This is a genomic window from bacterium (assembly GCA_026129405.1).
In the GTDB taxonomy this organism is placed as follows: domain Bacteria; phylum Desulfobacterota; class Binatia; order DP-6; family DP-6; genus JAHCID01.
In genome coordinates, this window is record JAHCID010000004.1 from 286,181 (window position 1) to 394,760 (window position 108,580).

The following is a 108,580-nucleotide window of genomic DNA, read 5'->3' on the forward strand; positions in this document are numbered from 1 at the left end:
CGAAGTCGTCCATCTCGTTGTTGAGGACGATGCCGGTGCCGGGCACGGCGATGCCCGCGCCGAACGAGGTGTTGATCGTGGTCGTGAGCGCGACCGCGACGCCGTCGCCGGTGACGACCGAGACGTTGGCGGTGCCCGCGTCGCGCGGCGGGTCGACCTGCGGCGTGACCCGTGTCGGCGAGGCGAGCGCGCGGCGGATGTCGGCGAGCCGGGCAGGCGCGAGCAGGTGCGCCACCGGGACGTCGGTGAAGCCCGGGTCGCCGTACCAGCGGGCGCGGTCGGTGAAACCCTGGGCGAGCGCGCCCGCCAGGAGGTGGAGCCACGGTGCCGTCAGCGCGTCGGCGCGGGTGGGCTGGTCGGCGCCGAGGATGCCGAGGACCTCGAGCACGATGCCGCCGGAGCCGGGGGGGGGGAACGTCCACACGTCGTGGCCCCGGTACGTGTCGCGCAGGGCGGTGCGCCACTGCGGGCGGTAGGCGGCGAGGTCGTCGGTCGTCAGCACGCCGCCGCGGGCGGCGACGGCGGCGGCGATCCTCGCGGCGACGTCGCCCGCATAGAACGCCGCGCGGCCGTGCGCGACCACGGCTTCGAGCGTGCGCGCGAGGTCGGCCTGCACGATGCGCGCGTCGGGCGCGGGCAGGGCGCCGCCCGGGCCGAGGAAGATCGCGCGCAGGTCCGGGTCGGCGCGCAACAGCTCGGCCGTGCGCTCGATCGCGCTGCGCAGCGTCGGCGCGTCGGCGAGCGGGACGCCGTCGCGGGCGAGGCGGATCGCGGGAGCCAGGACCGCCGCGAGCGGCGCCTGGCCGTGGCGCGCGTGCAGCGTCACCCAGCCGGCGACCTCGCCTGGCACCGCGACCGCGAGCCCGCCGCGGCGCAGCCGCTCGGGCGCCGGCGTGCCGTCCTCGAAGAAGCGCTCGGGCGTGGCAGCGGCAGGCGCGGTCTCGCGGAAATCGAGCGCGTCGACACGGCCGTCGGCGCGCCGGACGAGGGCGAAGCCGCCGCCGCCGATGCCGCACGACTGGGCGTGGACGACGCAGATCGCGGCGGCGGCGGCGATCGCGGCGTCGACGGCGTTGCCGCCGCCGCGCAGCAGCTCGGCTCCTGCGTCGGCCGCCAGCTGGTGCTCCGTCGCCACGGCGCCCGGTGTCGCCCATGCGGGCACGCTGCCGAGCAGGAGCAGCAGCCAGGCGAGCGCGGGCGTGGGCGTGGTGCGCCGGAGCGCGGCGCGGAGACGGGGACGGCGTTCCGGGGCGTGCGGCACGCGTCCGAGTAGCCGGGCGGCCGAGTCCGGGCAAACGGTTGCCGGTCGGTCCGGCTGTGCTATCAGGGCGCGCACGATGGCCAAGGCCTCGCGGGCGAAGCGGCGCGTGGAGCCATTCGGCGAGCGGGAGTTCTATCTCGAGGAGTTCCGCGGTCGCGCCGTGCTCATCGCCATCGCGCCGTCGGTGGTGGTCGCGCACGCGCCGCTGCGCTCGCTCACCGCCGCCGTATCGACGCTGGTGCAGAACGACACGCGCGTCGTCGTGTGGTGGCCGGCCGTGGTGCCGGCGGCCGAGCGCCGTCTCCTCGCCGCGCTCGGCCGGGCGCCCGCGAAGGTGCGGCGCTGGAAGGCGCGAAAGAAGAAGGTGCGGCGGCGCCCGTCGAGCGTGCTGCGGCTGCGCGTCGCCGACCTCGCCTCGCCGGGCGGCGAGCAGGACCTGCGTAGCGCGCTCTGGACGCGGCTGCGCGCGTCGCGGCTGTGCGTGCTCGCCGTCGGCGGACCGGCGGCGTTTCCGCGCCAGCCGCTCGAGCTCGCGGCCGCGCTGCGGCTGTCGAAGGTCGTGCTCACCGATCCCGGCGGCGGACTGCTCGCGGGGAGCAGCCGCCTGTCGTTCGTCGACGAGAACCAGCTCGAGACGCTGGTGCGGCAGGGCGAGGCCGAGGCCGAGTGGACGGGCCTCGGTGATCGGCGCGCGCTCCTCGTCTCGGTGCGCGAGGCGCTCGATCGCGGCATCGAGCAGGTGAACCTGTGCTCGCCGGACGGCATCAGCGAGGAGCTGTTCACGTACGCGGGTTCGGGGACGCTGTTCACCGAGGGCGACTACACGCGCGTCGGCCCGCTCGGTCTCGACGACTTCGCCCAGGCCGAGCGCCTGCTCGAGCGCGGGCAGCTCGCCGGCGTGCTGAAGGCGCGCACGCCGGCGGAGATCGGGCAGCTCCTGGCGTGCGGCTACGGCGTCACCGTCTGCGGGCGTCACCTCGCCGGCGTCGCAGGGCTCCTCACCGCGCCGTACCAGGACGAGCGCATGGGCGAGATCGCCGGCCTCTACACGATCACGCGCTTCAAGGGGGAGGGGCTCGGCGATCGCCTGGTCGCGCGCATGCTCCAGGACGCCGAGGCACAGGGGCTCGGGGCCGTCTTCGCGGTCACCGTCGACGCGCGGGCGCGCGAGTTCTTCGAACGGATGGGCTTCGCTGCGGTCTCCCCCGACGACGTCCCCGCGGCGAAGTGGCGTGGCTACGACCCGAAGCGCCGCCAGCACGTGGCGGTGCTCCGACGGCGGCTGCCGGGCGTTGCCGAAGCCGCGGAGCGACGCGCATGAGCGGGGCGCTGCGGCTTCTCGGCGTCCTGGTGCTGGTGGCCGGCGTGGCCGGCGGCGGCGTCGCGGGCGCGCTCTTCCTCGGCGACGCCCACTATGCGGAGGTCGCGGCCGCGTACGAGCGCCACCCGACGCACGCTCTCTTCCAGGCCGAGTACTGGGCGGCGTCGGCGCGCCACTGGGCGCTGCTCGCGGCCGCCGTCGGCGGGGCGCTGATCGGTCTCGTCTGGGGCGGCCTGCTGCTCGGGATGGCGACGCTGCTCACGCGCACGCGCCGCTGACGCCGCACCCCGAAAACGGAAGAGCCGGGCGACCCGTGAGGGCGGCCCGGCTCGTCACTTCAGGAACCTCGGACGCCGTTCAGGCGGGGCGCTTGAACAGGGTCTGCATCTTCATTGCGAGACCCATGTCGCCCGAGATCTTGAGCTTGCCGCTCATGAACGCCATCTGGCCGTTCAGCTTGCCCGTCGTCATGTCGACGTAGTCCTGGGCGGCCATCGACATCGTCATGTTCGCGGAGGGCGCAGTGCCCTTCTGCACCTCGGCGGCGCCGTCCTTGATGGTGACGTACCACTGGCCACCATTGTCACCGCTCAGGTTGAACTGGATGGTCGCGTTCACGCCCTTCGCCGCATTGGCGTCGAGCTGGCCGGGCATCGCGTCGAAAATGTCCTGCGGGGTCATGGATGAAACTCCTCCTCTCAAGGGTGGTGGGGGCTGACCGGCTTAGGTAGGCTGGGCCTGCGCAGCTTGTCAAGCAATGCGGACCCTCGATGACGCGCTCCTCGCGCGGCTCGCGTCGCACGGGTTGAATCTCGTCGGCGCGACGTCCGTCGCCGCCTACGATGCACGCGCCGGCGCGCGCACCGCGCTCGCGCCGCGCCTGCCCGACGCGCGCACCGCGGTCGTCGTCGGCAACGGCGGTGGGGCGTTCTGGACCGCGTTCGCGCGCTCGCGGCCGCGCGACGACGTTCCCGTGGCACATCCGCTCGACGCGTTCACGCGCCGCCTCGTCGAGACCATCGCCGCCGACGTCGCCGGTCTCGTCGGCATCGTCTATCCCTTCGATCCGGTGCCTACCGACTTCCGCACGCTGGCGGCGTGCGCAGGCCTCGGCAGCCCGAGTCTCCTCGGGCTGCTCGTGCATCCCGTCTACGGGCCCTGGATGGCGCTGCGCGCGGCGTTGCTCGTGCGCGACGAGGTCGCGCTGCCGCGGCCGGCCGACGGCTTCGATCCGTGTCCGTCGTGCACCAGCCGCGCCTGCATCGCCGCCTGCCCGGGCGGCGCCGTCCGCGACGCCGGGTGGGACGTGCCCGCGTGCGTCTCCTACCGCGCCGCGGCCCCGGGACGCTGCGACGCGGGATGTCACGCCCGCCTCGCGTGCGTGCTCGGCCCCGAGCACCGCTATCCCGACGCCGCGCTCGCCTTCCACCAGGGGGCCGCGCGCACGATGCTCGCGCGCACCCGGACCTGACCCGCGTCAGCCGAGCGTCGCGAGGAAGGCGTTCGCCAGCTCCGGGGCGCGTCCCGCCTCGTCGTGCTTCAGGAAGACGTAGACGCGCTTCCAACGCGGCACGGCGCGCAGGCGCTCGGCCCAGGCGGCGAGGGCGGCGTCGGTGTAGTCGTCGCGTCGCAGGCGCACGTAGCCGAACGCGGCGGTGGAGACGATCGGGGTCGTCGACTCGTCCGTGTCGGCGATGCAGAGCGCGACCCGATGGCGCGCCAGCAGCGCGTAGATCTCCTCGTCGAACCAGGACGCGTGCCGGAACTCCATCGCGACCTCGCAGCCGGACGGCAAGGCGGCGAGGAAGCTCGCGAGCCGTTCCGGGTCCGCGCGCAGGTGCGGCGGCAGCTGGAAGAGGAGCGGACCCAGCTTGTCGCCGAGCGTGCCCACGCGACGGACGAACTCGCGCGTGGCGTCGCCGGCGTCCTTGAGACGCAGGTGGTGCGTGATCCGCTGCGGGGCCTTCAGGGCGAAGCGGAACCGCGCCGGCGTCTGCTGCGTCCACTTCTCGAGCATGGCCGGCGCGGGCATGCGGTAGAAGCTGTGGTTAATCTCCACCGCACGGAACACCGTCGCGTAGTGCGCCAGCATCGCGTCCGCGGGCAGGTCGGCGGGGTAGAAGCTCCCGCGCCAGGGTGCGTAGCTGAAGCCCGACGTTCCGACGAGGAGACGCGGAGCGACCGCGCGCGCCACGTCAGCCGCGCTCGTCGCGGGTGAGCCGCCGGTAGATCGCCAGGTGTCGGATGGCGTCCTGGTGGCGGTCCCCACGCTCGTAGAGGAGGCTGAGGTTCCAGTGGGCGTCGGCGAGCTCGGGGTCTGCGGCGACGGCCTCTTCGTAGCAGCCGCGCGCTTCGTCGGGCCGGTGCGCGTCCTCGAGCACGACGCCGAGGTTGTACCAGCCGAGCGCGCAGGTCGGATCGTGGCGGACGGCGTCGCGGAAGTGGGCCTCGGCGCCGACGAGGTTCGCGTCGGCGTGCAGCAGGCGCCCGAGATTGATGCGCGCGACCACGTTCGCGGGATCGAGATCGAGCGCGTGGTGGTAGGCGGCGCGAGCTTCGAGCGGCGAGCCCTCCTCGATCTCCATCGCGAGGTCGCACCACTGCTCGGACGTGAGCTGCGGCAGCTTGGCGTTGCGCCCGCCGCGCAGCCGCACGACCGCGTCGCCGCGCTTGCGGGGCTCGCGCGACGGCGTGAAGTCGAGCAGCAGCTGGCCCGACTCGGGACGCCAACGCGTCGCACCGTCGAACGCCACCACGCCGCCCCCGTCGGTCTGGACGCTGAGCCGCGTGAGCGGCCGGTCGCCGAGCTGGCGGCGCAGCGAGCGCAGGACCCGGCCGATGGTTCGCATCGGGACGCGCTGCTCGAGGAGGACGCGCGTCGTGCGCAGGAGGAGCAGATCGAGGAAATCGAAGCGCAGGCGCCCGCGGGGGTCGCGCTCGGGGGCGAGCAGCCCGGCACGAACGCAGCGGCGGAGGCGTCCCGGCGGCAGCCCGACGATCCGCGCGGCCTGCGCCGTGTCGAAGTGGGCCGGCGCGGCGCCGTTCCGCCGTTGGGCCGCCACCTACTGCTTCTTGTCGTTGGCCGCGCGGCGCGGCTTTTGGGAGGCGGCGCGGTGCTTCGCGGCCACGCGGGCCGGCGAGCGCACCGGCGCGCTCTCGCGCGCCAGACTCTGCTTCAGCGCCTCCATGAGGTCGATCACCTGGCCGCGCTCCGCCGGCTCCTCGGGAACCGTGATCTCCTGGCCCTCGACCTTCTGGCGCGTGATCTCCTCGAGCCGGTCGCGCCAGTGATCGCGGTACTGCTCGGGCGCGAAGTGCTCGGCGGCCAGCTGCTCGACCAGCTGGCGGGCGAGCGACACCTCGGCCGGCTTCACCGCCGCGGGCGCGCCCTTGTCGACGTCGGTGAACGGGCGGACCTCGTCGGCGTAGTAGAGGGTGTGCAGCGCCAGGCCGTCGCCCAGCGGGCGAATGAGCACGAGGTGCTCCTTGCCGCGCGTGACGTGCTGTGCGAGCGCCACCATGCCGGTCTCGCGCATCGCCTGGGCGAGGAGCTGGTATGCCTTCTCGCCGCCCTTGTCCGGGCCGAGGTAGTTGGTGTTCTCGAAGTAGACCGGGTCGACCTCGGCGAGCGGCACGAACTCCTGGATGTCGAGCGCCTGGCTGGCGGCGGCTTCGAGCCGCTTCAGCTCCTCGTCGGTGAAGAGGACGTACTGGTCCTTCTGGACCTCCCGTCCCTTCACCAGCTCGCGGCGCTCGACGACGCGCTCACAGCGCGGGCACCAGATCTGCTGCTTGATGCGCGACCGGCACTCGCCGTGGATCAGATTGAACGACGGCGTTTCCGAGTGCGTCGCGACATAGAGACGGACGGGTATCGACACCAGACCGAAGCTGACGGTCGCGGAGCCGATCGCGCGGGCCGGCATGGACTTCGACAAAAGCCCATGACCCCGGGACATGTCAAACCTCCGCGAGGAGACCTCCGCGATCAGACCTCGATGACGACCCGGAAGCCGCCCCCGTCGCGGACGACGCCGATCACGTGGTGCCCGTGCGCCTCGGCCGCCCGCGGCAGGTCGTGCGCGCTCTTCGCGTCGCCGAGCAGGATCACGACCTCCTCGCCGCGCCGCCGGGTCTCGAGCCACACGCGCGCCTTCGCCCACGAGAGCGGGCAGCGCCAGGTGCGGAGATCGAGGCACGCGTCGTCCACGTCGTCCTGTGTAGCCGACGCGGCGGCGTCACTCGACGCCCCGGGACGATCCCGGTAGAACCGTTCGTCCGCCTCGAGTCCGTCCATGGAGACCTACACCCTCCGCGCGCGACCGGATGCGCGCCCCGCGCCGCGCTTCCGCATCGACTACGCCGGCGAGCTCAACGCGGCGCAGCTCGACGCGGCGACGTCGCTCGAGGGCCCCATCCTCGTCATCGCCGGCGCGGGCAGCGGCAAGACGCGTACGCTGACCTATCGGGTGGCGCGGCTCGTCGAGTCGGGGGTGCCGCCGGCGCAGATCCTGCTGCTGACGTTCACGCGCAAGGCGGCGGAGGAGATGCTGACGCGCGCCGCGACGCTCGTGGGCGGCAGCTGTGATCGCGTCGCCGGCGGGACGTTCCACTCCTTCGCGAACACGATCCTGCGCCGCCACGGCCGTGGCGTCGGCCTCGATCCGGGCTTCACGATCCTCGACCGCGCCGACGCCGAGGACGTCGTCAACCTGCTGCGCAGCCGCGCCGGCCTCGACCGGAAAGACCGCCGCTTCCCGCGCAAGAACGCCATCCTCGAAGTCTTCAGCATGGCGGTGAACCGCAGCGTCACCGTCGAGCAGCTGCTCGAGGACGACTACGGCCATCTCGCCGATCACCAGGAGGAGCTGATCCGCCTGGGCCACCAGTACCGCACGTACAAGCGCGAGCGCAGCCTGGTCGACTACGACGACCTGCTGGTCCTCCTGCGCGACCTCGTGCGCGACGTGCCCGAGGCGGCCGAGCAGCTCTCGCGCACGTTCCGCTACGTCATGGTCGACGAGTACCAGGACACGAACCGCCTCCAGGCCGAGATCGTGCGCGGGCTCGCCGTCACCCACGACAACGTCATGGCCGTCGGCGACGACAGCCAGAGCATCTACTCGTTCCGCGGCGCCGATTTCCGCAACATCATGGACTTCCGCGAGCTCTTCACGGGCGCGCGGCTCATCACGCTCGAGGAGAACTACCGCTCGACGGCGCCGATTCTCGGGCTCGCCAACGCGGTGATCGACCGCGCCGCCGAGAAGCACACGAAGGTGCTGCGTGCCCGCCGCGGCGGCGGGCAGAAGCCGCTCCTCGTCCGTTGCTCCGACGACCGGGCGCAGTCGCGCTTCGTCGCCCAGCGCGTCCTCGAGCTGCGCGAGGAGGGCGTCTCACTCGACGAGATGGCGGTGCTGTTCCGCTCGAGCTACCACTCGTTCGACCTGGAGCTCGAGCTCCAGCGCTGCGACATCCCGTTCGTGAAGCGCGGCGGCTTCAAGTTCATCGAGACGGCGCACGTGAAGGACGTGCTCGCGCATCTCCGCGTCGTCGCCAACCCGCGCGACGCGGTGTCGTGGCACCGCATCCTGCTCCTGCTCGACGGGCTCGGCCCGAAGACGGCCGACGACGTGTTCCGCCACGTCCAGGGCGCGCCCGACGTCCTCGCCGCGGCGCAGCTGCTGCGCGAGTACCCGCGTCGCGCGGCCTTCACGAAGGAGCTGCTGCGCCTCGCCGACCTCCTCACCGAGATCGGCGCGCCCGAGCTGACGCCGGACGACCAGGTCGGCCGCGTGGTCGGCTTCTACACGCCGATGCTGCGCCACCTGCACCCCGACGACTACCCGAAGCGCGAGAAGGACCTCGAGCACTTCTGCACCATCGCGGCACGCTACCGCGCGCTCGGCGGCCTGCTGACGGACATGGCGCTCGACCCGCCCACCGACAGCGTCGGCGACACGCTCGCGGTCGCGGTCGAAGAGGGCCACCTGACGCTCTCCACGATCCACTCGGCCAAGGGCCTCGAGTGGCGGGTGGTGTTCGTGATCGGCCTCGTCGACGGCCGCTTCCCCTCGTTCCACAACCTGCGCGACCCGTCCGAGGTCGAGGAGGAGCGGCGTCTCCTCTACGTGTCGGTGACGCGGGCGAAGGAGTGGCTGTATCTCAGCTACCCGATCGACGTGTACGACCGCGCGACCGGGATGGTGCTGGGGAAGCCGTCGCGCTTCGTCGAGGGCCTGCCGTCGGCCGTGCTGTCCGGCATGCAGGTCGTCGAGGAAGACATCGACTACGAGTTCGACTGAGCGCCGACCTCCGCGTCGCTCGCGGGTGCGACGTGCAGGAGGCCGCCCAGCCGCTCGGCGTAGACACGATGGTCGGCTGGCCCGGGATGGACGCGACCACTCGCCGCCGCGCGACGGCGAGGCCAGCCGCGAGGCGCCGGCCTGAGCGGCGCGCCGCGGGCGGCCCGGTGGCGCGAAGGGCGTCGTCTCAGACGAGTCGGTCGACCGTGCCCGTCTCGAGCCGGTAGAACGCCTGCACCACGACGAGCTTCCCGGTCGCGACGGCGTCGCCGACGAGCCGGCTGTAGGTCACGAGGTCGCGTGCGCTCTGGCGTACGTTGGCGACGATCGCGGGCCTCGCGTCGCCGCTGCCGTCGGCGGCGCTGCGCACTCCCTCGAGGGCCGGCGCGATGCGCCGCATGATCGCCTCGAGGGCCGGGGATGCGGTCAGCTCGCCGGTCATCGCGGCCTCCACCGCGCCGCAGCGGTCGTGCCCCAGCACGACGAGGAGCCGCGCGCCCAGGCGCCGCACCGCATACTCGATGCTGCCGAGGCCGACCGGGTCGACGACGTTGCCCGCCGTACGGACGACGAACAGCTCGCCGAGCCCGGTATCGAACACGGTCTCCGGCGCGATCCGGTCGTCGGAGCAGCCGAGCACGACGATCGGTGCCGCCGGCGTGCCGAGCAGCTCCCGACGAGCGCGCACCAGGTCGTGCTCGGCCGGCGTGCCGGCGACGAAGCGCCGGTTGCCCTCCGTGAGCCGGCGCCAGAGGCTGGCGGCTTCCACACCCTTGTTGCGGCAGATCTCGTCGGCGCGCGCGCTGCGGCCGGTGACGAACCCCGGAGCGCTCAGCGCGGCGAGGCCCAGGAGATGGACGAGCTGGCGGCGGGTGCACGGCATGGCGCTGTCTCGGAGAGCGTCGGCACGCTTGCCGGGCGACTTGAGCCGTGCCCCGCCGCGCCTCGTCACCCGGCGGCGTCGATCTCGCGCGCGCCGGCCAGCATCAGCGCCTGGATGGCTACGAACGCCTCCGTCCATGCCGCCTGCATCGCCGGCGTCCAGTCGGTCCCGGCGATCTCGGCCAGGGTGGCGACGAGGGCGTCGCCGACCCACGGGTACATGTCGTTCGTGACACCATACTCGACGTGCTTGCGGCCCATGGCCCCGAGCGTCGACGTGAGCCACGCGGCGTCCTCGACGTGGTCGATGACGGCGACGATGGCGTCCTGCAGCATCTGCGCCTGTGCGTCGGCGCTGTTGCGCCCGAAGAGGGCGCGCGCCTCGGGATGGCGCGTGAAGAGGATCTCGTAGAAGCGCGGCGTAATCTCGGGTCGGCGCGACACGACCAGCTCGAGGCTCGACTGCAGCAGCGCGGCGTTCAGGGCCATGGGGTCTCCTTGATACAGGTATTTGTTGTGCCTGTTTTGTCGTCGTGCGCCGCCGAGTGCAAGCCGCGCGATGTTGTCGGCGGTCACCCGGGTGCCTACGATGCCGGCGTGCAGCTGACGAGCTACACGGACTACGCCCTGCGCACGCTGATGTACCTGGGCCTGCATCCGGGGCGTGCGGTCTCCGTGCCGGAGATCGCCTCCGCCTACGGCGTGTCGGCACACCATGTGGCCAAGGTAGGGAAGGCGCTGGTGCGTGGCGGCTTCGTGCGTGCCCACCGCGGACGCACCGGGGGGCTCGAGCTCGCAGGCCCGCCGTCGGTCACGACCGTCGGTGCGGTGGTGCGCTTCACCGAGAACACGTTCGACCTGCTCGAGTGCTTCGACCGGGCCACCAGCACCTGTCCCCTGACCGGCGCCTGTCGCCTCGAGCGCACGCTGCAGCAGGCACAGGCGGCGTTCCTCGACGTTCTCGACCGCGTGACGCTCGCGGATCTCCTCGGCGGCGCGTCGACGCTGGCCGCTCGCCTCCGCGTGCGCCCCGCCGGGCGGCCGAAGGCGGGCCGGCGGCCGCGTGGCAAGCCGGCGCGCGCCGGCGCGGACCCGCGGCGCCGCGCGTCTGACGCCGCTCAGGGGTTGCGCGCGACGAGCTGGACGACGTCGAGCGCGCCCTCGGCAATGGCGGCCGCGAGCGTCGCGCGCTCGGCGACCACGGCTGCACCGGCGGGCGTGGCGCCGAGCCGTGCATGGAGCTGCGCCCGCGCGGCGGTCACCTGCGCCGGCGTCTCGAGCGCCGCCGCGCCGCGGTGGTGCACGTCGACGTCGACGAAGCCCGCACGCCGCAGGGCCGCGAGCCGCGCGGCGACGTCGGCGAAGTGCCACCCCGGCAGCGCCGGCGCCGGGCTGCCGGCGACGCGCACCAGATCCTGCACGCCGAGATGGCCGCCGGGACGCAGCGCGCGACGCGCTTCGGCGAGCACCGCGTCGGCGTCGGCGACGCACGGCAGGCGCTCGACGATCCACACGTGCGTCACCGCAGCGGTCGCGATCGGCAGGCGGTCCGCCGCGGCGACGACGTGCTGCACGGGACGCCGCAGGCCTGCCCGTCGCGTGACGACGGCGCCGCCCGCGGCCAGCATCGGGTCGTCCGTCACCACGATCGCGGTGCAGCGCAGACGCAGCGCGAGCCAGCGGCCGACGCCGCCGAGCTCGTCGGCCAGGGTCAGCACGCGCTCGTACTTGCGGAAGATGCCGTGCCCGCTCAGCCGGTCGAGCAGCGTCGCGGGCGTCCCACTCGGGCTCTCGAGGCCGAAGCCGGGCAGACCCGCCGGCATCGGTCCGCGTGACGCGAGCGCGCGCGCGAGCTCGGCGACCCGGGTCGCGAGCGTCGCCGCCGCCTCGGCCTCCATGGGGCCGCTCTAGCACGGCGCGCACCGCGCGTCCGAGGTTGGCGGCGTGCGACGCCTCGGCTACGATGCGCGCCGCTCGATGCCTGCCGCCTCCGCGCCGCTCCGCTCGCGCCCGGCCTGGTACCGACGTCTGCCGCCGGCGCTCCAGCGTGTGGCCGCGGCGAGCGACCGGGTGCCGACGCTGCCGCTGCGGCCCGGCCCGGCGCTGCGCGGCGCGGTCGATCGGCTGCCTGCGGCGCTCGCGGGCGGACACCAGGTCGACGTGCAGGCGGTGTCGCAGCGGATCGCCGACGGCATCTGCGTCGCGCTCGGCGTGCCGACGCTGCGCGTGCGCGTCGAGGCGCGGCGGCCGCACGACCGCCGCGGCGAGCTGCACGGGCTCTACGTGCCGGGCACCCGCGTCGATACCATCACGGTCTGGATGTACACCGCGAAGCGCGGGCAGGTCGTGGCCTACCGGACCTTCCTGCGCACGCTGCTCCACGAGGTCTGCCACCACCTCGACTACACCTATCTGCGCCTGCGGGACTCCCTGCACACGCAAGGATTCTACCAACGGGAATCCAGCCTCTTCGCGGTGTTGCATCTCACCGAGCCGCCGCCGCGGACGCCGGGGCCGAGCTGAGCCGCGGAGATGCACGCCCCGGCCGAACGCGATAGAAGCGACCCGGCCGCGATGTCCGGTACCGCCACTGCCCGCTCGAACGTGAACGTCGCCCTGGTGAAGTACTGGGGCAAGCGCGACGCCACGCTGAACCTGCCCGCCACGGGCAGCATCTCCGTCACGCTCGACGGCCTGTCGATCGACGCCCGGGTCGCGTTCGCCGCCGACGCCGACCGCTTCGTCATCGACGGCGAGCCGGCCGCCGGCGAGGAGGCGGCGCGGCTCGCGCGCTTCCTCGACCTCGTACGCGGTCTCGGCGGCCGCACCGAGCCCGCGACGCTCGAGACGTGGAGCCGCGTGCCGCGCGGCGCCGGGCTGGCGTCGTCGGCGGCGGCGTTCGCGGCGCTCGCCCTCGCGGCCACGCGCGCGGCGGGGCTCGAGCTCGACGCGGCGGCGCTCTCGGCGCTGGCCCGGCGCGGCTCCGGCTCGGCGGCGCGCTCCATCCACGGCGGCTTCGTCGAGTGGCATCGCGGCACGCGCGACGACGGCCGCGACTCCGTCGCCGCGCCGTTGCTCGCGGCCGGCGCGTGGGACGTCCGCGTGGTCGTTGCGATCACGTCGACCGCGCCGAAGGCCGTGTCGTCGCGCGACGGCATGGCGCGCGCGCAGGCGTCGCCGCTCTATCCCGCCTGGGTGACGGGCGCCGAGGCCGACCTCGCCGAGGCGCGCGCCGCCATCCGCGCGCGCGATCTCGAGGCGCTCGGCGCGCTCGCCGAGCACAGCGCGCTCAAGATGCACGCGATCGGCCTCGCCGCGCGCCCGCCGCTCCTCTACTGGCGCGGCGCCACCGTCGAGTGCGTGCACCGCGTGTGGCAGCTGCGCGCGGACGGCGTGCGCGGCTGGGTCACGATCGACGCCGGGCCGCAGGTGAAGGTCCTCTGCGCCGCGGCCGATGCGGCCGCGATCGAAGCGGCGCTCGCCGCGGTGCCCGGCGTGGTGCGGACGCTCGCGTGTGCGCCCGGCGCCGGCGCGACGGTGCTCGCGTGAGCGTGACGGCGACCGCGCCCGGCAAGCTCTTCCTCACGGGCGAGTGGGCGGTGCTGCGCGGCGCGCCGGCGCTCGTCGCCGCGGTCGACCGCGAGGCCAGGGTCACGATCGCGCCGGCCGACGCCGGGATCACGGTCGTCTCGTGCGCCGAGGCGCGCACCGATCGCCTCGACGGGGCCGATCCCGACGCCCGCCCGAGCGGCGACGCGGCGGCGGTGCGCGCGGTGCTGCAGACGGTCGGCCGCGCCGGCCCGCTGCACGTCGCCGTCGACTCCGAGGCCTTTCTCGTCGGCACGCGCAAGCTCGGCCTCGGGCGCAGCGCGGCGACGCTCGTCGCCACCGTCGCCGCGCTCGGCCCCGACGCCGATCGCGACGCCTGGCTCGCCACGGCCCTGCGCGCGAACGCGCGGCTCCAGGGCGGGCACGGCAGCGGCGGCGACGTCGCGGCGGCGGTCCACGGCGGTCTCATCGAGGTTCGCCGCGAGGGCGAGGGCCTCCGCGTCCACGCCCGCCGCCTGCCCGCGGGCCTGCACCTCGTCGCCGGCTGGACGGGGACGTCGGCGCACACACCGCCGCTGCTCGCACGCTTCTCGGCCGCCGAGCCGCCGGCGGCGCTGGCCGAGCTCGCGAAGGTCGCCGTCCGCGCTGCCGAGGCCGCCGAGCGCGGCGATCGCGACACGCTGCTCGACACGGTCGACCGCTCGGCGGCGCTGTTGACCCAGCTCGGCGCGTCCCTCGATCTACCCATCGTGACGCCGGCGCTCGCCACCCTGGTGCGCACCGCCAACCGGGCCGGCGCCGCGGCCAAGCCGTCCGGCGCCGGCGGCGGCGACTGCGGCATCGCCTTCGCCACCTCCGAACGGCAGGCGGCGGCCGTGCGTGCGGCCTGGGAAGACGCCGGCATCCTGCCGCTCGACGTCGCCATTGCGCCCGCGGGGGCGGCCGTTGGCTGAGCCGATCAGCGAGCGCAAGCGCTCGCACCTCGACCTCTGCGCCGACGGCCCCGTCGAGCACGTGGGCAAGACGACGCTCTTCGAGGAGGTCGAGCTCGTCCACGACGCCCTCCCGGAGCTGGCCGTCGACGCGCTCGACGTGGCGACCACGCTCGTCGGCCGGCCGCTGCGCGCGCCGCTCCTCATCACCGGCATGACCGGCGGTACGGCCGAGGCGGCCGTCGTGAACCGCGACCTCGCGCAGGTGGCCGAGGAGCACGGCATCGGCTTCGGCGTCGGCTCGCAGCGGGCGATGCACGTGCAGCCCGACCTCGCCGACACCTTCCGCGTGCGCGACCACGCGCCGACTGCGCTCGTCTTCGCGAACCTCGGCTCGGTGCAGGCGGCGTCGATGGCCACCGCCGAGATCGAAGGCCTCGTGCGCGCCGTCGACGCCGACGCGCTCTGCATCCATCTGAACCCGGCGCAGGAGATGATCCAGCCCGGCGGCGACCGCGACTTCCGCGGCGGCCTCGACACCATCCGCCGCGTCGTCCGCGAGCTGCCGCTGCCGGTGGTCGTGAAGGAGACCGGCTGCGGCATCGCGCCGCGGGTGGCGGCGCGGCTCGCGGAGGCCGGCGTGCGCACCATCGACGTCTCGGGCGCGGGCGGCACCTCGTGGGTGAAGGTCGAGGCCCTGCGCGCCGACCCCGCGGGGGCGGCCCTCGGTCAGGAGTTCGCCGACTGGGGCATCCCGACCGCCGCGGCGCTCGCCGGCGTGCGCGGCCGCGGGCTCGAGGTGATCGCCAGCGGCGGCATCCGCAGCGGGCTCGACGTCGCCAAGGCGATCGCGCTCGGCGCCCGCGTCGCCGGCGTGGCGCTGCCCGTGTTCCGGGCCTACCGCGCGGGCGGCCTCGACGGCGCCCGCCACTACATCGATCGACTCGTCACCGGGCTTCGCACCGCGATGGTGCTGACCGGCTCGCCGGATCTCGACGCGCTCGGCCGTGCGCCCCTTGTGCTCGGCAGCCGGCTGCGCGATTGGGTCCCATCCGGAGGAGGGGCATGACCAGCTCTCGTATCCCAGCGTTCTACCGCATGAGCGTTCCCGAGCGGCAGCGACGGCTCGCCGAGGCTCTCGGGCTCGACGAGGTCGAGGTCGCCACGCTCACGGCCGCCGACGCGCTGCCGCTCGACGTCGCCGACATCATGGTGGAGAACGCCGTCGGGACCTTCGCCCTTCCGTTCGGCGTCGGGCTCAACTTCCAGGTGAACGGCCGCGACCACCTGATCCCGATGGTGGTCGAGGAGCCGTCGGTCATCGCCGCGGCGTCCAACGCCGCGCTCGTCGCTCGCGCCGGCGGCGGCTTCACCGCCGAGGCGGACCCGGGCGCAATGATCGGCCAGATCCAGCTGGTCCAGGTCCCCGATCCCGCCGACGCCGTCGAGCGCATCGCCGAGGCCAAGCGCGAGCTGCTGGCCCGCGCCGAGGAGCTGACGCCCGGCCTGTGCCGGCGCGGCGCCGGCCCGCGCGACATCGAGACCCATCTCGTCGAGACGCCGCGCGGCGAGACCATGCTCATCGTCCACGTGATCGTCGATACCGGCGACGCGATGGGCGCCAACGCCGTCAACTCGCTCGTCGAGGGCATCGCCCCGATGGTCGAGGACATCACCGGCGGCGCCGCCTGCCTCAAGATCCTCTCGAACCTGGCCGACCGCCGCCGTGCCCGCGCGCGCGTGCGCATCCCGGTCGCGGCGCTCGGCCGCGACGGCATGCCCGGCGAGGAGGTCGCCGAGCGGATGCTCTACGCGTACGAGTTCGCCTGGGCCGACCCGTACCGCGCCGCCACCCACAACAAGGGCATCATGAACGGCGTCGACGCGGTCGCCGTCGCCACCGGCAACGACTGGCGCGGCATCGAGGCCGGCGCGCACGCCTACGCCTCGCGCGACGGCCGCTACCGCTCGCTCTCCACCTGGCGCATCGCCGAGGCCCACCTCGAAGGTGCGATCGAGCTGCCGATGGCGGTGTCGATCGTCGGCCCCGCGGTCGAGTCGCACCCGCGCGTGCGGCTCGCGCTGCGCGTGCTCGGCGTCACCTCGGCGCGCGAGCTGGCGGGCGTCATGGCCGCGGTCGGGCTGGCGTCGAACATGGCCGCCATGCGTGCGCTCGCCACCGAGGGCATCCAGAAGGGTCACATGGCGCTGCACGCGCGGGCGGTGTCGCACGCCGCCGGCGCGCGCGGCGAAGAGGCCGAGCTGCTGCGCCAGCGCCTCATCGCCGCCGGCGAGGTGAAGATCGACCGCGCCCGCGCGCTCCTGCGAAGCCTGCAGGGCACCTGATGCGGACGCCGGCTCGCGGCCGCGCCGGCGGGAAGGTCATCCTCCTCGGAGAGCACGTCGTCGTGTACGGCCGCCCGGCCATCGCGACCGGCCTCCCCCTCGGGCTCGAGGCGGAGGTCTCGGCGGGCGACGGGCCGGCGCTCGCGAGCGAGCACGACGGCGATCCGCGCGGCGCCGACCTCGTGCGCGCCGCCTGTGCGGCGACGGGGCTCGATCCGGCGCGCGTCGTCGTCCGCGTGCGTTCGGAGCTGCCGCCGGGGCGCGGGCTCGGCAGCTCGGCCGCGCTCGCCGTCGCGACGCTGCGCGCCTGTGCGGCCGCGGCGGGACGCACGCTCTCGACCGACGAGGAGCTGGCGCTCGGCCGGCGGCTCGAGGGCGTCTTCCACGGCACGCCGTCGGGCATCGATCCCGCCGCCGCGGCGCTCGGGCGCTGCTTCGGCTTCGTGCGCGGCGAGCCGCCCGTCGTGACGCCGCTCGCGCCGCCCGCGCCATTGCCGCTCGTCGTCGCCTTCGGCGCCTGCCCGCGCGACACCGGTGCCGCGGTCGGCGGGCTGCGCGCGCGCTGGGACGCCGAGCCCGCGACCTACGAGGCGCTCTTCGACGCCGTCGCGGCCGTGGTCGCGCGCGGCGCCGAGGCGTTGCTGCGCGGCGACCTCACGGGCCTCGGCGCCGCCTTCGACGAGAACCAGACGCTGCTCGAGCGGCTCGGCGTCTCGAGCGACGAGATCGGCACGCTGGTCGCGACGGCGCGCCGCCTCGGCGCGCTCGGCGCCAAGCTGACCGGCGGCGGCGCGGGCGGCGCGATCATCGCGCTGGCGACCGATCCCGAGACGCTCGCCGCGCGGCTCGCCGACGCCACCGGCGTGCAGGCGCTCGCGCTCCGCGTCGGCAGGGCACAGGAGGTGGCGGCATGACGGTCCACGAGGCACAGCACGACGCCGGGCTGCGCTCCCGTGTCGAGGTCGCGATCGCGCGCGCGAAGGAGCGGCTGCTCGCGCTCCAGCAGTCGCGCGGGCACTGGCAGGGCGCCGTCGAAGCCGCGCCGAACCTCGAGGCCGAGTACGTCTTCGTGAACCGCCTCCTCGGCCGCGACCGTGCCGACGCCGACCGGTGCATGGCCGAGCGCCTGCTCGCGCTCCAGGGCGACGACGGCGGCTGGACGCTGGCGCCCGGCCTGCCGGGCCACCTCTCGACCTCGGTCGAGGCGTATCTCGCGCTGAAGCTCGCCGGCACGCCGGCCGACGCCGCGGCGCTCGGTCGCGCGCGCGAGTTCATCCGCGCGCAGGGCGGGCTCGCGCGCACCGGCGTACACACCCGCTTCTGGCTCGCGAGCTTCGGGCAGTGTCCGTGGTGGGCGGTGCCGGCGCTGCCGGTCGAGATGATCCTCCTGCCGCCGTGGGCGCCGCTGTCGATCTACGCGTTCTCGGCGTGGTCGCGCGCGATGCTGGTGCCGTTCTCGCTGCTCGTGCTCCAGCGGCCCGAGGTACGCCTCAATCCCGACGAGCGTGTCGACGAGCTGTGGCTGCGGCCGCCGACGCCCGGCGATCTGCGCATGCCGCGTTCGCCGTCGCTCCTCAGCAAGCGCAACTTCTTCCTCGCGCTCGACCGCTCGCTCGAGGCGCTCGGGCGCGTGCGCTGGAAGCCCCTGCGGCGGCGCGCGGTCGCGCGCGCGATCGAGTGGATTCTGCGCCATCAGGACTCGACCGGGCAGTGGGGGGGCATCCAGCCGGCGATGGTGCACGCGGTGCTGGCGCTGCATGCCGTCGGCTTCGCCAAGGACCACCCGGTCATGGTGCGCGGCATGCAGGGCATCGACGATCTCCTCGTCCAGCGCGGCGATCGGCTCGTCTGCCAGCCGTGTCTGGCGCCGACGTGGGACACCGCGCTCGCGCTGCGCGCGTTGCTCGACGCCGGTACGCCGCCGGAGCATCCGGCGCTCGCCCGCGCCGGCGAGTGGCTCTGCGCCGCGCAGATCTTCCGCCCCGGCGACTGGGCGGTGCGCCGGCCCGACCTCGATCCGGGCGGCTGGCCCTTCGAGCTCGCGAACGACCACTACCCGAACGTCGACGTCTCCGCGGTCGCCGCGCTCGGGCTCGTCGATCTGCCGCTGGCGACGGCGCCCGCCGGCCGCCGTGCGCTCGCCCGCGGCGTGCACTGGGTGAGCGGCCTGCAGAGCCGCTCGGGCGGCTGGGCGGCGTTCGACACCGTCGCCGAGGCGCCCGTGCTCGACGCCGTGCCCTTCCCCGACATGGAGGGCGTGGTCGACGCCGCCAGCGCCGACTCGACCGGTCACGTGCTCGAGCTGCTCGGCCGCATCGGCTTCGGCGCCGACTTCGGCCGCGTGCGGCGCGCGCTCGAGTTCCTGCGCACGACGCAGCAGCCGGACGGCAGCTGGAACGGCCGCTGGGGCGTCAACGCCGTGTGCGGCACGGCGCGGGCGCTGGTCGGGCTCGCCGCCGTCGGCGAGGAGCCGCAGGCCCCGTACGTGCGGCGCGCGGCCGCGTGGCTCGAAGCGCACCAGAACGCGGACGGCAGCTGGGGCGAGTCGGTCGCGTCGTACGACGATCCTTCGCGGTGCGGCATCGGCGAGGGGACGCCGACGCAGACCGCCTGGGCGCTGCAGGGTCTCCTCGCCGTCGAGTCGCCGCGGCATCCTGCGATCCAGCGCGGTGTCGCGTGGCTCGTCGCCGCGCAGGGCGACGACGGCGGCTTCACCGAGACGCCGTACACCGGCACCGGCGTGCCGCGGCGGAGCTATCTGCGCTTCGAGCTGAATCCGCTCTCCTACGCCCTGCGTGCGCTCGGGCGCTTCCGGGCGGCGACGGAGACGGCGTGAGCGCCGGCATCGCGCGCCTGGCGGTCTACGTGCCCGGCCACGCGCTCGACGTCGCGACGCTGGCGACGGCGCGCGGCGTGCCGGCGGCGGCGTGGACCGCGGCCCTCGGGCTCGAGACCGTCGCGGTGCCGGCGCCGTGCGAGGACGTGGTCACGCTCGCGGCGACCGCGCTGCTGCGCCTCGGCCAGGTCGAGCGGCTCGACGCGCCCGACGTCGGCCTCGTCGTCGCCGTGACCGGCGCGTCCGTCGCCGTGCCGGTCGCGGCGTCGCTAGCGATCGCCGGGCTCGACGCGCGCGCGCGCGGGCTGGTCGACGTGCGGGGGGCGCGGGCGGGCGGTGCTCGCGGCGCTCCTTCGCGGCCAGTGGGTGCGGGCGGCGCGTGCGTTCCGGCGGCGCGCGCTCGTCGTCGCCGCGGACGTGGTGCCGCCGCAGCCGGCGCCGACGAGCCGCTCCGGGGCGCGGCCGGCGTCGCGGCGCTGATCGGGCCGGACCCGCTCGCGCTCCAGCTCGGCGAGAGCCGGCACCTGCACGGCCGGCGCGGCCGACGACGCCCTCGCCGGCGCGCTGCGTGCCTACCGGCCCGCCGAGCGGCCCGAGCCGGCGGGCGACGAGGTCGTCACCGATCGGCTCGCGCAGGTCTGCTGGGACCTGCCGACGCCGGCGGCGGTGCGCCGCGCGCACGCGCACCTCGTGGCGACCGACTGGCAGGACAACGCGCGGCGCTGGGCCGACGTCGGTCCGCGTTGCGACGCGGCCGCCGCGAGCGCGGTCGCCGAGCAGGTCGAGCCGACGCTGGCGACGGCGGCGCGCGTCGGGAACGCCGGCGCGGCGCAGCTGCTCCTCGCGGTGGCCGGGCTCCTCGAGCAGCAGGGGCGCCGGCTGGGGGGCCGTCGCATCGGGCTCGCCGCGGTCGACGGGGGCACGGCCGAGCTGGCGACCGGGCTCGTGCCGGCGCGCGTCGGCGACGTCTCGGCGCTCGGCCTCGACGCCGCGCTGCGCGCGCGGGTGCTGCTCGACGTCGCCGGCTACGAGGCGTTCGTCCGCGACGCCGGCCGGGGCGGCGCGGTGCCGCCCGGCTTCACGGGAGCCGTGACGCTCACCGTCGCCGACGGCCGCCGCCGCTATCATCGCGTGCCATGAGCGTCGCGCCGGAGGTCGACGCGGCCTACGCCGCGTGCGCCCGGCTGGCCCGCGCGCACTACGAGAACTTCCCCGTCGGCTCGCTGCTGCTGCCGCGCCGGCTGCGCCGTGACCTCGCCGCGGTCTACGCCTTCGCGCGCATGGGCGACGACGTGGCCGACGAGGAGCCGCAGCGGCCCGTCGCGGACCGGCTGGCGGAGCTGGACGGGCTCGAGGAGCGGCTGCTCGCGTGCGCCGCCGACCCCGATGCCGTACGCGAGGCCGTCTTCCTGGCGCTCGGTCACACCATCGCCGCGCACCAGCTGCCGGTGCAGCCGTTCCGCGACCTCCTCACCGCCTTCCGGCGTGACGCCGCCGGCGAGACGCGCACGCTGGCGACGTTCGCCGACGTCCTCGAGTACGCGCGCTGCTCGGCGAACCCGGTGGGGCGCATCGTCCTCGGCCTCTTCGGCCACCGTGACGCCGAGCGCCAGGCGCGGTCCGACGACGTCTGCACGGCGCTCCAGCTCACCAACTTCTGGCAGGACGTCGCCGGCGATCTCGACCGCGATCGCATCTATCTGCCGCAGGAGGACCTCGACCGCTTCCCGGGCAGCCGCGAGGCGCTGGCCGCGCGCGCCGCGACGCCGCCGTTCCGCGCCCTGCTCGGGTTCGAGATCGCACGCACCCGGGACCTGTTCGCGCGCGGCCTCGCGCTGGCGCGCATGGTCGACGGCCGTCTCCGCCGCGAGGTGCGCCTGTTCGCGCACGGCGGCCTGGCGATCCTCGATCGCATCGCGGCGGTCGACTACGACGTCTTCGCACGCCGGCCGACGCTGCGCCGCCGCGACTTCGCCCGGCTCCTGCTGCGGCAGCTGTGGCCGGGGGCGTGAGGCTCAGCGCGGGACGCGTGCCCGCGCCACGTGGCCGATGCGTCCCGGCGTGAGCCCGTCACTGCGCCCGGCGCACCACCGCGCCGCCAGCTCGCGGGGGCCGAGGTCCTCGACCAAGAAGAGGCCCACCGCCGCCAGCTCGCGCGCGAGCGTCGTCGGGTCGAAGCCGGAGACCCAGGGCTCGCCCGCCGCCGCCAGGCGCGCGCGCTGCGCCTCGAGCGCCGGCGGCCGGGCGTCGAGCACGCGCTGGTCGGTGTAGGTGAAGACGAGCTCGCTGCCGCCCGCCGCCGCGGTCGCGACGCCGCGGAGCGTGGCGAGGTTGGCGTCGCGCGGGAGGTAGATCGTGACGCCGAGCCAGGAGAAGAACGCCGGCACCGTCGCCGAGAAGCCGCAGCGGCCGAGCACGGCGGCGAGCGGCTCGCGGGCGAGGTCGGCGGCGACGAAGCGCACGTTCGCCGGCACGTCGGCGTCGCAGGCGGCGAGACGCTCGCGTTTCGCCGCCTGGGTCGCGGGATGATCGATCTCGAAGATGGCCAGCCCGCGCGCGAACCCGGGCTGGCGCACGCAGAAGCTGTCGAAGCCGGCGCCGACGAGGACGTACTGTCCGGCGCCGCGAGCGACGGCGTCGGCGAGCGCGTCCTCGGCGACGCGCGAGCGCAGGACGACGCCGCCGTAGGTCGGGTGGCGCGGCAGGGTGGCGTCGAGGATCGCGTCGACGTCGTCGAGGGCCGCGAGCCGGGCGTGGACGTCCGGGGTGGCGGCGTCGAGGATGCGGCGCGCGAGCTCGGCCTGCTCCTCGGCCGACACGAGCCGTGCGGCCCAGGGGTCGTCGACGAGCGGCGGCCGTGCCGTGCGCCGGTGCACGGCGCGCATGAGCGCGGCCACCAGCGCGGTGCGGCTCGCGCCGTCGCCGGTCATGTCGCCGTGCCCCGGGGGCCCATGGCGAAGGGGCTACACAGTTACTGGACGTCTGACAAATAAGTCCGGCGGCGCTCAGGCCTGGCCCGGGCCTGCTCCGGTCGCCTGAGCCAGGGCCAGCATGGCGGCGCGCAGGGGCGCGGGGACGTCGGCGTCGGGGTGCCGGAACCAGAGCGCGTCGGCGGTCCGTACGGCGCGCGACAGCTCGCCGGCGTGGACGAGCGCCTCGATGCACGCGACGTGGTCCACCGGCGCGCCGCCGTTGTGCGCCGCCCACTCGAGCCGCTCGACCGCGCGCACGATCTCGCCGCGCGCGAGCGCGACCGCGCCGAGGATGCCGCTGCGGTCCGGCTCGCGCACGTACGCCGTCTGCGCGAGGCGCTCGGCCTCGGCGAGATACGCGCGCTCGAGGACGCGGAGGGCGGGAACGGTCTCGGCTCCGGGACGCACGCTCTCGGCGAGCTGGCACCAGGCGCGGGCGAGCGTGGTGTGGCGATCGCCCCGAGGGGCGGCGGCGGACGCGCCGTCGAGCACCGTGGCGGCGCGGTGTCGCGCGCAATGCGCAGCCAGGACCGCGGCGCGGCCGGCGTCGGCCAGGCGGAGGCGCCGGCGATCGTCGGCGAGGAGCCCGCGGATCGCGGCGACCGCACTCGCGACGCCGCCCGGCGGATAGGTGAGGCAGTGGGTGCCGTCGGTGAACAGGTCGCCGAGCCCGTTGGCTGCCCGCTCGGTGACGAGGGCCGCGCCGCACGCCATCGCCTCGAAGACGCGGAAGTTAAGCGCCTGGCTCTCGGTATGGTTCAGCACGGTGCGGCTGGCGGCGTAGCCCGCGAGGCGCTCGCCGCCGCCGACGACGAGCGGCACCCGTTCGGCGACCGCGGCGAGGAACGGCGCCCGGGTCGGGTGGGTCGCGGCGTCGAGCGTGCCGACGAAGGTGGCGTCGAGCGCGCGCACCAGCGTCGGCGCCGGCAGCGTGTCGGGCGCCCAGCAGGGGAGCCAGGTTGCGTGTCCGGCACCGGCGTCCGCGAAGGTGGCGAGGCTGTCCTGCTGCGCGACGAACACCGCCTCGCAGGCCGCGCCGAGCGGCGCCTGCCAGTGCTCGTGCTGGTGCGTCGCGACCGCGACGAGGGCGACGGGGCAGGGCGCCTCCTCGAGCCCCAGGACGGTGAGCGGCTGGCCGTCGTCGGCGACGACCAGCAGGTCGGGCGTCCAGGGCAGGTCGGCGAGCAGGTCGCCGAGCCGGATCGGCGCCAGCGGCAGCGGCCGGTCGCAGTCGGCGTGCGGGCCGCACGCGACGACGTCGTGCTCGCGTCGCCAATGGGCGCGGAAGAGCGGGGCATGGAGGAGGACGATGCGCATCGTGGCAGCCCACAGCAGAAGGCGTGCCGCTCGCGCGCTCCCGCGGCGCCGCGATCGAGGCCCGGCGGTTCTTGCCGATCGGCAACCGGGCGGGTCAGGCACGCAGCCGCGCGGGCGCCGGGGAGAGCGCGTGCCGGATCGCGGTGCGCCGGAAGTGCACGGACGCGAGCACGCGCCGCGGGGCCCTTCGGGGTCTTTCCCCGCCGCCCCGGATGGCGTAGCGAAGCCGCCCGAAAGGAGACCGCCATGCTCGCCGTCCTGCTAGCGATCCTGCTCCTCCTGCCCGCAGTCGCCCATGCCGACGAGATCACCGTGAAGGGCGATACGCTGAAGGGAACGGTGAAGTCCCTCACCGGCGAAGACGTCGAGTTCGAGACGGTCTACGGGAAGGGGACGCTCAGCATTCCGTACGCGGACGTCGAGCGGCTCGACACGGAGGGGGCGTACCGGGTCTTCCACGGCGGCGGCGAGACGAGGGGACGCCTCACCGGCGTCGAGGACGGGGCCGTCGTGCTGACGACCGCGGACGGCACGACCGAGCGCATCGCGACCGCCAGCATCGACGAGGTCTACAGCGAACAGGACATCGCCGACTCGTTCGCGACCCGATTGCACGCCGACCTCCCGTACTGGAGCGCCGAGGCGAGCACGGGCCTCAGCCTGACGCGCGCCCGCGTCGACACGACGGCGTACGCGGCGGGCTTCCGCGCCGAGCGCAAGCGCGCGCCCACGCGCTTCCTCGTCGTCGGCGACTACACCTACAGCACGCAGAAGGAGGAGGGGCAGGACAGCACGAAGCTCACCGACGACGCCGCGGGCCAGGTGCGCTTCGAGTACGACTTCGCCCAGGACTGGTTCGCCTACGGCAACGGCACGGCCGAGTACGACGCCATCCAGCGCCTCTCCATCCGCGGCGTGCCCGAGGCCGGTCTCGGCTATCGGCTCTACGAGACGAAGGACTCGTTCTGGTCCGTCTACGGCGGCGGCGCCTGGGTCTACGAGCGCTACTTCGACGGCACGCACAACGACTATGCGTCGGTCGTGTTCGGCACCGAGACCGAGCTCGCGCTGCCCTACGACGCGACCTTCCGCGCCGGCGCCACCTATCTCCCGGCGCTCGACGACTGGCAGAACGACTACCTGATCCGCTCGTACGCCTCGCTCTCGGTGCCGGTGTGGAAGATGATCGCGATGAAGGCGTCGCTGGTCGACGACTACGACAGCACGCCGGCGCCCGACACGCCGCCGAACTCGCTGTCGCTGCTGCTGGGGCTGGCGCTGACGTTCTGATTGACTCCGTGCGACGACGGCGCTGTAACCGGCGCGGATGGGCTCGCCCCAGCGCTACAGCGTCGTCGTCGCCAAGGACTATCTCAAGTTCGCCGCGGCGCACTTCATCTGCCAGCCCGGATTCCGCGAGCCGCTGCACGGTCACAACTATCAGGTCTCGGTGCGGGTCGAGGCGGATCTCGGCGCCGACGGCTACGTGCTCGACTTCGGCGTCGTGAAGCGCGTCGCGAAGGCGCTCTGCGAGGAACTGGACGAGCGCATGCTGGTGCCGCTCGAGAGCGACGCGCTCAGCGTCGAGGTGGGCGAGACGCACGTCGCGCTCACCACGCACGACGGCCACCGCTTCGAGTTCCCCCGCATCGACTGTGCGCTGCTGCCCATCGTGCACAGCTCGGCGGAGGAGCTGGCGGCGTATCTCCTCGGGCGGCTGCGGGGCGCGCTCGCCGAGGCCGCCGGCGGGCGCGGCATCGTCGCGCTGGAGGTCGGCGTCGCCGAGGCGCCGGGCCAGGTGGCGTACTGCCGGGAGGCGTTCTGAGGCGCATCGTCGGCGCGCTGGCGCTGGCCGGCGTGCTCGCTGGGTGTGGCGGCGGCGGGTCGAGCATCCCCGACGCGACCTCGCCCGGCGCCCAGGTGCTGCTCACCCGCTGCGGGCAGTGTCACGGCATCCACAGCCCCGGCAGCATGACGATCGGCATGTGGGACTATCAGCTCGAGCGCATGCGTGGCATCTTCGCGCAGCGCGGGATGCCGTGGCTGTCGGCCGAGGACGAGCAGGCGCTGCGCGCGTATCTCACCGCGCACGCCGGGACCCGGTGAACGAAGGGAGGCCCGTGATGTCCGAGCCCGATGCGCTGACGATGCCGCTGGTGGACGCGATGACGACCCAGCGCGCCATCCGGCGTCTCAAGCCCGATCCGGTGGACGACGCGCTGATCCTGCGGCTCGTCGAGCTGGCGCTGAAGGCGCCCTCGGGCTCGAACGCGCAGAACTGGGAATTCGTCGTCGTGAAGGACCCTGCCGTGAAGGCGCGGCTCGCGAAGTACAACCGCGGCGCCTGGGCCATCTACGGCGGCCTCGGCAAGCGGCTCTACGCCGCCGACGAGAAGATGCAGGGCATCCTGCGTGCCGTGCAGTGGCAGGCCGATCACTTCGAGGAGGTGCCGGTGGTCGTGGTCGCGTGCCTGAAGGCCGTGATCCCGTGGTTCCCGCGCATCGCCGTCTCGAGCCTCTACGGCTCGATCTTCCCGTCGGTGCAGAATCTCCTGCTCGCCGCGCGCGCGGCGAATCTCGGCGCGGCGCTCATCACGCTGCCGCTGTGGAGCACCTTCCTCGCGCGGCGCGCGCTCGGCCTGCCGTGGAACGTGACGCCCGTCGCCGTCGTGCCGCTCGGCTGGCCGCGCGGCCGCTACGGTCCGACGACGCGCCGTCCGGTCGGCGAGGTCGTGCATCTAGACCGCTGGGGAAACCGACCGTTCATGCGCTCGTGACCGAGGTCGCATCGCACGCGGCGCGCGAAGCTGCTAGGACCATCGCCGCATGCCGCCCCGCCCGGCACGCGGAACTCGCCTGCAAGCCGAAGCGCCGGCCAAGACGACGCTGCGTGCGCTCCTCGCGCACAACGCCCCTCGGCTCGGCCTGACCCCGCCCGCGATCGAAGAGGTCGTCCGCCAGTCGCAGATCACGTACTGGCGCGCCGGGCAGCAGCTCTTCGCTCAGGGCGACGCCCACGACCTCGCCAGCTTTCTCGTCGCCGGCGCCGTCCGCGTCATGTGCCAGGGCCACGGCGACCTCCCCGTCGCCGTCCAGCTCGTCCGCCCCGGCCACTTCTTCGGCCTCGCCTCGCTCTTCGACCCGCCGGGCCCGCGCCTGTTCGGCGCCATCGCCCACGTCGACGCCGTGGTCGCGGTCCTGAGCCAGGACACGCTCCTCAAGATCCTGAGCACGCTCCCGCCCGGCCGTGCCCTCCAGCTCATGGCCTACAGCTGGCGCGTCCTCTCCCGCCTCCTCTACGAGAAGTGCCTCCAGCTCACGATGCCCCTCCAGGAGCGCGTCCTGCACGAGCTCGCCGCTCTGGCCCACGACTTCGGCAGACCACACCCCGACGGCGTCCTCATCGACCTGCCGCTGTCGCAGGCCGACCTGGCGGAGATGGTGGTGGGGTCGCGGGCGAAGGTGAACCGCTGCCTGTCCGCGCTGCGCGCGGCGGGCCAGGTGACGATGGCGGGGCGACGCATCGTCTGCACGCGGCGCTTCCCGGTGCGCCTGGACGGGCGCGTCGTGGTGGGGCGCCGGCGCGGGGCGGAGGGGTGACGGTGCGGTGACTCGAGAGGGCGGCGATGTCCCGGCGGCGAGTGCCGTGCGGGCCTGCGCGGCTCTCGTGTCGCCATGGGCGCCGGGTGCTCCTCACCCTCCCGCCATCGCCCCCACCACCAGATACGGCTCCCTGCCCTCCGCCACCGCCGCCGGCAGCGGCTGGTCGATCCCCGTGTGCGACAGGTCCTCCTCGCACGCGAAGAAGCGCACGAACGGGCGGCGGCGCAGCGTCGCCCGGTCGCGGATGGTTCCCCGCAGCATCGGGTAGGCCGCTTCCAGCGCGTCCAGCAGCGTGCGCTGGGTGACGGGGCCGGTCACCGCGACCGTCACGTCGCCGTCGACGCGCGCCAGCGTGCGCAGGTGGGCGGGGAGGACGACGCGGATCACGGCAGCGTCTGCGCCTCCACCGACAGCACCGCCGGCAGGTCGCGGACGACGGCCTCCCAGGCGTCGCCGCCGTCGGGCGAAGCGTAGACCTGGCCGCCCGTGGTGCCGAAGTAGATGCCGCAGGGGGGCGAGGCGGTCGACCGACATCGCGTCGCGCAGGACGCTCACGAAGCAGCTCTGCTGCGGGAGGCCGTTCGTGAGCGGCTCCCACGCGTCGCCGCCGGAGCGGCTGCGATAGACGCGCAGCCTGCCCTCGGGCGGGTCGTGCTCCGAGTCGCTCGTGATCGGGACGACGTAGATCGTCTCCGGCTCGTGGGCGTGGACGTCGATGGGGAAGCCGAAGTCGCTGGGGAGGCTGCCGCTGACCTCGCGCCAGGTCGCGCCGGCGTCGTCGCTGCGCGTGACGTCCCAGTGCTTCTGCATGAAGAGCACGCCGGGGCGCGACGCGTGGAAGGCGAGACGGTGGACGCAGTGGCCGACCTCGGCGTCCGGGTCGGGGATGCCTTCGGAGCGGAGGCCGCGGTTGATCGGGCGCCACGTGGTGCCGCCGTCGTCGCTGCGGAACACGCCGGCCGAGGAGATGGCGACGTAGAGGCGCGCCGGGTCGCGCGGGTCGAGCAGGATCGTGTGCAGGCAGAGGCCGCCGGCGTCGGGCTGCCAGCTCGTCGAACGGGCCGGGGGGAAATCGACAGGGTCAGGCGAAGGCCGACGCGATCCGATAGGTGACGAAGCTCGCCGTCCAGGCGAGCGCCAGCATGTAGGAGAAGGCCAGCGCGGGCCAGCGCCAGCTGCCGGTCTCGCGAGCCATGACCACCACCGTCGACGTGCATTGCAGGGCGAAGACGAAGAAGACGAGCAGGGCGTACGCCGTCGGCGCGCCGAACGCCCCCGGCGCGCCGCGTGCGCGCTCTGCCTGCAGCGCCTGGCGAAGGCCGTCGTAATCCTCGTTGCCGCCGGCGTAGATCTGCGCCAGCGTCGAGACCATCACCTCGCGCGCGGCCAGGCTCGCGACGAGGCCGATGCCGATGCGCCAATCGAAGCCGAGCGGCGCGATGGCGGGCTCGATCGCGCGGCCGACGTGGGCGGCGGCGCTGGCCTCGATGTCGGCGTGCGCCTGCGCCGCCGGCGTGCGCGTCGGGTCGGGCGGCGCCTTCGGGTAGTTGATGAGCACCCACAGCACGACGGACGCGGCGAAGATGATGGTCCCGGCCCGCCGGATGAACGCCCACAGACTCTGCCAGACCTGATGGCCGAGCAGCCGCGCCGTCGGCATGCGGTACGGCGGCAGCTCCATGTAGAACGTCGCCGGCCGCCCGCGCAGGAGCGTCGATTTGAGCAGCGCCGCCGACACCAGCGCCGTGGTCGCGCCGAGGAGATAGAGCCCGAGCATCACGAGCCCCTGGAGCCCGATCGGGCCCCACACCGTCGTCGCCGGGACGAACGCCGCGATCAGCAGCGTGTAGACGGGGAGGCGCGCCGAGCAGGTCATGAACGGCGCGACCAGGATCGTCGCGATGCGGTCGCGCGGCTCGGCGATCGTGCGCGTCGCCATGATGCCGGGCACCGCGCAGGCGAAGCAGGAGAGGAGCGGCACGAAGCTGCGGCCCTGGAGGCCGACCCAGCCCATCAAGCGGTCGACGACGAAGGCCGCGCGCGCCATGTAGCCCACGTCCTGGAGCAGGTGGATCAGCACGAACAGGATGAGCAGCTGCGGCAGGAAGACGAGCACCGAGCCGACGCCGGCCAGCACGCCCTCGGCGACGAGATCCGCGATCCAGCTCGCCGGCAGGGCGTCGCGCACGGCGTGTCCCAGGCCCGTGAACGTCGCGTCGATCGCGTCCATCGCCGGCACCGCCCACGTGAAGACGCTCTGGAAGAGCAGGATCATGACGACGGCGAAGACGAGGAGGCCGCCGACGGGGTGGAGCAGTACGTCGTCGATGCGCTGGGTGCGCGTATCGGGGACGAGGTCGCTGACGCCGAGCTCGGCGCACACGGCGTCGATCCACGCGAAGCGCTCGGGGACCGTGGCGACGGCCGGCGGCCGCGTGCTGCGCGTCCACTGCTCGGGATGCTGGAGCATGCGCCGTACGGTGGGAATGCCCACGCCGCGATGCCCGACGACGCCGACGACCGGGATGCCGAGCCGCGCGGCGAGCCGCTCGGGCTCGAGATGCCCGCCGCGGGCACGCTCCTCGTCGATCATCGTGAGGACGAGCATCGCCGGGATCGGGCGCGCGAGCACCTCGAGCACGACGGAGAGGCCGCGGCGCAGCGTGGTCGCGTCGGCGACGACGAGGACGGCGTCGGGGCGGGCTTCGCCCGGATAGGTGCCGGCGAGGACGTCGCCGACGATGCGCTCGTCGGGCGTCTCGCCGCGCAGCGCGTACGTGCCGGGCAGGTCGAGCAGCGCGACGTCGCGCGCGGCGTCGCGCAGCCGCGCCTCGCGGCGCTCGACGGTGACGCCGGCATAGTTGCCGACGCGGGCGCGGGAGCCGGTGAGGGCGTTGAACAGCGTCGTCTTGCCGGCGTTCGGCGAGCCGACGAGCGCGATGCGCAGGGGACGCAGCGGCTCCGGGGCGATGACGGGCGCGCTGCTCATGACGGGGCGTCCTCGGTCGCCGCGCGGAGCGTGGCGGCGTCGGCGCGACGGATGCAGACGCGGTAGCCGCGCAGATCGACCTCGATGGGATCCCCGAGCGGCGCCCGGCGCACGACCTCGACCACGGTCCCCGGCACGAAGCCCAGCTCCTCCAGACGCGGCGGTACGCGCTCGTGGCCGTGCGCGCAGACGCGTGCCCGGCGGCCCGCAGGGAGCCGGTCGAGAGGCACGCAGCGCCGGGGATCGTCGGTCATCGTCGAGCCGGCCCATCCGGGATCGGCGGGCCGTTCAGAATCCATAGCCGCGGGGCATGCGGGGCGCGAATGCCGGGCTCGATCCGCATGGACCGCCCGGAGGCCGTCGTATAGCGTCGCCGCCCATGGCCGACGCGGACGCGCTCCTCGCCGAGCTGAACGCGCCGGTGCGGCGCTCGTTCTGCGTCCTGCCCTGGATCCATCGCTTCACGAACCTGGGCGGCGAGGTGCAGCTGTGCTGCACCGCCGAGGACCAGCCCGGCAGCCACCTCGTGACCGACGACGGCACGCCGATCCGCGTCGGCGACGCCCTCGGCGAGGACGCGATCGCCAACTGCGCCTCGCTGCGGCGGGTGCGCCGCGCGATGCTCGCCGGCGAGTGGCCCGACGCCTGCGCGCGCTGCCTCGCGGCCGAGCGCGCCGGCAGCCCGAGCCGCCGCACGCACGAGAACGCGCTCCATGCCGCCGACATCCCGCGCCTCCTCGCCGAGACCACGGCCGACGGCGTTGCCCCGGTGCGCGTCACGTCGCGCGACTACCGCTTCGGCAACCTCTGCAACCTGCGTTGCCGGATGTGCCACCCGCGCGCGAGCCTCCCGCTCCTGCCCGAGTTCGTCGCCGCCCGGCCGGGCGAGTTCAGCGACGCCGAGCTGGAGGCGACCCGCCACTACGCGTGGTTTCGTACGCCGGGGTTCTGGGACGACTTCCGCCGCCATTGCCGCACGCTGGGCCACCTGCACTTCGCCGGGGGCGAGCCGCTCGTCATCCCCGAGGTGGCGCGCGCGCTCGACGTCTGCATCGAGGAGGGGTGCGCGTCGCGCATCGTGCTCACGTTCAACACCAACGCGACGAAGCTGCCGCGCGCCATGCTCGAGCGCTGGCCGCACTTCCGCGGCGTGGTACTGGCGCTCAGCCTCGACGGCGTGGGCGCCGTGAACGACTACATCCGGCATCCGGCTCGTTGGGCGACGATCGAGCGCAACCTGCGCGTGATCGACGACGAGCATGCGCGTCTCAACGTCACCGCTGCCTGGGTGAATACCACGGTGCAGGTGTACAACCTGCTGGGGCTCCCCGACCTGGTGAAATATCTCCATGCCGGGTTCCGCTTCATCCATCCGATTCCGTCGTTGGCGCCGCTCACGTCGCCCGAGTACTTCGACGTGCGCATCCTCCCACGCGCCCTGAAGCGCGAGGCCACGCGCCGCCTGACGGCGCTGCGCGCCGAGCTGGCCGGGCGCGGTACGGAGGCTCCCGAGCAGATCGACGGCATCCTCGCCCACCTCCACGGCCGCCGGGCGTCGCCGCTGCGCTGTGCCGACTTCCGCCGCGTCACCGCCGCCTTCGATCGGCTCCGCGGCCAGACCCTGTCCGACGTGGCGCCGGAGCTGACGCCGCTGATGGCGCCCGACGGACTCTCCGCGACCGCAGCCCGTTTCGTCGAGCAGGGGCGCAACCGCCTCGGCCGCAGCGCGGCGGTGCGGCACGTGCGCGCGCTCGTCGCGCGGTCCGGGCTCCCGCTCCGCTCGTGACGCGCGGCGCGTCCCGCGCTCGGCTGCCCCCGGGGGATCGCCTGCCGCCCGCCGAGCCGATCCGACGCACTGTGCCCGTGGGCACAGCGGGTCCGCCGCGCGCTGCGCCGGCGGTCACGCGACCCCGTTCCGGGGGGGCGGTCGCGTCGGTAGACCCGTCGCATGGACGACGTCACCGGGCGGCTGCGGGCCCTCATCGCAGCGAAGCTGGAAGCGGATCCGGCCGGCATCCGCGAGGACACCGACCTCGTGACCGAGCTCGGCGCGGACTCGCTCGCCATCGTCGAGCTGATGATGGCGGTGGAGGAGGAGATGGGCATCCGCGTCGACGAGGAGGCGGCGGACCGCGTGCGCACCTTCGGCGACGCGGTGGCGCTCGTGCGCAGCAGCGCGGCGGCCTGACGGCATGCCGGCGGCGGCCGTCCTCGGCACCGGTGCGGCGTTGCCCGAGCGCGTCGTGTCCAACCGCGAGCTGCTCGCGCGGCTGGGCACCACCGACGAGTGGATCGTCGCGCGCACCGGCATCCGCACGCGGCGCCGGGCGGCGGCCGGCGAGGCGACGTCGGACCTCGCGCGCGCGGCGGCCGCGGCGGCGCTGTACGACGCGGGCGTCGCGGCGTCGAGCGTCGATCTGATCGTGGTCGCGACGGCGACGGGCGATCACCCGATGCCGTCGACGGCCTGCCTGCTGCAGGCGGCGCTCGGCGCCGAGCGCGCGGCGGCCTTCGATCTGAACGCCGCGTGCTCGGGCTTCGTCTACGGGTTGGCGCTTGCCGACCAGGCGATCGCGGCCGGCACGGCGCGCCGCGTGCTGCTGGTCGGCGCCGACACGCTCGCGCACCTCGTCGATCCCGACGACCGCGACACCGCGGTCCTCTTCGGAGACGGCGCCGGCGCCGTGGTGCTCGGGCGCGGCGGCGGCGTGCGCGCGGTGCATCTCGGCGCCGACGGCCGCGGCGCCATGGACCTCGTCGTGCCGGCGGGCGGCAGCCGCCGCCCGGTCGACGCGGCGGCGCTGCTGGAGCGCGCGCACACGATGCGCATGCACGGGCGCGACGTCTTCCGCGGTGCCGTGCGTGCGATGAGCGACGGGCTCGCCGTCGCGCTGCACCAGGCCGGCTGTCGCCCGCGCGACCTGCGGCTCGTGATCGCCCACCAGGCGAACGTGCGCATCCTGCGCGCGGTCGCGGAGCGGCTCGACCTGCCGCTCGAGGCGTTCTGGAACGACCTCGCCGAGCTCGGCAACACGGGCGCGGCGTCGATCCCGATCGCGCTGGCGCGGGCCGCCGCGGCCGGCGCGCTGCGCGACGGCGATCTCGTCGGCCTCACGGCCGCCGGGGCGGGGCTCACGTGGGGCGCAGCCGTGCTGCGCTGGGGAGTGGACGGATGAGCCGCACGGTGGTGGTGACCGGGCTCGGGCTGGTGACGCCGCTCGGCGTCGGGGTGGAGGCCACGTGGGCCGCGCTGCTCGCGGGCGTGTCGGGTATCGGGCCGGTGACGCGTTTCGACGCGTCCGAGCTGCCGTGCCGCGTCGCCGGCGAGGTGCGCGACTTCGATCCCGGCCAATGGATCACGGGCCGCGAGCAGCGGCGCATGGACCGCTTCATCACGCTCGCCGTCGCGGCGGCGATGGAGGCGGCGCTGCACGCGCGCCTCGTGGTCCGCGACGCGATCGCGCCGCGCGTCGGCGTCGCCATCGGCGTCGGGCTGGGCGGGCTTCCCGTCATCGAGGCGTCGCATCGTGCGCTGCTCGCCGGCGGGCCGCGGCGGGTGTCGCCGTACTTCATCCCCGCCGTCATCGGGAACCTCGCGCCGGGGCAGGTGGCGATGCGGCTCGGCGCGCGCGGGCCGAACCTCACGACCACGACCGCGTGCGCCTCCGGCGCGCACGCGATCGGCGAAGCGTTCGAGATGATCGCCGCCGACCGCGCCGACGTCATGCTCGCGGGCGGCGCCGAGGCGGCGATCACGCCGCTCGCGATGGCGGGCTTCGCGACCATGCAGGCGCTGTCACGCTGGGACGGGCCGGCGGCCGAGGCGTCGCGGCCGTTCGAGAAGCGGCGCTCGGGCTTCGTCATGGGCGAGGGCGCGGGCGTCCTCGTGCTCGAGGACGAGGAGCACGCGCGCCGCCGCGGGGCGAAGATCCTGGCACGGCTCCGCGGCTACGGCGCCAGCGCCGACGCGTTCCACCTGACCCAGCCGCCCGACGACGGCGCCGGCGCGCAGCAGGCGATCCGCCAGGCGCTCGCCCGCGCCCGGCTCGCGCCGGAGGCGGTGCAGCACGTCAACGCCCACGGCACCGGCACGCCGCAGGGCGACGTCGCCGAGACGCGCGCCCTGCGGGCCGTCTTCGGCCGCCACGCCGACGCGCTCCTCGTGAGCGCGACCAAGGGCTCTACCGGCCACCTGCTCGGCGCGGCGGGCGCGGTCGAGGCGGCGTTCACGGTGCTCGCGTTGCGCGACCAGACGGCGCCGCCGACGGCGCACCTCGACGAGCCCGACCCGGCCTGCGACCTCGACTACGTGCCGCATCGCGCGCGGCGGGCGCCGATCGAGGTCGCGCTGTCCACCTCGTTCGGCTTCGGCGGCACCAATGCGGCCCTGCTCCTGGAGCGCCCGGCGGGGAGCGCATGATGCGCACGTGCGTGCATTGCGTGATCGCGCGCGTCGTGCGGCTCGAAGCCGTCGCCGGCGGCTCCGATATCCGCGTCGGGCACGGGCCGCCGGTGACGCTGCCGCACGCCGGTGGGGCGATCTTCCGCGCCCTGCGGGCGCTCGTGCGCGAGGCACGCGCCGCGGGCGACGGGCCGATCAAGCTGCGCATCCTCGACATGCCGGGCTGGAGCCGCGTCGAGATCACGGCGACGGTGCGCGTCGGGCGCGGGGCGCGCGTGCTCGGACGGGCCTTCGACCGCCACGTCGCCGGCACGCTCGAGGGCGGCTTCCTGGAAGGGCTCGCATGAGCGGGCTCCTCGCCGGGCGTTGCGGGCTCGTCGTCGGCGTCGCCACCGAGCGCTCCTACGCCTGGCACATCGCGCGCGCGCTCCAGGCGCAGGGGGCGCAGCTGGGCTTCGCGGTGCTGCCGGGCGAGCGCGCGGTGGCGCGTGCGACGGCTGCGGTCGCCGCGCTCGGCGCGCCGGCGGCGCTGATCCAGCCGTGCGACGTCCGCAGCGACGCCGACCTCGACGTGCTCTTCGCCGCCTGGGACGCCGCGTTCCCGCGCCTCGACTTCGTCGTGCACTCGATCGCCTTCGCCGACCGCGAGTGGCTCGCGGCCGGGCGCTTCACGGCGACGCCGCGCGCCGCCTTCCACGACGCGCTCGACGTCTCGAGCTACAGCCTCGTCGCACTCGCCCAGCGCGCGCGCCCGCGCCTCGCGGTGCAGGGCGGGGCGATCGTCGCGATGAGCTATCTCGGCGGCGAGCGCGTGCTGCCGGGCTACAACGTGATGGGCGTCGCGAAGGCGGCGCTCGAGTGTGCCATGCGCTACCTCGCCGCCGAGCTGGGCGCCGACCGCATCCGCGTCTCGTGCGTCTCGGGCGGGGCCTTCCGTACGACGGCGGCGATGGGCATCGGCGGGTTCCGCACGCTGTTCGACCACGGCGTCGCGGTCGCGCCGCTGCGCCGCGGCGTGACCGGCGACGACGTCGGCGGCACGGTGGCGTTCCTGGTGTCCGATCTGGGCGCGGGAATCACCGGCGAGGTGGTGCACGTCGACTGCGGCCTGCACGCGCTCGGCCCGGTGCCCGCCGACCCCCAAACGCGCGTTTGACCCCCGAAGGCCGGGCGGTCTATCCGTCCCGCCCATGCACCTCGACCTCACCCCGGAGCAGCGGAAGCTCCGCGACGAGATCCGCGAGTATTTCCGCGGCTTCGTCACCCCCGAGTACGAAGCGGAGATCGCCGCGACCGAGGGCGGCGGGCCGCTCTACACGAAGGCGCTCCAGAAGATGGGGGCCGACGGCTGGCTCGGCGTCGGCTGGCCGAAGGAGTACGGCGGGCAGGGGCGCACGCCGATCGAGCAGTTCCTGTTCTTCGACGAGGCGTGGCGCGCCAACGTGCTGCTGCCGACGCTGACGATCATGTCCGTCAGCCCGATGATCATGCAGCACGGCTCGGAGGAGCAGAAGAAGTTCTTCCTCCCGAAGGCGCTCGCCGGCGAGATCCACTTCTGCATCGGCTACACCGAGCCGGGCGCGGGCACGGACCTCGCCTCGCTGCGCACCAAAGCCGTGCGCGACGGCGACGAGTGGGTGATCAACGGCTCGAAGCTGTTCACGAGCCAGGCGCAGTACGCCGACTACGTCTGGCTCGCGGCGCGCACGGATCCCAACGCCAAGAAGCACGATGGCATCTCGATGTTCCTCGTCCCGACCAGCAGCCCGGGCTTCAAGCGCACGCCGTTGCCGACGATGGGCGACGTCACGACCAACGCCACCTTCTACGAGGACGTGCGCGTGCCGGCGAACGCGCTCGTCGGCCCCGAGAACGGCGGCTGGTGGCTCATCGTCGGCCAGCTGAACCACGAGCGCGTGTCGCTGATCCCGGTCGGTCCGACGGATCGCCTGCTCGAGGACGTCACCGCGTGGGCGCGCCGGACCGAGCTGCCCGGCGGAACCCGCGTCATCGACCTGCCCTTCGTGCAGCACAATCTGGCGCGCGTGCGCGCGGGCGTCGAGGTGCTGCGGCTCCTCAACTGGCGGCAGGCGTGGAACCTGACGCGCGGCGAGATGAACTACGCCGAGGCGTCGACGGTGAAGGTCTTCGGCAGCGAGATGTACGTCCAGGCCTACCGCCTCCTCATGGAGGTGCTGGGGCAGGCGGGGGCGATCAAGGCCGGCTCGCCCGAGTCCGTGATCCAGGGGCGGCTCGAGCGCATGTATCGCGCCATCCTCATCATGACCTTCGGCGCCGGCACCAACGAGGTGCAGCGCGAGATCATCGCGATGGGCGGCCTCGGCCTGCCGCGCGCACGCTGAACGGAGACGCGACCATGGATTTCGGATTCTCGGAAGAGCAGACCGCGCTGCGCGACCTCGCCAAGCAGATCCTCGACGACCACTGCAGCCACGAGAAGCTGAAGGTGATCGAGCGCGACCCCGACTGGTTCGCGCACGACGCCTGGAGCGCGCTCGGGCAGGCGAGCCTGCTCGGCGTCGCGATCCCCGAGTCGTGCGGCGGCAGCGGGCTCGGCTTCACCGAGCTGGCGCTGCTGCTCGAGCAGGTGGGCGCGTCGGTGGCGCCGGTGCCGGCGTGGGGCACGCTCGTCCTCGGCGCGCTGCCGATCGCCGCCTTCGGTACGCCGGCGCAGCAGGAGCGCCTGCTGGCGCCGCTCGCCAAGGGCACCGGCTTCGTCACGACCGCGCTCACCGAGCTGCCGGCGGAGGACCCGCTGCACCCCGGAACGACCGCGACGCGCGACGGCGGCGGCTGGCGCCTCGAGGGCGTGAAGGACTGCGTGCCCGCCGTGAACCTCGGCGCGACCATGCTGATCCCCGCCCGCACGGGCGAGGAGACCGTCGGCCTCTTCCTCGTCCGCCCCGACGCCAACGGCGTGAAGACGACGGCGCAGATCGCGACCAACAAGGAGGTGCTCGCCGAGGTGCGTCTCGCCGACGTCCGCGTCGGCGCCGACGACGTGCTCGGCGATCCCACCCGCGGCCGCGACATCCTCGCCTGGCTGCTGCCGCGCGCGGTGGCGGGGCTGTGCGCGATCACGCTCGGCGTCGTCGAGCGGGCGCTGCGGATCACGGCACGGTACACCACCGAGCGCAAGCAGTTCGACCGCCCCATCGGCAGCTTCCAGGCCGTACACCAGCGCGTCGGCGACGCCTGGATCGACGTCGAGTCGATCCGCCTGACGGCGTGGCAGGCGGTGTGGCGGCTCGAGCAGGGTCTGCCGGCCGACGACGAGGTGACGATCGCCAAGTACCTCGCCGGCGAGGCGGGGCACCGCGTGGTGTACGCGGCCCAGCATCTGCACGGCGGCATCGGAACCGATGTGGACTATCCGATCCACCGCTACTATCTGTGGCAACGTGCGCTGGAGCTCACGCTCGGGAGCGGCTCGCGTCACCTGGCCCGTCTCGGCTCGGCGCTCGCGGCGGCCTGACCCGAGGGGGCCGTCCGGGCGTTCCGGGAGGTCCCCATGATCAAGCTGGTGTTCTGCCTGCGCCGCCTGCCGCACCTCTCGCGCGCGGAGTTCCAGCGCTACTGGCTGCACCAGCACGGGCCGCTCGTGCGTGCCCACGCGACGGCGCTGCGCGTTCGCCGCTACGTCCAGCTCCACACCGCCGACACGCCGCTCAACGCGGCGATCGCCGCCAGCCGCGGCGCGCCGGCGGAGTACGACGGCGTCGCCGAGCTGTGGTGGGAGAGCGCCGACGACCTCGCCGCCGCGCTGGCCTCGCCCGAGGGCCGTGCGGGCAGCCTCGCGCTGCTCGAGGACGAGCGCCGCTTCATCGACCTCGCCCGCTCGCCGCTGTGGCTCGCCGAGGAGCACGCGGTGGTGCCGTCGTGAGCGTGCCCGTGCGGCTGGTCGTCTGGTCCGACTTCCTCTGCCCGTGGTGCTGGGTGGCGGCGACGCGGCTGTGGCGCGTGGTCGACGCGCAGGAGGGGCGCATCGAGCTGGTGTGGAAGAGCTTCCTCTTGCGCCCGCAGCCCGATCCGAGCCGCACGTTGGAGAAGTTCCGCGCCTACACGCAGACGTGGGCACGGCCGGCCGCCGAGCCCGACGCGCCGCCGTTCCGCGTCTGGGAGGGCGACGCCGGTCCACCGTCGCACAGCGTGCCGCCGCATCTGGTCGCCAAGGCGGCGGCGCTGCTCGGCCCCGCGGTCGAGCGGGCCGTGCGCGCGCGGCTCTTCGAGGCCTACTTCGCGCAGAACCACGACGTGACGCACGCCGAGACGCTGGTCGGCATCTGGGACGGGCTCGACCTGCCGCGCGCGGCGTTCGCACGCGCGGGCGACGAGGCGATCCTCGAGGCCGTCGTCGCGGAGCACAACGAGGCCGTGGCGCTGGGGCTCTCGGGCGTGCCGGCGGTGATGCTCGAGGGCGGCGACACGGCGGTGCCCGGCGCGCTGCCGTACGAGACCTACGCCGCCTGGGTCCGACGCCTGCTCGCGGCGTGAGCGCCGGTTGCACCGGCGACGGCCGGATGGGAAGTCGAGGCGCATGAGCCTCGCGGGCGGATGCTTCTGCGGCGCCGTGCGCTATCTCGCCGGCGGCACGCCGTTCGACGTCACGCACTGCCACTGCCGCGACTGCCGGCGCGTCGCGGGCGCGCCGTTCGTCACCTGGTTCAGCGTGCGTGCGGGCGAGCTGCGCGTCGACGGCACGCCCGTGCGGCTCGCCTCGTCGGCCGACGTCGAGCGCACGTTCTGCGGCCGCTGCGGCACCCCGCTCACCTGGCGGCGCCGCGGCCACGACGCGATCGACGTCACCGCCGCGAGCCTCGACGACCCCGCCGCCGTGACGCCCGCGGACCACACCTGGACGGGTCAGCAGCTGCCCTGGATCTGCCTCGGCGACGGCCTCCCGCGCCACGAGCGCACGCGCCCGGCGGTGGTGGCGTGAGCGGCTACTGCGCCGTGGCCCCGGGCCATCCGTTCCACGGCCCGTACCACGACCGCGAGTACGGCTTCCCGGTGCGCGACGAGACCGCGCTCTTCGAGCGTCTGGTGCTCGAGATCAACCAGGCGGGCCTCTCGTGGCTGACGGTCCTGCAGAAGCGCGAGGCGTTCCGGAAGGCGTACGACGGCTTCGACGTCGACAAGGTGGCGCGCTACGGCACGCACCAGAAGGCGCGCCTGCTGCGCGACGCAGGCATCGTGCGCAACAAGCTGAAGGTCGACGCCGCGGTGGAGAACGCCCGCCGCATCCGTGCGCTGCGCGCCTCGCACGGCTCGTTCGCCGACTGGCTCGACGCGCATCACCCGCGCGACCGGGGCGATTGGGTGGCGCTGTTCAAGAAGACGTTCCAGTTCACCGGCGGCGAGATCACCGGCGAGTTCCTGCTCAGCACCGGCTACCTGCGGGGCGCGCACGCCGAGAGCTGCCCCGTCCACGCGAAGATCCTGCGCGCGAAGCCGCCGTGGATGCGCCGCTGAGGCTCCCGCGCCAGGTCGAGAGCGACGCGCGCGCCGACGTGGTGCGCGCCGCGCTGGGCGCCGGCACGACGCGCCTGTGGGCGGGCGGTCGGGAGCGCGCCGCGCTGCGCGCTCGCGCCCGGGCTGGAATGCGGCGCTGCGCGCGGCCGCGCGCGCCGGCCAGCTGCGCTGCGGGCTGGAAGGCGCCGAGACGCGGCTCGCCGCCGAGCGTGCCGGCCTCGGCCCCGATCCCGCGCCGCGCGTCTCGCGGCTGCTCGTCTGCTCGAACGACGGCGCGGAGCGCTTCTACCGCACCGTCGAGCGCCTCGTGCGCACGCATGCGCCGCGTGTGCTGGCCCTCGTGGTCGACGCCGACGCCGCAGCGCTCGGCAGCGCGTGCTTCGGCCGCGAGGCGACGGCGCGGGCGGTGCTCGTCGAGCACCGCGACGCGGTCGCGGCGGCGCTGTTCGCGCTTGCCACGCCCGCGCCGCCTGCGTAAGCCGCGGACATGGTCGCGCCCACGCCGGTCGAGTTCTGGTTCGAGTTCGCCAGCACGTACTCCTATCCCGCGGCCATGCGCATCGAGGCGGCGGCCGCTTCGGCGGGCGTGCCGCTGCGCTGGCGGCCGTTCCTGCTCGGCCCGATCTTCAAGGCGCAGGGTTGGAGCGACTCGCCGTTCAACATCTACGAGGCGAAGGGGCGCTACATGTGGCGCGACCTCGCCCGCATCTGCGCGCGCCAGGGGCTCTGCCTGACGGCGCCGTCGCGCTTCCCGCGCAACGGGCTGCTCGCGGCGCGCGTCGCCGCCTTCGGCGAGGACGCGCCCTGGCTGCCGGCGTTCGTGCGCGGCGTCTATACGGCGAACTTCGCCGACGACCGCGAGATATCCGAGCCCGCTGTGCTGGCCGAGCTCCTGCGCGCGGTCGGCCTCGACCCGGCCTCGACGCTCGCCGCCGCCCAGGAGGCGCCGGTGAAGGACCACCTGCGCGCGCGTACCGACGAGGCCATCGCCCGGGGCGTGTTCGGTGCACCGGCGCTCCTCGTGGGCGACGAGCTCTTCTGGGGCAACGACCGCATCGAGGACGCGCTCGCGTGGGCGACCCGGCACGAATTGCCGTCGGTGCGATGATCCCTGCCGGGCGGTGCCGCGCGCGGCGCCCGGATTCCCGGGCCCGGCCGCTGGCATCGTGCGTGCAGCGGTCTCGGGCATGGTGTGGTGGAAGCGGAGCCCGTACGGGCCGATGGCGGCCGGGGCCGCGGGGCTCGTCGGGGTGGGGGTGGTCGCCGGGGCGACCGGATTTCTCGAGCCGGCGTCGTTCCTGATCACGGTGATCGGCCCGCTGGGCGTCCTGCTGGCGACCTATGGCCGCGAGCGGATCGGCACGGCGTGGCAGGACCTGCGCGACGCGCTCGCGCCGGCCGCCGACGTCGACGTGCTCGTCCAGCGGCTGAAGGCGCTCGGGCGCCTGCATCGCGTCGAGGGCACGCCGGCGCTCGAGCAGGCGGTGGGCCGCGTCGACGACGCCGTCGTGCGCCACGCCTTCACGACCGCGCTCGAGCTCGAGAGCGAGCCGGTGCAGCGCGCGGCGCTGCGCGCCGCCATGCGCCGCGACCTCGCCGAGATCGAGCACGCGCGCCAGGTGCTGGCGACGCTCGGAAAGCTCTTCCCCGCCTTCGGCCTGATCGGCACCCTCATCGGTCTCGCGCTCCTGCTGCGCAACCTCGGCGGCACCAACGTCGCCGCCATCGGCCCCGGCCTCGCGATCGCGGTGATGACGACGCTCTACGGCGCCGTGCTCGCGAACGTCGTCGTGCTGCCGCTCGCCACCAAGCTCGGCACGCACGTCGCGCGCGAGGCGCTGCGCCGCGAGCTGATCGTCGAGGGCGTGCTGCTCGTCATGGCCGGCGAGTACCCGAGCCAGATCGAGCGCGTGCTGCGCGCCCACGCGAAGCTGCCGCCCGCGCCGCGTCCCGTGCCGCAGGAGGTCCGGACGAGCCGTGCGGCCTGACCTCGCGGAGCCGCTGATCGCGCCGCCGGCCGTCGAGGCCGACGACACCGCGTGGCTGATCACGTTCAGCGACCTCGTGCTCCAGCTCTTCGGCTTCGTGCTCCTGTGGGCGGTGCTGAGCGTGGGGGCGAAGGCGAGCGCGCCGGCGCCGCCGGCGGTCGTCGCCGCGGCGTCGGCGCCGCGTCCCGCGCCGCTGCCGGAGGCGCGGCGCACGTGGGTAGCCGGCGCGGCGCCGTACGCACCGGCCGAGGCCCGGAGGCGCCGCCGCCGGTGAACGCGGGCGAGGCGCCGCCGCCGGCAGGCGCGGCGGCGGCCTCGTCGCGACGGAGCCGCAGGGTCGCCGTCGCCGTGCCGGCGGCGGCCGCGCCGGCGGCGGACGCACCGGCGCCGGATGTGACGATCGCCGCGGCGGCCGATGCGCTCACTGCGCTCGCGGGCGGCTCCGAGGCGATGGCCGTCACGCGCGGCGATGCCGACGTCGTCCTCACGCTCGGCGAGGCCGTGAGCTTCGCGCCCGGCGGCACCGACCTGGCGCCCGGAGCCGAGCCGATCCTGGCCGGCCTGCGGCGGATCGCGGAGGCGATGGGCGACCTCCGCATCGAGGTCGTCGGCCACACCGACGACCGTCCCATCCGCTCGCCACGCTATCCGTCGAACCTCGAGCTGTCGCTCGCGCGCGCCGCGCGCGTGGCGCACGAGCTGGCGGCCGGCGACGCCGCGCTCGGCGCGCGCATCGTCGCGAGCGGGCGGGGACCGTACTGGCCCGTCGCCTCGAACGACGACGCGAGCGGACGGGCCCGCAACCGCCGCGTCGAGATCCGCCTGCGCCCGGCGTCCTGAGCCGCGGAGCCGTTCGCGACCGCGGCCGTCGTGCTCGCCGCCGGCAACGCGGCGACGGGCAGCGACCCGAACGTGTCGGGCAGCCGCGGGCGACGGCCGCGGGTGCCGGCGGATTCGCCGTCCGGCGGCGGCTTGAACGGCCCGCCCAAACCGTATTCTCTCGCGCCGATGAACGCCCTCGAAGAAGGCACCACGCTGAGGCTCGACTGGGAGAAGCTCCGCAAGATCGCCGACCGCGACCTCCACGTGGTGCCCGTCGTCCTGCAGGACGCCGATCGGGGCGATGTCCTCTTCATCGGCTACGCCAACGAGCTGGCGCTGCGCGAGACGTTCGAGACCAGGCGCGCCGTCCTGTGGTCCACCTCGCGCAACGAGCTCTGGCGCAAGGGCGAGACCTCGGGCGACGTGCTCGAGCTGGTCGAGGTGCGGGTGAACTGCGAGCAGAACTCGCTACTCTATCGCGTGCGCCCGGTGCGGGGCGGCGTCTGCCACACCAACGATCCCGAGACCGGCGCGGCGCGCGGCGGATGCTACTACCGTCGCGTGCTGTCCGACGCCGATCTGGAATTCGTCTGAGTCGCGTCGCGCCGGGCGCCGCCCGCGACGCCCGGCGTCGACGTTCGGATCGCAGCAGGCGCCAAGGCGAAATCGAATGATTCGCCTCGGCGCTACGCGTGCGCCGCTCCATCTGCCGTCTCGGCACCCGTATCGTGCGCTGTGAGCACCCGAGCGGTTGACGGCTGCGGGCGATGTCCATAACCCAATCATCGCACCGCTTCGCTTCGGGTCCTTCTCCGCCGGCACCCCACGCAGACGTGCGGCGATGCGGATGCTCGCGACGATCGAGGGTACCGACGAGATGCGGCGGCGAAGCGACCATGCGGAACCGGGCGAGAGCCTTCCGCGTCCGACGCGGCCGTACGCTGCCCGCTGCAAGCCCGTACCGCTCTCCCCGACGCTCCTCCTCCTGCTCCAGAAGGTCTCCCGGACGCGGGAGCAGCAGGTACGCAAGATCGTCGCGCGTTGTCGCCGTCTCTACCCGCACTACCGGGCGCTCTCGGGCGCCGCGCTCGAGGGCCTGCGGGAGAACGTTCGCTACGCCGTCGCCGGCTTCTACGGCCGCGTGTTCGTCGACGGCCGGCCCGCGACGGCGGCGGAGCTGGAGCCGACGCTCCGCATGGCGCGGCTGCGGGTGGCGCAGGGCGTCCCGCTCGACGCCATGATCGGATGCTACCAGGTAGGCTTGACCGCGCTCTGGGACGACCTCATCGAAAGCGCCCGGTCGGAGCCGACCGTGTGGCTCGATCTCCTGCGGCGGGTCTCGATCAGCCTCGCGAGCCAGACGCGTCTCATCACGGCGGTGACGGAGGCGTACGTCGCCGAGCGCGAGCGCCTGCTGCACTCGCGCGGGCAGGCGCTCGACGAGTTCATGCGGCTCCTCCCGGCGGAGGACGCGCCGCTGGGGGTGGTAGAGGCACGGGCACGTCTCCTCGAGCTGCGGCTCGAGTCGCCCCGGGTGGCGGCGTTCTTTGCGCCCGCCCGATCGGCCGCGGTCGACGGAGTCGGCATCACGACCGAGACGCTGCGGAGCCTGCTCGCCCGCGATCGGTCGGCCGACGATCTCGTCGTGGGACGGATCCAGGAGGGCATCCTGGCGCTCCTCCCGCTGCGAGCGGACCATACGCCGCCGCTCGACGACGTCGCCGGATTCCTGCGCAAGCACGGATGGCGCGCGGGGATCGGCGGCCCGGCGACCGGCGCCGAAGGTCTGCGCCGATCGGCGCGCGAGGCGCAGCGCGCGCTCGAGCTGGGCTCCCTCCTGGGAACGGAGAACCCGGTCTGCCGCTACGCCGACCTCCTGCTCCTCGACCTCGTCGACATCGGCTCCCCGCGTGCGACGGCGTTCATGCAGCGCGTGCTCGGCCGGCTCGCCACCGCGGAAGCGGGCGACACGCATCGCACGACGCTGCGCGCCGTATGCCGGCACGGCTTCCACTTGAAGCTGGCGGCGGCCGCGCTGGGGATCCATCCCAACACCATGTCGTATCGCCTGGGGCAGATACGCCAGCGCTTCGGGCTCGATCTCGAAGACCCGGAGACGCGCGTGCGGCTCCACGTGGCCCTGCAGATCCTCGAGGCCACGCCTGCGCACGACGACGCGCGCGCCCGCACGCGCCGGCGGCGGATACGTCCACGGAGCGTTGTGAGCCGCCCACAGATCCGGCGCCGCGCTTTGCCCAGAGAATCGCATTGAGCGGCGTCGGAGGGCGTCAGTAGAGTCCCCGCGCACCTCGACACACAGCGGAAGGGGGACCCTACGATGAAGAGCGTCACGAAACCCAGAACGCCCGCGCTCGTGCTGGCCACGGCGCTGCTCGCCGCCGCCGGCACGACGGCGTGGGCGAGCGAGCCACGCCTGCCGATCGTATTCGTGCACGGTGCGGCGGGCTCGGCGGCCCAGTATCAGACCCAGGCGAAGCGCTTCGCCAGCAACGGCTATCCCAACCTCGTCACGGGCATCGACCGAACCTCGTCGGTGTCGGCGACCCTGAACCCCATGCTCGACGCCTTCTTCGACGGCGTCATGGCCGAGACCGGCGACACGCAGATCTACGTGGTCGCGCACTCGCTCGGCACGAGCCTGATGAACAACTATCTGAACAGCGCTCCCGCACGTGCGGCGCGGGTCGCGAAGTACGTCGCGATCGACGGTTCGGCGCCCAACTGCGGCGCGATCGCCACCACGTGCATCAACATCACGGCCGCGTCGATGAACCAGGGACACACCGAGTCGGTGACGTCGCCGGAGTCGTTCGCGACGCAGTACGCGTTCTTCACCGGCGAGGCCCCCGCGACCGCCGAGATCCTACCCGAGCCCGATCCGCGCATCTCCGGCCGGCTGATTCTCTTCCCGGACAACGTCGGCGTGAACGGCGCCACCGTCGACCTGTGGGAGATCAGCGGAACCACCGGACATCGGATCGGCGCGACGCCGGCGGCCACCTTCTCGCTCGGCGCCGATGGCGCGTTCGGCCCCGTCGCCGTCGACGGCCGCAAGCACTACGAGTTCTCGGCCACCAGCCCCGCGTCGGCGCTGAACTCGCACTACTACCTGCAGCCGTTCATTCGCAGCGATCACCTGATCCGCTTGCTCTCGTCACCGCCCGGCTCGACCATCCTCACGAACACGGCCGTCGGGCCGGACCATGCCGCGGCGGTGCTGCTCCGCTATCGCGAGTGGTGGGCCAACCAGGGCGCGAGCAACGACACGATGTACGTCACGACCACGAGCCCGACCTGGGACGACGATCCGGTGACGCCGACGCCGCCGTCACTGAACGTCCTGCAAGATCCGGCGAGCGCCCCGCGGACGAGCAACAAGATCGGCGCCCACATCCACGACGCGGGCTCGGACAAGGTGTCGACCCTTGCACCCATCCCGTTCTTCGTGGCGCAGGTCTTCCAGACCGGCGTGGACATCTGGATGCCCGCCACCGAGCCGCCGGACGGGACCATCTCGTTCCACGGTCAGCCGCGCGGCGACACCACCCGCCCGCAGGTGATCAACGTGCCCAACTGGGCCTCCGACGTGCACCGCATCGTCGTCCAGTTCAACGATCACACGCAGGACACGCCGCCTGCGGCGACGGCGACGCCCGACACCAAGGACCAGCTCAAGTGCCAGACCGAGGCCTCGAAGAACCTCGGCAAGTTCGTGACGGCGAAGACCAAGTGCGTGACGAAGTGTCTCGTCGCGGCGCGCAAGTCGGGCGGCTCGTTCGCCGACTGCCTCCCGCCGTACGGCGGGGCTACGGCGGCGTGCATCCTGGATCCGGCGAAGGGCGCCGAGGCCAAGGCGCGCGGCAAGATCGCCAAGGCGTGCGCGAAGGACTGCCCCGGCTGCTACGCGGCCGACGGGAACTGCCCCGACGGCGCGAGCCTCCTGGCCGACGCCGCCGCCGAGATCGACACCGTCGGTCCCCTCGTCTTCTGTGTCGAGGCTGGCGGCGGCCGGCCGTCCAAGCAGGAGGCCAAGTGCGAGGACGGCGTGTCGAAGCAGCTCGTCAAGTTCGTCGGGGCGAAGAACAAGTGCTTCGCGAAGTGCGTCACGAACGCCTTCCAGGGGAAGATCGACGTGGCGGGCTGCGAGCAGGGGAACGTGACCGACTCGGCCACCAGGGCCTGCATCGCGAAGGTGGAGAGCAAGGCGACGGCGGCGATCGACAAGAGCTGCGCCGCCCCCAAGGGCGCAGTGCCCGCCTGCCACGTCTTCGCCAGCGGTGCGCGGTGGGTCGCGGCGGCGGAGTCGGGTGTCGACCGGCAGACCCCGGACCTCTTCTGCGGCGGCGCGGCGACGACGAGCTCGACGACCACCACCACGACCACGTCGACCACCACGACGTCGTCCTCGACCACCAGCACCACGCAAACGACGACGACGACGAGCACCACGACGACGACCGAGCCCGGCTCGCCGAGCGGCGCCTTCCTCGCGCCGTCCGATCCGCTCGGCTGAGCACGAGCGCCGCGCTGCGCGCGGCCGGCGCCCCGGGGGACGGGTTCCCCCGGGGCGCATACGCATGAATGCGTATGTGGGGCGCGGCGCCGCCTCCCGTAGGTTGGACCGGCATGCGTCCTGCCATTCGTCTCGTCCTGCTCCTGCTCCTCGTCGCCGCCGGCACCGCGCGCGCGGTCACCATCGAGGAGACCGTCGACATCAGGCGCCGCTTCGGCGAGCAGACGTGCCCCACCTGCATCGGCCAGACCTGGACGTACGTCTTCCCGGGCGAACGCTTCATGTACAACGTCCAGTCCAAGTACGAATGCTTCTCGTGCGACGGCTACGCGACCACCCTCGAGGTGGAGTTCCCCGACTCGGTGGTGCCGCGCCTCGAGGTGTATCCGGCCGAGATCGTGACCGTGGCCGGCAACCTGATCTCGATCCACCTCACGCGCAAGGCGGGGTTCGGCTTGAACCTGCCGTTCGACGTGAAGGCGGAGGGCGACCTCGCTCCGGACGCCACGTCCATCCGCCTCGACACGACGATCACGGTCGTGCCGCCGTCGGGGCTGCCGCTGGTGAACCACGTGCAGGACTCGCTCCCGCTGCGCCGCCGGGCCGCCTTCACCGCGACGGCAGCGGCGGCGCCCTCGGAGGTCCGCGTCTCCGACCCGAACGCGGTGATCACGGTCACCGCGACGTTCCAGAACGTCGGCGAGAACGGTCTCATGCACGTCGCGCCGAGCGGCGATCCGACGCCGTCGGCCGCGGGCGTCGTCGAGAAGATCGCCGGGCCGACGCCGGCGTCGGTGGACCTCGCGCCGGGCGCCACCGGCAGCGTCGCCTACACGTACCGCCCGAAGAAGGCGGGCAAGGTGACGTTCGGGTTCGAGGGCTTCCTCGCCCAGGGGGTGAGCGGCGTCGTCGGCGCGCCGGCGGCGACGACCGGCGAGGTCACGGTCAAGGAAGACGTGGAGGTCGACGTCACCGCGTCCCCGTCGTCCCTGACCACCGACAGCAGCCCGACCTCGACGGGCACGGTCACCGTCAAAGTCACGGACAAGAACGGCGAGCCCGTGTCCGGCCAGAGCGTCGCGCTGGGCTTCCCGCAGTACTTCGGCATCGTCGACCTGAACCCACGTCTCCTCGTCTGCGACGCGGAGGGCGCGCTCGTCTTCCCGCCGGGCGCCGACCCGACGCTCAACGACGCGGCCTACGCCACCACGTCGGACAGCGGCGAGGCGTCGTTCCGGCTGGTCCTGGGCACGCAGCGGCGGACCGCGCAGCTGTTCGTGTTGGGCGCCGCGCTCGACGCGGAGAAGCTGAAGCTCGGCGACGACGGCCTGCTGGTCGACCTCGCGCCGAACGGCACGACGGCCAATCCGGTGTTGCACGTCGATCTGGACCAGCTCCAACGGGCCGATCTGCCCGCCGCCGAGCGGGCGGCGAACGACGCGAGCATCGTGCCGCGCGGCGCGCCCCGCGAGGTGCTGGGCGCGCTCGTGCGCTGGCTCGAGACCAAGCGTGAGGCCGGGGGCACCATGGTGAGCAGGTTCGACTGGGTCCCGATCGCCTCGGGTGACGACCGGCACGTCGGCGTGCTGCTCTACCCGCAGGCCGATCTCGCCGCCGTCCTCGCGCATTTCGACGGCGGCCCGGTCGTGCCGAGCGCGTACGTCCTCCAGATCGAGCAGGCAGGCCTGGGTTTCTTCGGCCACGAGGTGAAGTGGGAGCGCCCGTGGATGTCGCTCGACACGTGGGAGAACGTGCCCCTCGACTCGAACGGCCTCGTGATCCCCGGCAGCACCGACATTCCGCGCCTGCGCGCGAAGCCGGCCGGCGACCTCGTGACGACGAGCCCGTACGCCTTCCTCGGCTACCCGTATCCCGCCGCCGGCAGCGCGGCCGACGGCGGCTACGGCGACGCCGCCTGCGTGCCGAAGCTCGACGGCGTGAGCGTCAGCGTCCACTCGCCGGTGACGCTCCTCGTGAAGGACGTGCAGGGTCGCGCGGTCGGCCTCGGCGGCGACGGCGCATGGACGAACGCCCTGCCCGGCGCCGTCTACACGGGCGGCGAGCCGACCCGCATCCTGCTGCCGCCGGGCAGCTACACCGCCGACATCGTCGGCACCGGCAAGGGCCCGGCGACGATCGTGCTTGCGGCGCCCGGCGTCACGCCGAGGTCGATGACGTTCCAGGCGAAGCCGGGGAAGACCGGCACGCTGGCGTTCGACGCCGCGCTCGGGAGCGCGGCAGGCAGGTTCGGCAAGAAGAAGCTCCGGGTCACCGACGGCATCCCGATCACCGTCACGGGCGTGAAGAAGCGGCTCGCGGTGCGCGCCGGCGATCCGCTCACGCTGACGGTGACGAACCTCTTCGGTCGCGCCGTCGCCGGCGCGCGCGTCCACGCCGCCGGCAAGGAGTTCGCCGCCGAGGCGCGCACCGGCGCCGACGGCACGGCGACGATCGTGCTCGCCGTCACCAAGAAGACGAAGAAGCTCGTCCTCACCATCGACGGCGCGGACGTCGAGGCGACGACGCTGAAGGTGCGGGTGAAGCTCCGCAAGCGCTGACCCCGCGGTCGCCGGGGAGGGCAAGGCCCCGCAACGGGGTGGCTTGTAGTGGCTTTCGTGCAGGTGATAGGGCTGCCAGGTCGTCTTGTGTGTGCGCAAATCGACTTGCAAGCAGCTTCTGCGTAATCGGTCTCCGCTCAGACACTGTATCGACAATCGATTGGCCCCAGAGGGCCCGGAGGCAGAGACGTGGGTAAGAAGCTGTTCGTAGGCAATTTGTCGTTCAACACCAGCAACGAGGATCTGGAGAGCCTGTTCTCGCAGGCGGGAACGTGCGAGTCGGTCGCCGTCATCACGGACCGCGAGACCGGCCAGTCGCGCGGCTTCGCGTTCGTCGAGATGGGCAACGCCACCGAGGCGAGCAAGGCGATTGCGCAGTTCAACGGCGCCGAGCTCCAGGGGCGGGCGCTGAACGTCAGCGAAGCGCGCGAGCGCTCGGCGGGCGGCGGCGGCGGCTTTGGCGGTCGCGGCGGTGGTGGCGGCGGCGGTCGCGGCCGCCGGTACTGATCTCCGATCACATCGCGGTGCCCCGGGATGCGTGTGCGTCCCGGAGGCGCCGGCGAGCCGACCGTACGCGCTGCGTGCGAAGCCCATGCGGCACGCCGGCTGGTCCATCGCGGTCGTGCCCGCCGCCGCAGCGCGATGCGCCCCACCACGTGCATCGATCGAGTGCCGACCACGGCACGACCGTGCCGTTGGCGCGATCCTGCGCATGCGTGATGCCGGCGTCGGCGCCCAGGGCCGAGAGGTTCACGAGCTGGCTCGCGCGTCCGGCGCAGAGGCGCAGGAACGTCTGGAACGCCGTCAGATCGCCGACGTCGAGGATCGTCCGGACGTCGCGCTCGACGTACGTCGGACTCGGGACACTAGCTCGGGTACCCGTCGCCGGGCTCGAGCTCACGGTCGTAGACGGCGGGCGCAGATCCGCGACAGAGGATGTCCAGCAGGTCCGTCGGCGGCGCGGGAAAATGCCGCACCTCTGGCCCGGCCCCGGGGCCGGAGCCGCGCCGCCGCTCAGTCCCCCGGGAACCGGTAGCCCGCGAGCTGCTCCCGCAGCTGCTTCTTCGCGAACTTCCCGACGCTGGTCTTCGGGATCGCCTCGAGGAAGAGCACGTCCTCGGGCAGCCACCACTTCGCGACCCGCGAGTCGAGGAAGTCGAGCACGTCGCGGCGCGCCAGCGTCTTCCCGGGCTTCGGGACGACGCACGCGAGCGGACGCTCCTGCCAGCGGGCGTGCGGCATCCCGACGACGGCCGCTTCGAGCACGTCGGGGTGGGCCATGATCGCGTTCTCGAGCTCGACGCTCGAGATCCATTCGCCGCCGCTCTTGATGACGTCCTTGGCGCGGTCGGTGATCGTGACGTAGCCGTCGGCGTCGATGTGCGAGACGTCACCGGTGCGGAACCAGCCGTCGTCGAAGGCGGCGTCGTTGCGGTCGTCGGCGTGGTAGCCCGACGTGATCCATGGGCCGCGCACCTGCAGCTCACCGACGCTGCGGCCGTCCCAGGGCAGCACCGCGCCGTCCTCGCCGACGACGCGGAGGTCGACGCCCGGCACGGGCATGCCCTGCTTCGCCCGCACGGCGCGGCGCTGCGCGGGCGTGTACGCGTCCATCGTGCTGCGCGGCCGGCAGATGGTCGCGAGCGGCGACGTCTCGGTCATGCCCCAGGCCTGGATCACCTCGATGCCGATGGCGTCGAAGCGCGCGAGCAGGCTCTCGGGCACCGCCGAGCCGCCGCATGGCACCGCGCGCAGGGAGGAGAGGTCGAACGGCTCCTGCTCGAGCACCTGGAGCATGCCGAGCAGCACCGTCGGCACGCCCGCGGTGACGGTCACGCGCAGCTCCTGCACGAGCCGGCAGATGTCGCGCGGCGTCGGCTGCGGGCCGGGGTAGATCTGGTCGGCGCCGACCATGGTGCCGGTGTACGGCAGGCCCCACGCATTGGCGTGGAACATCGGCACCACCGACAGGATGCGGTCGCGCTCGCAGATGGCGAAGGCGTCGACCATCGCCTGCGCGTACGACTGGAGCACCATCGAGCGGTGCGAGTAGACGACGCCCTTCGGGTGCCCGGTGGTGCCGGACGTGTAGCACATGCCCGCCGCCGTGCGCTCGTCGAACGACGGCCACTGGAAGTCGTCGGGTGCCGACGCGAGCAGGTCCTCGTAGCGGTGGACGTTGGGGAAGAGCCCTGCCGGCAGCTCGCCGTCGCCCATGACGACCAGGTGCTCGACCGTCGTCAGCTCCTTCGCGTGGGGCGCGAGGAGCGGCAGCAGGACGTCGTCGACGCACAGCACGCGGTCCTCCGCGTGGTTCACGATGTAGACGATCTGCTCGGGGAAGAGCCGGATGTTGACGGTGTGCAGCACCGCGCCGCTCGACGGCACGCCGAGGTAGAGCTCGAGGTGGCGCCACGAGTTCCACGCGAACGTGCCGACGCGGTCGCCGCCGCGCACGCCGAGGGCGCCGAGCGCCCGCGCCAGCCGGCGCGTACGGCGGTCGACGTCGGCGTAGGTGATCCGGTGCAGGCCGGACGGCGTGCGCGTGATCACCTCCTTGCGCGGGAAGAGCAGGGCGGCCCGCTCGAGGAAGCTCGAGAGGAGCAGCGGGCGGTCCATCATCAGCCCACGCATGGGTACCTCCGGTTCAGGCATCGTGCTCGTCGAGGAAGGCGATCAGGGTGTCGGCCAGCGCGTCGGGCTGCTCGAGATGCGGGTGGTGGCCGGAGTCGGCGATGACGGCGCGCGTGGCACGCAACGCGACGAGCCGCGCCTCGAGGTCGTCGGCGTCGAGGCGTACGGGGCTCTCGCTGCCCTCGACGAAGAGGACGGGCGCCGTCACGCGGGCCGCGAAGGCCAGGCCCGCCGCGCGCGAGTAGCCGACCGGCGAGCGCGTCTGGTGCATCGGGTCGAACTTCCAGGTGCGCTGCCCGCTGCGGGCGCGCGTGCCGTGCTCGGCCATGAGCCGCGTGACGTTGGGGGAGAAGCGCGGGAAGCGCTCGCGCAGCCGCGACTTCGCCTCGTCGAGCGTCATCGTGCGCGGGTCGCGCTCGGTGGCGCGCTCGAGGTCGGCGATCCAGGCGGCCCAGCGCGACGGCTGGGCGTCGGGGTCGGCGAGGTCGGGCGGGCCGACGCCGTCGATCAGCGCGAGCGCCGTCACGCGCTCGGGCTCCGTCCCGGCGTACAGCATGGCCGCCGTGGCGCCCATCGAGTGCGCGACGACCGCGGCGCGGCCGCCGAGCTGGCGGATCAGGAAGCCGAGGTCGGCCGCATAGTCGGCGAAGTGGTAGTAGCCGCCGGCGCCGATCCATTCCGAGTCGCCGTGGCCGCGCCAGTCGAGCGCGAAGGCGCGGTAGCCGGCCTGCACGAGGCGCGGCGCGACGAGGTCCCACGTATGCGCATGCTCGAGATAGCCGTGCAGGAGGAGCACCACGCGCTGTCCCTCGCCCCACTCGAGCAGATGCTGGCGGAGACGGTTGGCGGTGATGAAGCGCGACTTCGCGGTCACCGGGACGACGACACCAGGCGGGCGCCCGCGGGCGCGTCGAGGTCGACCCCGGTGCTCTCGAGCAGGCGCGCGATCATCATGTAGTAGCCGATCGTCAGCAGCAGCTCGACGACCTCGCGGTCCGAGAAGTGGGCGCGCACCGCGGCCAGCGTCGCGTCCGACGCGCGCACGTCGCGCACGACCTCGGTGGTGAACGCGAGCACGGCACGCTCGACGGCGTCGAACGCGGGATCGGCGAGGTCGTCGCGCTCCAGCGCGGCGACCTGTGCGTCGTTCGCGCCCACGGCCTTCGCGATCGGCACGTGCTGGGTCCACTCGTACTCGGCGCCGGAGAGCCGGCCGACGCGCAGGATCACCAGCTCGCGCAGGATGGGCGACAGCTGCTGCTTGCCGAGGATGCTCGTGCCGAGCTGGAGCATCGGCCGGAAGCTGGTTTCGGCGTGGGCCATCATGCGGAAGACGTTCAGGTGGATCGGCAGCCGATCGAACACCTCGCGCACCGCAGGCGGCGCCGTCTCGGGATCGACATAGGGGAGGCGGGCCATGCGCGCAGCTATCGCACGGCCCGCCGGAGGGGCAAGCCCCTGCACGAAGGGTCTGGCGGTGGCCGCGCGACGGCGTAGAGTACGAGCCCGCCCGACACGGAGATCGACCCGATGCGCGACTTCGCCTGTCCCAACTGCGGCCAGCGCCTGGCCTTCGAGAACTCGGTGTGCCTCGGCTGCGAGAGCCCGATCGGCTTCGACCCCGCCACCCGCGGGTTCGTCGTCGTCGACGCGGCCGGCGCCACGCGGGACGACCCGCCGCGACGGATGTGCGCCAACCTCGGCGTCGCCGGCTGCAACTGGATCGCGCCCGCCGAGGCCGCCGGCGGCCTGTGCCGCTCGTGCTCGCTGACGCGCACGCGGCCCGCCGCCGGCGACGCCGCCATGCCGGCCTTCGCCGAGGCCGAGACCGCCAAGCGCCGCCTGGTCGTCGAGCTCGTCGATCTGGGCCTGCCGATCGACGATCGCACGGTCGATCCCGAGCGCGGCCTCGCGTTCGATCTCCTCTCGAGCACGGAGGGCACGGTGACGACGGGCCACGCGGACGGCGTCATCACGCTCGACCTCGCCGAGGGCGACGACGTCCACCGCGAGCGGCTGCGCGTCGCGATGGCCGAGCCGTACCGCACGCTGCTCGGCCACTTCCGCCACGAGATCGGGCACTACTACTGGTTCGTGCTCGTCGACCGGGGCGGCGCGCGGGCCGACTTCGAGGCCCTCTTCGGGGATGCCGACGCCGACTACCAGGCGGCGCTCGACCGTCACTACGCGGAGGGCGCGCCGGCAGGCTGGGAGGAGCGCTTCGTGTCGGCCTACGCCACCATGCATCCGGCCGAGGACTGGGCCGAGACCTTCGCGCACTATCTCCACATCCGCGACACGCTCGACACCGCCGCCGCCTTCGGCTTCGCGCCGGCGGGCGCGACCGCGACCCAGCCGCTCGCGGGCGATCCCGGCTTCGACCGCATGATCGCCCTGTGGCTGCCGCTGGCGTGGGCGCTCAACATGCTGAACCGCTCCATGGGGCACGCGGACCTCTACCCCTTCGTCCTGCCGCCCGCCGTGCTTGACAAGATGCGGCTCGTCCACCGCCTGGTCGCGACCCGCGAGGCGCCGGCGGCGGCGAACGCGAGCCCGCCCGCGGCCTGACGTCGCCTTGCGCCGCGGCGCGCCGGCCCGCTACTGCGGGCGCGTGCCGCCGTCGTCGCCCGCCGTGCTCGTCACCGGCGCCTCCTCTGGGATCGGCGCCGCCACGGCGGCGCTGCTCGCGGCCCGCGGCTTCCGCGTCTGGGGCACGAGCCGGCGGCCGCCCGCCGACGCGGGGCCGATCCGCTGGGTGGCGATGGACGTGTGCGACGAGGCCGCGGCCCGGGCCGGCGTCGCGCGCGTCGCCGACGAGGCGGGCGGCACGCTCGACGGGCTCGTCTGCAACGCGGGGATGGGCATCTTCGGCAGCGTCGAGGAGGTCTCGCTCGTGCGGGCCCACGCGCAGTTCGAGACCAACGTCTTCGGCACGCTCGCGCCGCTGCGCGCCGCCCTGCCGGGCATGCGGCGCCGTGGGGCCGGGCGGATCGTCGTCGTGGGCTCGCTCGCGGGCCGCGCGCCGATCCCGTTCCAGGCCCACTACTCGGCGACCAAGGCGGCGCTCGACGCATTCGTCCTGGCGCTGCGGGTCGAGCTGGCGCCGACCGGTGTCTCGGTGTCGCTCGTCGAGCCGGGCGACATCCGCACGGCGTTCAACGACGCGACCGACTGGGGCGAGCCGTCCGTCGCCTACGCCGAGCGGCAGCGGGCCTGCGAGGCGGTGATCCGGGCGTCGCTCGAGGCCGCGCCGGGTCCCGAGGTCGTGGCGGCGGCCGTGCTGCGCGCGCTCACCGCACGCCGGCCGCGCGTGCGCTATCCGGTCGGGCCGGCGTCGCGTCTCGTGCCGCTCGTGCGCCGGCTGCTGCCCGACGCGCTCGCGCTACGCATCCTGCGGGCGCACTTCCGGGTCTGAGCGGACCGTGCTACGGGGCCGGAACGCGCTGGCGCTCGCCGGCATGAGCGGTGCGAGGAGGAGACGATGGAGCGAAGCCTGAACCGACGCGAGGTGCTGGCCGGGGCGGGAGCCCTGATGGTCGCGGGAGCCCCGGAGATCGTGCTGGCCAAGGACGAGGCGCCGGCGACGCCGCCCGCGAAGGCCAACGCCGCGCTGATCGCGGCCTCGCTCGCCTGCGTCGAGGCCGGCGACGCCTGCGTCGCCCACTGCCTCATGGAGTTCAAGCGGGGCGACACCATGCTCGCCGACTGCGCCGCCAGCGTCGAGCGCATGCTCGCCGTCTGCAACGCGACGGCGCGCCTCGCCGCCCTGGGCTCGACGCATCTCGCGGCCTTCGTCGCGGTGTGCGCCGACGTCTGCCGCGATTGCGAGGCCGAGTGCCGCAAGCACGCCTCGCATCACGCCGTGTGCAAGACGTGCGCGGACGCCTGCGCCGGCTTCATCGCCGCCGCCAAGCCGACGCCGGCCTGAAGGCACGCCGGCGGCTCAGGCGCCGGGACGTTGCGGCGCCCGCGCGCGCTGCCGTACCACCCGGTCGACGCGCTCGTCGAGCATCCCGAAGACGCCGACGAGCGTCCGCACGACGAGCCGTCGCAGCAGCCCGCTCGGCGGCAACGGCACCTTGCGGTGCGCCCACAGCGCCGCACCCGGTCCCGGGCGCCCGGCCATGAGGTCCGCGAGCATCGTGCCCGCGTAGCTCGCGAGCGCGATGCCGTGGCCGGCGTAGGCCGCCGAGTACCACAGGTTGCCGGCGCGGCCCGTGCGCCCGATCGCCGGCAGGAAGTCGAGCGCGAAGCCGAGCGGCCCGCCCCAGCGCGCGACGACGGGCACCTCGGAGAGCGTCGGGAAGCGCTCGCGGAAGGCGCGCTCGATCTCGGCGTCGATGGCCGCAGCGTCGGCGGGGTCGTGGCCGGCGGCGGCCGCACGCACGGTCTTCGAGCCGCCGACGATGGCGCCGTCGGCGGTGAGCCGATAGCTCTCCAGCATCTCGTGCGCCGTGTAGATGCCCTCGCGGCCCGACCAGCCGATGCTCGCCCGCTGCGCCGGCCCGAGCGGCGCGGTGCGGAAGAGACGCACGTGGATCGGCATCACGAGGTGATGCAGGCGGCCGAGCGTCGGCGTCCAGGCGTTCGTCGCCAGTACGACGTCGCGCGCGCGCAGGCGGCCGCCGGGCGTCGTCACCACCGCCGGACGGTCGTCGCCGATGGCGGTGACGGGTGAGCCCTCGTGCAGGACGACGCCGGCGTCGAGCGCCGCCTGCCGCAGCCCGAGCACGTAGCGGCCCGGGTCGAGGATGCCGCCGCGCTTCCAGAGCAGGCCGCGCGTGAAGGCGGGGGGCAGGTCGCGTGCCCGCATCGCCGCTAGCTCGAGCAGCTCGGCGTCGAGCCCGAGGGTGGCAGCGGCGCGTGCGGCCTTGTCGAGGACGCCGTGCTGGGCCGGGTCGACGGCGGCCATGACGTTGCCGACGGGCTCGTAGTCGCAGGCGATGGCGTGGGTCGCGATGAGCCCCTCGACGTGGGCGATGGCCGTCTCGACGAGGCCGACCAGCGCTCGGCCGCGGGTGCGGCCGAACAGCGTGGCGAGCGTCGGCAGGTCCTTGCCGATGACCGGCGTCAGGTGGCCGGCGTTGCGACCGCTGGCGCCGAAGCCCGCGTGCGTCGACTCGAGCACCGTCACGCCGCGGCCCGCGGCGCGCAGCGCGAGGGCGGTGGAGAGGCCCGTGAAGCCGGCGCCGACGACGACCACGTCGGCGTCGCCGTCGCCGACGAGCGGCGGCGCCGGCGGCGGGAGCGTCTGCAGCCAGGGGCTCGCGGGCACGGGTTTTCATCGCGCGCGAGAGCAATGCTGGCAAGCCGCGCGTGCCTTGCTGCGGCCGCGCGCGGTACGGTACGTCTGCCGGCCGGATGTTCGAGCTCGAGTTCACGCCGGCCGAAGAGGCGTTTCGCCGCGAGCTGCGCGACTTCCTCGCGCAGCACCTGCCGGCGGAGCGGCCGCCCGAGGACGAGGAGGCCCGGCGCGAGTACCAGCGACGCTGGCAGCAGACGCTCGCCGGCGGCGGCTGGGTCGGCATCCAATGGCCGCGCGAGCACGGCGGCCGCGCCGCGTCGCTGAACGAGCAGATCATCTTCACCGAGGAGATGGCGCGGGTCCGCGCGCCGGAGATCCTCGACGCCGTCGCCGTGAACATCGTCGGGTCCGTGCTGCTGCACGCCGGGACCGATGCGCAGAAGCGCCGCTTCCTGCCGCGCATCCTGCCGGCCGACGAGGTGTGGTGTCTCGGCTTCTCGGAGCCCAACGCCGGCAGCGATCTCGCCTCGCTGCGCTGCCGCGCCGTGCGCGACGGCGACGAGTGGGTCGTCAGCGGCCAGAAGGTGTGGTCGAGCAAGGCGCACTTCGCCGACTGGCTGCTGCTGCTCGTGCGCACCGATCCCGACGTGCCGCGGCACAAGGGCATCACCTGTCTCGTCGTCGACATGCACGCGCCCGGCGTCACCTGGCGGCCGCTGGTGCAGATCAGCGGCCGGCGCGAGTTCAACGAGGTGTTCCTGGAAGAGGTGCGGGTCCCGGTCGCCGACACCGTCGGCGCGGTGAACGCGGGCTGGCCGCTGATCCGCGCGGCGCTGGCGCACGAGCGCGGCACGCTGTGGGCGTTCGATTTCAAGATCCGCCTGCAGAACGGCGCGCGTGCGCTCTGCGACCTCTATCGCCGCGCCGCCGCCGGCGACGGCGGCCGCACCGACCTCGCGGCGCTGCGCGGGCAGGTGGCGCAGGCGTGGATCGAGTCGCAGGTGTTCGCGGCGCACACGCTGCGCCTCCTGCCGAAGCTGCACGCCGGCGACGCCGGGGCCGACGCCGCACTGCAGAAGCTCTTCGGCAGCGAGGTGCAGCAGCGTGCCTGCGAGCTGGCGATGCAGCTCGAAGGCCCGTGGGCGCAGCTCGGCGTCGGCGAGGCGCAGGCCCTCGACGCCGGCGAGCCCCAGGAGCGCTACCTCTACTCGCGCTCGGTGACGATCTCGTCGGGCACCTCCGAGGTGCTGCGCGGCCTCATCGCGCAGCAGGCGCTCGGGCTGCCGCGCGGCTGAGCCGCGCTCAGCGCGGCGTGGCGGCGCGCGCGGCGGCCGTGAGGTCGACCGTCGGCGTCGTGCAGGGCTGGCCGGGGCGGTGCCAGTAGCGCAGCACGTCGCGCTCGCGCCCGAGCGCCAGCACCGTCGACGAGACGGTGCCGTAGGCACGGCCGTGGTGGCAGAGCCCGTTCGTCCCGCCCGCGGTGCCGTGGTCGCACAAGAGCGGGAAGTCGGCCGGGGCGTCGTCGTCGAGCAGCAGGCGCACGCGGGCGCCGCGCGGCGTCGCCTCGTGGCCGAACGGCTCGTTGACGATCGCGTGCGCGCCCGGGCCGAGCAGCACGGGGCCGAGCACGCGGCCGCCGCCGAGGTGGGTGACGACGCGGGCGCCGTCTTCGTCGACGATCAGCAGGTTGAAGGCGTTCCACGCGTCGAGTCGATCGGGCAGCCGGCCGGCGAGCGCGAGCAGCGGCAGCTCGCCGCGGCTCCGTGCGCCCGCGTCGCGCGGCGCCTCGGCGACGTTGGTCAGCGCAGCGAGCCGCCCGTTCCCGACCGCGAGCCAGGTGCCGCCCGCGCGCCGGTCGCGACCGGCGAAGATGCCCGGGGCGACGGGCATGGGATCGTCGGCGGCGCGGTCGCGGAACTCGTCGCGGTTGGCGGCGAGGCGCACGGGCTCGGCGGCCTCGGGATCGAGCCGCAGGACGATCGTACACATGCGGCTCAGGCGGCGCGGACGGCGCCGTGCACGCGCGGCAGCACCTCGGCGATGAGCCGCTCGGTCTGATCGAGGACGTCGGCCTCGCCGAGCGCGATCGGACGCAGCACGAATTTCGAGACCCCGACCCGCACGAACTCGTCGATGCGCGCGAGGATCTCGGCCGCACCGCCGACCGCGACGTGGCGCGACGCATCGCTCGTCTGCGCCAGCGCGGCGAGCACCTGGCCGGTGCGCTGCACGAGCGGCTCGTCGGTCGCGCCGAAGCGGAAGCCGAACGCGGCCCCGTAGTGGTCGTCGTCGATGGGCCGTCCCGCGGCGGCCGACGCCTCGCGGATGGCGGCCACGACCGGGCCGGCCTGCTCGGGCGACTCGACGCCGCCGAGCCAGCCGGTGCCGAGGCGCGCGGTGCGCCGGATGGCGTTCCGGCTGCGGCCGCCGATCCACAGCGGCAGCGGCTGCTGGATCGGCAGCGGGGCGATGCGCACGTCGGTGTAGCGGTAGTGTGCGCCATGGGCGGTGACGCGCTCGCCGGCCCAGAGATGCGCCATGATGCCGAGCGCCTCGTCGACCATCGCGCCGCTGCCCTTGGGATCGCGCCCCGTCGCCGCCCACTCGGGCGCGATCGCGGGACCGACGCCGAAGGCGGGCAGCAGCCGCCCGCGCGAGAGCCAGTCGATGGTCGCGCACTCCTTCGCCAGCACCAGCGGATCGCGGAAGGTGACGACCACGACGTTCATGCCGAACTTGAGGCGGTCGGTGCCGCCGGCGAGCGCGGCCATGACGCTCATCGGCTCGAGCTGGGGCTGCGACGACACCAGCCGGTCGGTCTGCCAGAGCGAGTCGATGCCGCCCGCCTCGCAGCGCTCCACGAAGCGCCAGAAGCCGCGCGCGTCCTCGAAGGGCGTCTGCGCGACGCCGAGCCCGATGCGGACCTTCATGCGCTCCGGCTTAGCCCCGCCGCTCGCGCCGAGTCCACCGCGGCGTCAGCGCGGCACGGGAAGGGCGCAGGCGACGCACGTACGGGCGGCGTCGAGGGCCGCGCCGATGGCGGCGAGACACGACCCGCTGAGGATGCGCGTCACCTGCGCGTCGGCGCGCAGCAGGAGGCGATCCGCACGCCGGGTGAGGCGTGCCTGGCGTCGCGGCCGTGCGGCCGTCGTGGCCCGCTCGAGCAGGATACGGGCGCGCGTGAGCTTGCGTTGCACGCGACGCGGCAGCGGCTCGCAGAGCGCGAGCAGCTCCGCAGCGGTGGGGATGCAGCGCCGGGGATCGCAGGTGTCGCTGTCACCGCAGGCGCCCGGGGCGCCGGCGGCCGAGTCGTAGAGCGGCCCGCCGTCGCCGCAGGTGCCGCCCGGCCGCCGGTCGTGTCGCACGCAGACGCTGACCGCGCCGGTGCAGGCTGCGCCGAGCGGGTCCGTGGCGACGAACGCGACGTGGTAGACGCGGCCGTCGCCGGAGCCCTGGCGTTCGGCGCGCAGCCGTACGACGTCGCCGCCGAGCCCGATCGCGTCCGGGCAGGTGGCCCCGTCCCCGGTGTCGTCGACCGGCTCGTCCTGCGCCACGGCGGTGATCGCCAGCAGGAGGGGATCGCCGTCGGGGTCGGTCACGCCGGCGATCGACACCGGCACCAGGCGGTGATTCGGCGGCCAGAGGTCCTGGACGTCGGCGAAGGCGCGGTCGCAGAGGGGCGGCAGGTTCTCCCGCTGGCAGAGCGGCGAGCAGCCGTCGCCGGGCAGGACGTTGCCGTCGTCGCAGGTCTCGGGCGGCGTCGGCACGCCGTCACCGCACACCTGCGCCGAGGCGGAGAGCGCTCCGAGGAGCAGGACGGCGAGTGCGGTGCCGGCCGCGGACGCGATGCGGTGGCCTCGGGTGTCGGGGGCGGCGAGCATCGCCGCTGAAAGCGAGCTGCGTGCCAGGCGGGCCTCCATTCCGCGTCGTGCCGAACGGGGGGCGCGCGCGCGTTTGTACAACTTTCCGCATCGTCTGCGGCCTGCCAGACTGCGCGCATGCTCCAGTCGGCGCTGGTCGCCACGCCGCTCGGCGACGTCCGTGTGGTCACCCGCGACGGCGCCGTCTGCGCGCTCGCGTTCGCGGACGCCTTCGCCAGGCCGGCGCGGACCCTGCATCGCCGGTTCGGCGACGCCGGCGGAGCCGACGGGGCGGCGGCCCGCGCCGCCGCCCGGCGGGTCGCGGCCTACTTCGCGGGCGAGCCCGACGCCCTCGCCGCGCTGACGCTGGCGCCGGGCGGGACCCCGTTTCAGCAGCGGGTGTGGGCCGCGGTACGCGCGATCCCGGCCGGCGCGACCGTCACCTACGGCGAGCTGGCCCGGCGCGCCGGCGTTCCGGGGGCGGTGCGCGCGGTCGGCAGCGCGAACGGCGCCAACCCGATCTGGCTCGCCATCCCGTGCCACCGCGTGCTCGGCAGCGACGGGACGCTCACCGGCTACGGCGGGGGCCTCGCGCGCAAACGCTGGCTTCTCGTGCACGAAGGGGCCTACCTGCGCTAAGAGCCCGAGCCCATGTCGTCGCCTCTCCGCTCCCGCCCCGAGCTCGTCGCCAGCCAGCGTGCCCGCCCGCCGTTCGGCGAGCGCACCTTCGCGCTGCCGGATCCGGCGGTGCGCGTCGGCGTCACCGGCACCGGCGACGATCTTCTGTTGCTGCCCTGGTCGGCGGGCGAGCTGGCGCGCGAGATCGAGGCCGGCGCCGTGCTCTTCCGGCGTCTCGGCATCGCCCCCGGGATGCGCGTCGCCAACACCCTGCCCGGTGCGCTGACGACGCCCGGTGCGCTCCTCGTCGGCGACGTGAACGAGGCGATCGGCGCCCTCGACGTCCCGCTCGGCGAGGTCGACGCGGCGGCGGCGCAGCGCGGCGCCTGGGATCTGGTCGATCGCGTGGAGTGCGCCGTGCTGATCCTCGAGCCCGCGTCGGCGGCCGCCTTCCTCGCCGCGGCGCCGGAGGTGCCGCGGCCGTGGTGGCAGGGCATCGTGTGGCTCGCGCGCGGCACCTGGCCGTTGGCGACGCCCGCCGTGCCGGCGACGTTCGCCGGCTGGCAGCGAAGCTGGCTCGCGGTGCCGGAGGTGACGAGCTTCGCCGCGGCGTCGTGCGCGCGCGCGGCGCTCCACTGCGCCGAGGGGGTGGTCGCGGAGGCGGGGGCGGATGGGCTCGTGCTGTCGGCGCCCGGTGCGCCGTGGCGGTACGCGAGCGGCGTCGCGACGCGTGTGGGGGCGTGCGACTGCGGTACGCCGGGCGCGGCGCTGCTCGCGTAGCCGCCCCCCGTCGTCACCCGCGGCCGCGAAGCACGGCGACGTCGCTCAGCCGCCGCGCCCTCGCGCATCGCCGCGCAGATGCGGTTCAGGACGTGGACGACGTCGTAGGCGGGGTGGCGGTCGACGATGCCCGTGAAGTCGCGCAGGTCGGCGAAGAGGATCGCGAGCGGCACCTCCTTCCCCGACTGCAGCCGCAGCTCCTCCGCTTCGATGCGGATCACCTCGGATGCGCTGCGCACGAGCCGCCGCACCGTGACGTCGGCATGACCGTCTGGCGAGGTCGCGCCGGGCGAGCCGGGTGCGGCTCGCGGCGTCTCTCCGTGCTACGCTGCCCGCATGCGACTCCGCGTCGCCACCTTCAATCTCCGCGGCGTCCTCGACCGCTGGCCCGAGCGGCGACCGCTGCTCGTCGACGCCTTCCGTCGCATCGCGCCGGACGTCGCCGGGCTGCAGGAGGTCGACTTCGCGAACGCGAGGCAGGAGTCGCTGCTCGCGGACGCCGTGCCCGAGCGGCGCTACCAGACGTTCGCTGCGGAGACGCGGATCGGCTTCGGCAACGCGATTCTCGTCGGCATGGGCACGGGGAGCGCGCACGCGACGCGCGGGCTCGAGTACTGGCGGGTGGCGCAGCGGGTGCGCATCGCGCTGCCCGGTGGACGCACCCTCTGGTTCGCCAACACGCACCTCCATCACCTGGCCGAGGACGCGCATCTGCGGGTGGAGCAGGCGCGGGCGGTGTGCGACTTCGTGGCCGCGGCGCCGCCCGACGGCGGCGTCGTGGTCACCGGCGACTTCAACGCGCTCCCGGACGAGGCCTCGTGCGCCGTCATGCGCGACGCCGGCTTCCGCTCCGCGCATCACGCGGTGCACGGCGACGAGCCGCCGCTCACCTGGCCGTCGGGCATCCAGGCGCCGACGATGGACCTGGACGGCGCCCGCGGCTGCCTCGACTACGTCTGGGTGCGCGGGCCGGTGCGCGTGCTGGGGGCGCACGTCGCCGCCAACGAGCCGCCCGGACACGACCCGACGATCTATCCGAGCGACCACTTCGCGGTGGTCGCTGACCTGGCGCTGTGAGGCCCACACGGCGTCGGCGGGCACGCCCTCGCGTCCCGGCTCGCGTGGCGCAGCTTGCGCCGCGTGCCCGGCGACCCGTCAGCCCGAGACCACCGGAGCGGATGGAACGGCGCTGAACGGCGCGGCGCAGGTGCGGAGGCGCGCCGCGCGCACGATGGCCTCGACGCACTGATCCACCGTCGCCGCGCCCGAGTCGACGACGACGTCGTACGCAGTGAACGTGTGCACCACCGACACGAGGCCCCGGGCCCGGCCGAGCACGCGGTCCCCGCGGGCGCGCTCCCGAGACTCGAGGATCGGCAGCGCGCACGTCACGCCGACGCGCAGCACGTCGAGGTCGCCGCAGGCCTCGAGCCAGGAGTCGTACATCCACTCGTCGGCGATGACGTGGTCGAGGATCACGCGACTGCCCGTCGCCACCAGCGTCCGCACCGTCGGGCCGATGGCCGCGAAGGTCCGTCGGAACACCGGCCCGAACTCGGCCCGCACGGCCGGCGGCTCACCCGGTGCCGACGTGGTCACGATCCGGCAGCCCTCGTCGATCCACTCGTTGGTCTCGGATCGCGCCGGGCCGTCGGCGCCGCGGTAGTAGCGCGCCGCGTGCGCGAACACGAAGTCGTCGAAGGAGAGGCGGAGAAAGGGCTCGGCGATCCGCGCCTGCAGGGCGCGCGCGATCGTCGTCTTCCCCGCGCTGGAGGGTCCGTTCAGCAGGATCACCTGGGGACCGGGCGCCGGGGCCGGGGAAGTCGACGGGGTCGCCATGCCGACATACATCGGTCGGCGGGGCGGATCTCTGGAGCGCCGGGCCGAAGCGCCCGGCCACCCTGGCCGCTACTCGAGCTGCCGCAGGTCGACGTCGCGGGCCCAGCCCGCGATGCGCCGCGCGCGCGCCGCCAGGTAGCGCGTCGGCCGAGCGGGATCCCAGCGCAGCGGCGACGGCAGCATCGCGGCGAGGAGCGCCGCCTGCTGCGCCGACAGCCGCGCCGCCGGGACCCCGAACCAATGCTGCGCCGCCGCCTCCGCGCCGTAGACGCCGCGACCCCACTCGGCGACGTTCAGGTACACCTCGAGGATGCGCCGCTTGGGCCAGCAGAGCTCGAGCAGCGCCGTGAACCAGAGCTCGAGTCCCTTCCGCACCCAGGTGCGGCCCTGCCAGAGGAACACGTTGCGGGCGCACTGCATGGTGATGGTGCTCGCCCCGCGCTGCCGGCGGCCGGCGTTGCGACGGTTGTACTCGCGAGCTTCCTCCACCGCGCGCCAGTCGACGCCGTGGTGTGTGAAGAAGCGCGCGTCCTCCGCCGCGATCACCGCGCGCGGCAGGGCAGGGGCGATCTCGCGCAGCGGCACCCAGTCCTTGGCGACGCCCACCGGCTCGCCGGCCAGGAGCGAGTCGACGCCGCGGATCACCATGAGCGGCGTCAGCAGCGGCGGAACGACGCGGACGACCATGACGGCGAGCAACGACAGGCCGACGAAGGCCAGTACCGCCCCGCCGAGCCACCGCACCACCGTCCGCAGCACGCAGCGCTCTTAGCCGAGCCCGCGTCGCGCGCAAGTGCGACGCGGCGCGCGCTTGTCGCCGTCGAACGACCCGGTGTAGCCACGCGCCATGGCCCAGCGCACCCTGCCGCACGGACTCCAGTTCGCGCCGACGAAGATCGGCGTGCTGATCGACCTCGACATGGGCACCAAGGCGGACTTCCTCGCCTGCCTGCGCTTCGCCTTCGACGAGGCGCACGCCGACGGCACGATCCTGCGGCCCGTCGAGCTGATCGTCGAGGAGGCGATCGGGCTGCCGCGGCTCGAGGCGAAGAACACGATCGACGGCTACCGGCGCCTCGTCGACGCGGGCGTGCTGTGCACGATCGGTCCGCTCATCACCGACAACTCGCTGGCGCTGGCGCCGGTGATCGATCGTACCGGCGTGCCGGCCGTCACCTGGACGGGCACGGATCGCTACCACGGCGAGTACTGCTTCAACCTCGGCAACGGCGGCCTCGCCGAGGAAGCCGCGATCATGGCGACGTGGATCCGGCGCATGGGCTACCGCCGCGTCGGCATGATCCACGAGCAGAGCCCGGGCGGCGTCGAATACGCGTCGAGCTTCCGGTGGTACGCGGCCAGGGAGAAGCTCGACATCCTGATCGAGGCCTACACGACGCAGATCCCCGACGACCTCGAGATCGTGCTGCGCAAGATCCGCGAACAGAGCCCCGACTGCCTCGCGTACCTCGGCTACGGCTACCCGACGATCCTCATGCGCCCGATCTTCGAGCGCATGGGCTGGGATCCACCGCGTATCATGACCACCGCCTTCCAGTTCTGCTACGCGAAGCCGGAGTGGATGGCGGCGCTCGAGGGCTGGGTCGGCGTCGATCAGATGTGCGAGCACAACCCGCTCCTGCGGCCGACGTTCGACCGCTTCGCGCAGGCCGTCGGCAAGCGCGCCGACCACACCGTCACCGCGCTCACCTACGACACCGCGCGCCTGATCGCCGAGGGCCTCGCGCGCGCGCCGCTGCTGACGCCGGAGGGCGTGAAGCAGGGGCTCGAGAAGGTCCGCATGCTGCCCGCCGTCAACGGCGGACCGCGTACGCACATGAGCCTCGGGCCGTGGGACCACAAGGCGTACAAGGGCGACTGGCTGCTCCTGCGTCGCATCGCGGGCGGCCGCACGGTGTTCGTCGACCTGCACGACCCGGTGGCGACGACGCGGCCCGGCGCTTGCGCGTGAACGGCAGCGCGCGCTCTCGGCGGGTCGAGCCCCGGCTGGATCGCATTTCTACAATGCGCGGTGGGCGCGACGGGCGCACGCTGCGATTTCGCGGGCCTGCCGCTGGCACGGCCGATGCTGTTCCCCTCCGTCCGCGATCACATCATCGCTTCGAGAGGGGATTCGACATGAAGCTCCATCGCTACGAGCGCGACGCCGAGAGTGGACGGGTCGGCTATCTCGTCCTCTACCTGCTGGGGGCTCCCGTGGGTCTGCTGCTGCTGCTCTGGGTGCTGCTCGGCAACAACCTGATCGGTCCGGGCTGAGTCCACGTCGGCCGGCGCCGCCGTTCCGCGTTGCCTGCGCGGCGCCGCGGACGGCGCGCCGCCGGCGCGGTTCATTCGACGCTCGTCGCGCGTCGCCGTCGCCATGAAGGCCTGCATCGCAGGCCGCGCACTCCGCGTGCGCAGTGGAGCGGGTGAAGCTATCTGGCTATGGCACCTGCGGGTTCCGAGGCGCGAGCATGCGGTTTGCGCCTTGTGGAGGGCGCGTTGCTCCGGGTACGTCTCTGCGCGCCGCAGCATCCCCGCCGCACGATCCCACCCCCCACGGAGCCCGCAGACAAATGGTCCTTCCCAAGTCGAGCCGTGTCCGGCTCGCCGCCGCCCTCCTCGTCCCCGTTCTCGCCCTCACCCTCGCGACCCCGGCCCGCGCCGACGTCGCCGCCGCACTCGCGGCGATGGCCCACTACGACCTCATCACGCTCGAGGATCTGTCGACGAGCTCCGAGGTCGAAGGCCGCACGTGGGTCGGCGGCAGCATCGTCAGCGGCACCTCCGCGAACTTTGCGATCCACCTCGCGGTGCCGCCGAACGACGACACGCTCGTCGTCGTCGGCCAGATCGTCGCCGGCAACCCGCTCCAGCTCCAGAGCGGCAGCGCGCGCGTCGGCGGCAGCACCAACGGCCGCACGATCAACTTCAACGGCGGCGGCGCCCTCGTCCCCGATCCGTCGCTGTCCGACGCGCAGATGACCGCCGACCTCCAGGGCGCCACGGCCACCATCGGCGCGATGCCTGCCAACAACGCGGTGACGCTGCCGGGTGACCAGCCCGGGCCGGCCCGCTTCCAGGTGACGACGACCGACGCCTGCGGCACCGCGGTGTTCACGGTCGCGGCGTCCGCGCTCTTCGGCAACTCGAAGGTGCAGCAGATCGAGCTCACGCCCGGAAGCGCGCAGACGATCGTCATCAACGTCACGGGCACGACGGTCGACTGGCAGTTCGGCAACCTGGTCAGCGCCTTCACGCAGGCGACCTGGCGCAGTCGGGTGCTGTGGAACTTCCCCCAAGCCACCAGCATCAATCTCAACGCGCGCAACCTGATGGGCGCCATCCTGGCGCCGTACGCCGCCGTGACGACCCAGGCCAACATCGACGGCTCGACCGCGGTCCGCGCGCTGACGACGTCCTCGGAGATCCACCAGCCCGAGTTCACCGGCAACCTCGCGTGCCTCCCGACCACCACGACGACGCTGCCGACCACGACGACGACGCTGGCGACGACCACCACGACGACGTCGACGAGCACCACGACGCTGCCGACCACGACGACGACGCTGGCGACGACCACCACGACGACGTCGACGAGCAGCACCACGACCACCGTGGACCCGACCACGACCACGTCGACGTCCACGACCACGACGAGCAGCACGACGACCACGACCGTGCCCGACCAGGCGTGCGGCTGCGCCGCCGCCTTCCGCGTCGCGTACGAGTCGAAGATCAACAACGACGCCTCGGTGAGCGGCGGCGTCACGGTCAACATGCCGCGCGGACGCATCAACACCGGACGCAACGTGCGCTTCGCCGACGGCAGCGTGCTGGTCGCCGATCGGGTGTCGCTGGGACATGCGGTCGACGCGTTCTCCGTGCTGGCGAACACGCTGTCGATCGGCCAGAACGGCGTCGTGCGCGGCGCGACCGGTCCCGCGCCGGCGCTGCCGCTGGCGGAGCCGTTCTGCGAGATCCCGACGTTCACCTGCGGCGGCGACGAGATCCGCGTCCTCCCGGGGACCACCGTCGGGCCGCTGGCGCCCGGCCGCTACGGCAGCGTGCGCATCCTGAACGGCGGGACGCTGCTGCTTGCCCCGGGCACCTACGAGTTCTGCAGCGTCACCATGGGACGCGGTGCCCGGCTGGCCACCGACGGCGTCACGACGCTGAACGTAGTCTCGAAGCTCACCGTCGGGTCGGGCTCGCGTCTGACCCCGGCCGACCCGCAGGGTCCGATGCCGGTCATCAACCTGGCCGGACACTCGGGCCGCGTCAGCCAGGGGGCGGTGCTGCGCGCGGCGCTGAACGCCCCGCACGCGAAGCTGACCTTCGGGCGTGACTCGACGCTGCTCGGCTGCTTCTGCGCCAGCCGCCAGAAGTCCGACAAGCACATCACCCTCGCCTGCGTGCTCTGAGCGATCGGGACCCGCGCGGCGGCCGCCGTGCGGGTCCCCTTTGCCGGGCGCCGCGGCGGGCGATAGCTTCCCGTGCCGGTGCGCGACACGGAGCAGTTCGCCTTCGGCGACCGAGGACCCTGGGAGATCGAGCCGGCCGCCGTCGCGTGGCGGGCGGACGTGGCGCGGCTGCGCGCGGCCTCCCGGGAGGCGGTGCCGGCCATGGTCGCGCGCCGCTCAATGCCCCCGCTCGGGCGCTTCACGGAGGCGGCGGCGCGGATCGGCGGCGGGCTCGCGCTGTGGGCGCTGCGCGAGCGCCGCGGGGACGGCGTCCGCTCGCGCCAGGGGCTCTCGCGGCGGCTCCGTCGTGCCTTCGAGCGCCTCGGCCCGGCCTACATCAAGCTCGGCCAGATCGTGTCGTCCGGGCACGGGCTCTTCCCGCCGGAGCTGGTCGAGGAGTTCAAGAAGTGCCGCGACCAGGTGCCGCCGGAGCCGTTCGACGTCGTTCGCCGCGTCGTCGAGGAGGACCTCGGCGCGCCGCTCGAATCGGTGTTCGCCTCGTTCGAGCGCGTCTGTCTCGCGGCGGCGTCGATCGCGCAGGTGCACGCGGCGCGACTGCGCACCGGCGAGGACGTCGTCGTGAAGGTGCAGCGGCCGGCGGTCGCGCGGCGGGTGCACGAGGACGTCGCCGCCATGGCCTGGATCGCCCCGCTCCTCGTCGGCCGCATCCCGGTGGCCGCGCTCGCGAACCCGCCCGCGCTGGTCGAGCTGTTCGCCGAGACCATCGTCGAGGAGCTCGACTTCCGGCTCGAGGCCGAGAACATGCTCGACGTCGCCCGCGTCCTGTGCGAGGCGGGGCAGCGCATCGTCGTGGTGCCGCGGCCGCATCCCACGCTGGTCACGCGCCGCGTGCTCGTGATGGAGCGCCTGCACGGCTTCAAGTACGACGACGTCGCCGGCATGCGGGCGGCGGGCGTCGATACCGAGGCGGTCGTGCACTCGCTGCTCATCGCCTTCCTCGAGGGCGCGATGATCTTCGGCGTCTTCCACGGCGACCTCCACGGCGGCAACCTCTTCGTCATGCGCGACGGCCGCGTCGCGCTGTTCGACTACGGCATCACCGGGCGCATGGACGAGCCCCAGCGTCTCGCGTTCCTGCGCATGATGATGACGGGGGCGGTGAACGACGTCCGCGGGCAGCTCGAGGCCTTTCGTGATCTCGGCGCGCTGCCGCCCGACGCCGATCTCGACGAGGTCATGCGCCTGCTGCGCATCGACGAGCCCGTGCAGGATCCGACCAAGCTCTCGAGCGAGGACCTGGTGCACGAGATCCAGCGGCTCCTGAAGGGTCTCCTCGGCCTGGGCGCCCGCCTGCCGAAGCATCTCATGCTCTACGTGAAGGGCATGCTCTTCTTCGACGGCGCCATCACCACGCTCGCGCCCGACGTCAACCTGCTCGACGAGGTCGTGCGCATCTACGGCTACTTCGCGGTGAACCACGGCGCGCGCATCATGGGCGACATCGGCTTCGATCCGACGCGGACGACGGTCGACCTCGACGGCATCCGCCGCGCCGTGGGACTCGACGGCGAGGTGGCGTCGCTGACCCAGCGCGAGGTGCAGGAGCGCCGTGCCGTGATCCAGCAGCGCCTCGAAGAGGCGGGGCGGCGCTAGTGTCCCGAGTCCGGAGCTCGGACGCGGGACACTAGGGTCCGCTCAGCTCGACCGGCCCGCGCGGGGTGTCGAGCAGGGCGACGAGCCGGGCGGCCGGGCCGCGGCGCACGGGCAGGCGCACCTCGAGCGCCTCGAAGACGGCGCGCAGGGCGGCGGGCTGCGGCGTCTCGGCGGCGAAGCTGCGCAGCCGCAGGCCGGACGGCGCGTCGGACGCCGGATGGCCGCCGTCGTGCCACTCGATGAAGAACGGCACCAGCGGGCCCGCGCCGTGCCCCGACACGAAGACGTTGGTCCAGCGCACGATCGAGCCGTCCGGACGCGGCCGATGGCCGTCGACGACGACGCTCGTGTAGCCCTCGGCCTCGGCGCGCGCGGCGATTGCGGCGGCGCTCGGCGTGGCGGCGGCCCACATGAGCAGCGTCGGCGCCGGCAGCGCGGCGAGTCGTCGGGCGAGCGCGCCGGCGGGCAGCGACGGATCGGGCGCGATGACTTCGAGAAAGCGCCGCCGTCCGAGCGCCGCGATGGCATTCTGCGTGCCCAGGTCCGGGTGGTGGCCGCCGAACGTGGGGCGGATGCCCGTGCGCCGCGCCATGCCCGCCACCGCCCGCCCGAGGTCGGGGCCGGCCCACAGCAGGTGATCGCACGTGGCTGGCACGCGCGACCCATACGAGGCACGCGCCGGGCTGGCAAGATCGGTCGCGCGCGCCCCGCCGGCATGTAACTTCTTCTTTGCATCCGCCGCGGCGTGGACCGCGCGAACGTGTCCGCGCGGTTGGCACCCGGGTTGCGAGCAGAGCCCGACGAACGGAGGTGCCATGTCGATGCGAGACGATGAAGCGCTGCGCGAGCAGATCGACGTGCTCGTCGCCGAGACCCTGGTGGTCGATCCCGTCGACCTCGCGGTGGTCGTCGACGCGGGCGTCGTGCGTCTCGAAGGCACCGTCGACGACGCCGACGAGCGCGCCGCGATCGAGACGCGCGTGCGCGCGCTGAGCGGCGTTCGCGCGGTCGACAATCGTTTGCGCGTGCGCGAGCGGGCGGAGCCTTGAACGCGCCGACATTCTACAAACGCATGCGGCGTGCGGCGTCGGGACGCCCGTTTCTCGCCTCGTTCGGGTGGCACGCCGCATGCTGCCGTCTGGGATGGCAGGGCACACACGCCGGGCCGGGTCCAACGCGCATCCCGACCGGTCGAGGTCATGGACGACCTCGCCGCCGTGGGTCGGTCCCTCGCCGGGGCCGGCCCACGGGCGCCTGCCGCGGCGGCGCGCCGGCCGGCGTACGGTCGCGTTGACGCCCGGCTGAGCGCGCGTCTAGAACGCGCCCAGCCGTCATGCTCGCCCCACGCCGTCCCGCTCCGCTGCTGATGCCGACGTCGCCCGAGCTGCTCCGGCTCCAGGCCGCACGGCGCGGCGAGCACGGCGGGCTCGTCTTCCGGGACGCGCACGTGCCGTTCGGGCGCGTGGCCGACGGCGTGGAGACGCTCGCGGCGCTGCTCGTGCGGCGCGGGATCGGCGCCGGGCAGGCGGTGGGCGTCTGTGCGGCGAACGAGCCGGCGATCGTGGCCTTGCTCTACGCCGTGTGGGGCATCGGCGCGGTGGCGGTGCCGATCGGCGCGCGCTCGACGGCCGCGGAGGCGGCGCGCCTGCTCGAGCACGCACGAGCCGTCGCGCTGCTCGCCGACGAGCCCCGGGCCGAGATCGCACGCGACGCCGCCCGCGCGGCCGGCTGCGCCGCCTGGGTCGTCGCCGCGGAGCTGCCGCCGGCGCCGCGCCTGCTCGTGCGCGGACCGAAGCGTCGCGCTTCCGCGGCGCGCGTGCCGGGGCCCGCCGACCACGCCGCCATCGCCTACACGTCCGGCTCCACCGGCACGCCGAAGGGCGTCGTCCTGACGCACGCGAACCTCTTCTGGGCGACGCTCGCCTGCGCGCAGGCGCGCGGCGACGAGGCCGACGGAGTCGGCGCATGCCTGAGCCCGCTGACGCACGTTCCGGTGCTGGTCTCGCACCTCCTCTGCCGCATGCTGCTCGGCGCGCGCGCGGTGCTGCTCGAGAAGTTCGACGTGGGGGCGGTGCTGGAGGCGGCCGAGCGGTACGGCGTCACCGACCTGCCGCTCATCGGCGGCATGGTGTTCGACGTCGTGCAGCAGGGGGCGCTGCCGGCGCGCGTGCGCGAGGGCGTGCGCAAGGTGAGCGTGGGCGGCGCGCCGACGCCGATGGCGTCGAAGCGCGCGCTGGCCGAGCTCTTCGCCCGGGCCGAGGTCATCGAGGCCTACGGCCAGACCGAGTCGACCGACGGGGTCTGCATGGCGCGCGGCACGAGCGTGTTCGATCGCGCGGGCACCATCGGGTGCATGAACCCGCACGTCCACGTCGCCATCCGCCGCGGCGACGGCGCGCTCGCCGAGCCCGGGGAGGAGGGCGAGATCGTCGTCGGCGGGCCCACCGTCATGGCCGGCTACCACCGCGATCCGCGCGCGACGGCGCTCGCCGTGCGCGACGGCTGGCTGCACACGGGCGACCTCGGGCGCCGCGACGCCGACGGCTACTTCTGGATCACCGGGCGCGTGAAGGACCTCATCATCACCGGCGGCGAGAACGTCTCGCCCGCCGAGGTCGAGGCGGTGCTGCGCGGGCATCCCGACGTCGCCGACGTCGCCGTCATCGGCACGCCGCACCCGCGCTGGGGCGAGCAGGTGACGGCGATCGTCGTGCGGCGCGAGGGCACCGTGCTCGACGGCGAGGCGCTCGGCACGTTCGCCGGCGCGCGCCTCGCGGGCTTCAAGAAGCCGCGCCGCATCGAGTTCGTCGCCACGCTGCCGCGCAACGCGCACAACAAGGTCCAGACGCACCTGCTGCGCGAGCGCTTCGCGGGCGGCGGGCAGTAGCCCGCGCCCGGCTTCGCGGGTCAGGGCGTCGCGACGCGCGCCGCCTGCCGGCAGGCCGCGCGCAGCGGCGCCGCGGGGAGCTTGCCCGCGGCGAGACGCTTGCCCGCGCGGCCGAAGCGCCGCTCGAGCTCCTCACGTGTCCCTGCCGCCCGAGACATGCGGCGGGCGGCCGTCGCTGGCGGCGCGCTGGCTCTGCGCGACCAGGATGGGGAGCTGCCCGGCGTCGGCCGGCGGACGCCGGGCAGCGCCGCCGGTGGCGCTGGGCGTTGCGGGCGCGGTCGGCGGCGGCGCAGGCCGCGTCGCGCAGGAGCAGGTCGGGCCGCACCGAGCGGAACTTGCGGATGCCGCCGATCGGCGGCGCGACCGGGATCGTCAGCAGCCCGGCCTCGGCCAGACAGTAGGTGAACAGCCGGCGCAGCGGCGAGTTGCCCATGTAGAGCGTGCCGTCCGGGCTCGTGCTCATCACGGCGACCGACTCGTCGAGCCCCGGCGTGAACGCGGTGACCTCGCCCGTCAGGCGGTCGAGCAGCCCGACGCCGGTGGTGATCGAGAGCCGCGACGCACCGAGCGGCACGACGGCGGCCGCCTGGAAGCTGACGGCGTTCGCGCCGATGCCGGCGACGGTCTGGTTCGCGACCTGCTGCCCGGGCAGGAGGTCGTAGACGTCGAGGTTCGCCGACCAGGCGAGGCGGCCCGCCGCGCCCTCGTCGATCACCTGATGGATCGTGCCGCCCGTCGAGGCGTAGATCTCGCCGTTGTCGGCGGCGACGCCGATCGAGCCGGTGATCTGGCCGCCGACGTTCACCGTCCACGCGATGCGGCAGTCGCGGTCGAGGGCGATGAGGTTGCCGACGTTGTCGCCGACGTAGACGCGCGTGCCGTCGCGGCGCAGCGCGGGCGTGGTGGCGGAGCCGCCGGTGAAGGTCTGCCGGCAGGCCTCCACGACCTGCCACTCGGGACCGCTCGGCACGAGGTCGAGCCCGTAGAGCGCGCCCAGCTGCGAGACGCCGTCGACGCTGCCGTCGTCGCCGTCCGGGGCGGTCGCGGCCACCCAGATGCGGCCCGTCGCGGCGTCGATCGAGAAGTAGTTCGCGACCTCGACGCCGTTGCCGAGCAGGACGTCGATGGCGAGCGAGATGGGCTGGCCGCGGAGGTCGGCGAGCTTCTCGAGCTCGGCCTGGGCGCAGGCCTGGATGGCGGGCGGCGTCGCGAGCGGCGGGCCGGCGGGCGACGGCGCGCCGGGGAGCTGGTACGGCGCGGGCAGCACGGTGACGCCGGTCCGCCGGTCGACGGCGTAGAGCCAGCCGTCGCGCGTGAGGCCGAGGAGGGCGTCGGCGCCGGCGTGGTAGTTGACGCCGAAGCCGCCGCCGACGGGGGGCCCGGTGAGGCCGGTGGGCATCTCCCAGAGGACGCTGCCGTCGGTCCGCGCCGCCAGCACGCGGTCGTAGCGCGCGTGGTACAGCAGCTCCTCGCCCGGATGATCCGGGTCCTCGAGGATCATGGGCGTGCCGCTGCCGGACGGCGAGCCGGTGGAGTTCGGGATCGTCCAGCGCCGCGCGCCGGTCGCCGGATCGAGCGCGACGACGAGCGCGCCGTCGTGCGGCTGGAACGGCGCGAAGTAGACGTTGCCGGCGCTGTCGAATACCGGTCCCGTCGGGTTCCAGGTGAGCGGCTCCGCGACCCAGTCGGCCGCCATCGCCGGCGCGTAGGCGACCGCGACCTCGTCGCTGTTCACCTCGTCGGCGTGCAGCGAGCGCCACGCGCCGCGCGACGCGAGGACACCGCCGGCGGGATCGGGCGTGCGGCAGCCGACGGGCGCCCACGCGGTGCGCGGCGGCGGTGGGAACGTCTTCGGGGTCTGCGCGACGGCGCTCCCGGCGAGCAGCAGGACCAGCGCGGCGGCGACGAAGTGGGACATGCGGAAGCTCCTCGGGCGATGGGTCGGACGCCGACCCGCGTACGAGCCGTGCCTGAATTAAGTCAAGCGAATTCACTGCCTGCTCCGCACCGTGCCCTCGTTGACGCCCGCGACCGGCGGCGACTATGAACGCTCGTTCGTCTCGCGGTCGTCCGGAGTACCCATGCCTCGTCCAGCGTCACGCCCGCCCGCTGCGACGCGCCGTCACGCGGCGCGTCGGCGTGCCGAGGTGCGCGCGTGACCGCCTGGATCGTCCTGTTCTTCGCGAGCGTCTTCGAGGTCGTGATGGCGCTCGGGCTGAAGGCGAGCCACGGGTTCACGAAGCTTTCCGGCTCCCTCGTCGGCATCGGCGGCGCCGCCGTCAGCATGTGGCTGCTCGCCTGGGCGCTGCGCAGCCTGCCGGTCGGCACCGGCTACGCGGTGTGGACGGGGCTCGGCGCCGTGCTGACGGCGCTCACCGGGATGGTCGCGCTGGGTGAGAGCCGCGACGCGCTGCGGCTCGGCGCGATCGGCCTCATCGTCACGGGGGTCGTCCTCCTGCAGCTCACCACGAAGGTGCACTGATGGACTACGAGCAGGTCCGGCTGGAGATCGCCGACGGCGTCGCGACGCTCACCCTCTACCGGCCCGAACGGCGCAACGGGTGGACGCGGCAGATGGGGGCCGAGTTCCGCGACGCGCTCGGGCGCTGCGAGCGCGACGACGCCGTGCGCGTCGTGGTCGTCACGGGTGCGGGGCGCGACTTCTGCGTCGGCGCCGACCTCGAGCGCGGCGGTCGGGTCTTCCAGCAGGCGGCGGCGGCGCGCCAGGCCGGCGAGGCGCGGCGTCCGCTGCGCGCGTGGGAGATGCGCAAGCCCCTGGTCGCGGCGCTGAACGGCACGTGCGCCGGCGTCGGTGCGACGCTGCCGCTGCAGATGGACATCCGCATCGCCGGTGCGTCGACGCGCATCGGCTTCGTCTTCGTGCGCCGCGGCCTCGTGCCGGAGAACGCGTGCACCTGGATACTGCCGCGCCTCGTCGGGCTCAGCGTCGCGGCCGATCTCCTGCTGACGGGACGCCTCGTCGGCGCCGACGAGGCGCGCGATCTCGGGCTCGTCTCCCGCGTCGTGCCCGACGACGAGGTCCTCGCCACGGCGCAGGCGCTGGCGCGCGACATCGCCCGCGAGACGGCGCCGGTCGCCGTTGCGCTCACCAAGCGGCTCCTGTGGTGCAACGCCGGCGAGCCCGACGCCGCCACCGCCGAGGCGCGCGACGCGCGCGCCTTCGCCTGGGCGACGCAGTCGGCCGACGCACGCGAGGGCCTCAGGGCGTTCGCCGAGAAGCGCACGCCGCAGTGGACGCTCAGCCCCAGCACCGATCTGCCGGCGCTCGACGAGGAGCCCTGGGAGCCGTGAGCGAGACGCTCGGCGCCTTTCTCGACGACGTCTGCGCGCGCGACCCCGGGGCCGAAGCCGTGGTGTGGGCCGCGCACGACGTCGCGACCGTGCGCTGGACCTGGGCCGGCCTCGCCGCGGCCGCGCGCGAGGCGTCGCGCCGGCTCGCCACGCTCGGGGTGGGGAAGGGCACGCGCGTCGGGCTCCTCTGCCCGAACCGCCCCGAGTGGCTCGCGCTCGCCTTCGGCGCGCTGCGCCTCGGCGCACGGCTGGTGCCGTTCTCGACGCTGTGGAAGCGCGAGGAGATCGCGTACGCGCTGCGCCACGCCGACGTGCAGCTGCTCCTCCTGCGGCCGACGTTCCTGCGGCACGACTACCTCGCCGCGCTGCGCGAGATCGTTCCCGGGCTCGGCACCGCGGTGCCGGGCCGGCTCTACGACCCCGCCGTGCCGGCGCTCCGCCGCGTCGTGCTGCTGGACGGCGAGGCCCCGGGCCTGGAGCGCTGGGACGATCTCCCGGCCGAGGTGCCCGACGCGGTGCTGGACGGCCTCGCGGCGGCGGTGGCGCCGACCGACGTCGCGACGGTGTTCTTCACGTCGGGCACCACGGCGCAGGCGAAGGCGGTCGTGCACGCGCACGCGGGGCTGGCCCTCTCCGGACGGCGCATCGCCGACTGCCTCGGCGTCGGTCCGGACGACGCCTGGTGGGGCCACATGCCGCTCTTCTGGAGCGGCGGCTTCGTCATCGGCGCGCTCGCGACCATGGCGGGCGGCGGCCGCCTCGTGCTGCAGGAGCAGGTCGACGCGGGCGCGGCGCTGCGCCTGTGCGCCGCCGAGGGCTGCACGCTCATGGCGGGCTGGCATCAGGCCGGGCCGCTGCTCGAGCATCCCGCCTTCGCGGCGACGCGGCTCCGCCTGCGCAAGGGCTCGAACCACCCGCTCGCGGAGCGGCTGCTCGGTCCCGATCATCTCGCCGTCGGCATGTACGGCATGAGCGAGACGGCGACCTGCGTCGCCTGCGCGCGTTGGGACGACCCGCCCGCGGTGCGCCGCGACACCTTCGGCCGGCCGCTCGCCGGCATGGAGGTCCGCATCGTCGATGCCGAGACGCGCCGTCCGGTGGCGCCGGGCGAGAGCGGCGAGATCCTGGTGAAGGGGCCGACACTCATGGAGGGCTACCTGCGCGTACCGCGCGCCGAGACCTTCGACGCCGAGGGCTTCTTCCGCACCGGCGACCAGGGCTACCTCGACGCCGACGGCTGCTTGCACTTCGCGACCCGTCTCAAGGACGTCATCAAGACCGCGGGTGTGAACGTGGCCGCGGTCGAGGTCGAGGAGGCGCTCGGGCGTCACCCGCAGGTGAAGGCGGCGCACGTCGTCGGCGTGCCGCACGCGACGCGCGGCGAGAACGTCGCCGCGTTCGTCGTGCCGGCGGCGGGCGCCGCGCCCGAGCCCGACGCGCTGATCGCGTTCTGCCGCGCGGAGCTCGCGAGCTACAAGCTGCCGCGCCACGTCTTCGTCATCGAGGAGGCCGCCGTGCCGCGCACCGGCACCGGCAAGATCGCCAAGCCCGAGCTGCGCCGCGAGGCGGAGCGTCGGCTGAAGGAGTGAGCCGCATGGCCGAGTACGAGACCCTCCGCTACGAGGTCGCCGACCGCGTCGCCACCATCACGCTGAACCGCCCCGAGCGCATGAACGCCATGAACCAGCAGCTGAAGGACGAGCTGCGCACGGCGTGGCGCGAGGTGAAGAACGATCCCGACGTCTGGTGCGCGATCCTCACCGGCGCCGGCAAGGGCTTCTCGACCGGCGCCGACGTCGAGGGGCTGGCGACCGGCGGCTTCCGGCGCGAGGACCGCTGGCGCGAGCTGGCGCTGATCGAGGGCATCGTCGACCTGCCGACGCCGCGCCGCCAGCGCGTGCACAAGCCGGTCATCGCGGCGGTGAACGGCGCCTGCGCCGGCTTCTCGCTCGACTTCGTCACCGAGTCGGACATCCCGATCGCGTCGGAGCAGGCGTACTTCGTCGACCCGCACGTCTCGATCGGTCTCGTCTCGTCGCACGAGATGGTGAACATGGCGCGGCGCGTGCCGGTCGCGGTCTGCCTGCGCATGGCGCTGCTCGGACGGCACGAGAGGATGTCGGCGCAGCGCGCCTACGAGGTCGGCCTGGTCACCGAGGTCGTGCCGCACGACAAGCTGATGGACCGCGCCCGCGAGCTGGCGGGGCTCGTCTGCCAGAACGCGCCGCTCGCCGTGTGGGGCACGAAGATGGGCATCCTGCAGGGGCTCGGGCTGCCGATCCCGCAGGCCGAGGAGATCGCCGCCGGCTACCTCGAGGTGAACGAGCAGACCGAGGACTACCACGAGGGGCCGCGCTCGTTCGTCGAGAAGCGCAAGCCGGCCTGGAAGGCGCGCTGAGCGGCGCGCGGGCGGGCGGCGTCCGGCGGCGCCCGCTGCGCCGGCCCGCCGCGACCGCCTTCAGCCGGCGCGGCGGCGTGCGGCCCAGCCGCCGGGCGTGACGCCGTCGACGCGTACGTGGCGCGCCGCGAAGCGCCAGCCGTCGGGCGTGCGCACGTAGCGGTCGCGGTAGCGGCCCCAGTGGTCGAGCCCGTGCTCGGTCGTCACCTGGAAGTACGCTGTCCCCTTCGCCGCGTCCGGGCCCTCGAGCGTGATCGCGACCGTGGTCAGGTGGTGGCGCATGCGCGGCGCCGAGACGGCCGCTTCGCCCGTGCCGCGCAGGAAGGCGCGGATGCCGTCGTGGCCGGCGTAGGGCGGACGGTCGTCGACGGTGAGCGTGCCGTCGGGCGTGAAGCAGGCGACCAGGTCGTCGAAGCGGCCCGTGTCGCCGGCGTGCGTGTAGCGGTGCACGAGGGCGGTGAGGGCGTGGTGGGCGGCGAGCGCGTCGTCCATCGGCGTCAGGCGAGGGCGGCGAGCACGGCGTCGGCGGTGGTGACCGTCGCCAGCAGCGGCATGATGTTGTCGATCGAGAAGCGGTGCCAGGCGTCGGGGTAGCTGGCGCAGCAGTCCTCGAGCACCATCACGTCGAAGCCGCGGTTCACCGAGGCACGCACGATGCCCTCGACGGCGATGTTGGTCGAGACGCCGGTCATGAGCATCGTCGTGCGCCCCAGCATGCGCAGCACGGGGTAGAGCTGCGTGCCGTAGGAGCCGTCGACGCCGACGGTGCGCTCGAGGACGAAATCCTGCGGCTGCGGCGCCAGCGCCTCGTGCACCCGGACGCCCCACGTACCCTCGACGAGACGCGGCTTCGAGCCCGAGATGCGGTGCAGGCGCGTGTGGGGACGCGGGAACCCCGGCTTGCCGCAGAAGTTGACGTAGAGCACCGGCACGCCGCGCGCGCGGGCCGCGGCCGTGAGCGCCTGGAGCTTCGCGACGATGCCGCGGCGCTGGACCTCGGCGGCGAGCACGCCGCCGAGCCCCTTCGCCCCGAGGTTCGACTCGTGGACGATGTCGTTCTGCATCTCCACGAGGAGCAGCGCGGCGCGGCCGACGTCGAGGGTGCCGTCAGCCATGCCCGTGCTCGTGCGTTCGCGGGCGTACGGCGCGGGGCATCGTGCCTCGTGCGACGCCGCGCACGCGCTTGCACGGCGCCGCCGCCCGCGCGTCCCGCGGCCGGACGTTTTCGTGCGGGCCCCATGGCTCGGCTGCGCGAGCGCTTCCGACGTCGGACCGCATGCCCCGTGCTGCTCGCACACGGCCGGCGTGGGGGCAAGGCGCGGGGCGGCGGCGTCGCGGCGTCGACGGGCGTCATCGCGGCGACGAGCGGGCGACGCGGATGGCGCTGTGTGTTCGCGCCCGTGCACTCCGGTGGGGCGAGGTTTCCCGGCGATGGCATGGAAGCCGCTGCACGGTCGCAGGAACGCGACGCGATCGCGAGGCGAGGAGGATCGGAGCATGGACAGCAAGCGTGGTGGCAAGACGTTCGACACGGGGGGCGTGCTGGGGCTCGCGTTGATGCTCGCGGTGGTGGGTGCCGCGACGTCCGCCGGGGCCCATGGCTCCAATCCCGGCCGTGCGCTGCTCCGCTGTCAGGAGCAGATCACGAGCGAAGGCCTCGGCTACACCAACCGTCTCAACGGCAAGCTGGCGCGGTGTCTCCTGCCGCTCGGCGAGTGCGCCGTCGAGAACGCGGGGCGTCCGGCCGCGTGTGCGCGCGCCGTACAGCGCTGCCGCTCCCTGCCGGCGGACGTGCGCGCGCTCGGGGATCGCCTGGTGGCGCGCACGCAGAACGCGTGCAACGGCGTCGCCATGAGCAAGCTCCTCGGCGACCTGGGCTTCGCCGCGCAGATGGCCGACTGCGCACCGAAGAACACGCGCGAGTTCGCCGTCTGTCTGATGGGCGACCTCCAGGAGGCGGAGGCGATCGCGATGCTGCGTCTCGCGCCCGCGGCGTGCGGGCTGCTCGAGGCCGCAGGCCTGCGCAACGTCGTGCCGGCGAGTCTCTGCACGCCCGGCGGATCGTGCGAGGCGCCGGAGCCGCCGACCTGCGAGAACCAGTACTGCGGCGGACCCGACGGACTCGGCTGTCCCGCCGGCATGGTCTGCAACCGGCACGACGCCATGTGCGGCGCGGACGCGGCGGGCGTGTGCGTGCCGGCGCCGGCGGCCTGCGAGGAGGCGAGCCCGGTCTGCGGCTGCGACGGCCAGACGTACGCCTCGGACTGCGCCCGGCTCGTCGCCGGCGTGACCCAGGCGTACGACGGCGCCTGCACGGTGGAGACGGCGTGTACGTCGAGCGCCCAGTGTGGGGCGGGCGGGTACTGCGAGTTCCCGTCCGGCGACTGCGGCGAGTCGCAGACGGGCGTCTGTCGCCCGATGAACGACCCGTCCTGCGAGATGTGCGTGGAGTACGCGATGGGCCAGGTGTGTGGGTGCGACGGCGTGAACTACCCGTCGGAGTGCGCGCGCCGCGCCGCGGGCGTCTCCAAGCTGGCCGACGGGTACTGCTTCACCTTCTGACCGGGGAGCGCGGGACGGGGAGGGCCGCCGCCCGGCGTACGCGCCGGGCGGCGGCTTGACGTTCGGGGGCCGGGGTCGCTAGAGCCCGACGCTTCGCATGTCGGGCTTCCCTTCCTGGCCGCCGTCTCCGTCGGACCTCGCGCGCCTGCGTGAAACGCTCGTTTGGGTCCACCAGCATTCGCCCCACTACCAGCGCGTGTTCGCGGACGCCGGCGTGGATCCGGCGGCGCTCGCGACCTACGACGACATCCGCCGTGCGGTTCCGCGCCTCGCCAAGACCGAGCTGGTCGCGAGCCAGCGCGAGCATCCGCCCTTCGGCGACTTCCTCACCGTCGACCGCCGCGGCTTCGGCTCGATCCACACCTCGCCCGGCCCGATCCTGATCCCGCGCCTGCCGGACGAGCCGGGCGGTACGCCCGTCCTGAAGGAGTCGGTGCGGGCGATGGGCGTGCAGCCGGGCGACGTCGCGCACGTCACGCTGAACTACCACGTCATGCCCGGCGGCCTGCGGCTGCACCGCGCCTTCGAGGAGGCGGGCTGCCTCGTCATCAACGGCGGCGTCGGGCAGAGCGAGCTCCAGGTCGAGCTGGCGCGTGCCTGGGGCGCGACCGTCTACGCCGGCACGCCGAGCTTCCTCGCCAACCTCGGCGACACGGCCCGCAGGATGGGCCTCGATCCGCGCCGCGACCTCCAGTACCGGCTCGGCTTCTCGACCGCCGAGATGCTGACCCCGAAGCTGCGGGCCGAGCTGCACGACGTCTTCGGCATCGAGCTCTTCGACCACTGCGGCGAGGCGCAGATCGGCCCGCTCGCCGGCGAGTGCAGGGCGCACGAGGGCATGCACCTCCACGCCCGCGACCTGTTCGTCGAGTTCCTCGATCCCGACACCGGCGAGCCGGTGGGCGAGGGCGGCACCGGCGAGCTGGTCGCGACGCAGCTCGGGCCGCGTGCGCTGCCGCTCGTGCGCTACGCGCCCGGCGACGTCTTCCGCCTGCTGCCCGGCGGCTGCGCCTGCGGCGAGGAGTCGCTGCGCGTCGTCTTCGTCGGGCAGAAGGGCGCCATCCGCAAGATCAAGGGCGTGCTCGTGCACCCGGCGCAGGTGCATCGTGCGCTCTCCGAGGTGGCCGGCGTGTCGCGCTTCCAGATCGTCGTCGACCATCCCGAGGGGCAGCGCTACGAGCGCGCCGTCCTGCGCGTCGGCACGACGGCGCCGCCCGCCGACGCGGCGGCGCTCGCGGCGACGATCGCCGAGCGCGTGAAGGCGTCGGCACTGATCGCCATGGACGTCGCACTCGTGCCCGAGGCCGAGGTGCCCGAGGCGGCCGCCGCGCCGCGCTTCGCCGAGGCCATGGTGGACCTCCGGAGGAAGGGATGAGCGCGACCACGCCCCCCGCGGACCGGCGCTACTACGCGCCCGAGATCCAGACCATGCCGCTGGAGCGCCTTCGCGCCCTCCAGACGGAGCGGCTCGCGCGCCAGCTCGATCGCATCTGGGCGACGCCGGTGCCGTTCTTCAAGCGCAAGCTCGAGGCCGCGGGGCTCCGGCGCGCCGACCTGCGCGGCCTCGACGACCTGCGCGCCATCCCGACCACGGTGAAGGCGGAGCTGCGCCGGAGCGAGGAGGAGCTCCCGCCCTTCGGCGACTACCGCGGCGCGCCGCCCGAGCAGGCGGTGCGGCTCGGCGCCTCGACCGGCACCAGCGGGCGCCCGACGCTGATCCTGTGGACGCGCAAGGATCTGCACGTCGACCACATGGCGTCGGCGCGCGGGCGCTGGCGCTGGGGGCTGCGGCCGGGGATGAGCCTCGCCAACGCGCACCCGTTCGGCATGAACGCGGGCGGCTGGCACTTCAGCCACGGCGTCGAGGCGCTGTCGGTGCTGAACGTGCCGTCGGGGCCGCCGGTCGGCGAGCGCCACGTCGCCGACGTGCTCGAGGTGTGGCGGCGCATCCGGCCGGACATGTACCGGCTGTTCGGCAACGTGGCGACGACCTATGCCGACGCGGCGCGCGCGCGCGGCCTCGATCCCGCCCGGGATATCAACCTGACCATCGCCGGCGATCATCCGTCCGAGCAGTATCTGATGGCCAGCTCGGGCCTCGAGGCGCTCCCGCTCCTCGGCAGCGCCTGCGACGAGCGTGACGGCGCGCATCTCGCCGAGGACCTCGCGATCGTCGAGGTCATCGACCGCCGCAGCGGCAAGGCGCTCGGCCACGGTGCGCGCGGCAGCCTCGTCGTCACCGTGCTGGAGAAGGACAACTTCCTCCTGCGCTACGACCTCGAGGACGTGGTCCGCCTCAACGAGACGCCGTGCCCGTGCGGCGAGACGCACCGCCGCCTCTTCTACGAGGGCCGCGTGCGCGACGTGACGCCGGTGGGCGACGCGCAGGTCCTGCCGATCGACGTCGCACTCGTGCTCTACGAGTTCCCCGAGGTGTCGACGCCGTCGGCCGAGTATCAGATCGTGCGGCCGCAGGCGCCGGCGCCCGCGCTCCACGTGCGCTGCGAGCACGCCGAGGGCGTCGACGCGGCGGCGCTCACCCCGCGCATCGCCGAGCGCTTCCGGGAGCGCACGGGCGTGCCGCTGCGGCTCGAGCTGGTGCCGAAGGGCGGGCTCCCGCGCTTCGCCTACAAGGCCGCGCGCGTCGTCGACGAGGGCTGACGAGCCAGCCCGGCGTCGCGCCCGTCAGGACGTTGACGGCCGGCCTGGGGCGAACGGCCGGCACGCCAGTCGGCGCATGCTGGCATGCATGCTGCTTCGCTGGCGCTGCTCGCCCTGATCCCGATGGTGCTCGACGCGGCGTCCGCCGGCGCCGCGAAGCGCTCGCCGTGCGGCGACACGGCCTGGGTGGTCGAGGACGCCCCGATCCTGCCTGGAGACGCCTCCCTCCAGCACAACGGCATCGTGCTGCGCGACGGGACGCTGGCCGTCGGCGGCGGCTGTGCGCCGGTGAAGGCGAAGCGCAAGGCGGGCAAGCAGGGGACGCGCCTCGCGGCCCGCTGGAAGACCTGTGCGGACGTCGCAGGGCCGGTGCGCTTCAAGGGCCGGACCGACCGGGCGTGCGGCACGCTCGCCGGCAGGTTGCGGGCGCGCCGGGGCGGCGTCGAGCGGGCGATCGCCGGGGTCGCCGTTCCGACCGGGCCGGTCGCGGGCCGGGTACGCATCGTCCGTCGCGTCGCGGTGCCCGCCGACGCGCGCGCCGGCGTCGTCGGCTACCGCGCCGAGCTCGAGGCGGGCGGCAGGACGGTCGCCGCCGACGGCGCGCGCGTCGACGATCCGCCGGCCGGGGCGGGCGGCTGGCTCGTGCGCTTCGGCGCGCACGCGACGACGACGCGCGCCGACGGCACGTTCGCGCTGACCCTTGAGGGGGCGCCTGCCACCCAGGGCGAGCTGTCCCATCCCGGGCAGCCCGACGACGTCGCGGTCGTGTTCTTCGCCGTGCCGCACCTCGCGCCTGCGGGAGCGATCCCGGTGCCCGTCGACGTGGTGGTCACGACCCAGGGCCCGTGCGGCATGGAGCCGGAGGCGGCGGACGACCCGCCGTACTGCGCGGCGCTGCCTCCCGCGCCGCTCGGGCGCGGGGCCGGCGCGCCTCGTCATGCGGCGCACGGCGGCCACGCCCACGCCGCGCACGGGGCCGGTGGCGACGTGCCCGTCACCGGCGCGGCGACCTACACCTGGACCGCCGGCGCGCTCGGCACCTATCCGACGCTCGCGGGTGGCAGATGCGCCGACGAGGACGGCGGCTTCGGGCTGAGCGGCGAGACCGTGCTGGGCGTCCTCACGAACTACCTGTTCAGCACCTGCCACGATCAGATCCTGTCCGGCTGCTGCGACAACGAGCTGGGAAGCCTGACGGTGTCGGCGAAGACGGCGTTCGGCAGGATCACGGGCTTCAAGCCCACGCCGTGCGACAAGAACCACCAGGGGCGCCTGTGCCAGGAGGTGCTCCAGGGCGACGTGGCGGTGCGGGTGCCCGCCGGCGTCGCGAGCGGGCAGCCGCAGGTGCGCAACGTGTTCGGCTTCCCGGTACGCGTGACCCAGCCCGTCGTGCCCGGCACGCCGGTGCCCATCACCGTCCACCACAACGGCTGCTACGGCGACACTGAACCGTCCCGGCTTTCCCGGAGGCTCCAGATGTTGAGAGGATGGAGCCATGGGACGAGCGACGAAGTATGCCCCCGAGGTGCGGGAGCGCGCGGTGCGGCTCGTGCTGACGCACGCGGCCGAGCACGAGTCGCAGTGGGCGGCGATCGAGTCGATCGCGGAGAAGATCGGCTGTTCGGCGGAGGTGCTGCGGAAGTGGGTGCGGCAAGCCGAGCGTGATCAGGGTGTGCGGCCGGGTCTGACGACGAGCGAGCGCGACCGGCTGCGCGATCTCGAGCGGGAGAATCGCGAGTTGCGCCGGGCGAACGAGATCCTGCGCAAGGCGTCGGCGTATTTCGCCCAGGCGGAGCTCGACCGCCGACCGAAGTGATGGTGGCCTTCATCGACGCCCACCGAGCGACCTACGGGGTCGAGCCGATCTGCGCGGTGCTGCCGATCGCCCCGTCGACGTACCACGCGGCGAAGGCCTGTGAGCGGGAGCCCGAGCGACGCTCGGTGCGGGCACGCCGCGACGTGGAGCTGCGCGATCTGATTCGCCGGGTGTGGACCGCGCACTTCCAAGTCTACGGCGTGCGCAAGGTCTGGCGCCAATTGCGACGCGACGGGATTGCCGTCGCGCGCTGCACCGTGGCGCGCTTGATGCGGGCGATGGGGCTCGCCGGCGCCGTGCGCGGACGGCGCTGGAAGACGACCATTCCCGACGACGTTGCCGCCCGCCCCGCGGATCGCGTGCGGCGTGCCTTCGCGGCGAGCGGCCCGAACAAGCTCTGGGTTGCGGACCTCACCTACGTCGCCACGTGGCAGGGCTTCGTCTACGTCGCCTTCGTGATCGACGTCTTCGCGCGCCGGATCGTCGGGTGGCGTGCCTCGTCGTCCCTGCGATCGGACCTCGCCCTCGATGCCTTGGAGCAGGCGATCTACAGCCGGCCGCACCGTAGCGGCCTCGTTCATCACAGCGACCGCGGCGTGCAGTACTTGTCGATTCGCTACACGGACCGACTCGCCACCGCGGGCATCGAACCGTCGGTCGGGAGCGTCGGCGACAGCTACGACAACGCCCTCGCGGAGACAGTGATCGGCCTCTACAAGACCGAGGTGATTCGCCGGCGCGGCCCGTGGCGCAATCTCGATGCCGTCGAGTACGCCACGCTCGAGTGGGTGGACTGGTTCAACACCCGTCGCCTCCTTGCCCCGCTCGGCTATCGGCCGCCGGCGGAGTACGAAGCGATGCACGACCAGACACAGGCGGCTCCTCTCGGAGCCGCCGCAGTCAACTAACCCAGCCTCCGGCGAACCCGGGACGGTTCACACCATCGTCGCGAAGACGGTCGACGAGCTGCAGGGCGGGCTCAGCGGGAGCGTGGTCACGGCGAACGGGGTCACGAGGATCCGCCACGGCGGCGCGAGCGGGTTCACGGCCGACGTGGGCATCGCGTGGGTGGGCGGCGTCTGTCCACCGGGCGTGGCGGCGGCCCGCGACGTCTACGAGTTCTCGACCGACGGTGCGGTCGCCGAGCTGATCCTCGAAGCGAGCTGCGCGCCCGCGACCACGACCACCACGACCGGCACGGCCGGGCCTACGACGACGACGATCGTCGGCCGTGCCGTGACGCTGCTCTTCCCGACCGCGGGCAACGCGGCGAACAGCGCGCTGTGCCTCAGCCGCGTCACCGGCGGCTGCGTCACGCCGGCGCACCCGCCGTTCTGCGGGTACACGCATCTCCACGACGCCACCGGCGTAGGCATCGGCATCGACGGGGACGGGCCGTATCCCGATCCCCACGCGACGATCGGCGAGCCGTGCGGATTCGGCGCGGTCGTGACGGTGCCCGGCTGCGGTCCCGACACCGTGCCGCCCTGCTGATCGGGGCGGCGCCGATCCCCCGAGCCGCATCGCCAGGCGGTCGCGCCGTGCATCGCGCCGCTCCGCGTGAGGTCCGAGACAAGGGTCCCGGGGTCGTCACGGCGACGCGGTGCAGGATTGACCGTCGGGGGGACGGGGGATAATGCGGAGGTCAGTTCGCGTATCTTCACTACGCATTCGGGAGGGACGCCATGGCCACACAGGATCGCTATGCCACCCCGGTCGACGGCCTCGAGTGGAGCGTGCCGTCGCACGGCGACACCACCTTCCGCTGGGAGTACGCGGACGGCCGTGATGCCCTCCTGCGGCTCTACAAGAAGGGCAAGGACCGCCAGTGGGACGCGGCCACGCGCATCGATTGGTCCCAGGGCCTCGACCCCGAGAACCCCGAGCAGCTGCCCGACGAGTCGATCCCGATCTTCGGGTCGGAGCCCTTCGAGCGCCTGACCGCCGCCGAGAAGGCCACCCTGCGCCGGCACTTCCAGAGCTGGCAGCTCTCGCAGTTCATGCACGGCGAGCAGGGCGCGCTCGTGTGCACCGCGAAGATCGTCCAGCAGGTCCCGCGCGTCGACGCCAAGTTCTATGCGGCGACGCAGGTGATGGACGAGGCGCGGCACGTCGAGGCGTACGCCCGCCTGCTGCACGACAAGTTCGAGCTCGCGTACCCGATCACGCCCACGCTCGCCCGCCTGCTCGACGACGTGCTGCGCGATGCGCGTTGGGACATGACCTACCTCGGCATGCAGGTGCTGATCGAAGGGCTCGCGCTCGCGTCGTTCGCCCTGATCCGTGACCAGTCGAAGAACCCGCTGGCGGCGTCGGTGAACGCCTACGTCATGCAGGACGAGGCCCGGCACGTCGCCTTCGGGCGCCTGGCGCTGCGCGAGTTCTATCCGACGCTCACCGAGGCGGAGCGCGACGAGCGCGAGGAGTTCGCCGTCGAGGCCTGCTATCTCATGCGCGACCGCTTCCAGGCCGAGGAGGTCTGGGCGAGGCTCGGCCTGCCGGTGGACGAGTGCGCCCGCTACATGCTCGAATCGGGCTTCATGCAGCGCTACCGCAGCGCGCTGTTCACGCGCATCGTCCCCGCGATCAAGGAGATCGGCCTCTGGGGCCCGCGCATCCGCAAGGCCTACGAGCAGATGGGCATCCTCGGCTACGCCGACGTCGACGTCGAGGCGCTGGCCAGGCAGGACGAGAAGGTCGCCGAGGAGTTCGACGCGCGGCTGGCCGCGTCGGCGGGCCGGCCGCCGATGGCCCGGACGGCATGACCGCGCCCGCCCGCATGCGGATGCGCGACCTCGAGCGCGTCACCGGCGTCGGGCGGGAGACGATCCGCTTCTATATTCGCGAAGGGCTCCTGCCGGAACCCGAGCGCACCGGGCGCAACTCGGCCTGGTACGACGCCCGTTTCGTCGAGCGCCTGCGGCTCGTGCGCGAGCTGCGCCAGAAGCGCTTCCTGCCGCTGCACGTGATCAAGGCGATCGTCGGCGGCGACGCGGCACCGTCGCGCGACGAGGTCCGCACCCTCGTCGAGCTCGACGGCAAGCTCTTTCCGGCGGTGGCGGGCATGCCGGTCACGCCGGCGGAGCGCATCGGCGCCGTCGCCAAGCGCACGAAGCTGCCCGTCGCCGAGATCCGTGTGCTCGCCGAGAGCGGCGCGCTCGAGATCGTCACCCGCGGCGGCGGCGAGTGGCTCCTGGACCCGGCCATCCACATGGTCGAGCTGTGGGCGCGCGTACGCGCGGCCGGCTTCTCCGACGCCCTGGGCTTCGGGCCGCACCGCCTGCGGCTCTACGTCGACCTCGTGTCGTGGCTCGCGCGCGAGGAGCTGCGCATGTTCTCGCAGGGCCTCACGGGACGGGTGAGCACCGAGGAGGCGGTGCGCATGGCCGAGGACGGCATCACGCTCGTGAACCCGATCATCGGCCTCCTGCGGCGGCAGATCCTGCTGCGCTACATCGCCCAGGGCAACGTGCCGCCGCCCGCGCCGGAGCCCGCGCCGCAGGCGGCGGGGCGGGTTTCGCGCCGGCGCCGGATGCGCTAGGGACGGCGCCCGATGATCTCCACCGGCGACTTCAAGCGGGGCCTGCGCATCCTCGTCGACGGCGACCCGTTCGTGATCCTCGACGTCCACGTCCAGTCCCCGTCGGCGCGCGGCGCCAGCTCGCTGTCGAAGCTGAAGGTGCGCAACCTCCGCACCGGCCAGGTCCTCGACAAGACGTTCCGCGGCGGCGACAAGGTCGAGCAGCCGAACGTGGAGCTGCGGCCCGTCCAGTTCCTCTATGCCGACGACGACGGCTTCCACTTCATGGACACGCAGAGCTTCGAGCAGGTCGCGCTGCGCAAGGACGAGCTCGGCGACGTCGCCGGCTATCTGCGGGAGGGGATGGAGGGCATCCGCTCCGTCGTCTTCAACGGCCGCGTGATATCGGTCGACCTGCCGCTCACCGTCGTGCTGCGCGTGGTCGACACCGCGCCGGCGCTGAAGGGCGCCACGGCGCAGGCGCAGACGAAGCCTGCGACGCTCGAGACCGGCCTCGTCATCCAGGTGCCGTCGTACCTCGAGACGGACGAACTCGTGCAGGTCGACACGCGCGAGGCGCGCTTCGTCGCCCGCGCCAAGGGCTGATCCTCACCGCGCCGACAGGCACTCGAGCGTCAGCCGATCGCGATCGCGCCGCTCGAGCCGATCCCAGGTGTCGGTGCGGATGCGGCGTCGAGTCCGCCGCTTGTGCGTCGGGGCGGGCACGGCGATCGCAGCGGGCGCGGTGCAGACGTTCCACCCGCCGCTGCCGCCCGGCTGGGCGGACGCCTGCGCGAGCGTGGCCCCGGTGACGGTACGCAGCCGCTCGAGCCCCGACGCGTCGGCGGCCTCCCGGACGTCGATGCGCGTCGGACGCTCCGGCGTGCAGCGCGGGAAGCGCGGGTCGTCGTTCGCCAGGCACAGGCTTACGGCGAAGGTGCACGTGCCGTCGGCGCGCCCGTCGAGGTCGCAGGCCGGGTCGCCGTCGAGGCAGCGCAGGATCGGACGGACCTTGCCGCCCTTGCCGCGGGTCACGGGACCGGGGGTCGTGAACTCGGCGATGCAGTCGGTGCGCGCCTTGCCGCCGCCGGGGATGCAGCGGCCCGGACGGCCGAGCGTGCACTGGCAGACGTCGCCGACGCCGTCCGCGTTCACGTCGGCCTGGTCGGCGTTGGGGATGAGGGGACAGTTGTCGCGCGCGTCGGGCACGCCGTCGCCGTCGGTGTCGAGCGGCGGCGGGATCGGGTCGGGCTCGCACGCGTCGCCCACGCCGTCGCCGTCGGCGTCGGCCTGGTCGGGGTTCGGAACCGTCGGGCAGTTGTCCTCTTCGTCCGGTACGCCGTCCCCGTCCCGGTCGGGGGCCGACGGATCGTCGACGTCGCAGGCGTCGCCGACGCCGTCGCCATCGCGGTCGCTCTGGTCGGGATTGGGAACGAACGGACAGTTGTCGTCGACGTTCGGCACGCCGTCGCCGTCGGTGTCGGTGTCGGGCGCGAAGGGCGCTTCGCACACGTCGGCGATGCCGTTGCCGTCGACGTCCGGCGAGCCCGGCGGTGCCTTGCAGGCCGCCACGGCGAGGCGGCTCGGCCGGCCCTTGGCGTCGTAGAGCAGGCGGATGGTGCCGGCGCGGCACGAGGCGCCGATGCGCGTCGTCAGCGTCATCGCGAGCGGGTCGTCGGCGAGGATCGTCGGCGCGTCGTTGCGCAGCCGGAACGGCAGCGAGACCGAGTTGACGCGATCGCGCAACGACAGCCCGGTCAGCGTGGAGCGGGCGACCTCCACCCCGGTCGTCGCGTTGCGCAGCACGAGCGTGAAGGACACGCAGGACGGCAGCGCGCGGCTCGCACGGATGAAGAGGAGTGCGGCCCCGTTCGTGAGCTCGGGAACCGTGACCCCCGTCGGCGCCAGCGTCGTGCCGAGGCCGTCGTCGGTGGCGAACGACGGGAAGGGGCTCTCGGCGGCCGCGCCGGGCTCGACGGACACGATGTCGGCGGTGGCGCTGAGGCGCGCGGGGGCCTCCGGCGCGAGAACGCGGCGCTCGCGCAGGAAGAGATCCTTCACGACGAACGTCGGCGTGTCGGCGGCCGCGGTCGCCGCGGCGACGAGGAGCGCGGGCGCGGCGACGAGGGCGAGCCGGGGCAGGCGAGCGAGGCGCATGGGCGCCGATAGCATGGGCCGTGCCGCAGCTCACAGCCCTCCGCATGTCCCGCCTGACGGGAGGCCAGGCGGCATGAGGGCCCGATCGTGCATTTCGGCACGTTGGTAGCGGCCGTACGGGCGATCCGACGACGGCCTCTGTCCAACATCCGCGGCATGGTCCATGACGGGCGGGTGCGACGGCTCACACTGCTGCTCGTGTTGCTCCCGTTCGCGGCGCCGGTCGCCGCGCAACCCGACTGTCCGGCGACCGCGTCGCTCGCGATCTACGCCGACAACGCCAGCGCCGACGGCACGGTGACGATGACGGTGACGGGCGAGCTACTGGCGCCCGCCGCGACGTGCGCCGGGACCGGCGCCACCTCCTACGAGCGCACCGTCCACTGCAGCGGCGCCGGTCTGGCCGGCTGCGGCGTGGTGAGCGGGCTGCGCCCCGGAGCGTGGGTCCATCGCGTGACCGTCGTCGTCACCGGGTCGGCGGCGCAGCGCCAGGCGCGCCGCGAAGTCGTGATCGCCGACGCCGGTCCCCGCCCGGCCAATGCCCTCGTGTGGACGGTGTACCCGCGCACGTTCGTCGTCACTGCGGCGACGCAGGACGCGCTGCGCGAGCAGCTCGACGCCGCGAGCGCCTTCACGGCGACGCACCCGGGATCTGCGCTCGTGACCTTCGCGCCCGAGATCTTCGCCGGCGCGCACGACCCGCGCACCATAGACCTGGTGCGCACCCGGTGCGATCCCGAGCCCGCGCGCGCCGCCGGGCTGTGCGTCGCCGGGAACCGCGTGGTCGTCGACGCGCTCGATCGCTCGGGCGAGCCCGGCGCGGTGGTGCTGTCGGTGGGGGCGCGGCTCCTCACCGTGCTACGGCTCTACGGCAGCGACACCGTCTGGCGCGGTCTCGTCTTCGTCGGCAGCACGGTGGGCGGCAGCGTGCAGGCGGACACCATCGCGATCGTCGGCGCCGCGGCCCAGAACGCTCGGCTCGAGCGCTCCCTCGTGCGCGGCCCCTCCGCCGGCGACGCGGTCAGCGTCGAGGACGGCGCGCGGGGCAACGTCATCGACTCCATCCTCGTCGGAGCGCAGAAGAAGGGGCTCATCGTCGGCGCGGGCTCGCAGGCGGTGCTGCGGACGAGCTGCGTGCACGACAACCGCGGCGGCGGCGTCCAGGCGCTCGACGGCGGCCAGGTACTCGCGGCCGGCAACGTGATCGTGCGCAACGTCCCGGGAGCCGCCGGCCACGGTCTGGCCGCGAGCGCGACCGGGCCCGACCCGAGCGTGCTCATCACCAACGGCAACATCGTCCGTCTCGCCGGCGGACGCGGCATCTCGGTGACCGACCACGCGATCGCCAGCCTCGACAACGACTACGTCGCCGACAACCAGTTCGCCGGGATCAAGATCGAGACCTCGGCCGCGGCGGGACCCGGCGTGGCCCCGATCGCGGCGCTCCACGGCACCGCGCTCGTCTGCAACCGCAACGCCGGGGTCAGCGGCAGCTGCCAGCCCCTGGCCGACGGCGACGGCGTCGCCTGCGGCGGCGCGGCCGATTGCTGCGGCATCCCGGGCACCTGCTGCGTCGACGATGCGGGCTGCACGGCGCCGCTCGCCTGCCAGCTGCTCTCGTTTCCCCGCGGCTACGGCGCATCGCAGGCGGCGGAGGCCGGACGCACGCCGCCGCAGGTGTCCTACGGCGACGCGCTGCGCGCGGGGCGTAACGCCTTCACGCTGAACCGCGGCGCACCCGCGGGTGCGAACCTGTTCGTGAACGTGCCCGGTGCGGCGGTCGCGGCACGGGGCAACCAGTGGGAGCGCTGCGGGCCCGGCGCGACGTGCGACGTGGCCGCGGTGCTCGCCGCGGACGGCGACGTGCGCACGGCGGCGGGTGCGACGGTGGACGTCGGGACGCCGCCGGGCCCGCGCGCCGGCACGCCGACCCTGGCCCTGGTGCAGCCGGGGCGTCCGCGTGCCGGCGACCTCGTGCGCGTCTTCGGCGACGGCTTCGACGCGATCGACGGCACGGCGTGCGGCGAGGCGGGCACGCCGAACGATCCCTGCGCGGCCGGCGACGCCGCCGTCGAACGCCGCAACGAGCAGACGCAGGCGAACCGCATCCGCCTGCTGCGCGGGGACGGTCAGGTCCTGGCGACCGTCTATCCCCTCGCCGTCACGCCGACGATGCTCGTCTTCCGCATGCCGTTCGATTGCTTCGCGGCGCTCACCCTCCAGGTCTCGAAGCGTGCGCCCGATGGCGGCCGACTCAGTGCCACGCTGCCGCTGTGCGATCCGTCCGGCTGCCTCGGCCAGCCGGCGGGCGTGGCCTGCGACGACGGTTCCGCCTGCACCACCGACGACCGCTGCCTCGGCGACGAGGCGGGAACCTGCCAGGGCACGTCCGTCGTGTGCAGCGGCGCCTGCCTCACGGGCAGCTGTGATCCGGCGCAGGGATGCGTGCCGAAGCCGGCCAGCGCGGCCTGCGACGACGGCAACGCGTGCACGACGAACGATCGCTGCAACGGCGTGGGGAACGTCTGCGTGGCAGGGCCGCCGCGCTCGTGCGACGCGCCGTGCTTCACCGGCGCCTGTCATCCCCAGCTCGGCTGCGAGGCGCGCCCGGCGGGGGCGATCTGCCGTCAGGCGGCCGGGGCCTGCGACGTGGCGGAGACGTGCGACGGCGTCACCGGCGCGTGTCCCGCCAACGCGTTCCAGCCCTCGACGCTGGTCTGCCGACCGGCTGCCGGGCCCTGCGACGTCGCCGAGACCTGCACCGGCTCCGCGGCCGCGTGTCCGGTCAACGCCTTCCTGCCGAGCACGGTGGTGTGCCGCGAGGCGGCCGGGGTCTGCGACCTCGCCGAGACCTGCACCGGCACCTCGGCGGCATGTCCGGCCAACCTACGCGGGACGGGGGTCTGTCGTCCGGCCGCCGGCGTCTGCGACGTCGCCGAGCACTGCACCGGAACGCGCGACGACTGTCCGCCCGACGTTCTCGTCGCGGCCGGCGTCACGTGTCGCGCGGCGGCGGACGCGTGCGACGTCGCCGAAACCTGCACGGGCGCCGCCGCCGCCTGTCCGGCCGACGCCGCCGCCCCGGCCGCGACGGCCTGCGACGACGGCAACGTATGCACGACCGACGACCGCTGCGACGGGCTCGGCGCGTGCCGTGGCGGCGGCGAGCGGGAGTGCGCCGGTCCGTGCCTCGCCGGCACCTGCGATCCCGCCGTCGGCTGCGTCCCCGCCCCGGCCACGACGTCGTGCGACGACGGCGACGTGTGCACGAGCGCGGATCGCTGCAGCGGGATCGATGGGACGTGTCTCGCCGGGGCGCCGGTCGGCTGCGACGACGGCGATCCGTGCACGATCGATCGGTGTGACGCCGGCGTGGGCTGCCTGCACACGCGGATGTCGGGGGCGGACGGCCTGCGCTGCGCGATCGATCGGTGCAGCCGTCGCCGCCTCGTGCGCCGCCTGGTGCGGCTGGAGCGGCGCATCGATCGGGCGCTCACGGCTGGACGTACGCCGGCGCGGCGCCTGGTCGCGCGCACGCGGACGCTGCTCACGCGCTGCGGGGTGCCGAGCCCGGTCGGGCTCTGACGGCCCTCAGGAGCGCGTCACGACGACGGCGCCGGGCGGGACGTCGGTGCCGAGCGGAGCCAGCAGGCTGGCGTCGCCCGCGACGCGGACGTCGTCCGTCGCCCGGCCGGTGAGGTGCACCCATCCCGCAGTGCCGTCGCCGACCAGGGCGACGTCGCGCACGTCGTGCAGGCGCAGGGCCGGCGCGCCCGCCGCCACCACGCGCGGCAGGCGGGCCCGCTCCACGTCCTCGAACCAGAGCGCAGGGCGCGGATCGCCGGCCGCGGCCTCGCAGACGAGGCCGTCGGCCCGTAGGCCCGCGACGTGCCGGCACCACAGCACCGCTGCCGGTAGCGGGCCGAACATGCCGGGGCGCGGGTAGGCGGCACGGAGCTGCGCGATCGCGGCGGCGGGAAGCGCCGCCGGCGCGCCGGGGGCGTGCGCGAGGCGGACGTCGGCGAGCGTCAGATCCTCGATGCGCGCCCCGTCGAGCCCGGCGACGACGCTGGTCGCGCGGGCGCCGGTGGCGACCAGGTCGCGGATCGTCACCCGCCGCAGCACGCCCGGGGCGGTCGCACCGGCGGCGCGGCTGCGATCGCCGAGACGCACGAACAGCGGCGTGCCGACGTTCTCGATGCGCACGTGCTCCACCAGCACGTCCTCGAGCACGCCCCCGTCGGCCATCTCGAGCGCGACCCCGCCGTCCTCGGCGATCTCGGGCGGAAAGCCGGGCGCCGGCCGGTGGCGCACGAGGCAGTCGCGCAGCACGACGTCGCGGAAGCCCGTCGACGATTCGCTGCCGAGCTTGAGCCCGTTGCTCGAGCTTTCGACGATGCAGTCCTCGATCACGACCTGCTCGCAGAAGCGCTCCTCGCCGCCGGTGCCGCTGGCCTTGAGGCAGATGCCGTCGTCGAGCGCGTCGACGCGGCAGCCGGCGACGCGCACGCGACGGCAGCAGTCGAGGTCGATGCCGTCGGCGTGGCCGCCGGTGACGGTCACGTGCTCGATCACGACGTCGGTGCAGCCGAGGAGGCTGACGGCATAGTTCGGGGCGCCGCGGACCTCGACGTCGGCGACGCGGACGCGGCGGCAGCCGCGCAGCGCGATCGGCTTCGGGCCGCCGCGGCGGGTGCGGGCGGCGTCGATCACGCCGGGGCCGGTGATCGTCACGTCGGTGCAGCCGTCGGCGGCGAGGAGCGCGAACGAGAAGTCGGCGGTCTCGAGGTCGGCGAAGGTCAGCGACGGCACGAGGTCGACGGGGTCGTAGTCCGCGTCGTCCGGGCTGCCGAGGAGCACGGCGCCCGCGTCGAGCGCGAGCGTGATGCCGCTGCGCAATCGGACGGTCCCGAGCCGGTAGACGCCGGGCGGCACCCTCACGACTCCGCCCCCCGCCGCACGTTGGACGGCGTTCTGGAAGACGCGCGTGTCGTCCGCATGTCCGTCGCCGGCGGCGCCGAGCCGCCGGACGTTCACGCGTTCACCGGAGCGCAGACCGTCGCTCGAGGAACCGAGGATGCCGGTGGCGAAGACGCTGCTCGCCAGCGTCGTCGAGCCGGTGAGGAACCGGCGGCGGGTGAGACGTCCGAGCCAGCCGCGAGAACGAAACATGCAGAGCCGTCCTGGCGACGCACGCTGGCACCGTCGCGCCGTTCTGCGCAAGCGACATTTCGCTCATCGGTCGCGTCAGCGCGCTGCGACGACTCGCGGCGCCGCGGCGCGGCCGGCACGGCCCGTATCGAGCGCTGTGTCGAGTGCGCTCCCGTACAGGACGTAGCTCTTGTATGCGGCACGCGACAGCGAGCGCACGCGCGCCGGCGTGGGGTTCGCGCCGACCAAGGCGGCGACGATGTCGAGCGCGTCCCAGGGGTGCGTGTCGTCGTAGTCCGCGTGCGCCTGGAGCCAGCGCAGGCCGGCCTCGAGCTTCTGCGGCGCGAGCAGCTGGCGGTACGCCGGACTCGACGCGACGCCCGGGGTCCATTCCCCGGTCGCGCCCTCGACGGCGAAGTTGGTGGCGACCATGGCCTCGGCGAGGTCTCCCGCGGAGCATATCTGCCAGCACCAGTCGGCCACCGCGGTCATCGCGACCGGGCGATCGCCGTCCCAGACGTCGTCGCGCGAGAAGCCGGCGGCGTCGCACCAGTCGAGATACCACTCGGCATGCTGCTGCTCGACGCGCAGGTTGCGCGCCAGCCAGGAGCGCGCGGCGTTCTGTCCGACGTCGCGCCCGTGCGTCGTCTTGAGGATCGCCTGCGCGAGATACTGCGGGAAGCGCTCGATGAGCGGCCAGAAGCCGACCAGCATGCGGCGGTGCTGGGCGGCGTCGATCGTGCCCTCGCGCATGCGCTGCCACGCCTCGTGGGCGGTGACGCCGCGGCGGGCCTCGCCGGTGTCGACGACCAGATCCTGGAGGTAGCTCGGGTAACGGGCGAGCCGTTCGTGTTTCATGCGAGCCTCCGTCGAGCGAGTGGGGCGGCGGGCGCTGCGGTGGGCTGGCCAGCGTCGGCCGGCGGCGAGCTGCGGGCGCGACGCTCCGCATCTTCGGCCAGAAAGGCGCGGCGCGCCACCCAGGCTGGCATGCCGAGGAAGCCGGCGCCGGCGAGCGCGGACAGCCACGCCGGCACCCGCTCGGCGGCGAACGAGGCGCCGAGGGCTGCGCGCGTGACGTGGGTCCACACGTGCCACGCGTCGAAGCGCGGCATGCCGGGCTCGGCCCGATCGCGCGTGACGACGCCGAGGACCAGGTGGGCGACGAGCGCGAGCGGGATGGTGGCGGCCTGCAGCGCCCCGAGTCGCAGCACGCGGGCCGTCCGCGCGTGTCCGGCGCGTGCGCCGCGCCGGGCGAGCGCCAGCAGGACGGCCGCCCACGCGAGGTTGCCGGCGAACGCGGCGGCCATTGCCGCCGGCGGCAGCGTCCCGGCGCGGCCGGCGCGTACCTGGCCGAGGAACCAGCCGTAGGTTTCGATCGCCAGCTGCTGCCGTCCGTCGATCAGCGCGGCGACGAGCCACTGCGCCCCGAGTTGGATCGTCAGCGCGGCGACGGCGAGGGGCCAGGCGAGGAGGATGAGGGCGGGGAGGCGCGCCGCGCGGGTGCCGGGCGTCCCGGCACGGGGGCCGGTCGCACGCGCGACGGCGGCGTCGAACGCCCAGGCGAGGTAGCCGAGCCACAGCGCCAGCCACGCCGTCTGCCCCGTCCACGACCAGGCGCCGGGAGTGAGCGTCCACGCCCAGACGCCGAGGAGCGGCACGACGAGCGCCGCGACCGCGAGCTCGACGCCGCCGGGGCGCGGGGACGCGGTCTGCGGTCGCACGGCCGCGAGCGGCGTGACCGTGTGCCGCTCCGCGCACAGCCGCCAGCACACCATGCCGATGGGGAGGAGGAAGAAGATCGCGGTGCCGACGATGCGGATCCAGGCCGGCACCTGGCCGCCGGCGTCGAGCGTCCCGAGGAGGGCGGTGAAGATCCCTGGCCAGACGCCGAGCCCGGTGCCGCCGGCGAGCACGAAGTAGCCGAGCAGCGCGATCGGCGCGGTGGCGGCCTGCAGCGAGGCGAGCCGGAAGGCGCGCGCCACCGCCGGCTGCGCGCGGCGCAGGGTGCCCGTGCCGATGCGCATCGCGACGCCCGCCCACAGCACGTCGCCGAGCATGGGCGCGCAGGCGACGGTCGCGAACGGATGCCGCTCGTCGTCGAGCCCGAGGACGCGACGCGAGAACCAGCTGAGCGGATCGTCGCTCATGCCCACCGCGACGGCGTAGGGCGCGGTGTCGATCATGCCGCGCAGCCAGCCGACGAACGTCGGGTCGGCCTGCCCGTGGTGGTAGAGCAGCAGGTTCACGCCGAGCTGCGTCCAGGTCTCGGCGACGACCGTCAGGGGCGCGAGGGCGACCGCCGCGAGCACGAAGACCAGCCCGGCCCGGCCACCCGCGCCTTCCTCCTGCCGCGGCCCCCGGCCCGGCCCGGTCGCGGCCAGGGCCTCGAAGAAGGATTCGAGGGCGACGAGCCATGCGCTCGTCCACAGCAGCTGACCGAGGAGGTCGGCCCCGGCGATCGGTGCGCGGCCGGCGATCCAGGCGGCCAGGCCGAGCGCGACGAGGACGCCGGGAGCCAGACCGGCCCGCACGGGGGAGGAGGAGTCGTCCATCCTTCGCAGCTCTGGGAGCCCTTTCGTGGTGACACGGGTCTAGTCGGGTTTCCAGCCCGCGCCGAATGTGCGGTGCGCGACTGCATGCAGGGTCGGCTATCTCGCCCCGGGCGGCGGGAGCGCGGAGGCGGGGGAGGCGTCGATCACGCCAGGCGAGGCGTTCTGCTCCGGCGGCCCGCGCCCGGGCCGGCGCGAGCGGCGGATGCGGCAGGCCCGACGGCGTCTCGTCGCGTGTCGTGGCGGCGGCGTCGTCGCGTGGTGCGGCGTCGCCGTGCGCGCCGCACGCGGCGACGCTCCGGCGCCGTGACGGCGCCGCGCGCGGGTGGCGGCTCGCCGCGTGCCGCCGCGTCGCGTGCGTCGAGCGTACGCTGGCATTCGCCGGCGTTCGGGGTAAAGACGATCCGATGGCACGGGTGAAGGATGCGGCGCTCCAGAGCGAGCTGCGGGCGTGGACGGTCCGCGACTCGATGGAGCTCTACAACATCAACGGATGGGGCCGCGGCTTCTTCACGATCAACGAGGCAGGCAACGTCGAGGTCACGCCCGCAGGCCCCGGCTCGACGCGCATCGACCTCAAGAAGCTGGTCGACGACCTCTGCTCGCGCGGGCTCCGCCTGCCGCTCCTGATCCGCTTCTCCGACATCCTGCGCACGCGCGTCGAGCAGCTCTCCGGTGCCTTTCGTCAGGCGATCGCCGACAACGACTACAAGGGCCGCTACCTCGGCGTGTACCCGATCAAGGTGAACCAGGCGCGGCACGTGGTCGAGGAGCTGATCGAGTACGGCCGCCGCTCGAACCTCGGCCTCGAGGCGGGCTCGAAGCCCGAGCTGCTGGTGGCGCTGGCGCTCCAGGACAACCCGGACGCGCTGATCCTCTGCAACGGCTACAAGGACCGCGCCTACATCGAGACGGCGCTGCTCGCGCAGAAGCTCGGCCGCAAGGTCATCATCATCGTCGACCAGATGGCCGAGGTCGACACGATCATCGCCACCGCGCGCGACCTCGACGTACGGCCGGTGCTCGGCGTGCGCGCGCGCCTGTCGACGAAGGGCGCGGGCAAGTGGGTCGAGTCGACCGGCGACCGCTCGAAGTTCGGCCTCACCACCTCCGAGATGGTCACCGCGGTCGAGAAGCTGCGCGCCGCGAACCTGCTCGACTCCCTGCAGCTCCTGCACTTTCACATCGGCTCGCAGATCACCGCCATCCGCGCCATCAAGGACGCGCTGCGCGAGGCGAGCCGCATCTTCGTCGAGCTCTACGCGCTCGGCGCCCACATGAGGTACATGGACTGCGGCGGCGGGCTCGGCGTCGACTACGACGGCAGCCAGACGAACTTCCACTCCTCGGTGAACTACACGCTCGAGGAGTACGCGGCGGACGTCGTCAGCCAGATCGCCGAGGCGTGCGACCAGCATCACGTGCCGCACCCCGACATCGTCACCGAGTCGGGGCGTGCCATGGTCGCGCACCACTCGGTGCTGGTGTTCAACGTGCTGGGCACCAACGAGATGCTGATGGGGCAGATGCCCGAGCCGGTCGCCGAGGACGAGCACCGCATCATCCACTCGCTCTGGGAGACGTTCACCGGCGTCTCGCGCAAGAACTTCCAGGAGGCGTACCACGACGCCCTCCAGCTGAAGGAAGAGGCGATCACCGCCTTCACGCTCGGCGTGATCGATTTGAAGGGCCGCGCCCGCGCCGAGGAGCTGTTCTACGCCACGGTCGAGAAGATCCTGAAGGTCGTGCGCGACCTCGAGTACGTGCCCGACGAGCTCGAGGGTCTCGAGCGGCAGGTGTCGGACACGTTCTACTGCAACTTCTCGCTCTTCCAGTCGCTGCCCGACCACTGGGCGGTGCGCCAGCTCTTCCCGACGCTGCCGATCCATCGCCTGAACCGCCCGCCGCAGCGCCGCGCCGTGCTCGCCGACCTCACCTGCGACAGCGACGGCAAGATGGACCAGTTCATCGACCTGCGCGACGTGAAGCACTTCCTCGAGCTGCACCAGCCGAACGGCGAGCCGTACCTGATCGGCAGCTTCCTCGTCGGCGCCTACCAGGAGATCCTGGGCGACCTGCACAACCTCTTCGGCGACACCGACGCCGTCCACGTCCGCCTCGACGGCGACGCCTACCGCGTCGAGCACGTCGTCGAGGGCGACTCGGTCGCCGAGGTGCTGTCGTACGTGCAGTACTCGAAGCAGGATCTGATCGCGCGCGTGCGCCGCGCCACCGAGGTCGCGCTGCGCGACGGACGCCTCACGCCCGCCGAGTCGGGCCGCCTCATGCGCCGGTACGAGGAAGCCCTCCAGGGCTATACGTACCTGACCGTCGACGCGTAGGTCGCGCCGCCGCTCAGGGCGTCGCGACCGGCCGCACCTCGACGGCGAGCGGCTGGTCGAGCATGGCCAGCGCGGCCCGCTCGTCGCCGGGCCGATAGGGCCGGCCCAGGACGACCATGGCGACGCGCAGGTCGTAGGCACCCGCCTCCTGCATGCGCGTCATGTCGCGCAGGCTGTAGCCCGCGGCGAGGCGGCCGTCGGCCTGGCCGAGCACCGACGCACGGGTGATGCCCCAACGCCGCCAGGCGTCGGGGATGTCGAAGGCGTGCAGGTAGGTGCCGCCCGGGCCGTCGATGACGAACCACTCCGGGTCGGCGGCGTTCACCGTCCCCTGCGGCGCGGTCGCGAGGGCGAGGCCGTCGGGGTGGGCGGCGTCGACGTAACGGCTGCCGGCCGCGGAGGCGTCGAGGATGGCCTTGCCCTCGAACTCGAAGGCGCGCAGCAGCCGCAGCACGACCGCGGGCACCTTGAAGGTCGAGGGAGTGACGATCGCGTTCGGGTAGTAGTACGTCAGCACGTCGCCCGCCGGCGCGTCGGGAAGGAGCGCGCCCAGCTCGAGCGACTGCCGCGCCCGCACGATCGAGCGCACGGGTCCGTTGCGCACGCCCTCGATCACCGTCGTGAAGCTCTCCTCGGTGAGCTGCGGGCTCCAGCTGGTCACCAGCATCGCGAACGTAGGCGCGATGCGTAGGCTCATGCGCGAGACGAGGAGATGCGCCAGCGAACCGCCCGGGCCGGTGGTGGCGAGGTCGGTGAGGAAGTTGCGGCCGGGGGGATAGCGGACGCTGTAGGCGGCGGCGTCGACGCGGTAGCGGGCACGGTCGTAGGTGGCGTTCGGGGGCCGCTCGGGCGCGGCGGCGTCGGGGGCGTGCACGAGGTAGGCGAAGCCGCGCGCCCCGGTCGCCGCGTCGGACACCTCCACCTCCATGGCGTGGTCGCGGGCGGGCAGGGCGGCGGGCGCGATCCGCTCGCCCAGATCGTTCGCCATGAAGACGAGCGCGTCGTCGTCGTCGAACGCACGGCCGACGCCCTGGACGTCGCCCTCGACGACGATGCGGCCGCGGGCGTCGCGCTGGTCGACCTGGAACGGCACCGCGGTGATGCCGCCGTCGCGCGCGACGTAGAGCCGGTAGCTCGCCGGGTCACGGTCGGGCAGCGTCGCGAGCAGCCGCGTGTCGACGGTGACCGGATCGAGCTCGCGGCTCTGCGCGAGCGGCGTGGCGTCGGCGTCGCCGGCGCGTGCCAGCAGGAGGGCGAGCCACAGCGATCCGAGGACGTACCGCGTGATGTGGGCATAGCGCCGTCGGCGGACCGCTTACCAGCCCCCGGCGGCGAAGAAGGCGCGGCGCGGGGGGACCGCGCCGCGCCGACGGTCAGATCAGGCCGTAGAGCCTGGCCGCGTTCTCGGCGCACATCTTGCGCCGCTCCGGGGCGGGCACGTCGCGCATCATGTCGTCGACCACCCGGCGCGTCTCCGGCCAGTCGCAGCCGTGGTGCGGGTAGTCCGACGACCACATGATGTTGTCGACGCCGAGCACGTGGCGGTTCTTCACGGCGTAGTTGTCGATCATGAACGACGAGCGCCAGTTGCGGCGGTAGTAGAAGCTCGGCTCGTGCTTCAGCTTCACCGGCAGCCACCAGCGGTTGCGCCACCAGCGGTCGTCGAGCTGCTCCAGGATGTAGGGCACCCAGCCGCTGCCGGCCTCGACCATCACCCAGGTGAGGTCGGGGAAGCGGTCGTGGACGCCCGAGCTGATGATCTCGGGCAGGTCGGTGATGAAGTTCGCCGCGCCGACGTTGGCGAGGCCGGTGAGGTCGTCGCCGCGCGCGCCCTTCGGCTTCGGCTTCGCGATCTGGCGCATGACGCGCACGTGGAAGTGGACCGGCACCTTGTTCGCCTGCGCGGCGGCCCAGAACTCGTCGTCCTCGGGCCGGATGACGCTGCCGACGCTCGGGAACGTGTTCAGCCACACGCCGCGAAAGCCCATCTTGAGGCAGCGCTCCATCTCGGCGATGGCGGCCTTCACGCCGAGGGCCGGGATGCACGCGAGGCCGATCAGGCGGGAGGGATCGACCGACATGACCTCTTCGGCGAGCCAGTTGTTGTAGGCCTGCACGCCGGCGAGGTGGAACTCGGGATCGTCGTCCGAGAAGAAGTGGCTCATCATGCGCGCCGAGCCGAAGAGCACCTCGGCGTCGACGCCGTCCTGATCCTGCTCCTCGAGGCGCGGCCCGCCGCGGAAGTTGCCCTGGTTGGCCGCCGCGAACGTGACGCCCGTCCAGCGCACCTCCTCGTGCTTGCGGCCGGCCGAGGCGTAGATGCCGATCGGGGCCGGCGCGATCCCGGGGGCGAACTGCCAGGCCTCGCCGCCCTCGCCGTCGGGCACCACCGTCGGCACCTTGTGGTGGAACTTCTTCGGGACGTACGTCGTCCAGATGTGGGGTGGCTCGAGGACGTGGGAATCGGCGGAGATCAGGTTGTACTCACGGGCCATCGTGCGCGCTCCTCCAGTGCGTCGGAACATACGAACAAACGATCGTTCGCATCAAGGGGTGAAGAGCCAGTCGATCGTGTCGCCCGCCGGCCGGAAGCCGACGCGCCGGTAGAGCGCGTTCGCCGGCCGGTTGGCGCGCTCGGTCGACAGCGTGCACCAGCGCGCGCCGGCCGCGAGGCGCGCGTCGCAGCAGGCCGCCACCAGCGCCCCGGTATAGCCGCGGCGGCGGCGCTCCGGGGGCGCGTATACGAGCGCCAGCCGCCAGAGGTGCGGCGTGCCGGGGGCGAGGCGGACCATCGCCGCGGGGCCGCCGTCGTCCCATACGACGAGGAGCCCGGCGTCGAGCGCTGCGACGACGTACGCGACCGCCTCGTCGGCGTCCGCGTCGTCGCCGACGTCGGCCGCGAAGGCGCGGGTCCAGGCGACCAGCGTGGCGCCCTCGGCCGCCGTCGCCGGGCGGCAGTGGCCGCGGGGAAGGGGCCGCCAGGCGACGCGGTCGAGGACGTAGCGGACCTGGCGCCGGCCGGACCGCACGGTCACGCCGGCGCAGGCCCGCCAGCGCGCCGCGAAGGCGCCGGCCGCGTCCGCGTCGCCGAAGACGCCGGGCACGTCCCAGCCGGCCGCATGCACCAGGTCGACGACGGCCGCGATCGCGGCGACGGGCGCGTCGACGACGATCCACTTGCGCGGCGGCGTCTGCACGGCGACCGCGACCACCGCGCCGGTACCGTCGGCGACGGTGAGGAGACGCGCCGCCGCCTCCTCGGCCGGGTGCGCCGCGAGCCGCGTCGTCACCGCCAGCACGAGGTCGCAATCGACCTCGCGCGCCGCCAGCCAGGCCCCGGCCCGGGCGCGGAACGCTGCGACGGTCGCATGCCGCTCGACGCGCGTCCTACGCCTCCAGCCGGCCGAGGTTGCCCGCGCGCGCGAAGTGCGCGCGCAGCGTCGTGAGGTCGGCGGCGCCGAAGCGGCGGTAGGTGTCGGCGCCGCGCGGCCGCCACCACAGCGGGTCCGGGCCGTCGACGCCGAGGAACTTCTCGCGCTGCAGCTCGCGCTTCAGCACCTTGTTGGTCTCCGAGCGCCTCAGCTCGGGGACGATGCGTACGAAGGTCGGCGCCCACTTCGGCGACAGGTCGGGCTGGGCGGCGAGGAAGGCGGTGAAGGCACCGGGCTCGAACCCCGCGCCCGCGCGCAGCTGGAGCGCCGCCATGACGCGGTCGCCCGCCTCGGCGTCCGGCACGCCGTAGACCGCCGCCATCAGCACGTCGGGGTGTCGCGCCAGGATCTGCTCGACGGGCCGGGCGAGGAAGTTCTCGCCGTCCACGCGCAGCCACTCGACGTCGCGGCCGGCGAAGTACACGTAGCCCTGCGCGTCGCGGTAGCCGAGGTCGCCGGTGTGGAAGCGCCCGCCGCGCGTGCGCTGTGCGGTCGCCTCGTCGTTCTTGTAGTAGCCCTCGAACATGCCGGTGCCCGCGGTGTTGACGATCTCGCCGATCGCCTCGGGGTTTCGCAGCCGGCCTTGCGCGTCGAGCTCGGCGAGCGGGCACTCGTTGCCGTCCTCGTCGAGGATGACGACGCCGTACCCCGCGAGACCGAGCGCGCCCGGCGGGTCGCCGTCGCTGCGCGTGAACGTGACCCCGACCTCGCTGGCGCCGTAGCCGTCGATCACGCGGCAGCCGAAGCGGCGCCCGAAGGCGTCGAGGTACTGGCGCGGACCCTCGTTGCCGTAGGCGAGGCGCAGCGGGTTGTCGGCGTCGTCGGGCCGCTCGGGCGTGTCCATGACGTAGGCGAGCGGGCTGCCGACGTAGTTGAAGAGCGTGCAGCCGTAGCGGCGCACGTCGGCGAGGAAGCGGCTCTTCGAGAAGCGGCGCGCGAGCACGAGGGTGCACGGCGCCGCCAGCGCGACGCCCAGGCTCAGGATCTGCGCGTTCGAGTGGAAGAGCGGCATGGCGCAGTAGACCACGTCGTCGGGCGTCGCACCGGCCATCATGTGCACCGCGCCGTGCGCCATCATGGTGAGCTTGCCGTGGCCGCGCACGACGCCTTTCGGCCCGGCGGTCGTGCCCGAGGTGAAGACGAGGATGCAGAGGTCGTCGGGGTCGACGGCGACGCCCGGATCGGTCGCGGGCAGCGCCGCGAGCGCGTCCGGCAGGTCGCGCTCGGCCACGAAGACGATCGGCGCCGGATCGGCGGGCGCATCGGCGAGCAGCGGGGCGAAGGACGGCTCGGTGACGACGAGCTGGCAGTCGCTGTAGGCGACGTCGCGCGCGAGGTGCTCGCCCCGCCGCGTCGGGTTGAGGCCCACGACGGCGGCGCCCGCGAGGCCGGCGCCGAGCTGTGCGAACACGAACTCCGGCCGGTTCTCGAGCAGCAGCCCCACGTGGAAGGGGCGGGCGGGGTCGCGGCGCGCGCGGAAGAGATGCGCGAAGCGGGCGGACTCGGACAGCGTCTCGGCGAACGTCCAGCTGCGGTCGCCGTCGCGCAGGAAGACGCGCGACGCACGCGCCGGATCCGCGGCGTGCTGCCGCAGCAGGTCGGCATAGGACATGCGGCGGGTGAAGCATGCGCCGCGACGTGCCGGCAAGCGGCGCGCGCGTCGACTCGCCGGGCCGGGCCTGCGGCGCGGTTTCGTAACGCCGTTCCGGAATCGGGCGGCGCGCGAAGGAGGCGGCGATCGGGGTCGTGCTGCCGTACTTCGCGATCGAGATCTGCCGCCTGCGGCCCGCAGCGACGTCAGCGCGGCGCCAGGCGCAGGAACGGCACGCGGTCGCGGACGCGCGCGACGAGCGCGTTCGTCCAGGCGGGGGCGAGGCGGCTGGCCAGGTCGGCGAGCCGCGTCTCGCTGCCGACGAGGACGCGCCCGCGGCCGCGCTCGACGGCGCGCACGATCGCCGCCGCCACCGCCTCGGGGGCGCGCCCGCGCGCGAGCAGCCGGGCTTCCGCTGCCTGCGCATTGGTGTCGACGACGCGGCCGCGCCGGACGATGGCGGTGTCGGTGGCGCCCGGGTATGCGACCGTGAGCCCGATGCTCGAGCCGTACAGCTCGGCGCGCAGCGCCTCGCTGAAGCCGCGCACGGCGAACTTGCTCGCGCAGTAGCCGGTCTTGGTGGGGCAGCCGACCAGCGCGAAGTCGCTCGCGACGTTTATGATCCAGCCGGTGGGCGCGCGGCGCAGATGAGGCAGGAACGCCTCGCAGCCGTGGACGACGCCCCAGAAGTTGACCCCCATGATCCAGCGCAGGTCGTCGAGCGGCACGCGCTCGAACGGGCCGGCGACGGAAACACCGGCGTTGTTGACGAGCAGGGCGACGCCGCCGTGCCGGGCGACGACGTCGGCGGCGAGCGCGCGCATGGCGGCGGCGTCCGCGACGTCGGCGACGTGGCGCGAGGCGAGGGCGACGTCCGCGAGCGCGTCGCCGTCGCGGTCGACGCCGGCGACGGTGCAGCCGCGTGCCGCGAGGGTCGTGGCGAGCGCGCGGCCGATGCCGCTCGCGGCTCCCGTCACGACGGCGATCGTTCCCGTGCCCAGCCGCACGGCGGCGATTCGACCAGCGCGGAAGCGGCGGAG

104 protein-coding genes, 2 pseudogenes and 1 other annotated feature (1 of these 107 only partly in view) are annotated in these 108,580 nt (G+C 74.0%); of the genes and pseudogenes, 68 read left to right on the forward strand and 38 right to left on the reverse strand.

Annotated elements, in window-relative coordinates:
• Positions 1 to 1,261: the 5' portion of a gamma-glutamyltransferase gene (ggt, locus tag KIT14_16915; GenBank protein MCW5892205.1), read on the reverse strand. It extends 443 nt beyond the left edge of the window; 1,261 of the gene's 1,704 nt are visible here — the first part of the coding sequence; its start codon is at positions 1,259 to 1,261; its stop codon lies beyond the left edge, outside the window.
• 76 nt (positions 1,262 to 1,337) lie between these two features.
• On the opposite strand from ggt, the gene KIT14_16920 reads away from it, so the two are divergent.
• Positions 1,338 to 2,582: a GNAT family N-acetyltransferase gene (locus KIT14_16920; GenBank protein MCW5892206.1), complete on the forward strand. Its 1,245-nt coding sequence runs from the start codon at positions 1,338 to 1,340 to the stop codon at positions 2,580 to 2,582.
• Positions 2,579 to 2,860 carry a hypothetical protein gene (locus tag KIT14_16925; GenBank protein MCW5892207.1) on the forward strand — a complete coding sequence of 94 codons (282 nt, stop codon included), beginning with the start codon at positions 2,579 to 2,581 and terminating at the stop codon, positions 2,858 to 2,860. The genes KIT14_16920 and KIT14_16925 overlap by 4 nt, the downstream gene beginning before the upstream one ends.
• A 79-nt stretch (positions 2,861 to 2,939) precedes the next feature.
• On the opposite strand, the gene KIT14_16930 is transcribed toward KIT14_16925, so the two are convergent.
• Entirely contained in the window at positions 2,940 to 3,263 is a 324-nt protein-coding gene (locus KIT14_16930; protein MCW5892208.1) for an SCP2 sterol-binding domain-containing protein, read from the reverse strand.
• A 76-nt stretch (positions 3,264 to 3,339) separates the two neighbouring features.
• Here KIT14_16930 and KIT14_16935 point away from each other — a divergent pair, with 76 nt between their 5' ends.
• Positions 3,340 to 4,053, forward strand: coding sequence for a ferredoxin (locus KIT14_16935; protein MCW5892209.1), 714 nt, complete (start codon positions 3,340 to 3,342; stop codon positions 4,051 to 4,053).
• 6 nt (positions 4,054 to 4,059) lie between these two features.
• Here the strand turns inward: KIT14_16935 and KIT14_16940 are convergent, their stop codons facing one another.
• From KIT14_16940 to KIT14_16955, 4 genes are all read right to left on the reverse strand, one after another.
• Positions 4,060 to 4,674 carry a DUF72 domain-containing protein gene (locus KIT14_16940; GenBank protein ID MCW5892210.1) on the reverse strand — a complete coding sequence of 205 codons (615 nt, stop codon included), beginning with the start codon at positions 4,672 to 4,674 and terminating at the stop codon, positions 4,060 to 4,062.
• Between the two features lie 103 nt (positions 4,675 to 4,777).
• Complete coding sequence (locus tag KIT14_16945; protein ID MCW5892211.1) at positions 4,778 to 5,644, reverse strand: tetratricopeptide repeat protein; 867 nt, start codon at positions 5,642 to 5,644, stop codon at positions 4,778 to 4,780.
• A complete protein-coding gene (locus KIT14_16950; GenBank protein MCW5892212.1) occupies positions 5,645 to 6,508 on the reverse strand; it encodes a Ku protein in 864 nt (287 codons plus the stop codon).
• Between the two features lie 62 nt (positions 6,509 to 6,570).
• Complete coding sequence (locus KIT14_16955; GenBank protein ID MCW5892213.1) at positions 6,571 to 6,792, reverse strand: sulfurtransferase TusA family protein; 222 nt, start codon at positions 6,790 to 6,792, stop codon at positions 6,571 to 6,573.
• Positions 6,793 to 6,877: 85 nt separating this feature from the next.
• On the opposite strand from KIT14_16955, the gene KIT14_16960 reads away from it, so the two are divergent.
• Positions 6,878 to 8,887: an ATP-dependent helicase gene (locus KIT14_16960; protein ID MCW5892214.1), complete on the forward strand. Its 2,010-nt coding sequence runs from the start codon at positions 6,878 to 6,880 to the stop codon at positions 8,885 to 8,887.
• A gap of 187 nt (positions 8,888 to 9,074) precedes the next feature.
• Here the strand turns inward: KIT14_16960 and KIT14_16965 are convergent, their stop codons facing one another.
• Both KIT14_16965 and KIT14_16970 read right to left on the reverse strand, forming a co-directional pair.
• Positions 9,075 to 9,770: a carbonic anhydrase gene (locus tag KIT14_16965; GenBank protein MCW5892215.1), complete on the reverse strand. Its 696-nt coding sequence runs from the start codon at positions 9,768 to 9,770 to the stop codon at positions 9,075 to 9,077.
• A 65-nt stretch (positions 9,771 to 9,835) separates the two neighbouring features.
• Entirely contained in the window at positions 9,836 to 10,258 is a 423-nt protein-coding gene (locus tag KIT14_16970) for a flavohemoprotein (protein MCW5892216.1), read from the reverse strand.
• 108 nt (positions 10,259 to 10,366) lie between these two features.
• Here KIT14_16970 and KIT14_16975 point away from each other — a divergent pair.
• Positions 10,367 to 10,804, forward strand: a pseudogene (locus tag KIT14_16975) (Rrf2 family transcriptional regulator).
• Between the two features lie 83 nt (positions 10,805 to 10,887).
• Here KIT14_16975 and KIT14_16980 read toward each other — a convergent pair.
• Entirely contained in the window at positions 10,888 to 11,397 is a 510-nt protein-coding gene (locus KIT14_16980; protein MCW5892217.1) for a methyltransferase domain-containing protein, read from the reverse strand.
• 316 nt (positions 11,398 to 11,713) lie between these two features.
• Here KIT14_16980 and KIT14_16985 point away from each other — a divergent pair, with 316 nt between their 5' ends.
• The 7 genes from KIT14_16985 to shc are packed head-to-tail and all read left to right on the forward strand — an operon-like array spanning position 11,714 to position 19,432.
• Entirely contained in the window at positions 11,714 to 12,292 is a 579-nt protein-coding gene (locus KIT14_16985) for a hypothetical protein (GenBank protein MCW5892218.1), read from the forward strand.
• Positions 12,293 to 12,343: 51 nt separating this feature from the next.
• Positions 12,344 to 13,318: a diphosphomevalonate decarboxylase gene (gene mvaD / locus KIT14_16990; protein ID MCW5892219.1), complete on the forward strand. Its 975-nt coding sequence runs from the start codon at positions 12,344 to 12,346 to the stop codon at positions 13,316 to 13,318.
• The gene (locus tag KIT14_16995) at positions 13,315 to 14,271 is read left to right on the forward strand and encodes a hypothetical protein (GenBank protein MCW5892220.1); all 957 of its coding nucleotides are present in this window, start codon (positions 13,315 to 13,317) and stop codon (positions 14,269 to 14,271) included. Before mvaD ends, KIT14_16995 begins: the two co-directional genes overlap by 4 nt.
• The gene (gene fni / locus KIT14_17000; GenBank protein ID MCW5892221.1) at positions 14,264 to 15,319 is read left to right on the forward strand and encodes a type 2 isopentenyl-diphosphate Delta-isomerase; all 1,056 of its coding nucleotides are present in this window, start codon (positions 14,264 to 14,266) and stop codon (positions 15,317 to 15,319) included. The genes KIT14_16995 and fni overlap by 8 nt, the downstream gene beginning before the upstream one ends.
• Positions 15,316 to 16,596 (forward strand): hydroxymethylglutaryl-CoA reductase, degradative, encoded by a 1,281-nt coding sequence (locus KIT14_17005; GenBank protein ID MCW5892222.1) that lies wholly within the window; start codon positions 15,316 to 15,318, stop codon positions 16,594 to 16,596. The genes fni and KIT14_17005 overlap by 4 nt, the downstream gene beginning before the upstream one ends.
• Complete coding sequence (gene mvk / locus KIT14_17010) at positions 16,596 to 17,510, forward strand: mevalonate kinase (GenBank protein ID MCW5892223.1); 915 nt, start codon at positions 16,596 to 16,598, stop codon at positions 17,508 to 17,510. Before KIT14_17005 ends, mvk begins: the two co-directional genes overlap by 1 nt.
• Positions 17,507 to 19,432, forward strand: a complete 1,926-nt coding sequence (shc, locus tag KIT14_17015; GenBank protein MCW5892224.1) for a squalene--hopene cyclase — start codon at positions 17,507 to 17,509, stop codon at positions 19,430 to 19,432. Before mvk ends, shc begins: the two co-directional genes overlap by 4 nt.
• A 269-nt stretch (positions 19,433 to 19,701) precedes the next feature.
• On the opposite strand, the gene KIT14_17020 is transcribed toward shc, so the two are convergent.
• Positions 19,702 to 19,962 (reverse strand): hypothetical protein, encoded by a 261-nt coding sequence (locus KIT14_17020; protein MCW5892225.1) that lies wholly within the window; start codon positions 19,960 to 19,962, stop codon positions 19,702 to 19,704.
• Between the two features lie 136 nt (positions 19,963 to 20,098).
• On the opposite strand from KIT14_17020, the gene KIT14_17025 reads away from it, so the two are divergent.
• Positions 20,099 to 20,572 (forward strand): hypothetical protein, encoded by a 474-nt coding sequence (locus KIT14_17025; GenBank protein ID MCW5892226.1) that lies wholly within the window; start codon positions 20,099 to 20,101, stop codon positions 20,570 to 20,572.
• A gap of 44 nt (positions 20,573 to 20,616) precedes the next feature.
• Complete coding sequence (gene hpnC / locus KIT14_17030) at positions 20,617 to 21,444, forward strand: squalene synthase HpnC (GenBank protein ID MCW5892227.1); 828 nt, start codon at positions 20,617 to 20,619, stop codon at positions 21,442 to 21,444.
• Positions 21,445 to 21,447: 3 nt separating this feature from the next.
• On the opposite strand, the gene KIT14_17035 is transcribed toward hpnC, so the two are convergent.
• Positions 21,448 to 22,362 carry a class I SAM-dependent methyltransferase gene (locus KIT14_17035; protein ID MCW5892228.1) on the reverse strand — a complete coding sequence of 305 codons (915 nt, stop codon included), beginning with the start codon at positions 22,360 to 22,362 and terminating at the stop codon, positions 21,448 to 21,450.
• 75 nt (positions 22,363 to 22,437) lie between these two features.
• Positions 22,438 to 23,721 carry a glycosyltransferase family 1 protein gene (locus KIT14_17040; protein MCW5892229.1) on the reverse strand — a complete coding sequence of 428 codons (1,284 nt, stop codon included), beginning with the start codon at positions 23,719 to 23,721 and terminating at the stop codon, positions 22,438 to 22,440.
• Between the two features lie 246 nt (positions 23,722 to 23,967).
• On the opposite strand from KIT14_17040, the gene KIT14_17045 reads away from it, so the two are divergent.
• Genes KIT14_17045 through KIT14_17065 form a run of 5 tightly spaced genes read left to right on the forward strand, consistent with a single transcriptional unit; the run spans position 23,968 to position 27,321 of the window.
• Positions 23,968 to 25,011, forward strand: coding sequence for a DUF481 domain-containing protein (locus tag KIT14_17045; protein ID MCW5892230.1), 1,044 nt, complete (start codon positions 23,968 to 23,970; stop codon positions 25,009 to 25,011).
• A gap of 37 nt (positions 25,012 to 25,048) precedes the next feature.
• The gene (locus KIT14_17050; GenBank protein ID MCW5892231.1) at positions 25,049 to 25,546 is read left to right on the forward strand and encodes a 6-carboxytetrahydropterin synthase; all 498 of its coding nucleotides are present in this window, start codon (positions 25,049 to 25,051) and stop codon (positions 25,544 to 25,546) included.
• A gap of 32 nt (positions 25,547 to 25,578) precedes the next feature.
• Positions 25,579 to 25,827 carry a hypothetical protein gene (locus KIT14_17055; GenBank protein ID MCW5892232.1) on the forward strand — a complete coding sequence of 83 codons (249 nt, stop codon included), beginning with the start codon at positions 25,579 to 25,581 and terminating at the stop codon, positions 25,825 to 25,827.
• A gap of 41 nt (positions 25,828 to 25,868) precedes the next feature.
• Complete coding sequence (locus KIT14_17060; GenBank protein ID MCW5892233.1) at positions 25,869 to 26,498, forward strand: nitroreductase family protein; 630 nt, start codon at positions 25,869 to 25,871, stop codon at positions 26,496 to 26,498.
• A 49-nt stretch (positions 26,499 to 26,547) separates the two neighbouring features.
• Entirely contained in the window at positions 26,548 to 27,321 is a 774-nt protein-coding gene (locus tag KIT14_17065) for a Crp/Fnr family transcriptional regulator (GenBank protein MCW5892234.1), read from the forward strand.
• A 93-nt stretch (positions 27,322 to 27,414) separates the two neighbouring features.
• Here the strand turns inward: KIT14_17065 and KIT14_17070 are convergent, their stop codons facing one another.
• The 4 genes and pseudogenes from KIT14_17070 to KIT14_17085 form a co-directional block, all read right to left on the reverse strand.
• Positions 27,415 to 27,711 (reverse strand): MoaD/ThiS family protein, encoded by a 297-nt coding sequence (locus KIT14_17070; protein MCW5892235.1) that lies wholly within the window; start codon positions 27,709 to 27,711, stop codon positions 27,415 to 27,417.
• Positions 27,708 to 28,371: pseudogene (locus KIT14_17075) on the reverse strand (exo-alpha-sialidase). The gene KIT14_17070 and the pseudogene KIT14_17075 overlap by 4 nt, the downstream one beginning before the upstream one ends.
• Positions 28,372 to 28,405: 34 nt before the next feature.
• Positions 28,406 to 30,313 (reverse strand): ferrous iron transporter B, encoded by a 1,908-nt coding sequence (locus tag KIT14_17080; protein ID MCW5892236.1) that lies wholly within the window; start codon positions 30,311 to 30,313, stop codon positions 28,406 to 28,408.
• Complete coding sequence (locus KIT14_17085; protein MCW5892237.1) at positions 30,310 to 30,567, reverse strand: ferrous iron transport protein A; 258 nt, start codon at positions 30,565 to 30,567, stop codon at positions 30,310 to 30,312. The genes KIT14_17080 and KIT14_17085 overlap by 4 nt, the downstream gene beginning before the upstream one ends.
• A gap of 125 nt (positions 30,568 to 30,692) precedes the next feature.
• On the opposite strand from KIT14_17085, the gene KIT14_17090 reads away from it, so the two are divergent.
• The 22 genes from KIT14_17090 (at position 30,693) to KIT14_17195 (ending at position 50,617) form a co-directional block, all read left to right on the forward strand.
• Positions 30,693 to 32,099 carry a radical SAM protein gene (locus tag KIT14_17090; GenBank protein ID MCW5892238.1) on the forward strand — a complete coding sequence of 469 codons (1,407 nt, stop codon included), beginning with the start codon at positions 30,693 to 30,695 and terminating at the stop codon, positions 32,097 to 32,099.
• Positions 32,100 to 32,261: 162 nt separating this feature from the next.
• Positions 32,262 to 32,501, forward strand: a complete 240-nt coding sequence (locus KIT14_17095; GenBank protein ID MCW5892239.1) for an acyl carrier protein — start codon at positions 32,262 to 32,264, stop codon at positions 32,499 to 32,501.
• A gap of 4 nt (positions 32,502 to 32,505) precedes the next feature.
• The gene (locus KIT14_17100) at positions 32,506 to 33,489 is read left to right on the forward strand and encodes a ketoacyl-ACP synthase III (GenBank protein MCW5892240.1); all 984 of its coding nucleotides are present in this window, start codon (positions 32,506 to 32,508) and stop codon (positions 33,487 to 33,489) included.
• Positions 33,486 to 34,733, forward strand: coding sequence for a beta-ketoacyl-ACP synthase II (fabF, locus tag KIT14_17105; protein MCW5892241.1), 1,248 nt, complete (start codon positions 33,486 to 33,488; stop codon positions 34,731 to 34,733). Before KIT14_17100 ends, fabF begins: the two co-directional genes overlap by 4 nt.
• Positions 34,730 to 35,062: a hypothetical protein gene (locus tag KIT14_17110; protein MCW5892242.1), complete on the forward strand. Its 333-nt coding sequence runs from the start codon at positions 34,730 to 34,732 to the stop codon at positions 35,060 to 35,062. The genes fabF and KIT14_17110 overlap by 4 nt, the downstream gene beginning before the upstream one ends.
• Positions 35,059 to 35,871 carry an SDR family oxidoreductase gene (locus tag KIT14_17115; protein MCW5892243.1) on the forward strand — a complete coding sequence of 271 codons (813 nt, stop codon included), beginning with the start codon at positions 35,059 to 35,061 and terminating at the stop codon, positions 35,869 to 35,871. Before KIT14_17110 ends, KIT14_17115 begins: the two co-directional genes overlap by 4 nt.
• A gap of 34 nt (positions 35,872 to 35,905) precedes the next feature.
• A complete protein-coding gene (locus tag KIT14_17120; protein MCW5892244.1) occupies positions 35,906 to 37,078 on the forward strand; it encodes an acyl-CoA dehydrogenase family protein in 1,173 nt (390 codons plus the stop codon).
• A 14-nt stretch (positions 37,079 to 37,092) separates the two neighbouring features.
• On the forward strand, positions 37,093 to 38,211 hold the full coding sequence (locus tag KIT14_17125; protein MCW5892245.1) for an acyl-CoA/acyl-ACP dehydrogenase: 1,119 nt from the start codon (positions 37,093 to 37,095) through the stop codon (positions 38,209 to 38,211).
• A gap of 36 nt (positions 38,212 to 38,247) precedes the next feature.
• Positions 38,248 to 38,619 carry an EthD domain-containing protein gene (locus tag KIT14_17130; protein MCW5892246.1) on the forward strand — a complete coding sequence of 124 codons (372 nt, stop codon included), beginning with the start codon at positions 38,248 to 38,250 and terminating at the stop codon, positions 38,617 to 38,619.
• Positions 38,616 to 39,230, forward strand: a complete 615-nt coding sequence (locus KIT14_17135) for a DsbA family protein (protein ID MCW5892247.1) — start codon at positions 38,616 to 38,618, stop codon at positions 39,228 to 39,230. Before KIT14_17130 ends, KIT14_17135 begins: the two co-directional genes overlap by 4 nt.
• A 43-nt stretch (positions 39,231 to 39,273) precedes the next feature.
• The gene (locus tag KIT14_17140; protein MCW5892248.1) at positions 39,274 to 39,675 is read left to right on the forward strand and encodes a GFA family protein; all 402 of its coding nucleotides are present in this window, start codon (positions 39,274 to 39,276) and stop codon (positions 39,673 to 39,675) included.
• Positions 39,672 to 40,208: a DNA-3-methyladenine glycosylase I gene (locus KIT14_17145; protein MCW5892249.1), complete on the forward strand. Its 537-nt coding sequence runs from the start codon at positions 39,672 to 39,674 to the stop codon at positions 40,206 to 40,208. The genes KIT14_17140 and KIT14_17145 overlap by 4 nt, the downstream gene beginning before the upstream one ends.
• A gap of 76 nt (positions 40,209 to 40,284) precedes the next feature.
• Entirely contained in the window at positions 40,285 to 40,686 is a 402-nt protein-coding gene (locus KIT14_17150) for a hypothetical protein (GenBank protein MCW5892250.1), read from the forward strand.
• A 9-nt stretch (positions 40,687 to 40,695) separates the two neighbouring features.
• Positions 40,696 to 41,316: a 2-hydroxychromene-2-carboxylate isomerase gene (locus KIT14_17155; protein ID MCW5892251.1), complete on the forward strand. Its 621-nt coding sequence runs from the start codon at positions 40,696 to 40,698 to the stop codon at positions 41,314 to 41,316.
• A gap of 58 nt (positions 41,317 to 41,374) precedes the next feature.
• Positions 41,375 to 42,196 (forward strand): MotA/TolQ/ExbB proton channel family protein, encoded by an 822-nt coding sequence (locus KIT14_17160; protein ID MCW5892252.1) that lies wholly within the window; start codon positions 41,375 to 41,377, stop codon positions 42,194 to 42,196.
• The gene (locus tag KIT14_17165) at positions 42,186 to 42,470 is read left to right on the forward strand and encodes a flagellar motor protein MotB (GenBank protein ID MCW5892253.1); all 285 of its coding nucleotides are present in this window, start codon (positions 42,186 to 42,188) and stop codon (positions 42,468 to 42,470) included. Before KIT14_17160 ends, KIT14_17165 begins: the two co-directional genes overlap by 11 nt.
• On the forward strand, positions 42,467 to 43,036 hold the full coding sequence (locus tag KIT14_17170) for an OmpA family protein (GenBank protein MCW5892254.1): 570 nt from the start codon (positions 42,467 to 42,469) through the stop codon (positions 43,034 to 43,036). Before KIT14_17165 ends, KIT14_17170 begins: the two co-directional genes overlap by 4 nt.
• 168 nt (positions 43,037 to 43,204) lie before the next feature.
• Positions 43,205 to 43,612 (forward strand): phosphoribosyl-AMP cyclohydrolase, encoded by a 408-nt coding sequence (locus KIT14_17175; protein MCW5892255.1) that lies wholly within the window; start codon positions 43,205 to 43,207, stop codon positions 43,610 to 43,612.
• Between the two features lie 247 nt (positions 43,613 to 43,859).
• Positions 43,860 to 45,290 (forward strand): helix-turn-helix domain-containing protein, encoded by a 1,431-nt coding sequence (locus KIT14_17180; protein ID MCW5892256.1) that lies wholly within the window; start codon positions 43,860 to 43,862, stop codon positions 45,288 to 45,290.
• Positions 45,291 to 45,356: 66 nt separating this feature from the next.
• Entirely contained in the window at positions 45,357 to 47,552 is a 2,196-nt protein-coding gene (locus tag KIT14_17185; protein ID MCW5892257.1) for a hypothetical protein, read from the forward strand.
• A gap of 113 nt (positions 47,553 to 47,665) precedes the next feature.
• A complete protein-coding gene (locus KIT14_17190) occupies positions 47,666 to 50,110 on the forward strand; it encodes a hypothetical protein (GenBank protein MCW5892258.1) in 2,445 nt (814 codons plus the stop codon).
• 189 nt (positions 50,111 to 50,299) lie between these two features.
• Positions 50,300 to 50,617 (forward strand): RNA-binding protein, encoded by a 318-nt coding sequence (locus KIT14_17195; protein ID MCW5892259.1) that lies wholly within the window; start codon positions 50,300 to 50,302, stop codon positions 50,615 to 50,617.
• A gap of 507 nt (positions 50,618 to 51,124) precedes the next feature.
• On the opposite strand, the gene KIT14_17200 is transcribed toward KIT14_17195, so the two are convergent.
• The 3 genes from KIT14_17200 to KIT14_17210 are packed head-to-tail and all read right to left on the reverse strand — an operon-like array spanning position 51,125 to position 54,163.
• Complete coding sequence (locus KIT14_17200) at positions 51,125 to 52,732, reverse strand: long-chain fatty acid--CoA ligase (GenBank protein MCW5892260.1); 1,608 nt, start codon at positions 52,730 to 52,732, stop codon at positions 51,125 to 51,127.
• A gap of 25 nt (positions 52,733 to 52,757) precedes the next feature.
• A complete protein-coding gene (locus KIT14_17205; protein ID MCW5892261.1) occupies positions 52,758 to 53,618 on the reverse strand; it encodes an alpha/beta hydrolase in 861 nt (286 codons plus the stop codon).
• Entirely contained in the window at positions 53,615 to 54,163 is a 549-nt protein-coding gene (locus tag KIT14_17210) for a carboxymuconolactone decarboxylase family protein (protein ID MCW5892262.1), read from the reverse strand. The genes KIT14_17205 and KIT14_17210 overlap by 4 nt, the downstream gene beginning before the upstream one ends.
• 111 nt (positions 54,164 to 54,274) lie before the next feature.
• Here KIT14_17210 and KIT14_17215 point away from each other — a divergent pair, with 111 nt between their 5' ends.
• From KIT14_17215 to KIT14_17225, 3 genes are all read left to right on the forward strand, one after another.
• Positions 54,275 to 55,312, forward strand: coding sequence for a putative zinc-binding metallopeptidase (locus KIT14_17215; GenBank protein MCW5892263.1), 1,038 nt, complete (start codon positions 54,275 to 54,277; stop codon positions 55,310 to 55,312).
• 43 nt (positions 55,313 to 55,355) lie between these two features.
• Complete coding sequence (locus KIT14_17220) at positions 55,356 to 56,159, forward strand: SDR family NAD(P)-dependent oxidoreductase (protein ID MCW5892264.1); 804 nt, start codon at positions 55,356 to 55,358, stop codon at positions 56,157 to 56,159.
• Between the two features lie 66 nt (positions 56,160 to 56,225).
• Complete coding sequence (locus tag KIT14_17225) at positions 56,226 to 56,672, forward strand: Csp1 family four helix bundle copper storage protein (GenBank protein ID MCW5892265.1); 447 nt, start codon at positions 56,226 to 56,228, stop codon at positions 56,670 to 56,672.
• A 15-nt stretch (positions 56,673 to 56,687) separates the two neighbouring features.
• On the opposite strand, the gene KIT14_17230 is transcribed toward KIT14_17225, so the two are convergent.
• A complete protein-coding gene (locus KIT14_17230; protein MCW5892266.1) occupies positions 56,688 to 58,019 on the reverse strand; it encodes an FAD-dependent oxidoreductase in 1,332 nt (443 codons plus the stop codon).
• 86 nt (positions 58,020 to 58,105) lie between these two features.
• Here KIT14_17230 and KIT14_17235 point away from each other — a divergent pair, with 86 nt between their 5' ends.
• Positions 58,106 to 59,284, forward strand: a complete 1,179-nt coding sequence (locus tag KIT14_17235; GenBank protein MCW5892267.1) for an acyl-CoA dehydrogenase family protein — start codon at positions 58,106 to 58,108, stop codon at positions 59,282 to 59,284.
• Positions 59,285 to 59,291: 7 nt separating this feature from the next.
• Here KIT14_17235 and KIT14_17240 read toward each other — a convergent pair whose 3' ends face one another.
• From KIT14_17240 to KIT14_17250, 3 genes are read right to left on the reverse strand one after another with little or no spacing between them, the layout of a single operon-like run.
• Positions 59,292 to 59,978, reverse strand: coding sequence for an NRDE family protein (locus KIT14_17240; protein ID MCW5892268.1), 687 nt, complete (start codon positions 59,976 to 59,978; stop codon positions 59,292 to 59,294).
• Between the two features lie 5 nt (positions 59,979 to 59,983).
• A complete protein-coding gene (locus tag KIT14_17245) occupies positions 59,984 to 60,919 on the reverse strand; it encodes an LLM class flavin-dependent oxidoreductase (protein ID MCW5892269.1) in 936 nt (311 codons plus the stop codon).
• Positions 60,920 to 60,964: 45 nt separating this feature from the next.
• Entirely contained in the window at positions 60,965 to 61,870 is a 906-nt protein-coding gene (locus KIT14_17250) for a hypothetical protein (protein ID MCW5892270.1), read from the reverse strand.
• Positions 61,871 to 61,987: 117 nt separating this feature from the next.
• Here KIT14_17250 and KIT14_17255 point away from each other — a divergent pair, with 117 nt between their 5' ends.
• The 3 genes from KIT14_17255 (at position 61,988) to KIT14_17265 (ending at position 64,324) form a co-directional block, all read left to right on the forward strand.
• A complete protein-coding gene (locus KIT14_17255) occupies positions 61,988 to 62,488 on the forward strand; it encodes a methylated-DNA--[protein]-cysteine S-methyltransferase (protein ID MCW5892271.1) in 501 nt (166 codons plus the stop codon).
• Between the two features lie 12 nt (positions 62,489 to 62,500).
• Complete coding sequence (locus tag KIT14_17260) at positions 62,501 to 63,247, forward strand: hypothetical protein (GenBank protein ID MCW5892272.1); 747 nt, start codon at positions 62,501 to 62,503, stop codon at positions 63,245 to 63,247.
• Positions 63,248 to 63,583: 336 nt separating this feature from the next.
• The gene (locus tag KIT14_17265; GenBank protein MCW5892273.1) at positions 63,584 to 64,324 is read left to right on the forward strand and encodes an endonuclease/exonuclease/phosphatase family protein; all 741 of its coding nucleotides are present in this window, start codon (positions 63,584 to 63,586) and stop codon (positions 64,322 to 64,324) included.
• Between the two features lie 78 nt (positions 64,325 to 64,402).
• Here the strand turns inward: KIT14_17265 and KIT14_17270 are convergent, their stop codons facing one another.
• A complete protein-coding gene (locus KIT14_17270; protein ID MCW5892274.1) occupies positions 64,403 to 65,086 on the reverse strand; it encodes a chemotaxis protein in 684 nt (227 codons plus the stop codon).
• Between the two features lie 69 nt (positions 65,087 to 65,155).
• Positions 65,156 to 65,845: a monofunctional biosynthetic peptidoglycan transglycosylase gene (gene mtgA, locus KIT14_17275; protein ID MCW5892275.1), complete on the reverse strand. Its 690-nt coding sequence runs from the start codon at positions 65,843 to 65,845 to the stop codon at positions 65,156 to 65,158.
• 88 nt (positions 65,846 to 65,933) lie between these two features.
• Here mtgA and KIT14_17280 point away from each other — a divergent pair, with 88 nt between their 5' ends.
• From KIT14_17280 to KIT14_17295, 4 genes are all read left to right on the forward strand, one after another.
• Positions 65,934 to 67,058 (forward strand): ABC transporter substrate-binding protein, encoded by a 1,125-nt coding sequence (locus KIT14_17280; GenBank protein ID MCW5892276.1) that lies wholly within the window; start codon positions 65,934 to 65,936, stop codon positions 67,056 to 67,058.
• Positions 67,059 to 67,225: 167 nt separating this feature from the next.
• Positions 67,226 to 67,363, forward strand: a complete 138-nt coding sequence (locus KIT14_17285) for a hypothetical protein (GenBank protein ID MCW5892277.1) — start codon at positions 67,226 to 67,228, stop codon at positions 67,361 to 67,363.
• A 299-nt stretch (positions 67,364 to 67,662) separates the two neighbouring features.
• Positions 67,663 to 69,510 carry a choice-of-anchor A family protein gene (locus KIT14_17290; GenBank protein ID MCW5892278.1) on the forward strand — a complete coding sequence of 616 codons (1,848 nt, stop codon included), beginning with the start codon at positions 67,663 to 67,665 and terminating at the stop codon, positions 69,508 to 69,510.
• 78 nt (positions 69,511 to 69,588) lie between these two features.
• Positions 69,589 to 71,163 carry an AarF/ABC1/UbiB kinase family protein gene (locus KIT14_17295; protein MCW5892279.1) on the forward strand — a complete coding sequence of 525 codons (1,575 nt, stop codon included), beginning with the start codon at positions 69,589 to 69,591 and terminating at the stop codon, positions 71,161 to 71,163.
• Positions 71,164 to 71,194: 31 nt separating this feature from the next.
• On the opposite strand, the gene KIT14_17300 is transcribed toward KIT14_17295, so the two are convergent.
• The gene (locus KIT14_17300; GenBank protein ID MCW5892280.1) at positions 71,195 to 71,818 is read right to left on the reverse strand and encodes a VOC family protein; all 624 of its coding nucleotides are present in this window, start codon (positions 71,816 to 71,818) and stop codon (positions 71,195 to 71,197) included.
• 166 nt (positions 71,819 to 71,984) lie between these two features.
• Between KIT14_17300 and KIT14_17305 the strand changes: the two genes are divergently transcribed.
• Together KIT14_17305 and KIT14_17310 are read left to right on the forward strand one after the other, a co-directional pair.
• A complete protein-coding gene (locus KIT14_17305; protein ID MCW5892281.1) occupies positions 71,985 to 72,212 on the forward strand; it encodes a BON domain-containing protein in 228 nt (75 codons plus the stop codon).
• Positions 72,213 to 72,496: 284 nt separating this feature from the next.
• Positions 72,497 to 74,050, forward strand: coding sequence for an AMP-binding protein (locus KIT14_17310; GenBank protein MCW5892282.1), 1,554 nt, complete (start codon positions 72,497 to 72,499; stop codon positions 74,048 to 74,050).
• Here KIT14_17310 and KIT14_17315 read toward each other — a convergent pair.
• Positions 73,944 to 75,968, reverse strand: coding sequence for a PQQ-binding-like beta-propeller repeat protein (locus tag KIT14_17315; protein ID MCW5892283.1), 2,025 nt, complete (start codon positions 75,966 to 75,968; stop codon positions 73,944 to 73,946). The genes KIT14_17310 and KIT14_17315 overlap by 107 nt on opposite strands.
• Positions 75,969 to 76,253: 285 nt before the next feature.
• Here KIT14_17315 and KIT14_17320 point away from each other — a divergent pair, with 285 nt between their 5' ends.
• The 4 genes from KIT14_17320 to KIT14_17335 are packed head-to-tail and all read left to right on the forward strand — an operon-like array spanning position 76,254 to position 79,760.
• Entirely contained in the window at positions 76,254 to 76,532 is a 279-nt protein-coding gene (locus KIT14_17320) for a multidrug efflux SMR transporter (GenBank protein MCW5892284.1), read from the forward strand.
• On the forward strand, positions 76,532 to 77,362 hold the full coding sequence (locus tag KIT14_17325; GenBank protein MCW5892285.1) for an enoyl-CoA hydratase/isomerase family protein: 831 nt from the start codon (positions 76,532 to 76,534) through the stop codon (positions 77,360 to 77,362). Before KIT14_17320 ends, KIT14_17325 begins: the two co-directional genes overlap by 1 nt.
• Positions 77,359 to 78,951 (forward strand): AMP-binding protein, encoded by a 1,593-nt coding sequence (locus tag KIT14_17330; protein ID MCW5892286.1) that lies wholly within the window; start codon positions 77,359 to 77,361, stop codon positions 78,949 to 78,951. The genes KIT14_17325 and KIT14_17330 overlap by 4 nt, the downstream gene beginning before the upstream one ends.
• A gap of 5 nt (positions 78,952 to 78,956) precedes the next feature.
• Positions 78,957 to 79,760 (forward strand): enoyl-CoA hydratase/isomerase family protein, encoded by an 804-nt coding sequence (locus KIT14_17335; protein ID MCW5892287.1) that lies wholly within the window; start codon positions 78,957 to 78,959, stop codon positions 79,758 to 79,760.
• A 60-nt stretch (positions 79,761 to 79,820) separates the two neighbouring features.
• Here KIT14_17335 and KIT14_17340 read toward each other — a convergent pair whose 3' ends face one another.
• Both KIT14_17340 and KIT14_17345 read right to left on the reverse strand, forming a co-directional pair.
• On the reverse strand, positions 79,821 to 80,252 hold the full coding sequence (locus tag KIT14_17340; protein MCW5892288.1) for a nuclear transport factor 2 family protein: 432 nt from the start codon (positions 80,250 to 80,252) through the stop codon (positions 79,821 to 79,823).
• A gap of 5 nt (positions 80,253 to 80,257) precedes the next feature.
• A complete protein-coding gene (locus tag KIT14_17345; GenBank protein MCW5892289.1) occupies positions 80,258 to 80,875 on the reverse strand; it encodes a cysteine hydrolase in 618 nt (205 codons plus the stop codon).
• A gap of 382 nt (positions 80,876 to 81,257) precedes the next feature.
• On the opposite strand from KIT14_17345, the gene KIT14_17350 reads away from it, so the two are divergent.
• The 8 genes from KIT14_17350 (at position 81,258) to efp (ending at position 90,925) form a co-directional block, all read left to right on the forward strand.
• The gene (locus KIT14_17350) at positions 81,258 to 82,322 is read left to right on the forward strand and encodes a hypothetical protein (protein MCW5892290.1); all 1,065 of its coding nucleotides are present in this window, start codon (positions 81,258 to 81,260) and stop codon (positions 82,320 to 82,322) included.
• A gap of 196 nt (positions 82,323 to 82,518) precedes the next feature.
• Positions 82,519 to 83,697: a hypothetical protein gene (locus KIT14_17355; GenBank protein MCW5892291.1), complete on the forward strand. Its 1,179-nt coding sequence runs from the start codon at positions 82,519 to 82,521 to the stop codon at positions 83,695 to 83,697.
• Positions 83,694 to 84,983: a phenylacetate--CoA ligase family protein gene (locus KIT14_17360; protein MCW5892292.1), complete on the forward strand. Its 1,290-nt coding sequence runs from the start codon at positions 83,694 to 83,696 to the stop codon at positions 84,981 to 84,983. Before KIT14_17355 ends, KIT14_17360 begins: the two co-directional genes overlap by 4 nt.
• A gap of 1,495 nt (positions 84,984 to 86,478) precedes the next feature.
• Positions 86,479 to 87,707 (forward strand): IS3 family transposase gene (locus KIT14_17365; protein ID MCW5892293.1). Its coding sequence is split into 2 segments (ribosomal slippage): positions 86,479 to 86,767 and positions 86,767 to 87,707, totalling 1,230 coding nucleotides; the frame shifts between segments, so codons are not numbered across the junction.
• Positions 86,757 to 86,873: a sequence feature (AL1L pseudoknot), on the forward strand. It overlaps the preceding gene by 117 nt.
• A gap of 145 nt (positions 87,708 to 87,852) precedes the next feature.
• Positions 87,853 to 88,293, forward strand: coding sequence for a hypothetical protein (locus KIT14_17370; GenBank protein ID MCW5892294.1), 441 nt, complete (start codon positions 87,853 to 87,855; stop codon positions 88,291 to 88,293).
• Positions 88,294 to 88,484: 191 nt separating this feature from the next.
• Positions 88,485 to 89,564, forward strand: a complete 1,080-nt coding sequence (locus KIT14_17375; GenBank protein MCW5892295.1) for a ferritin-like domain-containing protein — start codon at positions 88,485 to 88,487, stop codon at positions 89,562 to 89,564.
• Positions 89,561 to 90,340 (forward strand): MerR family transcriptional regulator, encoded by a 780-nt coding sequence (locus KIT14_17380; GenBank protein MCW5892296.1) that lies wholly within the window; start codon positions 89,561 to 89,563, stop codon positions 90,338 to 90,340. The genes KIT14_17375 and KIT14_17380 overlap by 4 nt, the downstream gene beginning before the upstream one ends.
• A gap of 12 nt (positions 90,341 to 90,352) precedes the next feature.
• Positions 90,353 to 90,925 carry an elongation factor P gene (efp, locus tag KIT14_17385; protein ID MCW5892297.1) on the forward strand — a complete coding sequence of 191 codons (573 nt, stop codon included), beginning with the start codon at positions 90,353 to 90,355 and terminating at the stop codon, positions 90,923 to 90,925.
• Between the two features lie 3 nt (positions 90,926 to 90,928).
• Here the strand turns inward: efp and KIT14_17390 are convergent, their stop codons facing one another.
• Positions 90,929 to 92,491: a thrombospondin type 3 repeat-containing protein gene (locus KIT14_17390; protein ID MCW5892298.1), complete on the reverse strand. Its 1,563-nt coding sequence runs from the start codon at positions 92,489 to 92,491 to the stop codon at positions 90,929 to 90,931.
• Positions 92,492 to 92,650: 159 nt separating this feature from the next.
• Between KIT14_17390 and KIT14_17395 the strand changes: the two genes are divergently transcribed.
• On the forward strand, positions 92,651 to 96,061 hold the full coding sequence (locus KIT14_17395; protein MCW5892299.1) for a right-handed parallel beta-helix repeat-containing protein: 3,411 nt from the start codon (positions 92,651 to 92,653) through the stop codon (positions 96,059 to 96,061).
• Positions 96,062 to 96,067: 6 nt separating this feature from the next.
• Here the strand turns inward: KIT14_17395 and KIT14_17400 are convergent, their stop codons facing one another.
• The 3 genes from KIT14_17400 to KIT14_17410 form a co-directional block, all read right to left on the reverse strand.
• Positions 96,068 to 97,648 (reverse strand): right-handed parallel beta-helix repeat-containing protein, encoded by a 1,581-nt coding sequence (locus KIT14_17400; GenBank protein ID MCW5892300.1) that lies wholly within the window; start codon positions 97,646 to 97,648, stop codon positions 96,068 to 96,070.
• 75 nt (positions 97,649 to 97,723) lie between these two features.
• A complete protein-coding gene (locus tag KIT14_17405; protein ID MCW5892301.1) occupies positions 97,724 to 98,485 on the reverse strand; it encodes an iron-containing redox enzyme family protein in 762 nt (253 codons plus the stop codon).
• Positions 98,482 to 100,179 carry a hypothetical protein gene (locus KIT14_17410; GenBank protein MCW5892302.1) on the reverse strand — a complete coding sequence of 566 codons (1,698 nt, stop codon included), beginning with the start codon at positions 100,177 to 100,179 and terminating at the stop codon, positions 98,482 to 98,484. Before KIT14_17410 ends, KIT14_17405 begins: the two co-directional genes overlap by 4 nt.
• 404 nt (positions 100,180 to 100,583) lie before the next feature.
• Between KIT14_17410 and speA the strand changes: the two genes are divergently transcribed.
• Positions 100,584 to 102,518 (forward strand): biosynthetic arginine decarboxylase, encoded by a 1,935-nt coding sequence (speA, locus tag KIT14_17415; protein ID MCW5892303.1) that lies wholly within the window; start codon positions 100,584 to 100,586, stop codon positions 102,516 to 102,518.
• A 13-nt stretch (positions 102,519 to 102,531) separates the two neighbouring features.
• Here speA and KIT14_17420 read toward each other — a convergent pair whose 3' ends face one another.
• The 5 genes from KIT14_17420 to KIT14_17440 form a co-directional block, all read right to left on the reverse strand.
• Positions 102,532 to 103,611, reverse strand: coding sequence for a hypothetical protein (locus tag KIT14_17420; protein ID MCW5892304.1), 1,080 nt, complete (start codon positions 103,609 to 103,611; stop codon positions 102,532 to 102,534).
• A gap of 280 nt (positions 103,612 to 103,891) precedes the next feature.
• Positions 103,892 to 105,013 (reverse strand): amidohydrolase, encoded by a 1,122-nt coding sequence (locus KIT14_17425; GenBank protein MCW5892305.1) that lies wholly within the window; start codon positions 105,011 to 105,013, stop codon positions 103,892 to 103,894.
• A gap of 51 nt (positions 105,014 to 105,064) precedes the next feature.
• Positions 105,065 to 105,808, reverse strand: coding sequence for a GNAT family N-acetyltransferase (locus tag KIT14_17430; protein MCW5892306.1), 744 nt, complete (start codon positions 105,806 to 105,808; stop codon positions 105,065 to 105,067).
• Between the two features lie 97 nt (positions 105,809 to 105,905).
• Positions 105,906 to 107,561, reverse strand: coding sequence for an AMP-binding protein (locus tag KIT14_17435; GenBank protein MCW5892307.1), 1,656 nt, complete (start codon positions 107,559 to 107,561; stop codon positions 105,906 to 105,908).
• Positions 107,562 to 107,746: 185 nt separating this feature from the next.
• Positions 107,747 to 108,547: an SDR family oxidoreductase gene (locus tag KIT14_17440; protein MCW5892308.1), complete on the reverse strand. Its 801-nt coding sequence runs from the start codon at positions 108,545 to 108,547 to the stop codon at positions 107,747 to 107,749.
• Positions 108,548 to 108,580 lie beyond the last annotated feature (33 nt).

Coding starts and splice junctions, on each gene's coding strand:
- KIT14_17285 (MCW5892277.1), top strand. CDS start 67,226: ATGAAGCTCCATCGCTACGAGCGCGACGCCGAGAGTGGACGGGTCGGC.
- KIT14_17315 (MCW5892283.1), bottom strand. CDS start 75,968: ATGTCCCACTTCGTCGCCGCCGCGCTGGTCCTGCTGCTCGCCGGGAGC.
- KIT14_16960 (MCW5892214.1), top strand. CDS start 6,878: ATGGAGACCTACACCCTCCGCGCGCGACCGGATGCGCGCCCCGCGCCG.
- KIT14_17050 (MCW5892231.1), top strand. CDS start 25,049: ATGGGCTCGCCCCAGCGCTACAGCGTCGTCGTCGCCAAGGACTATCTC.
- KIT14_17325 (MCW5892285.1), top strand. CDS start 76,532: ATGGACTACGAGCAGGTCCGGCTGGAGATCGCCGACGGCGTCGCGACG.
- KIT14_16940 (MCW5892210.1), bottom strand. CDS start 4,674: ATGCTGGCGCACTACGCGACGGTGTTCCGTGCGGTGGAGATTAACCAC.
- KIT14_17335 (MCW5892287.1), top strand. CDS start 78,957: ATGGCCGAGTACGAGACCCTCCGCTACGAGGTCGCCGACCGCGTCGCC.
- KIT14_17130 (MCW5892246.1), top strand. CDS start 38,248: ATGATCAAGCTGGTGTTCTGCCTGCGCCGCCTGCCGCACCTCTCGCGC.
- KIT14_17085 (MCW5892237.1), bottom strand. CDS start 30,567: ATGACCGACGATCCCCGGCGCTGCGTGCCTCTCGACCGGCTCCCTGCG.
- KIT14_17245 (MCW5892269.1), bottom strand. CDS start 60,919: ATGAAGGTCCGCATCGGGCTCGGCGTCGCGCAGACGCCCTTCGAGGAC.
- KIT14_17125 (MCW5892245.1), top strand. CDS start 37,093: ATGGATTTCGGATTCTCGGAAGAGCAGACCGCGCTGCGCGACCTCGCC.
- KIT14_17345 (MCW5892289.1), bottom strand. CDS start 80,875: ATGGCTGACGGCACCCTCGACGTCGGCCGCGCCGCGCTGCTCCTCGTG.
- KIT14_17435 (MCW5892307.1), bottom strand. CDS start 107,561: ATGTCCTATGCCGACCTGCTGCGGCAGCACGCCGCGGATCCGGCGCGT.
- KIT14_17425 (MCW5892305.1), bottom strand. CDS start 105,013: ATGGCCCGTGAGTACAACCTGATCTCCGCCGATTCCCACGTCCTCGAG.
- KIT14_17175 (MCW5892255.1), top strand. CDS start 43,205: ATGAACGCCCTCGAAGAAGGCACCACGCTGAGGCTCGACTGGGAGAAG.
- KIT14_16920 (MCW5892206.1), top strand. CDS start 1,338: ATGGCCAAGGCCTCGCGGGCGAAGCGGCGCGTGGAGCCATTCGGCGAG.
- KIT14_17390 (MCW5892298.1), bottom strand. CDS start 92,491: ATGCTATCGGCGCCCATGCGCCTCGCTCGCCTGCCCCGGCTCGCCCTC.
- KIT14_17115 (MCW5892243.1), top strand. CDS start 35,059: ATGAGCGGGCTCCTCGCCGGGCGTTGCGGGCTCGTCGTCGGCGTCGCC.
- KIT14_17155 (MCW5892251.1), top strand. CDS start 40,696: ATGGTCGCGCCCACGCCGGTCGAGTTCTGGTTCGAGTTCGCCAGCACG.
- KIT14_16970 (MCW5892216.1), bottom strand. CDS start 10,258: ATGGCCCTGAACGCCGCGCTGCTGCAGTCGAGCCTCGAGCTGGTCGTG.
- KIT14_17120 (MCW5892244.1), top strand. CDS start 35,906: ATGCACCTCGACCTCACCCCGGAGCAGCGGAAGCTCCGCGACGAGATC.
- KIT14_17400 (MCW5892300.1), bottom strand. CDS start 97,648: ATGTTTCGTTCTCGCGGCTGGCTCGGACGTCTCACCCGCCGCCGGTTC.
- KIT14_17100 (MCW5892240.1), top strand. CDS start 32,506: ATGCCGGCGGCGGCCGTCCTCGGCACCGGTGCGGCGTTGCCCGAGCGC.
- KIT14_17320 (MCW5892284.1), top strand. CDS start 76,254: ATGGCGCTCGGGCTGAAGGCGAGCCACGGGTTCACGAAGCTTTCCGGC.
- KIT14_17090 (MCW5892238.1), top strand. CDS start 30,693: ATGGCCGACGCGGACGCGCTCCTCGCCGAGCTGAACGCGCCGGTGCGG.
- fabF (MCW5892241.1), top strand. CDS start 33,486: ATGAGCCGCACGGTGGTGGTGACCGGGCTCGGGCTGGTGACGCCGCTC.
- KIT14_17405 (MCW5892301.1), bottom strand. CDS start 98,485: ATGAAACACGAACGGCTCGCCCGTTACCCGAGCTACCTCCAGGATCTG.
- speA (MCW5892303.1), top strand. CDS start 100,584: ATGGCACGGGTGAAGGATGCGGCGCTCCAGAGCGAGCTGCGGGCGTGG.
- KIT14_17340 (MCW5892288.1), bottom strand. CDS start 80,252: ATGGACGACGCGCTCGCCGCCCACCACGCCCTCACCGCCCTCGTGCAC.
- KIT14_17260 (MCW5892272.1), top strand. CDS start 62,501: ATGTCGTCGCCTCTCCGCTCCCGCCCCGAGCTCGTCGCCAGCCAGCGT.
- KIT14_17225 (MCW5892265.1), top strand. CDS start 56,226: ATGGAGCGAAGCCTGAACCGACGCGAGGTGCTGGCCGGGGCGGGAGCC.
- KIT14_17290 (MCW5892278.1), top strand. CDS start 67,663: ATGGTCCTTCCCAAGTCGAGCCGTGTCCGGCTCGCCGCCGCCCTCCTC.
- KIT14_17350 (MCW5892290.1), top strand. CDS start 81,258: ATGGACAGCAAGCGTGGTGGCAAGACGTTCGACACGGGGGGCGTGCTG.
- KIT14_17005 (MCW5892222.1), top strand. CDS start 15,316: ATGACCAGCTCTCGTATCCCAGCGTTCTACCGCATGAGCGTTCCCGAG.
- KIT14_16950 (MCW5892212.1), bottom strand. CDS start 6,508: ATGCCGGCCCGCGCGATCGGCTCCGCGACCGTCAGCTTCGGTCTGGTG.
- shc (MCW5892224.1), top strand. CDS start 17,507: ATGACGGTCCACGAGGCACAGCACGACGCCGGGCTGCGCTCCCGTGTC.
- KIT14_17255 (MCW5892271.1), top strand. CDS start 61,988: ATGCTCCAGTCGGCGCTGGTCGCCACGCCGCTCGGCGACGTCCGTGTG.
- mvk (MCW5892223.1), top strand. CDS start 16,596: ATGCGGACGCCGGCTCGCGGCCGCGCCGGCGGGAAGGTCATCCTCCTC.
- KIT14_16935 (MCW5892209.1), top strand. CDS start 3,340: ATGCGGACCCTCGATGACGCGCTCCTCGCGCGGCTCGCGTCGCACGGG.
- KIT14_17375 (MCW5892295.1), top strand. CDS start 88,485: ATGGCCACACAGGATCGCTATGCCACCCCGGTCGACGGCCTCGAGTGG.
- KIT14_16980 (MCW5892217.1), bottom strand. CDS start 11,397: ATGCTGGCCGCGGGCGGCGCCGTCGTCACGCGACGGGCAGGCCTGCGG.
- mvaD (MCW5892219.1), top strand. CDS start 12,344: ATGTCCGGTACCGCCACTGCCCGCTCGAACGTGAACGTCGCCCTGGTG.
- KIT14_17035 (MCW5892228.1), bottom strand. CDS start 22,362: ATGACCGGCGACGGCGCGAGCCGCACCGCGCTGGTGGCCGCGCTCATG.
- KIT14_17180 (MCW5892256.1), top strand. CDS start 43,860: ATGCGGATGCTCGCGACGATCGAGGGTACCGACGAGATGCGGCGGCGA.
- KIT14_17360 (MCW5892292.1), top strand. CDS start 83,694: ATGAGCGCGACCACGCCCCCCGCGGACCGGCGCTACTACGCGCCCGAG.
- KIT14_17200 (MCW5892260.1), bottom strand. CDS start 52,732: ATGATGGACCGCCCGCTGCTCCTCTCGAGCTTCCTCGAGCGGGCCGCC.
- KIT14_17235 (MCW5892267.1), top strand. CDS start 58,106: ATGTTCGAGCTCGAGTTCACGCCGGCCGAAGAGGCGTTTCGCCGCGAG.
- KIT14_17140 (MCW5892248.1), top strand. CDS start 39,274: ATGAGCCTCGCGGGCGGATGCTTCTGCGGCGCCGTGCGCTATCTCGCC.
- KIT14_17410 (MCW5892302.1), bottom strand. CDS start 100,179: ATGGACGACTCCTCCTCCCCCGTGCGGGCCGGTCTGGCTCCCGGCGTC.
- KIT14_17110 (MCW5892242.1), top strand. CDS start 34,730: ATGATGCGCACGTGCGTGCATTGCGTGATCGCGCGCGTCGTGCGGCTC.
- KIT14_17380 (MCW5892296.1), top strand. CDS start 89,561: ATGACCGCGCCCGCCCGCATGCGGATGCGCGACCTCGAGCGCGTCACC.
- KIT14_17080 (MCW5892236.1), bottom strand. CDS start 30,313: ATGAGCAGCGCGCCCGTCATCGCCCCGGAGCCGCTGCGTCCCCTGCGC.
- KIT14_16925 (MCW5892207.1), top strand. CDS start 2,579: ATGAGCGGGGCGCTGCGGCTTCTCGGCGTCCTGGTGCTGGTGGCCGGC.
- KIT14_17280 (MCW5892276.1), top strand. CDS start 65,934: ATGGCCCAGCGCACCCTGCCGCACGGACTCCAGTTCGCGCCGACGAAG.
- KIT14_17190 (MCW5892258.1), top strand. CDS start 47,666: ATGCGTCCTGCCATTCGTCTCGTCCTGCTCCTGCTCCTCGTCGCCGCC.
- KIT14_17240 (MCW5892268.1), bottom strand. CDS start 59,978: ATGTGTACGATCGTCCTGCGGCTCGATCCCGAGGCCGCCGAGCCCGTG.
- KIT14_17060 (MCW5892233.1), top strand. CDS start 25,869: ATGCCGCTGGTGGACGCGATGACGACCCAGCGCGCCATCCGGCGTCTC.
- KIT14_17210 (MCW5892262.1), bottom strand. CDS start 54,163: ATGGCCCGCCTCCCCTATGTCGATCCCGAGACGGCGCCGCCTGCGGTG.
- KIT14_17250 (MCW5892270.1), bottom strand. CDS start 61,870: ATGCTCGCCGCCCCCGACACCCGAGGCCACCGCATCGCGTCCGCGGCC.
- KIT14_17310 (MCW5892282.1), top strand. CDS start 72,497: ATGCTCGCCCCACGCCGTCCCGCTCCGCTGCTGATGCCGACGTCGCCC.
- KIT14_17040 (MCW5892229.1), bottom strand. CDS start 23,721: ATGCGCATCGTCCTCCTCCATGCCCCGCTCTTCCGCGCCCATTGGCGA.
- KIT14_16965 (MCW5892215.1), bottom strand. CDS start 9,770: ATGCCGTGCACCCGCCGCCAGCTCGTCCATCTCCTGGGCCTCGCCGCG.
- KIT14_17265 (MCW5892273.1), top strand. CDS start 63,584: ATGCGACTCCGCGTCGCCACCTTCAATCTCCGCGGCGTCCTCGACCGC.
- KIT14_17305 (MCW5892281.1), top strand. CDS start 71,985: ATGCGAGACGATGAAGCGCTGCGCGAGCAGATCGACGTGCTCGTCGCC.
- KIT14_17045 (MCW5892230.1), top strand. CDS start 23,968: ATGCTCGCCGTCCTGCTAGCGATCCTGCTCCTCCTGCCCGCAGTCGCC.
- KIT14_17095 (MCW5892239.1), top strand. CDS start 32,262: ATGGACGACGTCACCGGGCGGCTGCGGGCCCTCATCGCAGCGAAGCTG.
- KIT14_17215 (MCW5892263.1), top strand. CDS start 54,275: ATGCGCGACTTCGCCTGTCCCAACTGCGGCCAGCGCCTGGCCTTCGAG.
- KIT14_17270 (MCW5892274.1), bottom strand. CDS start 65,086: ATGGCGACCCCGTCGACTTCCCCGGCCCCGGCGCCCGGTCCCCAGGTG.
- KIT14_16930 (MCW5892208.1), bottom strand. CDS start 3,263: ATGACCCCGCAGGACATTTTCGACGCGATGCCCGGCCAGCTCGACGCC.
- efp (MCW5892297.1), top strand. CDS start 90,353: ATGATCTCCACCGGCGACTTCAAGCGGGGCCTGCGCATCCTCGTCGAC.
- KIT14_17065 (MCW5892234.1), top strand. CDS start 26,548: ATGCCGCCCCGCCCGGCACGCGGAACTCGCCTGCAAGCCGAAGCGCCG.
- KIT14_17185 (MCW5892257.1), top strand. CDS start 45,357: ATGAAGAGCGTCACGAAACCCAGAACGCCCGCGCTCGTGCTGGCCACG.